The organism is Pseudomonas sp. F220 (assembly GCF_057813935.1).
The window spans coordinates 1-113,795 of sequence record NZ_JBVASJ010000014.1 but is presented as its reverse complement, the minus strand read 5'-3'; the positions used below and the strand labels follow the sequence as shown (position 1 = coordinate 113,795).

The 113,795-nt window shown below is 57.8% G+C and carries 103 protein-coding genes, 5 tRNA genes and 5 pseudogenes (1 of these 113 running past the window's edge); 44 read left to right on the top strand and 69 right to left on the bottom strand.

Translation table 11 applies throughout. The annotated features are described in order from the left end of the window. A protein-coding gene (locus ACZYSM_RS14805; protein ID WP_489072227.1) for an MFS transporter crosses the window boundary here: on the bottom strand, position 1 shows a 1-nt sliver of it. 1,325 nt of this gene lie to the left of the window's left edge; a 1-nt sliver of its 1,326-nt coding sequence is all that appears in the window; the start codon is cut by the window's left edge — 1 of its three bases falls inside, at position 1; its stop codon lies off the left edge, out of view. Positions 2–288: 287 nt separating this feature from the next. Between ACZYSM_RS14805 and ACZYSM_RS14800 the strand changes: the two genes are divergently transcribed. After that, positions 289–1,161, top strand: a complete 873-nt coding sequence (locus ACZYSM_RS14800) for a LysR family transcriptional regulator (protein ID WP_489072226.1) — start codon at positions 289–291, stop codon at positions 1,159–1,161. Between the two features lie 121 nt (positions 1,162–1,282). On the opposite strand, the gene ACZYSM_RS14795 is transcribed toward ACZYSM_RS14800, so the two are convergent. Beyond that, the gene (locus ACZYSM_RS14795; RefSeq protein ID WP_489072225.1) at positions 1,283–2,158 is read right to left on the bottom strand and encodes a LysR substrate-binding domain-containing protein; all 876 of its coding nucleotides are present in this window, start codon (positions 2,156–2,158) and stop codon (positions 1,283–1,285) included. Positions 2,159–2,273: 115 nt separating this feature from the next. Here ACZYSM_RS14795 and ACZYSM_RS14790 point away from each other — a divergent pair, with 115 nt between their 5' ends. The 3 genes from ACZYSM_RS14790 (at position 2,274) to ACZYSM_RS14780 (ending at position 5,114) form a co-directional block, all read left to right on the top strand. Next, positions 2,274–3,383, top strand: a complete 1,110-nt coding sequence (locus ACZYSM_RS14790; RefSeq protein WP_489072224.1) for a 2-aminoethylphosphonate--pyruvate transaminase — start codon at positions 2,274–2,276, stop codon at positions 3,381–3,383. 155 nt (positions 3,384–3,538) lie between these two features. Then, on the top strand, positions 3,539–4,366 hold the full coding sequence (gene phnX / locus ACZYSM_RS14785; RefSeq protein ID WP_489072223.1) for a phosphonoacetaldehyde hydrolase: 828 nt from the start codon (positions 3,539–3,541) through the stop codon (positions 4,364–4,366). A 199-nt stretch (positions 4,367–4,565) separates the two neighbouring features. Beyond that, entirely contained in the window at positions 4,566–5,114 is a 549-nt protein-coding gene (locus ACZYSM_RS14780; protein ID WP_489072222.1) for a cytochrome b, read from the top strand. On the opposite strand, the gene ACZYSM_RS14775 is transcribed toward ACZYSM_RS14780, so the two are convergent. Together ACZYSM_RS14775 and ACZYSM_RS14770 are read right to left on the bottom strand one after the other, a co-directional pair. Further along, positions 5,111–6,043 (bottom strand): 1-aminocyclopropane-1-carboxylate deaminase/D-cysteine desulfhydrase, encoded by a 933-nt coding sequence (locus ACZYSM_RS14775; RefSeq protein WP_489072221.1) that lies wholly within the window; start codon positions 6,041–6,043, stop codon positions 5,111–5,113. The two genes, ACZYSM_RS14780 and ACZYSM_RS14775, sit on opposite strands and share 4 nt — an antisense overlap. A gap of 241 nt (positions 6,044–6,284) precedes the next feature. After that, entirely contained in the window at positions 6,285–8,324 is a 2,040-nt protein-coding gene (locus ACZYSM_RS14770) for an oxidoreductase (protein WP_489072220.1), read from the bottom strand. A gap of 209 nt (positions 8,325–8,533) precedes the next feature. Between ACZYSM_RS14770 and ACZYSM_RS14765 the strand changes: the two genes are divergently transcribed. The 3 genes and pseudogenes from ACZYSM_RS14765 to ACZYSM_RS14755 form a co-directional block, all read left to right on the top strand. Then, positions 8,534–9,664, top strand: a complete 1,131-nt coding sequence (locus ACZYSM_RS14765) for a nitrilase-related carbon-nitrogen hydrolase (protein WP_489072219.1) — start codon at positions 8,534–8,536, stop codon at positions 9,662–9,664. A gap of 3 nt (positions 9,665–9,667) precedes the next feature. Further along, positions 9,668–10,708 (top strand): AraC family transcriptional regulator, encoded by a 1,041-nt coding sequence (locus ACZYSM_RS14760; RefSeq protein ID WP_489072218.1) that lies wholly within the window; start codon positions 9,668–9,670, stop codon positions 10,706–10,708. Positions 10,709–11,108: 400 nt separating this feature from the next. Further along, a pseudogene (locus tag ACZYSM_RS14755) lies at positions 11,109–11,898 on the top strand (transketolase-like TK C-terminal-containing protein); the annotation flags it as partial. A gap of 64 nt (positions 11,899–11,962) precedes the next feature. Here the strand turns inward: ACZYSM_RS14755 and ACZYSM_RS14750 are convergent. The 11 genes from ACZYSM_RS14750 to ACZYSM_RS14700 all read right to left on the bottom strand — a co-directional run bounded on the left by ACZYSM_RS14750 (position 11,963) and on the right by ACZYSM_RS14700 (position 22,441). Then, positions 11,963–12,814 (bottom strand): DUF2242 domain-containing protein, encoded by an 852-nt coding sequence (locus ACZYSM_RS14750; protein WP_489072216.1) that lies wholly within the window; start codon positions 12,812–12,814, stop codon positions 11,963–11,965. A gap of 336 nt (positions 12,815–13,150) precedes the next feature. After that, positions 13,151–15,022, bottom strand: coding sequence for a SurA N-terminal domain-containing protein (locus ACZYSM_RS14745; RefSeq protein ID WP_489072215.1), 1,872 nt, complete (start codon positions 15,020–15,022; stop codon positions 13,151–13,153). A 101-nt stretch (positions 15,023–15,123) separates the two neighbouring features. Beyond that, a tRNA-Asp gene (locus ACZYSM_RS14740) sits at positions 15,124–15,200 on the bottom strand. Positions 15,201–15,253: 53 nt separating this feature from the next. Beyond that, positions 15,254–15,526 (bottom strand): HU family DNA-binding protein, encoded by a 273-nt coding sequence (locus ACZYSM_RS14735; RefSeq protein ID WP_002552737.1) that lies wholly within the window; start codon positions 15,524–15,526, stop codon positions 15,254–15,256. A 148-nt stretch (positions 15,527–15,674) separates the two neighbouring features. Then, complete coding sequence (gene lon, locus ACZYSM_RS14730) at positions 15,675–18,071, bottom strand: endopeptidase La (RefSeq protein WP_489072214.1); 2,397 nt, start codon at positions 18,069–18,071, stop codon at positions 15,675–15,677. 182 nt (positions 18,072–18,253) lie between these two features. Continuing rightward, the gene (gene clpX, locus ACZYSM_RS14725) at positions 18,254–19,537 is read right to left on the bottom strand and encodes an ATP-dependent Clp protease ATP-binding subunit ClpX (protein ID WP_282376468.1); all 1,284 of its coding nucleotides are present in this window, start codon (positions 19,535–19,537) and stop codon (positions 18,254–18,256) included. A gap of 106 nt (positions 19,538–19,643) precedes the next feature. Then, positions 19,644–20,285 (bottom strand): ATP-dependent Clp endopeptidase proteolytic subunit ClpP, encoded by a 642-nt coding sequence (gene clpP, locus ACZYSM_RS14720; RefSeq protein ID WP_489072213.1) that lies wholly within the window; start codon positions 20,283–20,285, stop codon positions 19,644–19,646. Between the two features lie 91 nt (positions 20,286–20,376). Then, entirely contained in the window at positions 20,377–21,687 is a 1,311-nt protein-coding gene (gene tig / locus ACZYSM_RS14715; RefSeq protein WP_489072212.1) for a trigger factor, read from the bottom strand. A 420-nt stretch (positions 21,688–22,107) separates the two neighbouring features. After that, positions 22,108–22,192, bottom strand: a tRNA-Leu gene (locus tag ACZYSM_RS14710). 56 nt (positions 22,193–22,248) lie between these two features. After that, positions 22,249–22,324: transfer RNA gene (locus tag ACZYSM_RS14705), tRNA-His, on the bottom strand. Between the two features lie 40 nt (positions 22,325–22,364). Beyond that, positions 22,365–22,441 (bottom strand) — tRNA-Arg (locus ACZYSM_RS14700). Between the two features lie 280 nt (positions 22,442–22,721). On the opposite strand from ACZYSM_RS14700, the gene folD reads away from it, so the two are divergent. Beyond that, positions 22,722–23,576, top strand: a complete 855-nt coding sequence (gene folD / locus ACZYSM_RS14695) for a bifunctional methylenetetrahydrofolate dehydrogenase/methenyltetrahydrofolate cyclohydrolase FolD (protein WP_489072211.1) — start codon at positions 22,722–22,724, stop codon at positions 23,574–23,576. 87 nt (positions 23,577–23,663) lie between these two features. On the opposite strand, the gene ACZYSM_RS14690 is transcribed toward folD, so the two are convergent. After that, positions 23,664–24,224, bottom strand: a complete 561-nt coding sequence (locus ACZYSM_RS14690) for a hypothetical protein (protein WP_489072210.1) — start codon at positions 24,222–24,224, stop codon at positions 23,664–23,666. Positions 24,225–24,496: 272 nt separating this feature from the next. On the opposite strand from ACZYSM_RS14690, the gene pbpG reads away from it, so the two are divergent. Beyond that, positions 24,497–25,435 carry a D-alanyl-D-alanine endopeptidase gene (gene pbpG / locus ACZYSM_RS14685; RefSeq protein ID WP_489072209.1) on the top strand — a complete coding sequence of 313 codons (939 nt, stop codon included), beginning with the start codon at positions 24,497–24,499 and terminating at the stop codon, positions 25,433–25,435. A gap of 93 nt (positions 25,436–25,528) precedes the next feature. Here pbpG and ACZYSM_RS14680 read toward each other — a convergent pair whose 3' ends face one another. Continuing rightward, positions 25,529–26,260 carry a PA2778 family cysteine peptidase gene (locus ACZYSM_RS14680; RefSeq protein WP_489072208.1) on the bottom strand — a complete coding sequence of 244 codons (732 nt, stop codon included), beginning with the start codon at positions 26,258–26,260 and terminating at the stop codon, positions 25,529–25,531. Between the two features lie 168 nt (positions 26,261–26,428). Between ACZYSM_RS14680 and ACZYSM_RS14675 the strand changes: the two genes are divergently transcribed. Further along, a complete protein-coding gene (locus ACZYSM_RS14675) occupies positions 26,429–26,599 on the top strand; it encodes a hypothetical protein (RefSeq protein ID WP_489072207.1) in 171 nt (56 codons plus the stop codon). An 81-nt stretch (positions 26,600–26,680) separates the two neighbouring features. Here the strand turns inward: ACZYSM_RS14675 and ACZYSM_RS14670 are convergent, their stop codons facing one another. Beyond that, complete coding sequence (locus tag ACZYSM_RS14670; protein WP_489072206.1) at positions 26,681–27,430, bottom strand: TerC family protein; 750 nt, start codon at positions 27,428–27,430, stop codon at positions 26,681–26,683. Between the two features lie 29 nt (positions 27,431–27,459). Beyond that, positions 27,460–27,711, bottom strand: coding sequence for a hypothetical protein (locus ACZYSM_RS14665; RefSeq protein WP_489072205.1), 252 nt, complete (start codon positions 27,709–27,711; stop codon positions 27,460–27,462). 135 nt (positions 27,712–27,846) lie between these two features. Between ACZYSM_RS14665 and nhaR the strand changes: the two genes are divergently transcribed. Then, positions 27,847–28,752 carry a transcriptional activator NhaR gene (nhaR, locus tag ACZYSM_RS14660; protein ID WP_489072204.1) on the top strand — a complete coding sequence of 302 codons (906 nt, stop codon included), beginning with the start codon at positions 27,847–27,849 and terminating at the stop codon, positions 28,750–28,752. 4 nt (positions 28,753–28,756) lie between these two features. Here the strand turns inward: nhaR and ACZYSM_RS14655 are convergent, their stop codons facing one another. After that, complete coding sequence (locus ACZYSM_RS14655; RefSeq protein WP_489072203.1) at positions 28,757–29,911, bottom strand: MFS transporter; 1,155 nt, start codon at positions 29,909–29,911, stop codon at positions 28,757–28,759. 359 nt (positions 29,912–30,270) lie between these two features. Between ACZYSM_RS14655 and sstT the strand changes: the two genes are divergently transcribed. Then, positions 30,271–31,512, top strand: coding sequence for a serine/threonine transporter SstT (sstT, locus tag ACZYSM_RS14650; RefSeq protein WP_489072202.1), 1,242 nt, complete (start codon positions 30,271–30,273; stop codon positions 31,510–31,512). Between the two features lie 74 nt (positions 31,513–31,586). Here the strand turns inward: sstT and ACZYSM_RS14645 are convergent, their stop codons facing one another. Further along, entirely contained in the window at positions 31,587–32,096 is a 510-nt protein-coding gene (locus ACZYSM_RS14645) for a DUF1993 domain-containing protein (protein ID WP_489072201.1), read from the bottom strand. A 128-nt stretch (positions 32,097–32,224) separates the two neighbouring features. Between ACZYSM_RS14645 and ACZYSM_RS14640 the strand changes: the two genes are divergently transcribed. After that, a complete protein-coding gene (locus ACZYSM_RS14640) occupies positions 32,225–32,872 on the top strand; it encodes a YceH family protein (protein WP_489072200.1) in 648 nt (215 codons plus the stop codon). A gap of 162 nt (positions 32,873–33,034) precedes the next feature. On the opposite strand, the gene ACZYSM_RS14635 is transcribed toward ACZYSM_RS14640, so the two are convergent. After that, complete coding sequence (locus tag ACZYSM_RS14635; RefSeq protein ID WP_489072199.1) at positions 33,035–33,853, bottom strand: shikimate 5-dehydrogenase; 819 nt, start codon at positions 33,851–33,853, stop codon at positions 33,035–33,037. Between the two features lie 256 nt (positions 33,854–34,109). Here ACZYSM_RS14635 and ACZYSM_RS14630 point away from each other — a divergent pair, with 256 nt between their 5' ends. The 3 genes from ACZYSM_RS14630 (at position 34,110) to ACZYSM_RS14620 (ending at position 35,192) form a co-directional block, all read left to right on the top strand. Further along, positions 34,110–34,454, top strand: a complete 345-nt coding sequence (locus ACZYSM_RS14630) for a hypothetical protein (RefSeq protein WP_489072198.1) — start codon at positions 34,110–34,112, stop codon at positions 34,452–34,454. A 248-nt stretch (positions 34,455–34,702) separates the two neighbouring features. Further along, positions 34,703–34,897, top strand: a complete 195-nt coding sequence (locus ACZYSM_RS14625; RefSeq protein ID WP_419117255.1) for a hypothetical protein — start codon at positions 34,703–34,705, stop codon at positions 34,895–34,897. Between the two features lie 112 nt (positions 34,898–35,009). Next, positions 35,010–35,192, top strand: coding sequence for a hypothetical protein (locus tag ACZYSM_RS14620; RefSeq protein ID WP_489072197.1), 183 nt, complete (start codon positions 35,010–35,012; stop codon positions 35,190–35,192). Here the strand turns inward: ACZYSM_RS14620 and ACZYSM_RS14615 are convergent. After that, complete coding sequence (locus ACZYSM_RS14615; protein WP_489072196.1) at positions 35,189–36,250, bottom strand: AI-2E family transporter; 1,062 nt, start codon at positions 36,248–36,250, stop codon at positions 35,189–35,191. The two genes, ACZYSM_RS14620 and ACZYSM_RS14615, sit on opposite strands and share 4 nt — an antisense overlap. Positions 36,251–36,410: 160 nt before the next feature. Here ACZYSM_RS14615 and trhP point away from each other — a divergent pair, with 160 nt between their 5' ends. After that, positions 36,411–37,766, top strand: a complete 1,356-nt coding sequence (gene trhP, locus ACZYSM_RS14610) for a prephenate-dependent tRNA uridine(34) hydroxylase TrhP (protein ID WP_489072195.1) — start codon at positions 36,411–36,413, stop codon at positions 37,764–37,766. 125 nt (positions 37,767–37,891) lie between these two features. On the opposite strand, the gene ACZYSM_RS14605 is transcribed toward trhP, so the two are convergent. The 3 genes and pseudogenes from ACZYSM_RS14605 to ACZYSM_RS14595 form a co-directional block, all read right to left on the bottom strand. After that, complete coding sequence (locus ACZYSM_RS14605) at positions 37,892–38,647, bottom strand: methyl-accepting chemotaxis protein (protein WP_489072243.1); 756 nt, start codon at positions 38,645–38,647, stop codon at positions 37,892–37,894. Positions 38,648–38,749: 102 nt separating this feature from the next. Beyond that, positions 38,750–39,571: pseudogene (locus ACZYSM_RS14600) on the bottom strand (cache domain-containing protein); the annotation flags it as partial. A gap of 106 nt (positions 39,572–39,677) precedes the next feature. Then, positions 39,678–39,821 (bottom strand): annotated as a pseudogene (locus ACZYSM_RS14595) (Na+/H+ antiporter NhaC family protein); the annotation flags it as partial. Between the two features lie 203 nt (positions 39,822–40,024). Here ACZYSM_RS14595 and ACZYSM_RS14590 point away from each other — a divergent pair. Next, entirely contained in the window at positions 40,025–42,172 is a 2,148-nt protein-coding gene (locus tag ACZYSM_RS14590) for a methyl-accepting chemotaxis protein (protein ID WP_489072194.1), read from the top strand. Positions 42,173–42,436: 264 nt separating this feature from the next. Here the strand turns inward: ACZYSM_RS14590 and ACZYSM_RS14585 are convergent, their stop codons facing one another. From ACZYSM_RS14585 to ACZYSM_RS14570, 4 genes and pseudogenes are all read right to left on the bottom strand, one after another. Further along, positions 42,437–43,756, bottom strand: a complete 1,320-nt coding sequence (locus ACZYSM_RS14585; protein ID WP_489072193.1) for a sensor histidine kinase — start codon at positions 43,754–43,756, stop codon at positions 42,437–42,439. Then, a complete protein-coding gene (locus ACZYSM_RS14580; RefSeq protein WP_489072192.1) occupies positions 43,753–44,421 on the bottom strand; it encodes a response regulator transcription factor in 669 nt (222 codons plus the stop codon). The genes ACZYSM_RS14585 and ACZYSM_RS14580 overlap by 4 nt, the downstream gene beginning before the upstream one ends. Then, the gene (locus ACZYSM_RS14575; protein WP_489072191.1) at positions 44,421–44,744 is read right to left on the bottom strand and encodes a PepSY domain-containing protein; all 324 of its coding nucleotides are present in this window, start codon (positions 44,742–44,744) and stop codon (positions 44,421–44,423) included. Before ACZYSM_RS14575 ends, ACZYSM_RS14580 begins: the two co-directional genes overlap by 1 nt. Further along, positions 44,744–44,836, bottom strand: a pseudogene (locus tag ACZYSM_RS14570) (PepSY domain-containing protein); the annotation flags it as partial. The pseudogene ACZYSM_RS14570 and the gene ACZYSM_RS14575, both read right to left, overlap by 1 nt. A 140-nt stretch (positions 44,837–44,976) precedes the next feature. On the opposite strand from ACZYSM_RS14570, the gene ACZYSM_RS14565 reads away from it, so the two are divergent. The 5 genes from ACZYSM_RS14565 (at position 44,977) to codA (ending at position 50,046) form a co-directional block, all read left to right on the top strand. Next, positions 44,977–46,056, top strand: a complete 1,080-nt coding sequence (locus tag ACZYSM_RS14565; protein WP_489072190.1) for a patatin-like phospholipase family protein — start codon at positions 44,977–44,979, stop codon at positions 46,054–46,056. Positions 46,057–46,151: 95 nt separating this feature from the next. Further along, positions 46,152–46,508 carry a 6-carboxytetrahydropterin synthase QueD gene (queD, locus tag ACZYSM_RS14560; protein WP_489072189.1) on the top strand — a complete coding sequence of 119 codons (357 nt, stop codon included), beginning with the start codon at positions 46,152–46,154 and terminating at the stop codon, positions 46,506–46,508. Positions 46,509–46,616: 108 nt separating this feature from the next. Beyond that, positions 46,617–47,069 carry a GNAT family N-acetyltransferase gene (locus ACZYSM_RS14555; RefSeq protein ID WP_489072188.1) on the top strand — a complete coding sequence of 151 codons (453 nt, stop codon included), beginning with the start codon at positions 46,617–46,619 and terminating at the stop codon, positions 47,067–47,069. A 427-nt stretch (positions 47,070–47,496) separates the two neighbouring features. Continuing rightward, complete coding sequence (gene codB, locus ACZYSM_RS14550) at positions 47,497–48,762, top strand: cytosine permease (RefSeq protein WP_489072187.1); 1,266 nt, start codon at positions 47,497–47,499, stop codon at positions 48,760–48,762. 30 nt (positions 48,763–48,792) lie between these two features. Further along, positions 48,793–50,046, top strand: a complete 1,254-nt coding sequence (gene codA, locus ACZYSM_RS14545) for a cytosine deaminase (RefSeq protein WP_489072186.1) — start codon at positions 48,793–48,795, stop codon at positions 50,044–50,046. A 150-nt stretch (positions 50,047–50,196) separates the two neighbouring features. Here the strand turns inward: codA and ACZYSM_RS14540 are convergent, their stop codons facing one another. Continuing rightward, positions 50,197–51,189, bottom strand: a complete 993-nt coding sequence (locus ACZYSM_RS14540; protein WP_489072185.1) for a diaminopimelate epimerase — start codon at positions 51,187–51,189, stop codon at positions 50,197–50,199. Next, on the bottom strand, positions 51,186–51,614 hold the full coding sequence (locus ACZYSM_RS14535; protein ID WP_489072184.1) for a RidA family protein: 429 nt from the start codon (positions 51,612–51,614) through the stop codon (positions 51,186–51,188). Before ACZYSM_RS14535 ends, ACZYSM_RS14540 begins: the two co-directional genes overlap by 4 nt. Before the next feature lie 219 nt (positions 51,615–51,833). On the opposite strand from ACZYSM_RS14535, the gene ACZYSM_RS14530 reads away from it, so the two are divergent. Then, positions 51,834–52,985, top strand: coding sequence for an MFS transporter (locus tag ACZYSM_RS14530; protein WP_489072183.1), 1,152 nt, complete (start codon positions 51,834–51,836; stop codon positions 52,983–52,985). Positions 52,986–53,090: 105 nt separating this feature from the next. Here ACZYSM_RS14530 and ACZYSM_RS14525 read toward each other — a convergent pair whose 3' ends face one another. Further along, positions 53,091–53,288 carry a YbdD/YjiX family protein gene (locus ACZYSM_RS14525; RefSeq protein ID WP_419116328.1) on the bottom strand — a complete coding sequence of 66 codons (198 nt, stop codon included), beginning with the start codon at positions 53,286–53,288 and terminating at the stop codon, positions 53,091–53,093. Positions 53,289–53,303: 15 nt separating this feature from the next. Beyond that, a complete protein-coding gene (locus ACZYSM_RS14520; RefSeq protein WP_489072182.1) occupies positions 53,304–55,361 on the bottom strand; it encodes a carbon starvation CstA family protein in 2,058 nt (685 codons plus the stop codon). 290 nt (positions 55,362–55,651) lie between these two features. Between ACZYSM_RS14520 and ACZYSM_RS14515 the strand changes: the two genes are divergently transcribed. The 5 genes from ACZYSM_RS14515 (at position 55,652) to ACZYSM_RS14495 (ending at position 61,865) form a co-directional block, all read left to right on the top strand. After that, a complete protein-coding gene (locus ACZYSM_RS14515) occupies positions 55,652–57,007 on the top strand; it encodes a cache domain-containing protein (RefSeq protein ID WP_489072181.1) in 1,356 nt (451 codons plus the stop codon). Positions 57,008–57,046: 39 nt separating this feature from the next. Beyond that, positions 57,047–57,679 (top strand): response regulator, encoded by a 633-nt coding sequence (locus ACZYSM_RS14510; protein WP_489072180.1) that lies wholly within the window; start codon positions 57,047–57,049, stop codon positions 57,677–57,679. Positions 57,680–57,868: 189 nt separating this feature from the next. Next, on the top strand, positions 57,869–58,441 hold the full coding sequence (locus ACZYSM_RS14505; protein WP_489072179.1) for an Hsp20/alpha crystallin family protein: 573 nt from the start codon (positions 57,869–57,871) through the stop codon (positions 58,439–58,441). 227 nt (positions 58,442–58,668) lie between these two features. Continuing rightward, positions 58,669–60,507: an ATP-dependent zinc metalloprotease FtsH gene (gene ftsH / locus ACZYSM_RS14500; protein WP_489072178.1), complete on the top strand. Its 1,839-nt coding sequence runs from the start codon at positions 58,669–58,671 to the stop codon at positions 60,505–60,507. Positions 60,508–60,512: 5 nt separating this feature from the next. Beyond that, a complete protein-coding gene (locus ACZYSM_RS14495; RefSeq protein ID WP_489072177.1) occupies positions 60,513–61,865 on the top strand; it encodes an erythromycin esterase family protein in 1,353 nt (450 codons plus the stop codon). A 112-nt stretch (positions 61,866–61,977) separates the two neighbouring features. Here ACZYSM_RS14495 and ACZYSM_RS14490 read toward each other — a convergent pair whose 3' ends face one another. Continuing rightward, complete coding sequence (locus ACZYSM_RS14490; protein WP_489072176.1) at positions 61,978–62,649, bottom strand: dienelactone hydrolase family protein; 672 nt, start codon at positions 62,647–62,649, stop codon at positions 61,978–61,980. A gap of 10 nt (positions 62,650–62,659) precedes the next feature. After that, on the bottom strand, positions 62,660–63,352 hold the full coding sequence (locus ACZYSM_RS14485) for a phosphoribosyltransferase (RefSeq protein ID WP_489072175.1): 693 nt from the start codon (positions 63,350–63,352) through the stop codon (positions 62,660–62,662). Between the two features lie 452 nt (positions 63,353–63,804). Between ACZYSM_RS14485 and ACZYSM_RS14480 the strand changes: the two genes are divergently transcribed. Beyond that, positions 63,805–64,731 carry a universal stress protein gene (locus tag ACZYSM_RS14480; protein WP_489072174.1) on the top strand — a complete coding sequence of 309 codons (927 nt, stop codon included), beginning with the start codon at positions 63,805–63,807 and terminating at the stop codon, positions 64,729–64,731. A gap of 34 nt (positions 64,732–64,765) precedes the next feature. Here the strand turns inward: ACZYSM_RS14480 and ACZYSM_RS14475 are convergent, their stop codons facing one another. Beyond that, on the bottom strand, positions 64,766–65,929 hold the full coding sequence (locus ACZYSM_RS14475; RefSeq protein WP_489072173.1) for an MFS transporter: 1,164 nt from the start codon (positions 65,927–65,929) through the stop codon (positions 64,766–64,768). A 100-nt stretch (positions 65,930–66,029) separates the two neighbouring features. Between ACZYSM_RS14475 and ACZYSM_RS14470 the strand changes: the two genes are divergently transcribed. The 3 genes from ACZYSM_RS14470 (at position 66,030) to ACZYSM_RS14460 (ending at position 69,629) form a co-directional block, all read left to right on the top strand. Beyond that, entirely contained in the window at positions 66,030–66,794 is a 765-nt protein-coding gene (locus ACZYSM_RS14470; RefSeq protein WP_489072172.1) for an AraC family transcriptional regulator, read from the top strand. Between the two features lie 109 nt (positions 66,795–66,903). Then, the gene (locus ACZYSM_RS14465; RefSeq protein WP_489072171.1) at positions 66,904–68,040 is read left to right on the top strand and encodes an HlyD family secretion protein; all 1,137 of its coding nucleotides are present in this window, start codon (positions 66,904–66,906) and stop codon (positions 68,038–68,040) included. Continuing rightward, entirely contained in the window at positions 68,037–69,629 is a 1,593-nt protein-coding gene (locus ACZYSM_RS14460) for a DHA2 family efflux MFS transporter permease subunit (protein ID WP_489072170.1), read from the top strand. Before ACZYSM_RS14465 ends, ACZYSM_RS14460 begins: the two co-directional genes overlap by 4 nt. A gap of 9 nt (positions 69,630–69,638) precedes the next feature. On the opposite strand, the gene ACZYSM_RS14455 is transcribed toward ACZYSM_RS14460, so the two are convergent. The 5 genes from ACZYSM_RS14455 to ACZYSM_RS14435 form a co-directional block, all read right to left on the bottom strand. Continuing rightward, positions 69,639–70,079, bottom strand: coding sequence for a carboxymuconolactone decarboxylase family protein (locus ACZYSM_RS14455; protein WP_489072169.1), 441 nt, complete (start codon positions 70,077–70,079; stop codon positions 69,639–69,641). Positions 70,080–70,335: 256 nt separating this feature from the next. Then, positions 70,336–71,781: a mechanosensitive ion channel domain-containing protein gene (locus ACZYSM_RS14450; protein ID WP_489072168.1), complete on the bottom strand. Its 1,446-nt coding sequence runs from the start codon at positions 71,779–71,781 to the stop codon at positions 70,336–70,338. A gap of 165 nt (positions 71,782–71,946) precedes the next feature. After that, a complete protein-coding gene (gene ycaC, locus ACZYSM_RS14445) occupies positions 71,947–72,573 on the bottom strand; it encodes an isochorismate family cysteine hydrolase YcaC (RefSeq protein WP_489072167.1) in 627 nt (208 codons plus the stop codon). Between the two features lie 57 nt (positions 72,574–72,630). Beyond that, positions 72,631–73,314, bottom strand: coding sequence for an isochorismatase family protein (locus tag ACZYSM_RS14440; protein ID WP_489072166.1), 684 nt, complete (start codon positions 73,312–73,314; stop codon positions 72,631–72,633). Between the two features lie 83 nt (positions 73,315–73,397). Continuing rightward, positions 73,398–74,264 (bottom strand): pirin family protein, encoded by an 867-nt coding sequence (locus ACZYSM_RS14435; RefSeq protein WP_489072165.1) that lies wholly within the window; start codon positions 74,262–74,264, stop codon positions 73,398–73,400. 107 nt (positions 74,265–74,371) lie between these two features. Here ACZYSM_RS14435 and ACZYSM_RS14430 point away from each other — a divergent pair, with 107 nt between their 5' ends. Beyond that, on the top strand, positions 74,372–75,280 hold the full coding sequence (locus tag ACZYSM_RS14430) for a LysR family transcriptional regulator (RefSeq protein WP_489072242.1): 909 nt from the start codon (positions 74,372–74,374) through the stop codon (positions 75,278–75,280). Between the two features lie 326 nt (positions 75,281–75,606). Beyond that, complete coding sequence (dkgB, locus tag ACZYSM_RS14425; RefSeq protein ID WP_489072164.1) at positions 75,607–76,410, top strand: 2,5-didehydrogluconate reductase DkgB; 804 nt, start codon at positions 75,607–75,609, stop codon at positions 76,408–76,410. Positions 76,411–76,432: 22 nt separating this feature from the next. Here the strand turns inward: dkgB and ACZYSM_RS14420 are convergent, their stop codons facing one another. The 5 genes from ACZYSM_RS14420 to ACZYSM_RS14400 form a co-directional block, all read right to left on the bottom strand. After that, positions 76,433–79,681, bottom strand: coding sequence for an ATP-binding protein (locus ACZYSM_RS14420; protein ID WP_489072163.1), 3,249 nt, complete (start codon positions 79,679–79,681; stop codon positions 76,433–76,435). Next, positions 79,682–80,305 carry a response regulator gene (locus ACZYSM_RS14415; RefSeq protein WP_489072241.1) on the bottom strand — a complete coding sequence of 208 codons (624 nt, stop codon included), beginning with the start codon at positions 80,303–80,305 and terminating at the stop codon, positions 79,682–79,684. It lies immediately after the preceding gene. A 379-nt stretch (positions 80,306–80,684) separates the two neighbouring features. Next, the gene (locus tag ACZYSM_RS14410) at positions 80,685–81,125 is read right to left on the bottom strand and encodes a response regulator (RefSeq protein WP_489072162.1); all 441 of its coding nucleotides are present in this window, start codon (positions 81,123–81,125) and stop codon (positions 80,685–80,687) included. Positions 81,126–81,465: 340 nt separating this feature from the next. After that, complete coding sequence (gene mgtA / locus ACZYSM_RS14405) at positions 81,466–84,231, bottom strand: magnesium-translocating P-type ATPase (protein ID WP_489072161.1); 2,766 nt, start codon at positions 84,229–84,231, stop codon at positions 81,466–81,468. Positions 84,232–84,996: 765 nt separating this feature from the next. Then, complete coding sequence (locus ACZYSM_RS14400; protein WP_489072159.1) at positions 84,997–86,166, bottom strand: MFS transporter; 1,170 nt, start codon at positions 86,164–86,166, stop codon at positions 84,997–84,999. Between the two features lie 308 nt (positions 86,167–86,474). On the opposite strand from ACZYSM_RS14400, the gene ACZYSM_RS14395 reads away from it, so the two are divergent. Together ACZYSM_RS14395 and ACZYSM_RS14390 are read left to right on the top strand one after the other, a co-directional pair. Further along, the gene (locus tag ACZYSM_RS14395) at positions 86,475–88,316 is read left to right on the top strand and encodes a glycoside hydrolase family 15 protein (protein WP_489072158.1); all 1,842 of its coding nucleotides are present in this window, start codon (positions 86,475–86,477) and stop codon (positions 88,314–88,316) included. Continuing rightward, positions 88,304–88,435 (top strand): hypothetical protein, encoded by a 132-nt coding sequence (locus ACZYSM_RS14390; RefSeq protein ID WP_489072157.1) that lies wholly within the window; start codon positions 88,304–88,306, stop codon positions 88,433–88,435. The genes ACZYSM_RS14395 and ACZYSM_RS14390 overlap by 13 nt, the downstream gene beginning before the upstream one ends. A gap of 47 nt (positions 88,436–88,482) precedes the next feature. On the opposite strand, the gene ACZYSM_RS14385 is transcribed toward ACZYSM_RS14390, so the two are convergent. Together ACZYSM_RS14385 and ACZYSM_RS14380 are read right to left on the bottom strand one after the other, a co-directional pair. Further along, positions 88,483–88,908 (bottom strand): hypothetical protein, encoded by a 426-nt coding sequence (locus ACZYSM_RS14385; protein ID WP_489072156.1) that lies wholly within the window; start codon positions 88,906–88,908, stop codon positions 88,483–88,485. A gap of 410 nt (positions 88,909–89,318) precedes the next feature. Continuing rightward, positions 89,319–89,882: a TetR/AcrR family transcriptional regulator gene (locus tag ACZYSM_RS14380; protein WP_489072155.1), complete on the bottom strand. Its 564-nt coding sequence runs from the start codon at positions 89,880–89,882 to the stop codon at positions 89,319–89,321. A 100-nt stretch (positions 89,883–89,982) separates the two neighbouring features. Here ACZYSM_RS14380 and ACZYSM_RS14375 point away from each other — a divergent pair, with 100 nt between their 5' ends. Then, a complete protein-coding gene (locus ACZYSM_RS14375) occupies positions 89,983–91,050 on the top strand; it encodes a saccharopine dehydrogenase family protein (RefSeq protein WP_489072154.1) in 1,068 nt (355 codons plus the stop codon). A gap of 167 nt (positions 91,051–91,217) precedes the next feature. Here the strand turns inward: ACZYSM_RS14375 and ACZYSM_RS14370 are convergent, their stop codons facing one another. The 3 genes from ACZYSM_RS14370 to ACZYSM_RS14360 all read right to left on the bottom strand — a co-directional run bounded on the left by ACZYSM_RS14370 (position 91,218) and on the right by ACZYSM_RS14360 (position 92,587). After that, positions 91,218–91,454 carry a hypothetical protein gene (locus tag ACZYSM_RS14370; RefSeq protein WP_489072153.1) on the bottom strand — a complete coding sequence of 79 codons (237 nt, stop codon included), beginning with the start codon at positions 91,452–91,454 and terminating at the stop codon, positions 91,218–91,220. A gap of 142 nt (positions 91,455–91,596) precedes the next feature. After that, on the bottom strand, positions 91,597–91,899 hold the full coding sequence (locus ACZYSM_RS14365; RefSeq protein ID WP_489072152.1) for a hypothetical protein: 303 nt from the start codon (positions 91,897–91,899) through the stop codon (positions 91,597–91,599). Positions 91,900–92,128: 229 nt separating this feature from the next. Beyond that, a complete protein-coding gene (locus tag ACZYSM_RS14360) occupies positions 92,129–92,587 on the bottom strand; it encodes a cupin domain-containing protein (RefSeq protein WP_489072151.1) in 459 nt (152 codons plus the stop codon). Positions 92,588–92,782: 195 nt separating this feature from the next. On the opposite strand from ACZYSM_RS14360, the gene ACZYSM_RS14355 reads away from it, so the two are divergent. Beyond that, positions 92,783–93,139, top strand: a complete 357-nt coding sequence (locus ACZYSM_RS14355; RefSeq protein ID WP_489072150.1) for a hypothetical protein — start codon at positions 92,783–92,785, stop codon at positions 93,137–93,139. Positions 93,140–93,412: 273 nt separating this feature from the next. Here the strand turns inward: ACZYSM_RS14355 and ACZYSM_RS14350 are convergent, their stop codons facing one another. Further along, complete coding sequence (locus ACZYSM_RS14350) at positions 93,413–93,748, bottom strand: c-type cytochrome (protein WP_489072149.1); 336 nt, start codon at positions 93,746–93,748, stop codon at positions 93,413–93,415. A 202-nt stretch (positions 93,749–93,950) separates the two neighbouring features. Here ACZYSM_RS14350 and ACZYSM_RS14345 point away from each other — a divergent pair. After that, positions 93,951–94,442: pseudogene (locus ACZYSM_RS14345) on the top strand (RES family NAD+ phosphorylase); the annotation flags it as partial. A 233-nt stretch (positions 94,443–94,675) separates the two neighbouring features. Here ACZYSM_RS14345 and ACZYSM_RS14340 read toward each other — a convergent pair. After that, positions 94,676–94,765 (bottom strand) — tRNA-Ser (locus tag ACZYSM_RS14340). A gap of 318 nt (positions 94,766–95,083) precedes the next feature. Here ACZYSM_RS14340 and ACZYSM_RS14335 point away from each other — a divergent pair. The 3 genes from ACZYSM_RS14335 to ACZYSM_RS14325 all read left to right on the top strand — a co-directional run bounded on the left by ACZYSM_RS14335 (position 95,084) and on the right by ACZYSM_RS14325 (position 97,996). Continuing rightward, positions 95,084–95,773 (top strand): crotonase/enoyl-CoA hydratase family protein, encoded by a 690-nt coding sequence (locus ACZYSM_RS14335; protein ID WP_489072148.1) that lies wholly within the window; start codon positions 95,084–95,086, stop codon positions 95,771–95,773. Positions 95,774–96,168: 395 nt separating this feature from the next. Next, complete coding sequence (locus ACZYSM_RS14330; RefSeq protein ID WP_489072147.1) at positions 96,169–96,891, top strand: lysophospholipid acyltransferase family protein; 723 nt, start codon at positions 96,169–96,171, stop codon at positions 96,889–96,891. A gap of 133 nt (positions 96,892–97,024) precedes the next feature. Beyond that, on the top strand, positions 97,025–97,996 hold the full coding sequence (locus ACZYSM_RS14325) for a magnesium and cobalt transport protein CorA (RefSeq protein WP_489072146.1): 972 nt from the start codon (positions 97,025–97,027) through the stop codon (positions 97,994–97,996). 89 nt (positions 97,997–98,085) lie between these two features. Here ACZYSM_RS14325 and ACZYSM_RS14320 read toward each other — a convergent pair whose 3' ends face one another. From ACZYSM_RS14320 to ACZYSM_RS14310, 3 genes are all read right to left on the bottom strand, one after another. Beyond that, positions 98,086–98,814, bottom strand: coding sequence for an amidotransferase (locus ACZYSM_RS14320; protein ID WP_489072145.1), 729 nt, complete (start codon positions 98,812–98,814; stop codon positions 98,086–98,088). A 109-nt stretch (positions 98,815–98,923) separates the two neighbouring features. After that, positions 98,924–101,068 (bottom strand): 3-hydroxyacyl-CoA dehydrogenase NAD-binding domain-containing protein, encoded by a 2,145-nt coding sequence (locus tag ACZYSM_RS14315; protein WP_489072144.1) that lies wholly within the window; start codon positions 101,066–101,068, stop codon positions 98,924–98,926. 25 nt (positions 101,069–101,093) lie between these two features. Further along, positions 101,094–102,299 (bottom strand): acetyl-CoA C-acetyltransferase, encoded by a 1,206-nt coding sequence (locus ACZYSM_RS14310; protein WP_489072143.1) that lies wholly within the window; start codon positions 102,297–102,299, stop codon positions 101,094–101,096. 667 nt (positions 102,300–102,966) lie between these two features. Here ACZYSM_RS14310 and ACZYSM_RS14305 point away from each other — a divergent pair. Then, entirely contained in the window at positions 102,967–103,773 is an 807-nt protein-coding gene (locus ACZYSM_RS14305) for a c-type cytochrome (protein WP_489072142.1), read from the top strand. 120 nt (positions 103,774–103,893) lie between these two features. Here ACZYSM_RS14305 and ACZYSM_RS14300 read toward each other — a convergent pair whose 3' ends face one another. From ACZYSM_RS14300 to ACZYSM_RS14245, 12 genes are all read right to left on the bottom strand, one after another. Continuing rightward, the gene (locus tag ACZYSM_RS14300; RefSeq protein ID WP_489072141.1) at positions 103,894–104,697 is read right to left on the bottom strand and encodes a transglutaminase family protein; all 804 of its coding nucleotides are present in this window, start codon (positions 104,695–104,697) and stop codon (positions 103,894–103,896) included. Next, positions 104,694–105,644: an alpha-E domain-containing protein gene (locus ACZYSM_RS14295; protein ID WP_489072140.1), complete on the bottom strand. Its 951-nt coding sequence runs from the start codon at positions 105,642–105,644 to the stop codon at positions 104,694–104,696. The genes ACZYSM_RS14300 and ACZYSM_RS14295 overlap by 4 nt, the downstream gene beginning before the upstream one ends. 12 nt (positions 105,645–105,656) lie before the next feature. Then, entirely contained in the window at positions 105,657–107,066 is a 1,410-nt protein-coding gene (locus ACZYSM_RS14290; RefSeq protein WP_489072139.1) for a circularly permuted type 2 ATP-grasp protein, read from the bottom strand. 295 nt (positions 107,067–107,361) lie between these two features. Beyond that, complete coding sequence (locus tag ACZYSM_RS14285; RefSeq protein WP_489072138.1) at positions 107,362–107,703, bottom strand: ribonuclease E inhibitor RraB; 342 nt, start codon at positions 107,701–107,703, stop codon at positions 107,362–107,364. A 213-nt stretch (positions 107,704–107,916) separates the two neighbouring features. Beyond that, positions 107,917–108,177, bottom strand: coding sequence for a hypothetical protein (locus ACZYSM_RS14280; RefSeq protein ID WP_489072240.1), 261 nt, complete (start codon positions 108,175–108,177; stop codon positions 107,917–107,919). A 122-nt stretch (positions 108,178–108,299) separates the two neighbouring features. Then, positions 108,300–108,908 carry an START domain-containing protein gene (locus ACZYSM_RS14275; RefSeq protein WP_489072137.1) on the bottom strand — a complete coding sequence of 203 codons (609 nt, stop codon included), beginning with the start codon at positions 108,906–108,908 and terminating at the stop codon, positions 108,300–108,302. 42 nt (positions 108,909–108,950) lie between these two features. Continuing rightward, a complete protein-coding gene (locus ACZYSM_RS14270; protein ID WP_489072136.1) occupies positions 108,951–109,205 on the bottom strand; it encodes a YkgJ family cysteine cluster protein in 255 nt (84 codons plus the stop codon). Between the two features lie 168 nt (positions 109,206–109,373). After that, complete coding sequence (locus tag ACZYSM_RS14265) at positions 109,374–109,874, bottom strand: translation initiation factor 2 (protein ID WP_489072135.1); 501 nt, start codon at positions 109,872–109,874, stop codon at positions 109,374–109,376. 102 nt (positions 109,875–109,976) lie between these two features. After that, complete coding sequence (locus tag ACZYSM_RS14260; RefSeq protein ID WP_489072134.1) at positions 109,977–111,416, bottom strand: aminotransferase-like domain-containing protein; 1,440 nt, start codon at positions 111,414–111,416, stop codon at positions 109,977–109,979. 207 nt (positions 111,417–111,623) lie between these two features. After that, complete coding sequence (locus ACZYSM_RS14255; protein ID WP_489072133.1) at positions 111,624–112,436, bottom strand: OmpA family protein; 813 nt, start codon at positions 112,434–112,436, stop codon at positions 111,624–111,626. Then, a complete protein-coding gene (locus ACZYSM_RS14250) occupies positions 112,433–112,789 on the bottom strand; it encodes a DUF4398 domain-containing protein (RefSeq protein WP_489072132.1) in 357 nt (118 codons plus the stop codon). The genes ACZYSM_RS14255 and ACZYSM_RS14250 overlap by 4 nt, the downstream gene beginning before the upstream one ends. 9 nt (positions 112,790–112,798) lie before the next feature. Next, positions 112,799–113,626 (bottom strand): substrate-binding periplasmic protein, encoded by an 828-nt coding sequence (locus tag ACZYSM_RS14245; RefSeq protein WP_489072131.1) that lies wholly within the window; start codon positions 113,624–113,626, stop codon positions 112,799–112,801. Between the last annotated feature and the right edge of the window lie 169 nt (positions 113,627–113,795).

Sequence of the window (113,795 nt, the reverse complement as noted above, 5' to 3'; positions counted from 1 at the left end):
TTGTGAGTCTGACCTCAGGGTGAGTGTGCCGGCAGAATTAGTAAAAAACGCCTGTTTTTTTATTGTTGAGCACCGCGATATCGCCCTTCAGGAGGAGCGATACCGGTCAGATGAGTCCTGTTGCTTCCCTGTTGTCGGGAGTTTCCCCGCACGCACAGGCTCATGGCCACCGGGGACTGTTGAACAACCAGCCACCGGGGTTGAGGGCGATAAAAACAATTACTGATTAATAAGTGAAATCGATTTATCGTATTTCAAATATAAGTTCAGCTTGTTACTGGTGATCTGATGTCTGTCTCTCACGCCCAGCTCAAAGCTTTCCACGCGGTTGCCGTGCACGGCAGCTTTACGCGCGCCGCCGAACGTTTGTTTCTGACGCAGCCGGCGATTTCCGACCAAGTGCGCAAGCTGGAGGAGCGTTTCGGTGTGTTGCTGTTCCATCGCAATAAACGTTCGGTGCGCTTGACCGACCTGGGCGAACGCTTGCTGAGCATCACCCAGCGCCTGTTCGTCATCGAAGCCGAAGCGCAGGAGCTGCTGCAAGACTCTCAAGCCCTGCAGACCGGTAGCCTGATCCTCGCGGTGGATGCACCGGTGCACGTACTGCCGCAGATCGCTCGTTTCTGCGAGCGCTATCCCGGCATCAGCGTGAAGATCGAGACCGGCAACACCGATGAATCGCTGTTTCGGCTGTTCAACTACCAGGCTGACCTGGCCCTGCTCGGCCGCGACGTCAGTGATGAGCGTCTGCTGTCGCTGCCCCTGCGCAATGACCCGATGGTGGCGTTCGTGTCGCGCAACCATCCGTGGGCCAGTCGCGAGTCGATCTGCCTGGCAGATCTGGATGACACGCCGCTGGTGTTGCGTGAAATCGGATCGGTGACGCGGCAGACACTGGAAGAGGAAATGGATCAGGCAGGCTTTCGCATCCGCCCGGCCATTCAGGTGGAGGGCCGTGAAGCGGCGCGCGAAGCCGTGGTGGTAGGGATTGGTGTGGGCGTGGTATCAGCGGCGGAATTCGGCTCGGACTCGCGGGTCTGTGCGCTGCCGATTACCGATTGCAAACGACGATTGACCGAGACGCTGGTGTGCCTGCGTGAGCAGAGCTCACGGCGGGTAGTGGCGACCTTTCTGGAGATGGTTCGCGAAAGTCTGGTGTAGGCCGCAGTGGCCTCATCGCGAGCAGGCTCGCTCCCACAGTGGATCGTCGTCGAACAAAAATACTGTGTGCACTGAAGATCAAATGTGGGAGCGAGCCTGCTCGCGATGACAACACCTCGGTCTATCTGGCGGGCTCGCGCCCCGGTGACAACCCCAAAAACGCTTGAATCAAGCGCAAATCCCGGCGCCGCTCCATGCAGCCAATCATGTGTCGATTGAGCAGCCCCTCGCCAATGATCGGCACCGCAGCAACTCGCGGATCATGGCTGACCTCAACCGACGACACGATGCCCACGCCCAATTCAGCGGCCACGGCTTCGGTCACTGCTTCGCGACTGTCCAGCTCCAGCAGCACCCGCGGGCTGACCTTGGCCAGGCCACACGCTTCGTCAAAGGTGCGTCGGGTAATCGAACTCGGCTCACGCAACACCATGATCACCTGGTCCAATTGTTCGATGCCTATCCCCGTCGGAGTAGCCAGCCACGGATGATTGGCAGGCACCAGCGCGCAGATTCTCGACTCGCTCAATCGTTGTAAATGCAGCCCTTTGCGCGGCTCCACTTCCGTCAGCACCGCCACATCCGCATGTTCGGACAGCAACGCCGCGAGTGTTTCCTGGGCATTACCCAGGCGTAAATTCACGGTGATCCCCGGGTACGTCGCCCTCAGGCTAGCGAGCATCGGCATGACCATGTGCGGACCGTCCGCCGCCACTTCCAGACGCCCGGTGAGCAACTGCCGATTGGCCTCAAGCATCGCCTGGGCCTCTTCGGCCAAACCGAACATGGCCCGGGTGATTGCCGCCAGTTTGATCCCCTCCTCCGTCAGTTCCACCCGTCGTGCGGTGCGCCGCAACAAGGTGATCTGGTAATGCTCCTCCAACGCCTTGATATGCCCGGTGACCGCCGGCTGGCTGATGAATAAACGCGCGGCAGCCCGGGTGAAGCTGCCTTCACGGGCCACGGCATCAAACGCTCTAAGCTGGAACAGGTTCATATCTATCGGCCTCACTGATGGCTGGCATAACAACAAACAATTTGATTGATGACAAGCCAAACTGCAATTTATGTCCCGTACCTTCATCCCTAAGCGTTTTTGCGAGGACACCAGCATGAGTACTGCCGAGCCAATCCTGCTCACCCCTGGCCCATTGACCACTTCAGCCCGCACTCGTCAGGCCATGATGGTCGACTGGGGTTCATGGGATGACAGCTTCAATCAACTGACCGCCAGCCTTTGCGAGCAACTGCTGGCGATCATCAACGGTGCCGACAGCCACCACTGTGTTCCCTTGCAAGGCAGCGGCACCTTCTCCGTGGAAGCAGCCATCGGCACCCTGGTCCCACGCGACGGCAAGGTATTGGTGCTGATCAACGGTGCCTATGGCAAACGCCTGGCGAAAATCTGCGAAGTGCTCGGCCGCTCGTTTAGCACGTTCGAAACCGCCGAAGACGAACCGACCACCGCAGCCGACGTCGACCGTCTGCTGCGGGCCGACGCCGGCATCACCCACGTCGCGCTGATCCACTGCGAAACCAGCACCGGTATCCTCAACCCGCTGCCGGAAATCGCTCATGTGATTGCCCAGCACGGCAAACGGCTGATCATCGACGCCATGAGTTCCTTCGGCGCGCTGCCGATCGATGCACAGCAAGTCCCGTTCGATGCGCTGATCGCCGCGTCCGGCAAATGCCTGGAAGGCGTGCCGGGGATGGGTTTTGTCTTTGCGCGCAAAGAAGCACTGGCAGCATCGGCAGGCAATTCCCACTCGCTGGCGATGGACCTGTTTGATCAACACAGCTATATGGCCAAGACCGGCCAATGGCGCTTCACCCCGCCGACCCACGTGGTCGCGGCGCTGCACGAAGCCCTACTGCAATACAACGAAGAAGGCGGTCTGCCGGCGCGGCATCGGCGTTACGCCAACAACTGCAACGTCTTGCTCGATGAAATGGCCAAGCTGGGCTTGCGCAGCTTCCTGCCGGCGGCGATTCAGGCACCGATCATCATTACCTTTCACGCCCCGAAAGATCCGCGCTACCAGTTCAAGGAATTCTACGAACGGGTCAAGGCCAAGGGTTTCATTCTGTATCCGGGCAAGCTGACCCAGGTCGAAACCTTCCGTGTCGGCTGCATCGGCCACGTTAATGAGGCCGAGATGCACGCGGCAGTGGCGGCAGTAGCGGCAGTGTTGCGAGAAATGGAAGTGCAGGAAATCTGATCACGACCTCCCGTAGCAGCTGCCGAGCCTGCGAGGCTGCGTTCGGCTGCGAAGCGGCCGCAAAACCATGCGGCTCGGTCCACCTGAAACACCGCGGTGGCTCGCCAGCTGCTACGGGTATGTAATTCATCATGCCCATACACAGGATTAGAGACATGAACTACAACAACCCAACCAAGCTTCAAGCCGCCATCCTCGACTGGGCCGGCACCGTCGTCGACTTCGGCTCCTTCGCACCCACCCAAATCTTCGTCGAAGCCTTCGCCGAATTCGACGTTCAGGTCTCCATCGAAGAGGCCCGTGGCCCGATGGGAATGGGCAAGTGGGACCACATCCGTACCCTGTGCGACCAGCCGCAGGTCGCCGAACGTTATCGCAAGGCCTTCGGCCGCACCCCGACTGACGACGATGTCACTGCCATCTACAAGCGCTTCATGCCGTTGCAGATCGAGAAGATCGCCGAACACTCGGCGCTGATTCCCGGTGCGCTGGACACCATCGCCAACCTGCGCCAGCAAGGCATCAAGATCGGTTCCTGCTCCGGTTATCCGAAGCAGGTCATGGACAAAGTTGTCGAGCTGGCAGCCACCAATGGCTACATCGCCGACCATGTGGTCGCCACCGATGAAGTCCCGAACGGTCGCCCATGGCCGGCTCAGGCGTTGGCCAACGTGATCGCGCTGGGCATCAGCGACGTCGCCGCCTGCGTCAAGATCGACGACACCGTCCCCGGAATTCTTGAAGGCCGCAGCGCCGGCATGTGGACCGTGGCGCTGATCTGCTCAGGCAATGCACTGGGTCTGACCTACGAGGGTTACCGCGCCTTGGGCAGTGAGGAACTGGCCAGCGAACGCAAACGCATTCACGCGATGTTCGAAGGTTCCCGCCCGCATTACATGATCGACACCATCACCGATCTGCCGGAGGTGATCGCCGATATCAACAAGCGTCTGGCCAACGGTGAAATGCCACAAACCAACTGATCCCCCGCACGCGACACAAAAAAGCGGCCCCCCTTGATCAGGGTTGCCGCTTTTTAGTGTCAAATAACCACTCCAGTGCGTTCATACCCCGCACAAAAGCCTGATCAGGCTCAGGCAATCTCACTGAAACAGGATTACAGTAATAGGACTCCGTCGAATAAGAACGGAGACTTCAGACCTGCCAAGTGAGGAAAACCGCATGCCCTGGAAAAACACTGACTCTCGTTACAGTACCGTGTCGATTGCGTTGCATTGGTTGATGCTGGTGTTGTTGGCAGTGGTCTACGCCTGTATCGAATTTCGCGGCATATTCCCCAAGGGCAGTGGTGGTCGGACCTTAATTACAGAAGCGCACTACATGCTCGGCCTGACAGTGTTCCTGCTGGTCTGGCTGCGCCTGTTCGCACGAAGCCTCGGTGTCGCTCCGAAAATCCTGCCGACGCCACCCAACTGGCAGATGCTTGTGTCCAAACTCATGCATGTGGCGTTGTATGTCTTCATGATCGTTACACCCATTCTCGGCTGGTTGATTACCAGTGCCAAGGGCCAACAGGTCATGTTTTATGGGGTGGACTTACCGTTGCTGATTGACGAAAACAAACAGTTTGCCAAGCAGCTTCAAGGTTGGCACGAACTGGCCGGTTCTCTCGGTTACTGGCTGATCGGCCTGCACGCCGTGGCCGGTTTGTATCACCATTACGTGGTGCGCGATAACACGCTGCTGCGGATGATATCCAAACGCGGTTAATTCTTATCCATCGCCGTGAATCCCCGGCGGCCCTGCAAGCCGCCAGTGTGTACAAAGATCAAGCGTGTGCCTTGAGCGAAGCGCCCTGCTTCGATCTGTTGTTTGAGCGCCAACAGCGCTTTGCCGGTGTACAGCGGTTCAAGCGGGATGCCGCTGTCCTTCTCAGTCATTTCCATGAACGCCAGCAACGCCGGATCGACCTTGGCGAAACCGCCGCGACAACCCTCGAACAGCTCATACGCGCAATCGCGCAATCGCGCCTCCTGGACAATCGTCTCGATCTGTTGAGCGACCCCGTGATCATCAGGCACCGCCAGCGCGCCATAGACCGGATGCGCACCCGCCTCGGCCAGCACCAGCCCAGCCAGCGTGGTCCCGGTCCCGGCCGCCAGCCACCATCCGTCATAGTCGCTCCAACCCAGTGCACTCAGTTGCTCACGCACCATAACCAGCAATCCAGCGCACCCTTGCGCGCCACGTAAACCGCCACCGCCTTCGGGCACTGGTTGCAAATACGGGTATTGCGCCTGCCATGGCAGCCAGAAGTCTGGCTCATGCCGCGCCCGATAGCCGCCATAACCCAGCCAATGCAGTTGCATGCCAAAAGCCTGCAAATCCAGTACGGTCGGGGTTTCTTGTGGGTGACCGCGTAGCAGGCCGACGGTAGGAAAACCGAAGCGCTTGCCCGCCGCTGCCAGCGCGTGCAAATGATTGGAGTGAGCACCGCCCAGGCTGATGATGCCCTTGGCCCCGACTTGATCGGCCGCTGCCAGATGTTCGATCAGCTTGAACCACTTGTTGCCGCAGATCAGTGGGTCGATGAGGTCCAGGCGCAGAACAGCGACTTCGATATTGGCCTGAGTGAGCCAGTCCAGGTGAAGGTGTTCAAGGGGCGCACTGGGCAGCCAGTCGAAAGGACCCAGACTCATGGCTGGGTCTTGGCAATGAAGGAGAGAGCAAGCATCGGCGGCACATTCTGAACAAAAAGAATGCCAGTCTATCAGCGTCCACGGGACCCTGTAGCAGCTGGCGAAGCCTGCGTTCGGACCGGGGTCGCGCTCGACCGCAGCGGTCGTAAATCTGAATCCTCGATCTGCATTCAGAATCGCGGTGTCAGGTTTTACGGCCGTGCCGGCCGAACGCAGGCTTCGCCAGCTGCTACAGGGTTCGTTACAGCTGCGCAGCCAACCGCGAGCCCTGATTGATCGCCCGCTTGGCGTCCAGTTCAACGGCCACGTCTGCGCCACCGATCAGGTGCACGTTCTGCCCGGCGGCGACCAGGCCGTCCTGCAATTCGCGCAGCGGATCTTGCCCTGCGCAAATCACGATATTGTCCACCGGCAATACTTGCGGCTCACCGGCCTCACCTATACGGATGTGCAAACCGGCATCGTCGATCTTCAGGTATTCGACGCTATTGAGCATCTGCACCTGCTTGTTCTTCAGGCCCGTGCGATGAATCCAGCCTGTGGTCTTGCCCAAGCCGTCGCCGACCTTGGACTTCTTGCGTTGCAGCAGGAATACCTGACGCGCCGGTGCATGGGGCTCAGCTTTGATACCGGCAACACCACCACGCGCCTCAAGGTGAGTATCGATACCCCACTCCTTCCAGAACGCCTCGCGGTCCTGGCTGGTGGACACACCTTGATGGACGAGAAATTCCGACACGTCGAAACCGATACCACCCGCACCAATCACCGCCACGCTTTTGCCGACCGGTTTGCGCTCAAAAATCACGTCCAGGTAGCTCAGAACCTTGGCATTCTCGACGCCTGGAATCGCCGGCAAACGAGGGGCGATGCCAGTAGCGAGAATGATTTCGTCATAACCGCCAGCCACCAGTTGCGCGACGTCGACCCGGGTGTTCAGGCACAGCTCGACATGGGTGGTTTGCAACTTGCGTTTGAAGTAGCGCAGGGTTTCAAAAAACTCTTCCTTGCCTGGCACGCGCTTGGCGACGTTGAACTGGCCACCAATCTCGCTGGCGGAATCGAACAGCGTAACCTGATGCCCGCGTTCAGCGGCCACAGTGGCCGCTGACAAACCCGCAGGCCCGGCGCCAACCACAGCGATTTTCTTGATCTGCTGCACCGGCAGGTAATTCAGTTCGGTTTCATGGCAGGCCCGTGGGTTCACCAGGCAACTGGTCAACTTGCCGCCAAAGGTGTGATCCAGGCAGGCCTGATTGCAACCGATGCAGGTGTTGATCTCGTCGCCACGCCCGGCAGCGGCTTTGTTGACGAAATCTGGATCGGCGAGGAACGGCCGCGCCATCGAGACCATGTCAGCGTCGCCTTCAGCGAGGATCTGCTCGGCGATTTCCGGGGTGTTAATGCGATTGGTGGTGATCAACGGGATCTTCACCGAACCGCGCAACTTGGCGGTGACCTTGCTGAACGCCGCACGCGGGACTTTGGTGGCGATGGTCGGGATTCGCGCTTCGTGCCAGCCAATCCCAGTGTTGATGATGGTCGCGCCGGCCTGCTCGATAGCTTTGGCTAACAGGACGATCTCTTCCCAGGTGCTGCCGCCTTCCACCAGGTCAAGCATCGACAGGCGATAGATGATGATGAAATTTGGCCCTGCAGCTTCGCGCACGCGGCGGACGATTTCCACCGGCAGACGCATGCGGTTTTCATAGCTACCACCCCAGCGGTCGGTCCGGTGGTTGGTGTGCCCTGCGAGGAACTGGTTAATGAAGTAGCCTTCGGAACCCATGATTTCAACGCCGTCGTACTCGGCTTTTTGTGCAAGGGTCGAACAGGTGACGAAATCGCTGATTTGCTTCTCGATGCCTTCCTCGTCCAGCTCTTTGGGCTTGAACGGATTGATCGGCGCCTGGATGGCACTTGGCGCTACCTGTTTTGGGCTATAGGCATAACGCCCGGCGTGGAGGATCTGCATACAGATCTTGCCGCCCGCTTCGTGTACCGCGCGGGTCACGATTTGATGTTTTAACGCCTCCTCCTCGGTGGTCAGCTTGGCTGCGCCCGAGTACACGCCACCTTCATCGTTCGGAGCAATGCCGCCGGTGACCATCAGGCCAACGCCGCCACGGGCACGCTCGGCGAAGTAAGCGGCCATGCGCTCAAAACCACCGGGTTTTTCTTCAAGGCCGGTGTGCATCGAACCCATCAGGGTGCGGTTGCGCAACGTGGTAAAACCCAGATCCAGCGGGGCTAACAGGTGCGGGTAATGAGCGGCGGCCATCGGTAACTCCACAACGAGCAATCACGGAAAAGTGCAGGAGCTCTTTGGCTCCCATCATTTATGTTCGACAGACTAAGAGCACACCCCTTGCCGCTCAATGACTGTAACTGACAACTTATTGATCCAAATGCGCAGCGCCCCTTGGCAATCGTGTGCATGGGCCCTACCCTAGTCCGCGAACCCTGCACGTGGCCGCTTACCGTTTTCCCATGCGTAAACTTCTTTGCTTCACCTTTTCCATGGCCTTGATCGCCGCCATCACCACCTATGCGATGTGGACCGCCGAACGCCCCGTCGGCCATTACTTATCGGATTTGCGGATCAAGCTCGCCGTGAATCAAGGCATTCGCTCCGACCGTGGCAACCTTCTGGGCATCCAGCCCGAGCTGTTCCCCACCGATTATCAAAGCCCCCAGCAGTTGCATCGCAAGCTCGCAGCCTATTTGCAGCAAGCCCGGGATCAAGGCTTGCTGAATGAAAAAACCATCGTTGTGCTGCCGGAGCATATCGGCACCTGGCTGATGGTCAGCGGCGAAAAAGATGAGTTGTACCAGGCCAACAGCCTTGAAGAGGCCATGAACTGGCTGGCCGTCAGCAACCCACTGAAATTTGTCCGGGCACTGATCAGCGCCAAAGGCGAGAATCGTCTGGACGATGCGTATCTGCGCATGAAAGCCAAAACCATGGCCCGGGATTACCAGGCGCTATTCGGCGGGCTGGCCAAGGAGTTTGGCGTAACGCTGGTGGCAGGCTCCATCGTGTTGCCTGAGCCAACTGTCAGCGACGGCAATCTAAAAATCGGTCGCGGTGCGCTGTACAACAGCACACTGGTGTTCGGCAGCGACGGCTTGCCGATCGGCCAACCCCAACGTCAACTCAATCCAGCATTCGATGAGCACGGCTTTATCCAGTCCAGTGCCGATAGGGCTATTAACGTCATCGATACCCCGGCAGGACGCCTTGGAGTGTTGATCGGCAGCGACAGTTGGTACCCCGATAACTACCGCAAACTCAATGATCAGGGCGCGCAGTTGATCGCCATTCCCGCCTTCGTCACTGGCCGCGGCACGTGGGACAAACCCTGGCATGGGTACAAAAACTTGTCGACTCCCAGCGAAGTCAGCCTCAAGCCCGGAGAGCTCAGTGAAGGTGACGCCTGGCATCGTCTGACGCTGATCAGCCAGCTTCCCAGCAGCCGGGCTGTAGCCGGCATGAGCGTGTTTTTGCGCGGCCAGTTCTGGGATCAAGGCAGCGACGGCCAGAGTTTTATCAGCAGCAACGGCCAAACCATCGCCGACGGCAATGCCCGCGGTGCCCGCCTGCTGAACATCTGGTTGTAACCGATGAAGCCGCTGCCGATGCGCCTCGGGGATCTGTCAGTAGGCTTTGTCCATAGCCTTGCCGACGCTGTGCGCAGCCATGGCCTGGACCCACAGGGTTTGCTCGATCAATACGGCCTCGACCCGGCCCGCCTGGCCGAAGCCGGCGCCAGACTGTCGATCCCGCGCTACATGCGTCTGGGCCATGCCGCCATTCAACTGACCGGCGACCTTGCATTGGGCTTGCGCATGGGCCAACTCAGCCGCCTCAGCCAAGCCGGTTTGGCTGGGGTTACGGCGGCCCAGGCACCGACGGTTCGGGAAGCCGCGCGCTGCCTGATCCGCTTCGAAGCCTTATACGGCTCGAATTATCGTGGCCAGTCGAGTTTCCATGAAGATGCCCAAGGCGCCTGGCTGCGGTTTTATTCCATCAGCCCCTATAACGCCTACAACCGTTTTGTGGTGGACTCGATCATCGCCGGCTGGCTACAACAGCTATCCAGCCTGAGCCCCGAACCGCTACATGCTGAGCGTATTGACATCGAGTTCGCCGAACCGGATTACCGCGAACGTTATGGGGTGCTGGGTGATTGCCCGATCCACTTTGGCACCGAGCACAATCAGCTGCGTCTGAACCAGGCCAGCCTGGCGCTGCGCAACCCTGAACATTGCCCCAGCACATGGCGCCTTCTGCTCAAACTGTGTGAAAGGGAATTGGAACAGCTGACCCGAACCCGCAGCCTGCGTGAACGCATCACTCAGTTGCTGGGACCGTTGCTTAATGGTGGCCGGGAACCTGACCTGGAAGAAGTGGCGGCACGCCTGAAGCTGCCCACCTGGACCTTGCGTCGCAAGCTCGCCGAAGAAGGTACACAATTTCGCGCCATTCTCAACGACACCCGCCGTGATCTGGCCATGACCTACATTCGCGACACCGAACTGGCGTTCGGGGAGATCGCTTACTTGCTGGGCTTTGCCTCAGCCGAAGCCTTTCAACGCGCCTTCAAACGCTGGAACGGCCAGACCCCTGGCGAATTTCGTCGCAGCCATCGCCACTCCGCCTGAAGCACGCTACCACCATCACAGCTCGGTAGCGTCTTCAGCAGGTTCCAGCGGATCCAGTTCAAACGCCTGATATTCGAGAAGCTCTTCTTGATAATCGTCCATTACGAAATCCTTTTGGTTGCGGTGAAAAACCGATTGCTTAAATGACCTTCGCCTCCAGCATAAAGTGCCCGTATGACGGAAAAATGAAATCTGCGTGACGCTCGCACTTCTCAAATTTAAACGTAGCAGACCGCCGCGAATTTACTGTCGAAATTATAAATGCAGATGCAACCATTGCAATTGCAGTCATATTGACTAATCAAGTAGGGTAATTTCCTGTTCATCCAGGCCGCCCGAACCATGAGTTCATTGAGCTTCTGCGCACAGAGAACCACGACCAAAACCCCGCCCTTGCCCACCGCTGAAAATCCCGCCGCTGGAGGCCTTTGCTACACAGTTGAAAGACACTGGCGAGCGCTCGATCTCGACCACCATGGCCTTCATACGGATTCTTGGCACCCTGCTCAAGGATCCAAATCCGGGCAAGCTGATCGTACCCATTGTGCCCGATGAGTCGCGCACCCGATCGTACAACCTTGATGGGCGAAGGCCTGCAACACGATGACGGTCATAGCCATGTGCTGTCATCGGTCATCCCTTGCTGCATATCCTACGACCCGACCTTTGCCTTTGAGCTGGCGGTGATCATCCGTGAAGGCATGCGGCGCATGCATGTCGAACAGGTGGATATTTACTACTACATCACACTGCTCAACGAAAACCACCCACACCCGGCCATGCCTGAGCGTGTCGAGAGCGGGATTCTCAAAGGAATGTATCGGTTGAGTACGGGCGAACCAACGAAAAGTGACCAGTCGCGTGTTCAACTCATGGGGAGCGGATCGAATCTGCACGAGGTCATCGCCGCCAGTGAACTGCTGCTCAGCGATTTCGCGATCATCAGCGATGTCTGGAGCGCCACCAGCCTTACCGAACTGCGTCGCCAAGGCCATGGGACGGAGCGCTAGATTTTGCTGACCAGATCCGACCATTCGTCACTGATCGTCGCCTTGGGCACCGACGGCTTCGGGCAGTCTGATACCCGTGAAGCATTGCGCCAGTTCTTTGAAATGGATCGACACTTTATTGTGCTGGCTGCTCTGAAAGCACTGGCCGATGACGGGTTGATTGCCCTTAGCCTCGCCTAACAAGCGATCAGCCGCTACGGGATCGATATCGACAAAGCCAATCCTGCAGCGGTCTGAACCGAGCTTACTGAGCCGAAACTGGCAGAGCCGGAATCGGCTCTGTCGGTGCCGCCAGCGAATCTGGGTTCGCCGGTGGCGTTACAGTTTCAGTCGACGAGACTGGCTCCACGGCTGCCGCAGGGGCAGCCGGCGCGGTTTCAGCAGGGGGCGCCACTGGCTCTGAGACCGGTGGCGCACTTTGAGCTGGCACGATAGGTGCAGGTTCTGCGGCTGGTGCGGCAGCAGGCGCAGGCGTCGGTGTCGGCGCTACGGGTGCCGCTGCAGCCTTGGGTTCTGGCATGCCCAGATCGGTCTTCGGCTTCTCGGTGATATGCGCAGCTTTCTTGGCCTCAGGTGGCATGAACAGTTCAACCAGCGCAAAGAAACGCTCATAAAACTTGGCCGAAGACACCGTTTCGCTGGCGACCTTGACCATCGAATCGTCGGAGGAGCCAATTGGCATCGACACCGAACCCAGCACACCGACCCCAAGGCTGGCGGAGTTATTAGTCTTCTTCAGCGCATAGCGATCCTGCAAGGCATTGGCGAACATCGTCGCGTGGTGACCGGCACTGCCGTCTTCCGCACAGACAACGCTGAAGCTGATCTCCATATGCGTTTCACCGGTCTGCTGAAAGCTCTTGTGGCCACTGACCAGCTTCGGGTCGCTGCTGGTGATGATATAGCCCTGACTGAGCAAGGCACGGCGTGCGGCTTCGCACGTCGCGGTATCGCTCATCGGGTAGTCGCGCGAGAAGGTTCCGGAGTCAGCGAAATTTTCATGCTCATAAATGGCGGCCTTCTGCGATGAGCAACCTGCTGCGCCTGCCATCACAAGCGCCAGTACAGCGACACGCAAGTGGAATGATTTAAACATTGAAAATCCTGAGCAAAACGGTTCGGGCGTATTGTGCAACAGATCGGTGCCCGAGGGCGTACCGTTTAGTGTCTTAAAACTCTTACAATCTTACAGACCACTGTTTGCGGGGAAAAGTCGCGCACATAAATGATCAATGAACACCGCAGCCTGGCCGCCGCGTGTCGACTGGAAGGCCAGAGAGTCCAGAAAGTCCAGAAAGTCCAGAAAGTGGCACTGTGTTCGAGGTAATCGTCCAGAACACGCTGGAGTATCCCGGCACTGACAACCCCATAAACAAAGACCCCGGCCTTGGGGCCGGGGTCTTTGTTTACTGCTTGTTGACTCAGTGAGGCATCAGAAACGCTTTATGTCCGCCTGACTTTCCAGTTGCTTGCGATAGGCAGCAAAGTCTTGCTGACCAACGCGCGAAGCAAGGAAGCGGCGATACTGGGCCTTTTCTTCCTCGGTAGGAGCTGCCGCTTCGTTCACGCCGTTCAGACGCACGATCACCAGGCTACCATCGGCCAAGGTCACACTGCTGAAAGTCGGCTTGTCCTTGGCTTCAGGTTTCGGCATCCGGAACAGTGCTTGCAGCACGGTTGGGTCGATACCTTCCTGACCACGGGTTACGGCCTCGGTAACTTTCCAGTTCTGACCATCTACCGCTTTATTCAGCGGTGTCTTGCCATCGCGCAGACTGGCGATCAGTGCTTCAGCCTTGGTCTTGGCGGCAGCACTTGCATGCTCCTTGGCCAATTGCACACGGATGCTGCTGGCAACGCTTTCCAGTGGCAGCTGTTCAGGCTTGCGATGCTCTTTGGCGCGAAGTACCACAACCGTTTCCGGATCCAGTTCGATGGCGGTGCTGTTAGCCCCCTCATCCAGCACTTCAGGACTGAACGCAGCCGTCACGACAGCACGGTTGGCAGCCACACCCTCACCACCTTCACGGCCAAACGGCGCCGAGGTGTGAACGGTCAGTTTCAGCTCTTGAGCCGGCTGAGCCAGATCGGAAGCTTCGAACGACGAGTCTTCCAATTGCTTGGTCGCTTCGACGAAGCGCTGCTCGACCTGTTGGGTTTTCAGTTCTTTGGTCAGCTTGTCTTTCAGGCTGGCAAAGCTCGGCACTTCAGGTGCCTCGACGCCCAACAGCTTGATCAAATGCCAACCGAAATCAGTGCGAACCGGTGCCGAAACCTGATCCTTGTTCAAGGCGTACAAAGCCTTTTCAAAGATTGGGTCGTAGACACCTGGACCCGCATAACCGAGGTCGCCGCCGTTAGCTGCCGAACCTGGATCCTGCGAGAACTCTTTGGCCAACGCCTCGAAGCTTTCACCCTTGGCCAGACGCTGTTGAACCTCGTCGATCCTGGCCTTGGCTTGCGCCTCGTTCACCTTGTCATTCACTTCGATCAGAATATGCGCCGCCCGACGTTGCTCGGAGAGGTTCGCAGTTTCTTTCTGATACTGGGCCTGCAGGTCTTCGTCCTTGACGCTGACCTGATCAAAGAAAGAGGCTTTCTTCAACTCGAGGTAATCGATCACCACCTGATCAGGAGACATGAACTCCTTGGCGTGCTCGTCGTAGTAAGCCTTGACCTCATCATCGGTCAGTTTGACTGCCGCCGGATCAGCCTTGATGTTCAGAGTGGCTAGATCGCGGGTCTGTTTTTCCAGACGGGCGAACGCCAGAACCTGCGCATCGGTCACGAAACCGCTACCTGCCAGACCGGCACGCAGCTGACCAATCAGCATTTCCTGCGCCAGCATCTGACGGAATTGCAGACGGCTGTAGCCCAACTGACGGATCACCTGATCGAAACGCTCAGAGCTGAACTTGCCGTCGACCAAAAACTCAGGCGTTTGCAGGATCACTTGATCCAAAGCAGCCTCGGAGAAAGCAAATTTCGAACTGTCTGCGCCTTGCAGCAACAGTTTGCGATCGATCAACCCTTTCAGAGCGGCTTCACGCAGCATCGTTTCGTCGAGCAAGGAAGCATCGAAATCCTTGCCCAGCTGTTGCATGAGCTGACGGCGTTGCATATCGACCGCCTGACTCAGCTCATTCTGGCTGATCTCTTCGCCGTTCACCTTGGCCGCATCATTGCTATGGGTAGTAGCCTTGAAGATGGCATCGAAACCGGTCAAAGCCATCAGTGCAACGATGACTCCAATAATGGTCTTGGCAATCCAGCCTTGTGAATTGTCCCTGATATTCTGCAGCATGCGTCCCCCAGAAACGGTTGTACTTCAAATTAAGCAACCGTGGAGCGTGGGTAGAATCCGGATAGAAGAAAGGCGCATCCGAGGATGCGCCTTCTCGTAACTGGCGGAGCGGACGGGACTCGAACCCGCGACCCCCGGCGTGACAGGCCGGTATTCTAACCGACTGAACTACCGCTCCGCTGCCAAGTCAGGAATGACCCCGACCCGGATGGGTAAAGACTTGAAAGAAACTTAGTTAACAGCTTCTTTCAGTGCTTTACCGGCTTTGAAACCTGGTTTTTTGGCTGCTGCGATTTCCAGCGTCTTACCGGTCTGTGGGTTACGACCAATGCGAGCTGGACGATCGGTAACGGAGAAAGTGCCGAAACCAACCAGTACAACAGAGTCGCCAGCCTTGAGAGCGCCAGTGACGGATTCGATTACTGCGTCCAGCGCACGGCCAGCAGCAGCTTTCGGGATATCAGCGGATGCAGCGATAGCATCAATCAGTTCCGACTTGTTCACTCTAAGTCCCCTTATATCTATTTGAGTATGATTCTAAGTTTTTTGGTAAAAACAAAAACGAGTGCTGAATGGCCTACAGACACTTAAGAGCCGCTTTATAACAAGGGCTCTAAAAAGCTGTCAAGGAAGCCCCCCAGGCTTATGTGTACTAATGCGTGCTAATTCTTTCCTTAGAGTCAGACTCGCGCTTTTCATCCTTTGCAACTATCTCGGGAGCCACATCCGGCAAGGGCTCCGGCGCGTATTGCAGCGCAATTTGCAGGACCTCGTCAATCCATTTAACTGGTTTAATCTGAAGATCTTGCTTGATATTGTCAGGAATTTCCCGCAAGTCGCGGACATTCTCTTCAGGAATGATCACGGTTTTGATCCCGCCACGGTGTGCCGCCAACAGTTTTTCCTTGAGACCGCCAATCGCCAGAACCTGACCGCGCAAGGTAATTTCACCTGTCATGGCAACATCCGCACGCACCGGAATCCCGGTCAATGCCGACACCAGGGCCGTACACATGCCTACACCAGCGCTAGGGCCGTCTTTAGGCGTAGCCCCTTCTGGCATGTGGATATGAGTGTCGCGCTTCTCGTGGAAGTCCAGAGGGATCCCCAGGCTTTTCGCACGACTGCGAACAACCGTCAGCGCCGCAGTGATCGATTCGACCATCACATCACCCAAGGAGCCGGTCTTGATCAGCTGACCCTTGCCTGGAACCACGGCCGCTTCGATGGTCAGCAACTCACCACCCACCTGAGTCCAGGCCAGGCCTGTCACTTGCCCGATCTGATCCTGCTGTTCAGCCAGGCCGTAGCGGAATTTGCGCACGCCCAGGAAGTGATCCAACAGCTCGGCAGTCACTTTCACCGAGAAGCGTTTTTCTAGAGAGTGCTCTTTAACCGCCTTGCGGCAAATCTTCGCAATCTGACGCTCAAGCCCACGCACACCGGCTTCGCGGGTGTAGTAGCGAATGATGTCGCGGATTGCTTCGGCGTCGAATTCCAGCTCGCCTTTCTTCAAGCCGTTGGCCTGAATCTGCTTGGGCGAGAGGTATTTGACGGCGATGTTGATCTTCTCGTCTTCGGTGTAACCCGGCAGACGAATCACTTCCATCCGGTCGAGCAGAGCCGCCGGGATGTTCATCGAGTTGGCGGTGCAGAGGAACATTACATCGGAAAGGTCGTAATCGACTTCCAGGTAATGGTCGTTGAAATTGTGATTCTGCTCGGGATCGAGCACCTCAAGCAACGCCGAAGCCGGGTCGCCGCGCATGTCGCTACCCATCTTGTCGATTTCATCGAGCAGGAACAGCGGGTTGCGCACGCCAACCTTTGTCATCTTTTGAATCAATCTTCCTGGCATCGAACCGATATAAGTCCGCCGATGGCCACGAATTTCCGCTTCGTCACGCACGCCGCCGAGCGCCATACGAACAAACTTGCGGTTGGTCGCATGGGCAATCGATTCAGCCAGCGAGGTTTTACCCACCCCAGGAGGACCGACCAGGCACAGCACCGGACCACGAATTTTCTTCACGCGTTTTTGCACTGCGAGGTATTCGAGGATCCGTTCTTTGACTTCTTCCAGACCGTAATGGTCGGCATCGAGGATATCTTCAGCCCGCACCAGATCCAGACGCACCTTGCTCTGGGCCTTCCACGGCACTTGAACCAGCCAGTCGAGATAAGAACGCACCACTGTCGCTTCCGCAGACATTGGCGACATTTGCTTGAGCTTGTTCAGCTCGGCCTGAGCCTTGGTCAGAGCATCTTTTGGCAACCCGGCAGCATCGATGCGCTTTTTCAGCTCTTCGATTTCGTTATGGCCTTCGTCGCTATCACCCAGCTCTTTCTGAATGGCCTTCATCTGCTCATTCAGGTAGTACTCGCGCTGGCTGCGCTCCATTTGCTTTTTGACGCGACCGCGAATGCGTTTTTCGACTTGCAGCAGGTCGATCTCGGCATCCAGCAACGCCAGAACGTGCTCGACCCGGGCCGACAAATCGATGATTTCGAGAATTTCCTGCTTTTGTTCGATCTTCAGCGCCATGTGCGCCGCCATGGTATCGACCAGGCGACTCGGCTCGTCGATGCTGTTAAGGGACGACAGCACCTCGGCAGGGACTTTTTTGCCCAACTGCACGTATTGTTCGAACTGAGCCAGCAAGCTGCGGACAAATACTTCCGACTCGCGCTCAGGAGCGTCAACTTCGTCAATCAGCGAGACTTCGGCGCGGCAGTGGCCGTCCACTTCGCTGAAACGCTCGATTGCACCGCGTTGCTCACCCTCGACCAACACTTTGACCGTGCCGTCAGGCAGCTTGAGCAGCTGCAGAACCGTCGCGATAGTACCTACGCGATAAAGTGCGTCTTCACCGGGATCGTCGTCAGCAGGGTTTCTCTGAGCCACCAGGAGAATCTGCTTGTCGCCCGTCATCGCGGCCTCGAGGGCTTCGATAGATTTCTCACGCCCCACGAACAGCGGGATAACCATGTGCGGATAAACCACAACATCACGCAATGGCAGGAGAGGCAATTCGATGGTTGTCTTCATGATTTCGCCTCTACGGCGGCCATAAGGCCGTAAACAGATGGGAGTAAGCTTGAAACCAAGATGGGGGCTGCCTTCGAAAAAAACAAGCTTAAAAGATCGTCCGAACGCGGCCCGAACCTTTGGCAGCTCCTACAAAAGCAAAGGGGCCCGAAGGCCCCTTCTTTAAACCAGCAACGCGACGCTTAAGCGTCTGGCGCTGCCTTGGCAGCCGGCTCACTGTTTTCATAGATATACAGTGGCTTGGACTTACCTTCTATAACGCTTTCGTCGATCACTACTTTACTCACCTCGGACTGCGAGGGGATCTCGTACATAGTGTCGAGCAATACACCTTCGAGGATCGAACGCAATCCACGAGCACCGGTCTTGCGCTCAAGCGCACGCTTGGCCACCGACTTGAGAGCGTCGGCACGGAACTCCAGATCAACGCCTTCCATCTCGAACAACTTGGCGTACTGTTTGGTCAGAGCATTTTTTGGCTCGGTGAGAATCTGCATCAACGCAGCTTCGTCGAGCTCATCGAGCGTTGCAAGAACCGGCAGACGACCAACGAATTCCGGGATCAGACCGAACTTGACCAAATCGTCAGGTTCGACTTCACGCAGGGATTCGCCAACCTTCTTGCCCTCTTCCTTGCTACGCACTTCAGCGTTGAAGCCGATGCCACCACGGGTAGAACGGCTTTGAATCACCTTTTCCAACCCGGAGAACGCACCACCGCAAATGAACAGGATGTTACGCGTATCGACCTGAAGGAACTCTTGCTGCGGATGCTTGCGACCACCTTGAGGCGGAACGGAAGCGACAGTGCCTTCGATCAATTTGAGCAGTGCCTGCTGCACGCCTTCGCCGGAAACATCCCGGGTAATCGAAGGGTTATCAGATTTACGCGAGATCTTGTCGATCTCATCGATATAGACAATGCCCATCTGAGCCTTCTCTACGTCGTAATCGCACTTCTGCAGCAGCTTCTGAATGATGTTCTCAACATCTTCACCAACATAACCCGCCTCGGTGAGGGTGGTCGCGTCAGCGATGGTGAAAGGTACATTCAGCAAACGAGCCAGTGTTTCAGCAAGCAGGGTTTTACCCGAGCCTGTAGGGCCGATCAGCAAGATGTTGCTTTTGCCGAGCTCGACATCATCATTCTTTTTGTCGCGTTGGTTCAGGCGTTTGTAGTGGTTGTACACCGCTACAGCCAAAACCTTTTTCGCACGCTCCTGACCAATCACATACTGATCAAGGATGCCGCTGATTTCTTTAGGCGAAGGCAATTTATGCGCGCTGCTTTCAGCCTGTGCTTCTTGCACCTCCTCACGGATGATGTCATTGCACAGGTCGACGCATTCGTCGCAGATAAAGACCGAGGGGCCGGCAATCAATTTGCGTACTTCATGCTGGCTTTTGCCACAGAAGGAGCAATAGAGCAATTTGCCGTTGTCCTCGCCGTTGCGGGTGTCAGTCATTCGATCGATCCAAATCCGATAGGCTTGCAACACAAGATGAAGGCAATTGCAGGCTTTTTCAAGCCCACAGGTGGCCAGTTAAACCAACCACCTACATTTGAGCTGCTTAGGCAGGCATTTGACGCTTCGTGATCACAGAGTCGATCAGGCCATATTCGGCCGCACGCTCCGCACCCATGAAGTTATCACGCTCGGTATCACGCTCGACAGTTTCGAGGCTTTGCCCGGTGTGATGGGCCAGCAACGAGTTCAAGCGATGACGGATAGAGAGGATTTCCTTGGCATGGATGTCGATATCCGACGCCTGCCCCTGGAAGCCGCCCAACGGCTGGTGAATCATCATGCGCGAGTTAGGCAAGCAGTGACGCTTGCCCGCAGCGCCACCGGCGAGCAGGAAAGCACCCATGCTGCAGGCCTGGCCAATGCAGATGGTCGAAACGTCAGGTTTGATGAATTGCATGGTGTCGTAAATCGACATGCCTGCAGTCACCGAACCGCCTGGTGAGTTGATGTAAAGATGGATGTCCTTGTCCGGGTTTTCCGCTTCAAGGAACAGCAGTTGCGCCGCGACCAGGTTGGCCATGTAGTCTTCTACAGGGCCAATCAGGAAGATCACTCGCTCCTTGAGGAGGCGCGAGTAGATGTCATAGGCACGTTCGCCACGGGCGGACTGCTCGATAACCATCGGGACCAGGCCGCCTGCGGCCTGGATGTCAGAGCTCTGCTGATAATAAGAATTGCGGGACATGTCCGGCAGTCACTCCCAAATAGTTATGTCTTGAATACGCATAAGCCAGCGCGAAGGCTGGCTTATGTGTGTATTTTCAAACAAAGAAAAATCAGTCGGCTTGTGGAGCTTCTACCGGCTTGACCGCTTCTTCGTAAGAGACCGATTTGTCGGTCACGCTAGCTTTCTGCAGAACAGTATCCACAACTTGTTCTTCCAGCACAACCGAACGGACTTCGTTCATTTGCTGGTCGTTCTTGTAGTACCAAGACACAACCTGCTCAGGCTCCTGGTAAGCGGAAGCCATTTCCTGGATCAGCTCGCGAACGCGGGTTTCGTCAGGCTTGAGGTCGAATTGCTTGACCACTTCAGCAACGACCAGACCCAGCACAACGCGGCGCTTGGCTTGCTCTTCGAACAGCTCGGCCGGCAGTTGATCCGGTTTGATGTTGCCACCGAACTGCTGAACAGCCTGAACGCGCAGACGGTTGACTTCGTTTTCGAGCAGGGACTTCGGCACTTCGATCGGGTTGGTGGCCAGCAGACCGTCCATCACCTGATTCTTGACCTTGGATTTGATCGCCTGACGCAGCTCACGCTCCATGTTCTTACGAACTTCGGCGCGGAAACCTTCAATACCTGTTTCCTTGATACCGAACTGAGCGAAGAATTCTTCGGTCAATTCTGGCAATTTCGGCTCGGAGACAGTGTTCACGGTAACGGTGAACTCTGCTGCCTTGTTAGCCAGGTCCAGGTTCTGATAGTCCTCAGGGAAGGTCAGGTTCAGAACACGTTCTTCGCCAGCTTTAGCGCCAACCAGACCATCTTCGAAGCCCGGGATCATGCGGCCGGAACCCAGAACCAGCTGAGTACTTTTGGCAGAACCACCAGCGAACACTTCACCGTCGACCTTGCCAACGAAATCGATGTTCAGTTGGTCTTCGTTCTGGGCAGCGCGATCGGTTTGTTCAAAACGGGTGTTCTGCTTGCGCAGGACTTCCAGCATTTTGTCGAGATCGGCATCCGCCACGTCAGCGCTCAGGCGCTCAACAGCGATGGAGTCGAAGCCGGCAACGGTGAACTCCGGGAACACTTCGAACGTAGCGACGTATTCCAGGTCCTTGCCCTTCTCCAGAACCTTAGGCTCTACGGAAGGAGCGCCAGCCGGGTTCAGCTTCTGCTCAACAACAGCTTCGTAGAAGGAAGCCTGAATCACATCGCCCACAGCTTCTTGACGCGCATCAGCTTCGTAACGCTGACGAATCACGCTCATTGGCACTTTGCCAGGACGGAAGCCTGCAATTTTGGCCTTTTGGGCAGTCTGCTGCAGACGCTTGTTGACTTGGGTCTCGATGCGCTCAGCTGGCACGGTGATGCTCATGCGGCGCTCAAGAGCAGAAGTATTTTCAACAGAAACTTGCATGGATATTCCTCGTTGCACAGACGTTAGCCGGCCGTTTCCGACCCCAGAATCAAGGGCATGCATTCTAGTGGGTCAAACTCAAGAAGTCACCCTACTGAAAACGGGTAAAAAAACAGCAGGCAATTTATAGGTGGGGACAAACGGTTGTGCCTCACCCTGAGAGCAGATACAGCGAATCACGCCAGGGCCTCTACACCAACCCTTCTATATATAGAGGGGATCAGCGGTCGCACCCCGACAGCCGGACCAAAAACGGGCCCGACAGGCAAACACAGCACCATTCAGCAACAAAATAGCGACGACTCGCCACCCTTTCAGCCCAATGCCTGCGGCCTTACTGAAACGTATGTTTCTGAAACGAAAACGGCGCAGCCCTTTTCAGGTGCTGCGCCGTTATCTGCTATTAAATAGCTACTTAATTGGTGCGGACGAAGAGACTCGAACTCTTACACCTTTCGGCGCTGGAACCTAAATCCAGTGTGTCTACCAATTCCACCACGTCCGCGTATCAAGCTTTTAAAGCAAAGGCGCCAGACTATTAATCTGGCGCCTTTCTAAATATGGGGTGGACGAAGGGGATCGAACCCTCGACAACGGGAGTCACAATCCCGTGCTCTACCAACTGAGCTACGCCCACCATATTGCCTTGTTGCGTTACTTGTGCCAAAGCTGCCTAATGGCGCACCCGGCAGGACTCGAACCTGCGACCATCCGCTTAGAAGGCGGATGCTCTATCCAGCTGAGCTACGGGCGCCTTGTTAATCTGTATTCTTGGACGATTACAAACTAAGTGCTTTCAGTCTTACCGAGTCAAACATCAACTCTGCTCAACCTTCTTAACCAGTGCTAGGCTGTGCCCGACAAGTGCGACGAATGTTATAGGCGACCGGTAAGGTCGTCAACTCTTTTTTGAAAAAAATTCATTTAATTAAAGGGGTTAGGGGAATTTGCAGACCAAGCGCCTTTGCCCTCACGTCACGACATGCGAGAATGCGTTCTCTTTTCTTCCCCCTCTCGATGGTTAATCACGCGTCATGACTGCACAACTAATCGACGGCAAAGCGATCGCCGCTAGCCTGCGCCAGCAGATCGCCAAACGTGTCGCCGAGCGTCGCCAGCAAGGCCTGCGCACTCCTGGCCTCGCGGTGATCCTGGTCGGCAGCGACCCCGCCTCTCAAGTTTATGTCTCGCACAAGCGTAAAGACTGCGAAGAGGTCGGCTTCCTTTCGCAAGCCTATGACTTGCCCTCCAACACCACTCAAGAAGCACTGACCGATCTGATTGATCGCCTGAACGATGACCCGAGCATTGACGGCATCCTGCTTCAGCTACCGCTTCCCGAACAACTGGAATCCTCCAAACTGCTGGAACGCATTCGCCCGGACAAAGACGTGGATGGCTTCCACCCTTATAACGTCGGCCGTCTGGCGCAGCGCATCCCATTGCTTCGCCCCTGCACCCCAAAAGGCATCATTACCTTGCTGGAAAGCACTGGCGTCGACCTTTATGGGTTGGATGCTGTTGTGGTTGGCGCCTCCAACATTGTCGGGCGTCCGATGGCGATGGAATTGCTGCTGGCCGGCTGCACCGTCACTGTCACCCACCGTTTCACCAAGGACCTGGCTGGCCACGTGGGCCGTGCTGATCTGGTGGTTGTGGCCGCAGGCAAGCCAGGCCTGGTCAAAGGTGAGTGGATCAAGGAAGGTGCGATCGTCATCGACGTTGGCATCAACCGCCAGGAAGACGGCAAACTGGTGGGCGACGTGGTTTATGAAACCGCCCTGCCCCGCGCCGGCTGGATCACGCCAGTTCCAGGGGGTGTTGGCCCGATGACTCGCGCCTGCCTGTTGGAAAACACGCTGTACGCGGCAGAAACACTGCACAGTTGAGTTCAGGTTTTACTTAAAGACTTGAACAAAGAACCCCGCCACTTGGCGGGGTTCTTTGTTTAACCCGTTAAAACATCCTTCAAATCGTTAAGCCCGCTCTGCCAATGCGGCATTAACCTGCGCACGATGCGCCAGTTTCTGCAGTCGCTTTTCCAGATCCATCATGACCGTTCGATCAGAACGACCGCTTTCCAGCTCATCAATCACGCCGTTGGCCATCTTGCGCAACTCATGAATGATCACGATCCGGTCATCGCTGAGGTCATGCTTGTGCGACTCGAACAGGCGATGCAGAAAATCCTCGACCGTGCGTTGGCAACGATGACGGTCCGCCGCCCGCAGATGCACCAGATTGGCACCGATCCTGCCAAGCAGTTCAAGCATTTCAACCGTGAAATAGTGCAAACGCCGCGCGTAACCGAGTTCGCGATCACGCACCTGTTTGCGCTGCTGAGCAGACTCCTGTCGTCGCTGGATCGCCGGCACGGTAATCGCCACCATCAGACCGACGATCAATCCCACCGCCTGAATCCACCCATACCAATCCGCCGACTTCGGAAAAAACGCAAACGCCAACAATAGCACCGCAACCACGCCTGCCCAGACCACCATTGGCAGGTAATCCTTGCTGATAAAACCCTTTGGCATTGCCGGACTCCTGACTCATTCAAGGGCGATAATCGCTCAAAGAAAGCGATGCTAATCGCAGGACATCCCGCACACCACGGATATTGATAGGCACCGTTCGCGACGGAGCATCCTGCGTCAGGGAAAACCTTTTTTTTCTATATTTTTAAAGGTTTTTGATTGGCCGCCGAACAACAATCGACAGTTCTTCAGCCATACTCATAAAATGTTACGTTTTACTGAAAAAAGCCCGTTGCACAACGGCATATCCATCTTTTAACGAGTCTATCCGCGTGAATATCCGTATCTCTATACTCAGCCTATTTTTTGCACTTACAGGCACTTTCATCACGCAGAGCGCCAACGCTGGTGAGACCATCGCGGCACCCCGAGACGCCTCCCACCTGCACATCGCTTCCGGCAGCGCGTTGCTGGTTGACTTACAGACCAACAAAGTCATCTATTCAAGCAACCCTGACGTCATCGTGCCGATCGCTTCTGTCACCAAACTGATGACTGGCTTGATCGTTCTGGACGCCAAACAATCGATGGACGAATACATTTCCGTGTCAATCAGCGACACCCCGGAAATGAAAGGCGTGTTCTCCCGTGTCAAACTCAACAGCGAACTCAGCCGCAGAGAGATGCTGCTGATCGCTTTGATGTCCTCGGAAAACCGTGCAGCCGCCAGTCTGGCCCATCACTACCCAGGCGGTTACGTCGCTTTTATCGCCGCGATGAACGCCAAGGCCAAAGCCCTGGGCATGACCAGCACGCACTACGTCGAGCCCACCGGTCTGTCCATCTACAACGTTTCCACCGCCCGCGACTTGAGTAAGCTGCTACAGGCCGCCCGCAAGTACCCGATGTTGAGCGAACTGAGCACAACCAAGGAAAAGACCGTGACTTTCCGTAAGCCACAATACTCTTTGGGCTTTCACAACACCGATCACTTGCTCAACAAGCCCAACTGGGACATCAGTTTGACCAAGACCGGTTTCACCAACCAAGCGGGCCACTGCCTGGTCCTGGTGACCAGCATGGGCAATCGCCCGGTCGCCCTGGTAATCCTTGATGCGTTCGGCAAATTCACGCACTTCGCCGACGCTGGTCGTATCCGCAATTGGGTCGAAACCGGGAAAAGCGGTTCCGTGCCGGATGTTGCCGTGCGCTACAAGGCCGAAAAAAACCTCAAGAACCGTCAAAGTGGCGTGGCGCAATCGTCGAAGTAACGCTAATAAACGCAATAAAAAAAGGCCCTTGACGTTATTGTCCGGGCCTTCACTATTAACGACGCTCAATAGCGTCGTTTTTTATGCGCGCAATCAGTGTGCGCTCAATGCTTTGGTCGCTCTGGCCGCGGCCTGTTCCTGACCAGCCTGAGCCAGCTCATTGGCGGCTTTCAGCCAGCGCTGCTGGTCTACCTTGGCAGGTAACTGCGCCGGCCCCTGGATCAATACGGCCCAACTGCCAGCGTTTTCCCAAGAAGACTCAAACGACTTGAAGCTCATCAGCAAACGGCGGTTCATCCCCGCACGGAGCAAGACAGTCTGCTTGTGACGGTTGTAGCCCGCGAGCACTGCGTACCTCGGCCCGGCCCAGAACGCCGAGCCTTCTGTGAAGCGCACCAGCACCGGGTAACCGGCCGCTACCTGGGTCAACAACGCGGGAAGATTTTTATCGAGTGGATAGACCACCATGCCGTATTCACGCGCCAGGGTCTGCATGTTCTGTTGCAACTGATCTTCGGCGCCCGGCAAATGCAGTGGCTTATCCAGCAAGCCTGGAGTGATCACGATACCTTGCTGCGACAACATGCTGGCCAAGGCTCCGGGCCCACTCTGATAGACCTCGCCGCGGAAAAATGGCACACCATTGAGCTCGACGCGCTCCGGCAGGCGCTGGATCTCTGGCTGCACGCTGCCGGCGCAACCGGCCAGGCTCAAAACACAAGCACCGGCCAGCAGCGCAGATCGAAATCGAGGAAATACCCGCAACATCATCACTCTCTTGTTCAGACGCCAGGCAAACATGCTCCCGGCTTGGCCCTCGATCATAGGGCCGTCTTGAGCGACGGTATAGCCTTAAACGGCAGTTAGTTGTGCCCAATAGAGCGAACTGGTTGGTGGCTCTCTACCTTTGGTCAATAGCTTGAAACACATCAGCGACTAGACTGTCCATTGCACAGAGTGTGTGCCCCAAGCGGGGGCAAAGAGGAGGCACTTATGAGCCTGACAACGATAATCATCATGCTGATCTGTGGCTGGCTGGCCGTTGCCGCCGCGATGCTTTGGGGCGTGCTGCGCATTACTCGCAGACACCATCACCCACACATCCAGCCAGCAACTCCCGCGAAGACCGAAAAACCTGCCGGTCGCACCGCTACTGCGCACTGACTGAAATTTGCTCAACCCCAATAAAAGAAAACGGTCGCCGTGCCCTTTCGAGCACAGACGACCGTCGGCTATTTCCGCTATTTAGGCTTCAGCAGCAACCCGCTTCTGCCGAGCACGGCGCGACATCATGTTCAAGCCTTCGATCGTCGCCGAGAACGCCATGGCCGCGTAGATGTAGCCTTTCGGTACGTGGGCGCCGAAGCCTTCGGCGATCAAGGTCATACCGATCATGATTAGGAAGCCCAAGGCCAGCATCACCACCGTCGGGTTGTCGTTGATGAACTTCGCCAGAGGCTCGGCCGCCAGCAACATCACCAATACCGAGACCACCACCGCAATGATCATGATCGGCAAGTGCTCGGTCATGCCAACGGCGGTAATGATGCTGTCGATCGAAAACACCATGTCCAACATCAGGATCTGACCAATCGCGGCAGCAAAGCCAATCGATACACCGGAGGTCGTGGATGCCGACTCTTGCGGCTCCGGGTCCATGCTGTGATGGATCTCCGTGGTCGCTTTCCACAGCAGGAACAGACCACCGGCTACCAGGATCATGTCTTTCCAGGAAAATACCTGGCCGAACACATCAATGACTGGCTCGGTCAGTTGCACAATAAACGCGATGGTGCTGAGCAGGCCCAGACGCAGAACCAACGCCATACTGATGCCAATGCGCCGCGCCTTGGCTCGGTGCTGTTCAGGCAGTTTGTTGGTCAGGATCGAAATAAAGATCAGGTTGTCGATGCCAAGCACGATTTCCATGACGATCAGGGTAGCCAAGGCAACCCAGGCGGTAGGGCTGGCGGCGAGTTGTAAAAGGTATTCCATGGGTCAGTCCTGGCTCGGTGTTTGACGGGTTAGATTTCCTGCGACGACTTTTCGCGTTGTTCGCTGTCGTCCGCTGGCTTTTCCTTGTTGCTGATCAAGCCCTGAGTTGCATCACTCAATGCCTGCTCCGCAGCTTTGTGGGTATCGTCAATGGCTTGCTTGGCGGTTTCGGTCGCTTTGCCCACCAATTGCTGGGCACTTTTCTCGACCTGGTCGCAGCCGCTGAGTGCAAACACTGAAAGCGCCAGCAGACTAGCGGCGCCTATGGATTTGAGTTTCATCATGCTTTCCTCGATAGAACGTACAGACCCAAGATGACGGCCTGTCGATAGCGCTGCATTCTAAGGAGACTAACACTTCAGGAAAATTCGTATTTTTAGCAGCTATACTTCGATTTTTACGAACTATAAGTCCATATGCTCAATTATCGGCAACTGCATTATTTCTGGGTCGTGGCCAAGACCGGCAGCATCGTTCGTGCCTGCGAACAACTGAACCTGACGCCGCAGACCATCAGTGGGCAAATCAGCCTGCTTGAACAGACCTACGGGATTGAACTGTTTCGCCGGGTCGGGCGACAGCTTGAGCTGACTGAAGCCGGTCGCCAGACCCTGCCCTATGCCGAACAGATGTTTCAGTTAGGGGGTGAGCTGGAGGCGATGTTACGGGCGCAACCCAATGAGCAACAGATTCTGTTTCGGGTCGGGGTTGCTGATGTGGTGCCCAAGTCGATTGTCTATCGCCTCATCGCCCCAACCATGGAACTGAGTGAACCACTGCGCATCACCTGCCGCGAAGACAAGCTCGAACGGTTGCTTGCCGACCTGGCGATCCAGCGCCTGGACCTGGTGATTTCCGACAGCCCGATGCCGTCGCATCTGGATATCAAGGGCTACAGCCAGAAGCTCGGTGAATGCGGCATCAGCTTTTTTGCCACCCGCGCGCTGGCTGAACGTTATGGCAAAGATTTTCCGCACGGTTTACACGGCGCACCACTGCTGATTCCCGGGCAGGAAACCGTGGTGCGCAGTCGATTGCTGCGCTGGTTCGCTGAACAGCAGATTCAGCCACGCATCGTCGGTGAGTTTGATGACAGCGCCTTGATGCAGGCCTTCGGCCAATCCGGCAGCGGGATATTCATTGGCCCGAGCGTGATCGCCGACGAAGTGAAACGCCAGTATGGCGTGGAGTTGATTGGTCAGACTGATGCGGTGACCGAGTCGTTCTACGCCATTTCGGTGGAGCGCAAGGTCAAGCACCCCGGCATTGTTGCCATTACCGAAGGTGCCCGACGCGAGCTGTTTACCGCGATCAATACTTGAGGAATCAGGCGCAAACCGCGCGGGTTTTGGCGGTCATCAACACCATCGCCAGAAGGATCGACAACACGATGAAGCCCGCCGCTGCAAAGCCGAGACTGCCCAGCCCCAGCGTATCGATCACCCGACCGCCAACCATCGCACCCAACCCAATGCCCAGATTGGCCCCGGCGATATTCAGCGACGCGGCGAAGGCCGGCGCCTGTGGTGCAACCTTCATCAAGCGGACATGGCTGACCAGGAACAACGCTGCCTGGGTGATACCCCATATGCCCATGGCAACCGCCAATCCAACCGTCGAATGAATGCTCGGCACCAGTGCCACCATCCCGCCGATCATGAAGACGCAAAACACCATCGAAGCGATCAGTGGATGGCGATCAACCATGCGTCCGCCCAGCGAGTTGCCGATCAGCCCCACCGCACCAAAGCCCATCAGGCACCAGCCGACCACGGTGCCGTTGAAACCGGCAAGCCGCCCCAGGATGTCGGCCAGGTAGGTGTAGACGGTGAACATGCCGCTGAAGACCAGGATCGATAACAAAACGTGCCCCTGCATCAACGGGCTGCGCAGAATGTTGAACTGTGAACGCAGGCTCACCTGTTGTTGATGCAGCTGCGTCTTCGGCAGATAGATAAACAGCAGCAATGCTTTGGCAAACGCTACCACCGCCAGAATGGCAAACGCGCTGCGCCAGCCGAATGCATCGGAAATCAAGGTGCCGACCGGGATCCCGAAGACGGTAGCGCAGACAATCCCGAAGCCGATTTTCGCGATGGCACGCCCGGCGTAATCCGGACCGACGATGTCTACGGCCGTTTCACTGGCCAACGCCCAAAACACTGGCAGGCCCAGCGCCGGTATCAACCGGGCCAGCGCCATCACACCAATATTTGGTGCCAGCGCCGCCAAGGTATTGGCCAGACCAAACATGATCAGCACGCTGATAAACAACCGTCGGCGCTCGAAGCGTGCAAACCAGGCGGTCAAGAATGGCCCGAACGCTGCCACGGTGAAGGCAAATAAGGTCACCAGCAAACCGGCTTGGGAAACACTGACATCCAGATCGCGAGCGATGGATGGCAATAGACCGACAATGATGAACTCTGTGGTCAGCACGGTAAAACCGGCGGCCGACAACAGCAAAATGGGCAACAACATGCATAACTCCAAGAAACAACGACGCCAGCGATAGCCCAAAGGCCCACTGACTGGATATGAAAAAAGAGGATGGCGAATCTTAACAGAGTGTTTCTGAGAGCGGTTGCACCAACGTGACAGACCTCCCTAAACGCTCGAGCGACGGATCGTCACATGCCGAAGGTGTCGACCGACGGTGTGGTAAAGTCCGGTCCCTGCCATAAAAACAGCCTATTCATCGGCCATACACGGCGACGTGCTTACTGCTGATGTCGCGTTGCATCCTGCAAAACCTGGTGAGGCTCCACTCGGTAGCCGACCACGGTTTTTGCTACGGACCCCGTTGAACCACAGCACCCTAAAAAATCAGAGATACCGCTATGACTGCTGTCCCCCTTTCTCTCCTGCAAAGGCTCACACGCACCAGCCTGGTCACACAAATCGTTATCGGCCTGATCGCCGGGATTCTGCTGGCGTTGCTCTTCCCCGAAGTGGCGCGGTCCACTGCGTTCATCGGCAAAGTCTTTGTCTCGGCCCTGAAAGCTGTCGCGCCGATTCTGGTGTTCATCCTGGTCATGGCCTCCATCGCTAGCCATAAACATGGCCAGGAAACTCATATCCGGCCCATTCTGTTTCTTTACCTGCTCGGGACCTTTGCCGCAGCGGCCGTCGCTGTCGTCGCCAGCACACTGTTTCCTTCCAGCCTGGTGTTGGCCACCCATGATGTGGCCGTAAGCGCTCCAGGAGGGATCAGCGAAGTGTTGCAAAGCCTGTTGCTCAGCGTGGTCGACAACCCGGTGAGTGCCCTGATGAATGCCAACTTCATCGGCATTCTGGCCTGGGCAATCGGCTTGGGCATCGCCATTCGCCATGCCGGTGAAACCACCCGCACGGTGCTCGACGACCTCTCCAATGGCGTGACGCTGATCGTGCGTATGGTGATTCGCTTTGCACCGCTGGGGATCTTCGGCCTGGTGGCGTCGACCCTCGCCACTTCCGGCTTCGGCGCCCTGCTCGGCTATCTGCATCTGTTGGCCGTGTTGATCGGCTGCATGCTGTTCGTGGCCCTGGTGATCAACCCGGCCATCGTGTTCTGGAAACTACGACGCAATCCTTACCCGCTGGTCTTCACCTGCCTGCGCGAGAGCGGCATTACCGCGTTTTTCACCCGCAGTTCGGCAGCAAACATTCCAGTCAATCTGGAGTTGAGCAAACGTCTGGGTCTGCATGAAGACACCTACTCGGTCTCGATCCCGCTGGGCGCTACCATCAATATGGCGGGCGCAGCGATCACTATTACCGTGTTGAGTCTGGCGGCCGTGCACACGCTCGGGATTGCCGTGGACATTCCGACAGCCATCCTGCTCAGTGTGGTCGCGGCGATTTGCGCCTGCGGTGCTTCGGGTGTGGCGGGCGGTTCGTTGCTGTTGATTCCCCTGGCGTGCAGTCTGTTCGGCATTCCCAGCGAAATCGCCATGCAAGTGGTGGCCGTCGGTTTCATTATCGGTGTGCTACAGGACTCGGCGGAAACCGCGTTGAACTCCTCCACCGACGTGCTGTTCACTGCTGCGGCCTGCCTGGCTCAGGAAGAAAAGGCCGAGCGCATCGCGCAAAAAGCCTGACCCCTGATTCAGAAACATAAAAAAGCCCGGAAAGGTTCAGTGCGAACCTTTCCGGGCTTTTTTGTCTCTGCGGTTTAGAACGCGCCCATGTAATCGCGCTTGCCGACTTCAACACCGTTGTGACGCAGGATTGCGTAAGTGGTGGTGACGTGGAAGAAGAACTGCGGCAGGCCGTAGGTCAGCAGGTAAGCCTGGCCACTGAAGCGTTTCTCTTTCGGCGTGCCCTGACGGGTGATGATCTCGATCCCTTCCTTGCCGTCGATTTGCTCAGGCTTGATGCCGTCAATGAACGCCAGGACTTTGCTGATCAACGCTTGCAGCTCAGCGAAGGTGGTTTCGGTGTCGTCGTACTTCGGCAGCTCAACCTCGGCCAGACGCGCGGAAACGCCTTTGGCGAAATCCACAGCAATTTGCACCTGACGCACCAGCGGGAACATATCCGGGTACAGGCGCGCTTGCAGGAAAGCGTTTGGCTCGATGTTTTTTGCCGTGGCGTGGGCTTCGGCCTTGTTCAGAACGTCGCTCAAGGCGTTGAGCATTTGCTTGAAAACCGGGATGGAAGCGGCGTACAGGGAAATAGTCATGACAGTCTCGCAGGTTGTGGCGGGAGGTGAACGTGGCGCGATTATAGCCATGCTTGAAGCAGCAGGCCGCTTGTCTTTTATTCTGCAAGGATTAGGCTAGTCGCCTTCGACAGCATAGGGAAAGCGCGATGAGCACTGAGCACGACACCTCCATCGATGAACTGCGGCTGAACAGCACGCAAATCCGCATTCTCGGCTCTTTGATCGAGAAACAGGCCACTAGCCCGGAAACCTATCCGCTGACCCTCAATGCGCTGGTCATCGCCTGTAATCAGAAAACCAGCCGCGAACCGGTGATGAATCTCAGTCCGGGCCAGGTCGGCCAGAGCCTTCGCGCCCTTGAAGGACAGGGTTTCACTCGATTGGTCATGGGCAGCCGTGCCGATCGCTGGGAACATCGGGTGGACAAGGCACTGGAGCTGGTGCCAGCACAGGTGATTCTTGCCGGCTTGCTGTTCCTGCGTGGCCCGCAGACCGTCAATGAACTGCTGACCCGCAGCGGTCGCATGCATGATTTCGAAGACAACGAACAGGTCGTGCATCAGTTGGAACGGCTGATCGCCCGGGGCCTGGCGTTGCTGTTGCCACGTCAGGCCGGGCAACGCGAAGACCGCTACATGCATGCACTGGGCGATCCGGAGGATATCGAAACGATTCTGGCGGCACGACAAAACCCAGTGGAACGTGGCGCTGGTAGCGGCGTGTCGGTGGAGCGCATCGAAGAACTGGAAGCGCGGATCGCGGCACTGGAAGAACGTTTGGCCAGGCTGGAGTAACGCTGCGCTAACCCCTGTAGCAGTTGCCGAAGGCTACGTCCGGCCGCGCAGCGGTCGTAAATCCGGCCACCTCGATCTTCCTGCAAAGACGGGGTTGTCCGTATTGCGACCGCTGCGCGGCCGGACGTAGCCTGGCGGCAACTGCTACAAGGGGGAGCGGCATCAGCCCCGTGCGAAGGCTACCGCTTTCTGGAACTGCTCCTCAGTCGGGCGCACGCCGGTGTACAACACGAACTGCTCCAGCGCTTGGATGGCGATCACCTCCAGCCCGGTGATCACGCGCTTGCCTTTGGCACAGCCACGCAGGATCAGCGGTGTTTGCGATGGAATCGCCACTACATCAAAGACTGTTTCGGCAGCATCGATGGCATCTGCTTCGAACGCCAGTTGATCGGCTTCCGGGCCGCCGGCCATACCAATCGGCGTGACGTTGATCAGCATCTGTGGCCGCTGGTCACCAAGGTCAGCCAGCCATTCATAGCCCAAGGAGCTCGCCAGAGCGCGGCCGGCCACTTCGTTACGGGCCACGATCAAACCGTTTTTATAGCCGCCGTCGCGCAAGGCGCTAGCCACCGCCTTGGCCATACCACCGCTGCCGCGCAGCGCAAAAGTCGAGTTCTGTGGCACTTCATGAGTTTTCAGTAGTTGCGCGATAGCAATGTAATCAGTGTTGTAGGCCTTCAAATGCCCATTAGTATTGACGATAGTGTTAATGGACTGGATTGCCTTCACCGATTCATCCAGTTCATCGACCAACGCGATGCAGGCTTCCTTGAATGGCATCGAAACCCCGCAGCCACGAATACCCAGCGCGCGAATTCCGCCGACCGCACCTGACAGATCGTTGCTGCTGAAGGCTTTGTAATAGAAATTAAGGCCCAGTTGCTCATACAGGTGATTATGAAAACGCAGGCCGAAATTCCCGGGGCGCCCAGACAGCGACATACACAGTTGGGTGTCTTTGTTCGGGTTCATCAGCATGTTCATCTCCTTCAAATAGCACTTTCAGATGGACGGGATTAGGCAGCCCACCGATTCTGTTCGATCATAGTGAGGCGAGGTTCAGGCACCTGATTCTGCACCAGATCACGGTAAAGAAACCGGTACAGACCTTACACAATATTTACTCAACAGCTTCGCAGTTTTATCAAAAACTGCTGTCTTAGAAGTATCCCCGCGACAATCCTTGGGTCTATTGCAGACCACAAGCGCTGGGGCAGGAAACCGAGGAATAGCCATGATCCGTAAAATCCCCGCAATAGCCTTGCTCATCGGGGCACTCGCTATCACCGGCCAGGCGTCCGCCCACGAACACGGTGGTGGTTGGGGTTGGGGTGGTCCGGCCCTGTTTGGCGCTGTTGTCGGCGCTGCGGTAGTGGGCTCGGTAATCACCAGTCACGATCGCCCGGTCTACGTTGAGCAACCGGTGTACGTACAACCTCAGCCGGTTTATGTTCAGGCTCCGCCGCCGGTCTATTACCAGGCGCAGCCGGTTTATGTGCAACCTGCACCGGTTTACTACGGCCCGCCACGTGGCTATTACGGCCCGCCGCGCGGTTATTACGGTCCGCCACGCTGGTAACCATCACGCTGTAAATGAATCAGGCCCCGCCTTAAAACGGGGCCTGATGCGTTGTAGATCCTGGGCAACGTCTGAATAAATCTTGCAAAGGTCGCGGCTGAGACAGTGGCTACGGTTAAATTTGACATGATTGGGCTGACTGTCGCCTTGGCGCATCGGTGCGGCGGCTGTCATATTTATGTCATGACCGGTCAGCAAAATCTGACTTGTCCGTAAAAACAGACTTATAAAAACAAGGACGACCCATAATGCCAACTCAGAATCCCCACCGCACTGCCGGCCTCTGCACCTCAAGCAAGGTCTACAGCGCGCTGACCGAACTCAAGCACCTGGAAGGCCATCGAAGCGCCAAATTCCTCTCGTTGCTGGCCGAGAACCTGGTGCGAAAAGGTCTGTTGAATGATCAGGAAGTGGTGAACATGCTCGATCAGGTTGTCGACTGACACCTGTTATCGCGTTTAGTTTCGCCTGCGTCGATGTCCACTATCGAGCGCGATGATTTTTCGTTGAACCGTCAGGTCCGTAAGGTAGCTCCATAGATTGATGGAGGTACTTATGCCCAAGGTTCAGATCATGTCCGTTATCGGCAGCGCCGTTCCCGCACCACTCAGAGAGCTAGGACTGCTCGCCTGTTGGTATCTGGTGCAGGACGGCGTGCAGATCAGCGGCCCGCTCACTTCACTCCCCGCAGCTCAAGCACTGTCGCAAAGCATGGGTTCACATGGCTTACGCGCCTAAGGCAACTGCATACGAGGCTTGGTCTCAATGAACAAGGCCCAGCTCGACATGAACAGCGCGGCGATCAATGGCCCGATGACAAATCCGTTCAAGCCAAAGAGCGCCAGGCCACCCAGGGTGGAGATCAGAACCAGGTAATCCGGCATTTTCGTGTCTTTACCCACCAGAATCGGCCGCAGCACGTTGTCTACCAGACCGATCACGAACACCCCGAACAACGCCAGCACCACCCCCTGCCATATTGCCCCACTGAGCAGAAAGTACGCCGCCACTGGCGCCCAGACAATCCCCGCCCCTACCGCTGGCATCAGTGACAGAAACGCCATCAATACCGCCCAGAGCAACGCACTGGGGATGTCGAGAAACCAAAAAATCAAACCACCCAATGCGCCCTGAGTGATAGCCACCAGCAAATTGCCCTTCACCGTGGCACGCACCACCCGATTGAATTTCAGCTGCAAGCGACGCTTCTGGTGTTCGGCCAGCGGTATAGCCGTGCGGACCATGCGCGCCAGCTCCGCGCCGTCACGCAGAAAGAAGAACAGCAAGTACAGCATGATGAAAAAACTCACCACGAACTCGAAGGTGCCCTGACCAAAGCTGAATGCCTGGGTAGCGAAGAACTCATTGCCCTGCATGGCGCTCTTGACGACTTTCTCCCGCAAGCTATTCAACTCACCCATACCAAAGCGGTCGAGCAGGTGCTGGAAGTACAGCGGCAGGCTGTGTTTGAACTGCGCCAGGTAGCCGGCTATATCCAACTGACCGCTTTCGATGTTTCTGTAGAGGGTCGTACCTTCTTGAACCAGCAAGACGCCGGTGATGATCACTGGCAGAATCGCAATCACCAGACAGATACTCAGGGTGAGCAAGGAAGTCAGGTTGCGTTGCCAACCGAACTTCAGTTGCAGCCGTCGCTGCAAGGGAGCAAAGACGATGCCGAGGATCACCGCCCAGAACACCGCGCCGTACAACGGCAGCAGAATCCAGATGAAGGCGATGGTCACCAGGAGCAGCAGCACCCACAGTGATCTGTTTTGTAGCGTCGTTTCGTTCATACCCGATCCATGTCATTAAGGCACAGGAGTGACAGCCTCCTGATGTTTAGTCAGCCAAGGCGCAGCTGAGTGCTCTCTTTGTTCATGGAGCATAGATCCAGATCAATAAGTCCCGGACGCGATTCGATTACCCTCCCTGCCTTTTGCGATCGACACGACCATGCCTCCCGTCACTCCCGAACTCCTCGCCCCTGCCGGCACCCTGAAAAACATGCGTTATGCCTTCGCCTACGGTGCCGATGCGGTGTACGCCGGGCAGCCGCGTTACAGCCTGCGGGTGCGCAATAATGAATTTGACCACGCCAACCTGGCCCTCGGTATTCGTGAAGCCCAGTCCCAGGGCAAGCGTTTCTATGTGGTGGTGAACATCGCCCCGCATAACGCCAAGCTACGGACTTTTCTCACAGACCTGGAGCCGGTGATCGCCATGGCGCCGGATGCGCTGATCATGTCTGATCCAGGGTTGATCATGCTGGTGCGCAGGCATTTCCCGCAGATGCCGATTCACCTTTCAGTTCAGGCCAACACGGTGAACTGGGCCAGCGTCGAGTTTTGGCAGCAACAAGGCTTGAGCCGGATCATCTTGTCCCGCGAACTGTCCCTCGAAGAGATCGCCGAGATTCGTCAGCAGGTTCCTGGCATGGAGCTCGAAGTATTCGTCCATGGGGCACTGTGCATGGCCTACTCAGGTCGTTGCCTGTTGTCGGGCTACATGAACAAACGCGATGCCAATCAGGGCAGTTGTACCAACGCCTGTCGCTGGAAATACACCGCACAACCGGCGGTAGAGAATCAGTTGGGCGAGATCGTTCAAGCGTTTCAACCTGAACCCATCCAGCCAACTCTGGGCCTCGGCGCACCGACCGATCAGGTGTTTTTGTTGCAGGAAGCCAATCGCCCCGAAGAGTTGATGCCCGCGTTCGAGGACGAACACGGCACTTACATCATGAATTCCAAGGACCTGCGTGCCGTGCAGCACGTCGAACGTTTGACCAAAATGGGCGTGCACTCGCTGAAAATCGAGGGCCGAACCAAATCCCATTTCTACTGCGCACGAACCACTCAGGTCTATCGCCGGGCGATCGATGACGCCGTGGCCGGCCGAGAATTCGACCGCAGCCTGATGACCGATCTCGACTCTCTGGCACAACGCGGGTACACCGAAGGCTTTCTACGTCGGCATGTGCATGACGAGTATCAGAACTACCAGAACGGCAGCTCGGTGTCAGAGCGTCAGCAGTTCGTCGGTGAGTTAACCGGCGAGCGACGTGATCGGCTGGCTGAAGTTCGCGTGAAGAACCGCTTCCTGCTCGGCGACCACCTGGAATTGATGACCCCCAAAGGCAACTTTCACTTCGACCTGCATCAACTGCACAACGCCAAAGGCGAAGCCATCGAGGTCGCCCCGGGGGACGGGCACACGGTGTATGTGCCGATCCCGGATCAGGTGGATTTGCGCTTTGGGTTGTTGATGCGGGATGTGCGGGTTGGTGCGGCAACTGAGAGTATGGCTTAGCTGAAAATAAGGTTGTCTGCGCTGACGCCTCGCGGGCAAGCCTCGCTCCTACAGGGGAATGCGATTCAAATGTAGGAGCGAGGCTTGCTCGCGATAGCGATCTGTCTGGCAAATAATCTTTCGGATCAGATGCGGAACTGCCCCACCAACTTGCCCAAGCGCTGACCAAGGTCGGCCAGGCTGCGGGAGGTTTGTGCGCCGAGTTGGGTTTCGTCGGCCACGTTGTCCACCGCCACGGCGATCTGGTGCACGCTGCGGTTGATCTCTTCGGCCACCGCCGTTTGCTCTTCGGCGGCGCTGGCGATCTGTGCGTTCATCGAGTTGATGGTGCCGATCAACTGGGCCATGGTGTCCAGCGAAGCACCGGCTTCGTTGGCCTGGGCCGAAGTACCGTCACCGGCATCGCTGGAACGGCGCATGGCTTCGACAGCGGATTGAGTGCCCTTCTGCAGGCGATCAATCATGCCCTGGATTTCCTGGGTGCTTTGCTGAGTGCGGCTGGCCAGCGCCCGCACCTCATCGGCCACCACTGCAAAACCACGCCCGGCCTCACCGGCACGTGCCGCTTCGATGGCCGCGTTGAGTGCCAGCAGGTTGGTCTGATCGGCAATCGAACGAATGACACTCAGCACACTAACAATCGACAACACATCTTTTTGCAGGCTATCAAGGGACGTACCGCTGCTGCGGATATCGCTGACCAGCGCATGAATCTGTTTGATGCTGCCATCCACCACGCGTTTGGCGGCCTGGCCTTCCTCGTCGGTCTGCTGCGCAGCAACCGCAGCGCCCTGGGCACTTCTCGCGACTTCCTGAGCTGCCGAGGACATCTCGTTGATTGCCGTCGCCACCTGATCAGTCTCGTGACGCTGGCGTTCCATCGCCTGCTCCGAACGCTGAGCCTGATCGGAGACTTGTGTCACCAGACCGGTCAACTGCGAGGTCATCTCAGTGATTTGCCGCACCAGACCGTGGATCTTGTCGACAAAGCGGTTGAACGAGCCGGCCAGTTCACCCAGCTCATCCTCGCTGGTAATCGCCAGACGACGCGTCAGGTCGCCCTCGCCTGCGGCGATATCGTCCAGGTTGGCTTTCATCAGGTGCAGCGGACGCAGGATGGTATTTGCCACCACCATGCCGATCAGCAAAATCATCAGCAACACCACGACGGCGATCCCGACAATGCTGAGCACTACACCTTCCATGCGCTCATTGACCTGCTGCTCGACCACCGCCACCTGAGCATCGATACCGTCAAGATTGACCGAGGAACCAATGACCATGTCCCACTTGGACAGGTACTCGGTGTAGCCGAGTTTGGGCACCAGAACATTACTGCCGGGCTGCGTGGAGCTGTATTGCAGATAGTGCGTACCGGCCTTGGCAACGTTCACCAATTCGCGATTGACGTAGACACCGCTCGGGTCACGGTTGTCCTTAAAGCTTTTACCGACACCGTCCGCGCTGCTGCCTTTGAATAGACGCACGGTTTGCGAGTCGTAACCAAAGAAGTAGCCATCCGTGCCATAGCTGATGCCCGACAGCAGCTTGACTACGTGCGCCCGCGCCGCGTCATCACCCGGTGCTGCCGCGTCGTACAGCGGCTTGATCGCGGTCATCGCCACCGCCACATAACTTTGCAGAGTCGCCTTCGCATCAGCCAGCAGACGCTGACGGGTCTCTTCAACTTCTTTGCTGGCCTGTTCTTTCAGAATGAACACCGTGGTCAGACTGATTACCAGAGCAAACAGTAAAACCGGGAGTACCGCGAGGGATAAAACTTTGGCCTTCAGGCTTAGGCGCATGGTGTTCACTCTTGATTTTATTGGCGGGTTAAACGCTTTAACGGCACACCGGACCAAAAGTTGAGGACCGCAGGCTTTGTGTGGGTGTTGCAGGGACTCTGCAGGATTACAAAATCATCGCCGCAGCCCAACCGAACGCCAGCAGCGGCAGGTTGTAGTGCAGGAAGGTCGGCACCACGGTGTCCCAGATGTGGTGATGTTGGCCGTCGATATTCAGACCAGAGGTCGGTCCCAGGGTCGAATCGGACGAAGCAGTCGCAATAAATGACACCTCCATTTATCTGGGGAATCTCGGTGCCAGGTTTCACGACCGCTTCGCGCCCGAACGCAGGCTTCGCCAGCTGCTACGAAGTTCGTGGGTCGCTTCTTATTTAGTGATACCAATAAAGAAAAAATCACCTCGGCCGTTACAGAGCGAAGTCTCTCTCGTTTTATCCGATTAAGGACATCTCCATGTCGCTCAGACAGCTTTCCATTCAATGGAAAATCACCCTTCTGGCCGGACTTTGCCTGCTCGGCATTGTCACGTTGCTGGTGGGGCTTTCGCTCTATCGCATGGAGCACAATTCCGAGCTGGTCAAAGCGTCGAGCATGGAGATGCTCAATGAAGCGGCTCAGGCCCGTATCGAGGCCCAAGGCGAAGTCCAGGCGCTGAGCATTCGCCAGCAATTCATGGATGCCTACCAATACGGCCACGGCTTCTCTCGCCAGGTGCTGTTCCTGCGCGAACAAGCCGAGAAACGTTTCCTCGATGCCTTAGACCTTCGTGAAGACCTGACCCGTCAGGTCAAGTCGGCACTGCAAGCCAACCCGGAGCTGCTCGGCCTGTCGCTGGTGTTTGAAGCCAATGCGCTGGACGGCAAGGATGAGTTGTTTGCCGGGCAGAAAGAAATCGGCAGCAACGACAAGGGCCGTTTTGCCCTGTACTGGTCGCAACCGACACCGGGCAAGCTGACCTCCATGTCGCTGCCGGAAAGCGATATCGCCGACACCAGCTCCGGCCCGAGCGGCGAACCGGCGAATGCCTGGTTCACCTGCCCGCGCGTTACGCTCAAACCGTGCGTGATCGAACCCTACTTCTATGCAATCGACGGCCAGAATGTGCTGATGACCAGCATCGTCTTCCCGTTGATAGTCGACGGTAAAGTCATCGCCTCGCTGTCGGTTGATATCAATCTCAACAGCCTGCAAGCGGTCAGCCAGCAAGCGAGCAAGAAGCTCTATGACGGTCAGACCAGCGTCAGCATCATCAGCCCGGTCGGTCTGCTGGCTGGCTACAGCCCGGACGCCAGCAAACTGAGCCAGCGTCTGGATGTAGTGGACAAGGCCAGCGGTGCCGAGCTGATCCGCATGCTGACCAGCGGTAGCAAGACCCAGAGTCTGCGCAGCAATCAAGAACTCAAAGTACTCTCGCCGTTTATGCCTATCCCCGGCGGCAAGCCGTGGGGCGTGTTGCTGGATGTGCCGGAGAAGGTTTTGGTCGGCCCGGCTGAAACCCTGAAGAAAGAACTCGACGAACGTAGCACCACCGGCACTCTGATCGAATTGAGCCTGGGTCTGTTGGCTGCAGTCATCGGCTTGCTGCTGGTCTGGCTGATGGCCCGCAGCGTGACCAAGCCCATCCTTGGCGTGGCACACATGCTCGAAGACATTGCCAGCGGTGAAGGTGACCTGACCCGGCGCCTGGCCTACGACAAGCAGGACGAACTCGGGCAACTGGCCGGTTGGTTCAACCGTTTCCTCGACAAGCTGCAACCGATCATTGCCGAAGTGAAACGCTCGGTGCAGGACGCCCGCAGCACCGCCGACCAATCAGCGGCCATCGCCACCCAGACCAGTGCCGGCATGGAGCAGCAGTACCGTCAGGTTGACCAGGTGGCCACCGCCTCCCACGAAATGAGCGCCACCGCCCAAGACGTCGCTCGTAGCGCAGCCCAGGCCGCGCAGGCTGCTCGCGACGCCGATCAGGCGACCCGTCAGGGTTTGACCGTGATCGACCGCACCACCGCCAGCATCGGCAATCTCGCCGCGGATATGAGCACGGCGATGATCCAGGTCGAAGGCTTGGCCGCCAACAGTGAGAAAATCGGTTCGGTGCTGGAAGTCATTCGCGCCATCGCCGAGCAGACCAACCTGCTGGCGCTCAACGCGGCCATCGAAGCCGCTCGCGCAGGTGAAGCCGGACGTGGTTTCGCCGTGGTCGCCGACGAAGTGCGCAACCTGGCCCGCCGCACTCAAGAGTCGGTGGAGGAAACCCGTCTGGTGATCGAACAGCTGCAAAGCGGTACTCAGGACGTTGTTGGTTCAATGAACAACAGCCATCGTCAGGCTCAAGGCAGTGTCGAACAAGTCAGCCAGGCAGTGACTGCCCTGCGTCAGATCGGTGATGCCGTGACCGTGATCACCGACATGAACCTGCAGATTGCCAGCGCCGCCGAAGAGCAAAGCGCTGTGGCAGAAGAGATCAACAGCAACGTAGCGACCATTCGTGACGTGACTGAATCGCTGTCGGGGCAAGCCAACGAATCGGCGCGGGTTAGTCAATCGCTGAACAGTCTGGCCAATCAGCAGCAGAGTTTGATGGATCAGTTCAGGGTTTGATTGGGGGTCGGCGGCGTGTCAGTCACGCCGCCTTGGAGGGCACAGATCCAGAATCTCCAGTGTCGATGAAAACCACCCCTCACCTTAACCCTCTCCCCAGTGGGGAGAAGGAACTGACCGACGTGTTCTTTCGAGTTGCTGCGACCTGCATTACCGAGTGAACTCAGGTTTGAAAAGCATGGAGATCTGCTCCCTTTCCCCTCTCCCCTCTGGGGAGAGGGCTGGGGTGAGGGGTGGTTTTTGAGCCAAGCGCCGATGGTCCGATCAACGACAACCAATAGGCAACTCAATCACCACCTTCAATCCACCCAGCTCACTGCTCTGCAGCTGCAACAACCCGCCCCACGCCTCGACGATATCGCGCACGATGCCCAGCCCCAGACCATGGCCATCAGTCTGTTCATCCAGCCGCGCACCGCGACTGAACACCTGATCGCGGTTCTCCTCGGGAATCCCCGGCCCGTCATCCTCCACCACCAAGCGAAAGCCCTCAGCCGTCTCGACGATGCTCAGTTTCACCTCGGCATCTGCCCATTTGCAGGCGTTGTCCAGTAGATTACCCAGCAGCTCGAGCAAGTCTTCCCGATCCCATGGCAGGTGCAAGCCGGGACGCACCGCGTGACTGAGCTCGAGGTGTGCGCCGTGAATCATGTTCAGGGTGGCGAGCAAACCGGGCAGTTCTGCATCGCAATCGAACTGCGCACCCGGCAAGGCATCCCCAGCCAGTCGGGCACGGTTCAGCTCACGATTCAGACGTTGCTGCACCTGTTCAAGCTGCACAGTAAGGATCTTGCGCAACTCAGGATGAGCATCCAGTTTCTCGCTCGACGCCAGGCTCAACAGCACCGCCAGCGGGGTTTTCAGGGCGTGTCCCAGATTGCCCAAGGCATTGCGGGAACGCTTGAGGCTGTCTTCGGTATGGGCGAGCAAATGGTTGATCTGCGCCACCAGCGGCTCCAGTTCAATCGGCACCTGGTCGTCCAGTTGTGAACGCTGGCCCAGCTGTAGCTGAGCAATCTGCTCCCGGGCCTTTTCCAGCGGACGCAAGGCGCGGCGAACCGTGACACGCTGCAAAATCAAAATCAGCAGCAAACCCGCCAGACCGAGGCCGAGGCCGACCTGCTGCATGCGCAGAAAGCTTTGCCGTACCGGCGTGTAGTCCTGCGCCACGCTGATGGAGATCGATTGCCCCAACCGCCGATAGTCGGAGCGCAAGACCAGCAACTGCTGCCCTTCCGGTCCCAGTTGCAGATTGCTTTGCAGGCCCGCCTGTTCCAGCTTCGGCAGTTCCTGATCCCATAAGGAACGCGAACGCCAATGGGCGTCGGCAAAGTCAATGCGAAAGTAATGGCCGGAAAACGGCCGTTGATAGGCCGGCGACAAACGTCGCTCATCCAGTTCCAACCCCTGCGGTCCACGCACCAACGCTACCAGCAGGTTTTCGCTGTCGTCACGCAGCCCGGCTTCCAGATAACGCTGCAAGCCCATTTCGAACAGCCAGAGGCTGGTCTGTGCCAGCACCAGGCCGACGATCACCATCACGCTGATCAACCCCAGACTCAAACGGCGCTGAATCGATCTCACGAAGCAATCGCGCCGAACAGATAACCTTGCCCGCGACGGGTTTCAATCACGCTACGACCCAGCTTGCGCCGCAGATGATTGACGTGAACTTCCAGCACATTGGAGTCGCGCTCGGTTTCACCGTCGTAGAGATGTTCAGCGAGATGGCTTTTGGAAAGGATTTGCTCAGGGTGCAGCATGAAATAACGCAACAGCCGAAACTCTGCGGCCGTCAGCTGTATATCGGCGCCATCGCGGGTCACGCATTGGCGACCTTCATCCAGATGTAAACCGGCGGCGTTGAGGGTTGGCTGATTGGCGTGTCCATGGGAACGCCGCAACAGCGCCTGAACCCGCAGGTGCAATTCCTCAGGATGGAACGGCTTGGTCAGGTAGTCGTCAGCGCCGGCCTTGAGGCCTTCGATACGTTCGGCCCAGGAACCACGGGCGGTGAGAATCAACACCGGCGTGGCCAGACCTCCAGCACGCCACTGGGTCAGCACCTCAAGCCCTGGCAACCCCGGCAAACCGAGGTCGAGAATGATCAGGTCATAGGGTTCGCTGCTGCCCTGATACACCGCATCGCGACCGTCGGCCAGCCAGTCGACGGCGTAGCCCTGGCGATTGAGCCCGGCCATCAACTCGTCGGCCAGCGGGACGTGGTCTTCCACCAGAAGCAAGCGCATCAGTCATCTTCCTTGTCTTTGATCAGCTCACCGGTATTGGCATCGAGTTCGATGTCACGCACCACGCCCTCGACAGTCAGCAGTTCTATGTCATAGATGTAGCGCACGCTCCGGTCTTTATGCTCCTCAAGCTCAGCGTCCAGCAGCTTGGCGCCTGGATAGCGTTGCATGGCCGGCCCCAGCAGCTGCTCGAGCGGCGCGATCACGCCTTGCTGACGCAGGTGCAGGGCTTCGTCCTGATCCAGGTCACGGGCCGCTGCCACCGAGCAAAAAGCCAGAAGAACCAGAACCGTTCGGCTGCAGGCGCGCAGATTTACCTTCATTACGTATCCTGATGATCCTTGAGAACCTGCCCGCTGACAGCGTCCAATTCGAGGTCCCACTCAATACCTTGGGCATCTAGCAGTTCCACCTGAGTAGATGTAAACCTACAGGCCCCACGATAGCCACATCAACTTAACTGAAACTGAATTGCCATCATTGCCGCCCTGAAACCATTCGGCCTGTCGTGCCGGCACTCCCTATAATCACCCGCTCGCCAGACATGAGGCCGGTATGACCGCTATCCACATCAAGTTCCCTGCCCTGACCCTCAAAGCCGGAAAACGCGCCTTCGCGCGGATCCGTGAAAACGGCTTGAGCGCCGCCGATGTCGGTACGCTACCGGGCGCGGCGGGTGGACCAAAAGCCTTGGGCATACAGGGGCTGGACCTGGCGTTGTTTGGTGAGTGGCTGCCGGCAGCCCCGCGGGAGCGCTCGTTGATTGGCGCATCGGTCGGTTCCTGGCGCTTTGCCAGTGCCTGCTTGCCGGATGCCGCCGAGGGGATCCGGCGCCTGGGCCAGCTCTACAACGAGCAACGTTTCGCCAAAGGCGTGAGCATGGCGCAAATCAGCCAGAGCTCGCAACGCATGCTGGACGACCTGCTCGACGGTCGCGACGCGTCGATTCTGAACAGTCCTGACTACCGACTGAACATCGTTGTGGTGAAAAGTCATGGGCTGCTGGCCGACGATCATCGCGGCCGCTTGGGTCTAGGCTTGTCGTCGGTGATCGCCGATAACCTGCGCGGCCGTTCACGCCTGTCCCGGCATTTCGAACGGCTGATCCTGCATGACCCGCGCCTGGTGCCGCCACTCAATGCCCTCAACGACTTCCCTTCGCGCTTTGTCCACCTCGATGGTGCCAACCTACGTCAGGCCTTACTGGCGTCCGGCTCGATCCCGATGGTCATGGAAGGCGTGCGCAACTTGCCCGGCGCGGGTATCGGCACCTATCGCGACGGCGGCCTGCTGGATTACCACCTCGATTTGCCCTACAGCGGCGATGACATCGTGCTCTACCCGCACTTCACCGACCGGGTGATTCCCGGCTGGTTCGACAAGGCTTTGCCGTGGCGACGTGGCAACCCGCAGCGGCTGCAGAACGTCTTGTTGTTGGCGCCCTCCAGGGACTACCTGTCCCGCCTGCCCTACACCAAACTGCCAGATCGCAACGACTTCAAGCGCTTCATGGGCGATGACCAGAGCCGGCAAAAATACTGGCGCACGGCCATGGATGAAAGTCGCCGGCTCGGTGACGAGTTCCTTGAATTGGCCGCAACCGGTCGGCTGGGGGAGAACTTGCTGACCCTTTAGTCAGTGTTTTCCCGCAACGACAAACCCAAGCTGTTAAACTCGCCACCTGCCTTCATCGCCGCTGGCGATAGCCACCTGACAGAGCTCAAACCACTGTGGAAATTTTCAAAGAGTTTACCTTCGAATCCGCCCACCGCCTGCCTCACGTTCCGGAAGGCCACAAGTGCGGACGTCTGCATGGCCACTCGTTCAAAGTAGCCATTCACCTGAGCGGCGATCTCGATCCGAACACCGGCTGGATTCGCGACTTCTCGGAAATCAAGGCGATCTTCAAGCCACTCTATGAGCGCCTCGATCACAATTATTTGAACGACATTCCTGGCCTGGAAAACCCGACCAGCGAAGTCCTGGCCAAGTGGATCTGGAACGAGCTGAAGCCCCTGCTGCCGGAGCTCAGCGCGATCCGCATCCATGAAACCTGCACCAGCGGCTGTATCTATCACGGCGAATAAGCCGGCGATTAAAAAAACCACCGAGCCCGGTGGTTTTTTATGCCTGTCCCTTCGGCTTTTGGACCGTTACAGTCCAGACCCGTCCTTCGGTTAAAAGGTAGTGGCTCCATGCAGTCCATCATCCGTCCCGCAACCCTGGAAGACATCGCGCTGATCGAGGCTATCGTCCAGGCCGCCTACTCTCCCTACATCGAGCGTATCGGCCGCAAACCCGGGCCGATGCTCGATGACTACGTCAGCCAAGTGCTGGCCAGGCGCGTCCATGTCATTGAGAGCGATGTGGCGATGGTTGGCTTCGTGGTGTTGATCAACACCGAGGAATACTTGTTGCTGGATAACCTGGCCATCAGCCCACAGGCGCAAGGCCAGGGCTATGGTCGGCAATTGCTGGAGTTTGCCGAGTTCCACGCCGTTGAAGCGGACTATGCCTCGATCCGGCTGTACACCCATGAGGCAATGAGCGAAAACATTGCGCTGTACACCCGAAGGGGCTTTGTCGAAACCCACCGGGTCGAAGAGAACGGCTTGCGGCGGGTTTACATGAGTAAGTCGTTAGGGTGAGTGGATGCGCCGGATAACGCTGTTCCTTGTAGCAGTTGCCGAAGGCTACGTTAGGCCGCGAAGCGGTCGCAATGCAGTAAACCGCGCTTGTTCAGGAAGAATGAAATTGACGGATTAACGACTGCTGCGCAGCCTCCGGCAGCTGCTACGGGGTGCACGTTGCTCCCGAAACCGATTGTCTAACTGGCATCGTGGCAAGTCCTCCTCCCACAAAAGCCCCCATCCCCGACAGTGATCAAACTTGTATCAACCCCGCACTGCTTTCGTGCCCGACTGGGCAAATTGACCAACCCATCACGCTAAATCCCCATTCACGGCTATAAATGTTGTGCAGGTTGCACGATGCCAGCTGTGCGTCGATCACTGCCTGCACGTTGGCACGGCGACTGCAATGTGCCAGCGTCACTCACAGACCAGGGAAAGGCATATGACGCAGAACGATCCGGGCAACGATTACCCTCTCAGCGAAGTCCCCATGCATGCCCGCAAGGGCCTGGCGTCTACAGCGATGGTGCTGCTGGGCTTTACCTTCTTCACCGCAACCATGTTTGCCGGGGGCAAGCTTGGCGTTGCTTTCAGTTTCACCGAGATGCTTGGGGTCATCGTCCTCGGCAATCTGCTGCTGGGTATCTACGCGGCCGGGCTGGGTTACATCGCCTTCAAAAGCGGTCTGAACTCGGTATTGATGGGGCGCTTCTGCTTCGGCGAGATCGGCAGCAAGTTGAGCGATTTGATCCTCGGTTTCACCCAGATCGGCTGGTACGCCTGGGGCACCGCGACGGCCGCCGTGGTCTTGGGCAAGTACTTCGAGCTGAGCCAGGGCACAGTACTGGCGTTGATGGTGCTGTTTGGCATGGCGTTCTGCGCCACCGCGTATATCGGCTATCGCGGCCTGGAAATTCTCTCTTACATCGCGGTGCCCGCCATGATGTTGCTGCTGATGCTGTCGATGTGGGTCGCCACGGTGAAAGTTGGCGGTCTGGATGGATTGCTGGCCGTCGTACCCACCGGCAGCCTGGATCTTTCGACCGCTATCACCCTGGTTTTCGGTACGTTCGTCAGCGGCGCGACCCAGGCCACCAACTGGACGCGTTTTTCCCGTTCGGCCCGGGTGGCTGTACTGGCGAGCCTGATCGGCTTCTTCATCGGCAACGGATTGATGGTGTTGATCGGTGCCTATGGCGCGATTGTCTACCAGCAGCCAGACGTGGTCGAAGTGCTGCTTTTGCAAGGGTTCGCTATGGCGGCTATGGCCATGCTCTTGCTGAACATCTGGAGCACCCAGGACAACACCATCTATAACTTTGCGGTGGCCGGCTGCAACTTGCTGCGCACAGAGCGGCGTAAAACCGTGACGCTGGTCGGCGCGGTGATCGGCACACTGCTTGCCCTGCTCGGCATGTACGACATGCTGGTGCCCTACCTGATTCTGCTGGGCACGGTGATCCCACCCATCGGCGGTGTAATCATGGCGGATTTCTTTTTCCGTTATCGTGGTTGTTATCCACGCTTGGCAGATGCACAACTGCCCGCGTTCAACTGGCCGGGCCTGACGGCTTATGCGGTGGGTACCGTGGCGGCCTTCAGCTCACCATGGGTTGCGCCGCTGGTGGGTATCGCCACCGCTGCGCTGACCTATATTGTGCTGACAGGCATGCTCGGCGCCCGAACATCCATGCCGGTCGACGCCTAAACATAAGATTGAACAAAAAGGACTGCCCCGATGCATATCATCAACGCCCGTCTGCGCAACCGTGAAGGTCTGCATGAACTGCACCTGGAAAACGGGTTGATCGCCAGCATTGCCCGGCAAACCGAAGCCCCGACACTGGGCCCCGAAGACCTGGATGCCGGCGGCAATCTGGTGGTGCCGCCCTTCGTCGAGCCGCACATCCACCTCGACGCCACCCTCACCGCCGGCGAGCCCCGCTGGAACATGAGCGGTACGCTGTTCGAAGGCATCGAATGCTGGGGCGAACGCAAGGTGACCATTACCCAGGAAGACACCAAGACCCGCGCCAAGAAAACCATCCGCACCCTCGCCGCCCACGGCATCCAGCATGTTCGGACCCACATCGACGTCACTGAACCGACGTTGACCGCGCTCAAAGCGATGCTCGAAGTGCGCGAGGAAAGCCGCCATCTAATCGACCTGCAGATCGTCGCGTTCCCGCAAGAAGGCATCGAGTCCTACCGCAACGGCCGGGAGCTGATGGAGGAAGCCATTCTCTTGGGCGCCGATGTGATTGGTGGCATTCCGCACTTTGAATACACCCGCGACCAAGGCGTGAGTTCGGTCAAATTCCTGATGGACCTGGCCGAGCGCACCGGCTGCCTGGTGGACGTGCATTGCGACGAAACCGATGACCCGCATTCGCGCTTCCTCGAAGTGCTCGCCGAAGAAGCCCGCAGCCGTGACATGGGCGCCCGGGTCACGGCCAGTCACACCACCGCCATGGGCTCCTACGACAATGCCTACTGCGCCAAATTATTCCGTTTGCTCGGGCATTCCGGGATCAGCTTCGTGTCCTGCCCGACCGAGAGCATTCACCTGCAAGGACGCTTTGATAACTTCCCGAAACGTCGCGGTGTAACCCGGGTCAACGAGTTGCTTGAGGCCGGGATGAACGTCTGTTTCGGTCAGGACTCCATCGTCGACCCCTGGTATCCGCTGGGTAACGGCAACATTTTGCGGGTGCTCGAAGCCGGTCTGCACATCTGCCACATGCTCGGTTATCGCAACCTGCAAAGCGCATTGGACCTGGTCACCGACAACAGCGCCAAGGCCATGGCTCTGGGCGATCGTTATGGACTGGAACCGGGCCGCCCGGCCAACCTGCTGATTCTGTCGGCCGACAGCGACTATGAAGTGATCCGCAGCCAAGGGCTGCCGTTGTATTCGATTCGGGGCGGGGAAGTGTTGATGAAAAGGCAAATGCCGCAGGTGGAATGGGTTGGGGATTCGGGCTTTAGTTGATTGGCTTAGAGCCTCTCTGACCGGGCGGGCGCTATCGCGAGCAGGCTCGCTCCCACATTAGTTCTGCGCTGATCACACCATCGTAGACTGACGCAGATCCAGTGTGGGAGCGAGCCTGCTCGCGATAGCAATCGATCAGTCTCCGAAATTCTAAGGGATGATCCTCGCTGTCCCGAACAACCTGACCCGGCTCAATTCACCGTCCTTTTCCTCCAGAAAGATCGGCGCCGTGCCGCCGGGCATGATCACCGCGACTTCCCCCGCCGAAACCCAACCCACACTCCACGCCGCGCAAGCCACCGCGCTGGCGCTGGTGCCAGAGGATGCGGTCGGGCCTTCACCGCGTTCGAACACCCGAGCGACGATCCGCCCTTCAGACTCAAGCATCGCCCATTGCAGGTTGACCCCGGCCGGGCAAGGCTTACCAGCACCGGCCGGCATCGCGAAAGCGATGCGGGTCAGATAGGAAGACAAAAAGGGCTCGCGCATCTGCTCATTACTCAGTAGCGCAACCGCTTGCGATACCAGCGTCACGCAATGAGGATTGCCGATACGGACAAACTGGCTGTGATCCCACGCCGGGTTCAAGCAGGAAAGCTGCGGCACCTGGTTCAGACTGTGACCGTTCAATTCGGCGACCTCAACGCCCAAAGCACCTACGGCTTGCGGGCCGAATGCAGGTTTACCCAAATCCAGCCAAAACCCGCGGACGCCTTCCACCTCGGCCGGCTCTACCAAGGTTTCCACCGGCGACATCGCATCACACTTGTCATGATGAACCTTGAGCACGCACGCTCCCTGTTCCGGCATCAAACCCTGATCAGTCAACGCCTGAGCAAAAATCGTCAAACCGTTGCCACTGCGCTCGGCCAGGCTGCCGTCGGTGTTAACGATCAGCAGGTCGTAGGGCGGCGCAGCCTGGAACGGGCCGATGAGCAGACCATCCGAACGATGCGCCTTGGCGCCTGCCGGTATGGCTTCGGGTGCCCAGCCGCAAAAGGCTTCCACTGCCTGCAACGCCCAGGTAGTGCGGGTTTGAGCCGCCTGGCTGGCCAGCTCAGGCAACTCAATTCCCTTTTGACGCAGCACCTTGGGTGAGACAACGGCGTAGATATTGCCGCGGGCATCATAAAACTGCGTCATACAGCGACAGCCGCCATCGCCTCAATCTCGAACAGCATGTCGTCCAGCGCCAGTCTCGGCACCGGAATCAGGGTACAGGCCGGTTTGGGCGCTGAACCCCAGACTCGATGCAGTTCCTCGCCGAAGATTTCCAGACGCTCCAGGCTGTGGTCGACGATCAATACCGTCAGTTTGGCGACATCGCTCACCCCGGCACCGGCCGCTGCCAGGGCGATTTGCAGATTTTCCAACGCCTGCCGGACCTGTTCAGTGAAGTCGCTGGATAACTGACTGTCCGCATTCTCCCCGCCCTGTCCGGCGATAAACACCAGCCGTGCGCCAGCGGCTACCTGGGCCACATGGGAATAGCCATTGGCGGTCGGATCGTAAAGCCCTGGCGGGTTCGACAATTGCAGCGTTGGGGAGTGTTTTTTATCCGAGTGCATCGAATTCTCCTTAATTGATGAGTGAGCGGAACGGTTGCAACTTTCCGCTTATTTGATTGGCAATGCCACTGGCCGGATCGGTGCCGCGTCCGCACCGAGAAACTTTCAGTGAGGCACTGCTTTGCATCCGATGGGAGACCCCGGCCTCGCCGAGCGATGCCTGATGTGCAAGGATGTTGCGCTGCACTTAGTTATCGGCCGGATTGCCAAGGATTTTTCATGACTGCCATCAGTACACCAGCACCCGTGGTCCCCGGGCGCCTGGAGCAAATGTCCACGCGCATCGCCTTCTTCATCGCCGGTTTCGGCATCGCTGCCTGGGCGCCACTGGTGCCTTATGCCAAGGCCAGGGCCGGGCTCGATGAAGGTACGCTCGGCTTGTTGCTGCTGTGTCTGGGGGTCGGCTCGATCATTGCCATGCCGGTGGCCGGGATCCTGGCCTCGCGCTTCGGTTGCCGTCGCGTGATGACCGGCGGGACGATTCTGATTTGTCTGGCTCTCCCGCTGTTGGCGACGGTGTCCTCGATTCCGTTGTTGATTGCCGCGCTGTTCATGTTCGGCGCCGGGCTTGGTTCGGTGGACTCCACGGTGAACCTGCAAGCGGTGATCGTCGAACGCGCCAGTGGCAAAACCATGATGTCGGGCTTCCACGGGTTGTTCAGCCTTGGCGGGATCGTCGGCGCGGCCGGGGTCAGTGCCCTGCTGGGCCTGGGGATGTCACCGTTGGGTGCGATGCTGGCGGTGATCGTGTTTCTGGTGCTGGCGTTGCTCAAGGCTGCGCCGCATCTGTTGTCCTATGGCAGCGAAAGCGCGGGCCCAGCCTTTGCCGTGCCTCATGGTGTGGTGCTGTTTATCGGCATTCTGTGCTTTATCGTGTTTCTCGCAGAAGGCGCGGTGCTTGACTGGAGCGCAGTGTTCCTGACATCTGAACGCAATCTCGATGCCGCCTACGCGGGCTTGGGTTATGCCGCGTTTGCCCTGACCATGACCGCCGGCCGCCTGACGGGCGATGCCGTCGTGCATCGGCTCGGCGCCAAACGGGTGATCATTATCGGGGGACTCACCGCCGCCGCTGGCCTGCTACTCGCAACCCTGGCCCCAGCCTGGGAAGCGGCGTTAGTGGGCTATGCGTTGGTGGGTGCGGGCTGTTCGAACATCGTTCCAGTGCTGTACACCGCCGTCGGCAAACAGAAAGTCATGCCCGAAAGCATCGCCGTGCCGGCCATTACCACCCTGGGCTACGCCGGCATCCTCGCTGGGCCCGCGGTGATTGGTTTTATCGCCCACGGCAGCAGTTTGAGCGTTGCCTTTGGCTTGATTGCGCTGCTGTTACTGGCCGTTGCAGCCAGTGGGAAAGTGTTGAAGGTTTAAAAGCTTCGCGGGCAAGCTGTTGTGGTCCAGTTTTTTTGGACCAATCTGTAGGAGCGAGCAAGCTCGCTCCTACAGTAGTGTGGTGTGTTGCCTAAACGCCGTGTTTCAACAGCACTTGGGACCACCCTTGCCGCCGTAACGAGCCTCCTGGCGTTCGCGAAAGAACGCCTCGTAGGTCATGACCGGTTTGTCCGGGTGTTTGGTGTGCATATGCTCGACGTAGTTGTCGTAGTCGGGCATGCCGACCATCAGGCGCGCGGCCTGCCCGAGGTATTTACCGAGGCGACTCAGGTCATTGAACATGTCTGCACTCCTTGATTACGCGTCCGGCAAGGCCTGAAATGGCGTTTCTTTATCCGTGCGTTCTTTACTGCCCCAGGCCGAAACACCGACCTTGATGGCATAGAACAGGATGCTGAACACCACGAACAGGAACAGCGCTGTCAGTGTCGCGTTGGTGTAGGCGTTGTAGATCACGTGCTGCATCTGGTTGATGTCCTTGGCCGGCGCCAGAATCTGACCGTTGGCCAGCGCATCACTGTACTTCCTGGCCAGAGACAGGAAGCCGATCGCCGGGTTGGCATCGAACAGCTTGATGAAACCGGCGGTGGTGGTGCAGATCAGCAGCCAGACCGCGGGCAGCAAGGTCACCCAGATGTAGCGTTGGCGTTTCATTTTGATCAGCACGACGGTGCCAAGCATCAGCGCGATACCGGCCAGCATCTGGTTGGAGATACCGAACAGTGGCCACAAGGTGTTGATGCCGCCCAGTGGATCGATCACGCCTTGATACAGCAGGTAACCCCACATCGCCACGCAACCTGCAGTCGCGATCAGGTTGGCGGTCCAGGATTCCGTCCGCCGGAGGGCCGGAACGAAGGATCCGAGCAAGTCCTGCAGCATGAAGCGCCCGGCACGGGTACCGGCATCGACTGCGGTCAGGATAAACAGCGCCTCGAACAGGATCGCGAAGTGGTACCAGAACGCCATGGTGTTCTCACCCGGCAGGACATGGTGCAGGATCTGCGCGATACCGACCGCCAGGGTCGGCGCACCACCGGCACGGGCCAGAACGGTGGTTTCACCGATGTCTTTGGCCACGGCTTGCAGGGCTTCCGGAGTAATGGCAAAACCCCAACTGCTGACCGTCTGGGCAACCGACACCACATCACCACCGACAATGGCCGCCGGGCTGTTCATCGCAAAATAGACACCCGGCTCGATCACCGAAGCAGCCACCATCGCCATGATGGCCACGAAGGACTCCATCAACATGCCGCCGTAACCGATGTAACGGGCATGGCCTTCGCTCGCCAGCAGCTTCGGTGTCGTCCCGGAAGCGATCAGCGCGTGGAAACCCGACACCGCACCGCAGGCGATGGTGATGAACAGGAACGGGAACAACCCGCCCTTCCACACCGGCCCGGTACCGTCGGTGAACTGGGTCAGTGCCGGCATTTTCAGCTCAGGCATGGTAATCAGGATGCCAATCGCCAAAGCGACGATGGTGCCGATCTTGAGGAAGGTCGACAGGTAGTCGCGCGGCGCCAGAATCAGCCAGACCGGCAGCACTGCGGCGACGAAACCGTAGCCAATCAGCATCCAGGTGATCTGGAGTCCAGTGAAGGTAAAGGCTTTGGCCCAGACCGGATCAGCGGCAATCTGCCCGCCCAACCAGATCGAACCCAGCAGCAGAAGCACCCCGACAACCGAGATTTCACCGATGCGGCCCGGACGGATGTAGCGCATGTAAATGCCCATGAACATCGCGATCGGGATGGTCGCCATCACCGTGAAAATGCCCCACGGGCTCTCGGCCAGGGCCTTGACTACGATCAGCGCCAGCACCGCGAGGATGATGATCATGATCAGGAAGCAGCCAAACAGCGCGATGGTGCCGGGGATACGGCCCATTTCCTCACGGACCATATCGCCCAGGGAGCGACCGTTGCGGCGGGTCGACATGAACAGGACCATGAAGTCCTGCACGGCACCGGCAAACACTACGCCAGCAATCAACCAGAGCGTGCCGGGCAGGTAGCCCATCTGCGCGGCCAGCACCGGGCCGACCAACGGCCCCGCGCCAGCGATGGCCGCGAAGTGGTGACCGAAAAGAACATGTTTGTTGGTCGGCACATAGTCCAGACCGTCGTTGTTGAGCACTGCAGGGGTGGCCCGAAGTGGATCGATCTGCATCACATGCCTGGCGATAAACAGGCTGTAGTAGCGGTATGCGACGAGGTAGATAGCGACTGCGGCGACTACGATCCAAAGGGCGTTAATGGCTTCGCCGCGGCGCAAGGCCACGACACTCAGCGCGAACGCACCAATGACAGCCACGACAAACCAGGCGAGGTGTTTAACCAGACGGGGCATTGTGTGTCTCCTGCCGACAGCCGATGGCCTGCGGCGATAATTATTATAATAGCGCCCCGTTATGCGGAGCTCGCCTAATATCCGCGCATGTCGCCATTGGCGGAATCCGCAGTACTACGTAAGCCCCTTCTACGTAGTACTACTGAGAGCCGCCTTTGAGCATTTCTGACCCGTTAATCCGAGCGCTCTCTACGCTTGCAGGGCTGAAGTCTTTTTCGCTTATCATGCCCAATCCATGACACCCGCCAGCAGCCCTTCCGCACCGCCGTCCGGTCTGGACAGGAGTAGAGATGCAGCTCAAACACAAGATTGTCGCGCTAGGCGTTTTGCCGCTGATCCTGGCTGTTGCTGTCATCTGCGCGCTGGTGATTTTCCAGAATCGGCAGCTGGGCGAACAGCAGGCGCAGTTGATCGAAGACAGCATTCTGGCCAGCAAACGCGCGGAACTGAAAAACTACGTAGAAATGGCTAAAAGCTTGATCGAGCCACTGTATGCCAATGGTCAGGGTGACGAACTGGCGCAAAAGCGAGTCCTCGAAGAATTGAGGAAACTCAGCTTTGGTATCGATGGCTACTTCTTTGTTTACGATCGCCAGGGCCGAAACCTGATGCACGCCAGGCAATCCGAACTGGTTGGAAAACACCTCTGGGAGATGACCGACCCCCACGGTTTGCCCGTCATTCAGGCGTTGCTCAAAAGCGCGGAATCCGGAGAAGGTTTCCAGCGTTACGCCTGGAAAAAACCGTCGACAGGAGAGGTCACCGATAAACTGGCTTATGTCGTTATGCTTGACCGTTGGGGCTGGATGCTCGGTACCGGCATCTACCTCGAAGACATCGAGCAGGCCACGCAGCAAGCCCGCGATGAAGTCGCGCAAGGCATACATGCCACCATGCTGGCGATCGCTGCCGTAGCGCTGATCGCCGTGCTGCTGGTCTTCGCCAGTGGCATGACTTTAAACGTCAGTGAGCACCGTTTGGCCGACAAAAAACTTCAGCGACTCAATCAGCGAATCGTCAGCTTGCAGGAAGAAGAACGGTCGCGCGTATCCCGCGAACTGCATGACGGCATCAGCCAGTTGTTGGTGTCGATAAAGTTTCAGTTCGAGCTGGCCACCCATGTGCTCGAGACGGGTCGGGATAACGGCTTGAGTATTTTGCGAGACGCGACAGAGCGTTTGGGGGGAGCTATCGGGGAGGTCCGCAGCATTTCTCACGACCTGCGTTCATCGTTGCTCGACACCCTGGGCCTACCCGCGGCCATCGGACAATTAGCCACTGAGTTTGAAAAACGCAGTGGCTTGCGGATGAACTATGAAAGCGACCTGTTCGACTGTCATTTGGTCGACGGTGCGGCCGTTGCCTTGTTCCGCATCGCTCAAGAAGGACTGACCAACATTGAGCGCCATGCTCAGGCCAACACGGTGTCGATCACCCTGCAGGGTTCTGCCCAGGCTTTACGCCTGATCGTCGTCGACGATGGCATCGGTTTTAATGTCACTCGAATCGAACGCCTGCATGGCGGTATAGGACTGCGCAACATACGTGAAAGAGTCGAGCATTTTGGTGGCCGATTCGATCTCCACTCAGTGCCTGGCAGGAGCGAATTGAACGTCCTCCTCCCCATGTCCCTGACCGACATCTGATGCAGATCTTTGTCAGAAAACAATAAGAGAAATACCCTGATGAGCCTGTCTTTCCCGATTCGTATTGCCTTGGTCGACGACCATTCACTGGTTCGCGACGGCATCCGGGCCTTACTCGCGGTGATGGCGCCTTTGGAAGTCGTCGGTGAGGCCGAAAGTGGCGCGGATGCCATCGAAATGGTCAGCCGGACGAAACCCGATTTGCTACTGGTCGATATTGGACTTAAGGACATGAACGGCCTTGAATTGACCCGCGCACTGCGCCGAGAGTACCCATCGATCAAGATCCTGATACTCAGCATGTACGACAACTACGAGTACGTGAGTGAATCGGTGCGCTCAGGTGCCAGCGGCTATGTGCTGAAGAACGCTCCTTCACGTGAAATCATCGCGGCTATCGAGGCGATTGCCAGCGGTGGAACCTTCTACAGCGCAGAAATCGCGCAGAAATTGGCCGCAGACAGGCACACCGATAGCGAACTGACCCCACGTGAAAGCCAGGTACTTTGCAAGATGGTCCAAGGACTGAACAACAAAGAAATGGCCCGCGAACTCGACATCAGCGTGCGCACCGTAGAAACCCACCGCCTGAGCATCCGTCGCAAACTCAACATCGACAAGCCCGCCGCCTTGCTCAACTACGCGATTGAGCACGGGTTGATTTCCCGCTGATTCGAGCCAGGAATCCTCCATTCCACTGATCGACGTGCCGCTGACTCAAGCCAAATACGGTCTATTCTTATTAAGCAGACATTGAGTTGACGGGCGCCGCAACGCTCCTGTGACTCCCTGATAGATCCCCCCCGAGGTGACAGGCCACACGGATATAGGCAACTACCTCTAATCCAGAGGAGAAATGACATGTCTAGCCCCATTAAAAAAATGCAGGTCGGCACGGAACAGAAGCCCCGCCAGACAGCAGTGAGTACTGATCTCTTGCGCCCCTTTGAATCGCTGCGTCAACAGATCGACCGTTTGTTCGAAGACTTTGGTCGAGGGTCGGCACTTTCGCCATTCAGCCGGAGCCTCTTCGATGTCGAGCCATTGAGCCGTAACCTCTTCGATATCGAGCCACTCTGGGGTCAGGAACTGAGCGGTCGTGGAATGCCTGCCGTGGATATTTCCGAACAGGCTAGAAGCTACGAAATCACTGCCGAACTTCCCGGTATGGATGACAAAGACATTGAGATCAAACTGTCCAACGGCAGCCTGATCATCAGAGGGGAAAAGAAATCAGACAGGGAAGAACAGAGAAAGGGCTACCACCTCTCTGAACGCAGCTACGGTTCATTCGAGCGGGTCTTCAACCTGCCCAAAGAGGTCGATGCCGACAAGATCGACGCGCATTTCAGCAAAGGCGTGCTGACGGTCTCTCTGCCGAAAAAAGCCGAGGCCCTAAAACCGGAAAAGGTCGTGAAAATCAAAGCCGACTAAAACCGTGTGCCCATCGGCCCCTTGCCAGGAAAACCTGGCAAGGGGCTTTTTGTGGATCCTCCCCCCTTTTTGTAGGTGCTGCCCAAGATCTTTTGATCCTGGCGATCTCGCTCTGCAAGCAGTCAGTTGGATATAGATCAAACTGATCGACTGGCAACTGGTCTAAAGTTTTAATCAACACTATTTAGGGTCTGTTGACGTTTATCGTTCACTCTCGAGCCCAAGCCATGAAGAAGACCGATCAGTGGAACATTTCATACTTCCTCATCATCTTCGCCGTGTTGACACTGGCGCAGTTCTTCCTTCTTGGACGCAGTGCCGTCGAGTCAATCCCTTACAGCCAGTTCCTGCAGTTGCTGGAGGAGCACAAGGTCAGCGAATTGAGCATCGCCAAGGACCAAATCAGCGGCAAACTGCAAGAGCCCATCAACGGTCATAACCTGTTCACCACAGTGCGGGTCGACTCCAACCTGGCGACAGAACTCGCTCAATCAAACGTCAGTTTTTCCGGCGTCAACGAAAACACCTTGCTGGGCAATCTGCTCGGTTGGTTCCTGCCCTTTCTGATAATCATGGTGGTCTGGAGCTTTATGTTCCGCGGCCTTGCCGGGAAACAGGGCATTGGCGGCCTGATGAACGTCGGCAAGTCACGGGCCAAAGTATTCGTCGAAAGCGATACGGGGGTGACCTTCGCCGATGTGGCCGGCATTGACGAAGCCAAGGCCGAGCTGGTGGAAATCGTGTCGTTTTTGAAAGACAAGGCCAGGTACACCCGCTTGGGTGCCCATATTCCCAAGGGGACTTTACTGGTTGGCCCCCCGGGAACCGGTAAAACCCTGGTCGCCAAGGCCATCGCCGGTGAAGCCGGGGTGCCGTTTTTCTCCATTTCCGGATCCGAGTTCGTCGAGATGTTCGTCGGCGTCGGCGCCGCCAGGGTTCGCGACTTGTTCGAACAGGCTCGCCAAGCGGCCCCCTGCATCATTTTCATTGACGAACTGGATGCCCTGGGAAAGATGCGCGGTATCGGTGCATTTGGTGGCAACGACGAAAAAGAGCAGACACTCAACCAACTGCTGGCGGAGCTGGACGGCTTCGATCCTCGCGAGGGCGTAGTGCTGCTGGCCTCCACCAATCGCCCGGAAGTCCTCGACCCGGCGCTGCTGCGGGCCGGCCGCTTCGATCGTCAGATCGTCATTGATCGCCCGGACCGCAAGGGTCGGTGCGAGATTCTCAAGGTGCATATCAAGCACATCACCGCTGATCCCAGCGCCGACTGCGAGCGTATTGCCCAGATCACCACCGGTTTCACTGGCGCAGACCTGGCGAATCTGGTCAACGAAGCCGCGATCGTTGCGACCCGTCGCGGTGCCCCGGCGGTCAGCCTCGATGACTTCACGGCTGCTGTAGAGCGCATCATCGCCGGCGTTGAACGCAAGAGCAGTCTGCTACAGCCCGAGGAGCGCCTGGTGGTCGCCTATCACGAAATGGGCCATGCCCTGGCGGCCGGCACCTTGCCGGGAATGGACCCGGTGCACAAGGTCTCGATCATTCCTCGCTCCATCGGGTCGTTGGGCTACACCCTGCAACGCCCGACCGAAGATCACTTTCTGATCAGTTACCAGACGCTCAAGGATCGCATCGTGGTGTTGATGGCCGGTCGGGCCGCCGAGTACATCGTCTATGGGCAGATTTCCACAGGAGCGGCGGACGACTTGGCCCGGGCCACCGATATCGCCCGGCAACTGATTACCCGTTTCGGCATGAGCGCAGAGCTCGGGCAGTCGGTGCTGGAGCGACAGACCCCCACTTACCTGGGCGATCACATGTTGAATCGGGGGGATAAGGATTACTCGGAACAAACCGCGCGGGAAATCGACCTTGGCATCAGAGCCCTGCTCGATGAAGCCTACAGTCGCGCCAAGGCGTTGCTTGAGAGCCGCCGGACCGATCTGGATGCCGGCGCCAGACTCCTGCTGGAAAAGGAAACCCTGACGCCTGAAGAGTTCCCCGCGCTAATGCCCCTCACGCCTGCGTGCACGTCGGGCAATCCACTCTCATCGGAGTGATGCTCATGAACTTCTTGAAGAAACTTTCCGGCGCCCATGCCAACGGTGCGCAGGCCTCCATTGTCCCCTTGTTACGCCAGTATGCTGAGGCGCTGCCACCGTTGAATTGCGAGGCCTTCGGCGAGATGTTCGACCGTTACGCCGATGCTCGTGTGGTGATGATCGGTGAGGCCAGCCATGGCACCAGCGACTTCTACCGAACCCGGGCGGCCATCACTCAACGGCTGATTGAGCAGCATGGGTTCACTATTGTTGCCGTCGAAGCAGACTGGCCGGATGCGGGCCACGTTGACCGGTATGTCCGCGGGCTGGCGCCTTCGGCCTGGAAACGTCATATCTTCAGCCGATTCCCGACCTGGATGTGGCGCAATACCGATGTAAGAGCTTTCGCCCACTGGCTTCATCAGCACAACCACCAGAAAGCGCCCGAGCTGCGTGTCGAGTTTCGCGGGCTGGACGTTTACAGTTTGCACAATTCCATTCGAGAGGTCTTGAACTACCTGGACCAGGGCGACCCTCAGCTTGCGCACGAAGCGCGACAGCGCTATGGCTGTCTGACCCCCTGGCAGGATGATCCTGCGCTATACGGGCATTTTGTTGAACGCGGCGGTGTCATGCCCTGCGAGGAAGCGGTGGTCGAGCAGCTCAATGCCATATTGGCCGAACAACTGGCAGGGCTTATCCAGGACGACGAAGCGTTCTTCAATGCTACGCAAAACGCCCAGGTCGTTCGGGCTGCGGAACAATACTACCGAGCCATTTATCGAGGCTCGATCACCTCCTGGAACCTGCGTGACACGCATATGTTCGACACCTTGCGTGCGCTGCTTGAGCATCGAGGCCCTCAATCCAGGGCGGTGGTGTGGGCCCACAACTCCCATATCGGCAATGCCGCCGCCACGGAAATGGGCTGGAAGGGTCAGTTCAATATCGGTCAGCTGTGCCGTAGCGCCTATGGGCGCGACGTCGTGCTGATCGGCATGAGCACCGACCGTGGCCAGGTGGCGGCAGCCGATGACTGGGATGGCGACATGCACATCAAGGACATCCGGCCATCTCGTGCGGACAGTTGGGAGCATCAGTTCCTTGAGGCGGGCATCGCCGCGTCATTGACCGACTGGCGCGATCCACAGCGAGAAGCGTTGCGCGAGGCCCTGTCCGAGACGCTGCTGGAGCGGGCCATCGGTGTGATTTATCGACCTGAAAGCGAGCTCAGCAGCCACTATTTCCAAGCGGTGCTGGCCGAACAATTCGACGCCATGGTCTGGATTGAACAGACGCAACCGGTGACGGCACTGCACCTGCCAAAAAGCCAGGAGCAGGAATCGGAAGACGAAACCTTTCCGTTTGGTGTGTGAAGCTCCGCCAACGCTGTGCACCCGCAAATTATCAGGTGTACCCAATACCTGTAGGAGCACGGCTTGCCGGCGATAGCGTCCTTGAGATCGCCATCGCGAGCAAGCTCAGCTCCTACAGGTCGCGTTCGGACGATCTTTTGTGCAGATACACCTCGAACCAGTCGCCAGCCAGTCTGGCGACTTCCTCGAGGGTTCCTGGTTCTTCAAAAAGATGGGTGGCACCGGTTATGACATCCAGCCGTTGTTCACACTGCAGGGTCTGGGCGCTTTGGCGGTTCAGGCCGAGCACCGTCGGGTCCTGATCGCCGACGATTTGTAAGGTGGGTGCCTTCACCAAGGCCAACGCTGTCCCGGCCAAATCGGTCCGCCCTCCTCGGCTGACCACCGCGTGCACCACGTCGGGACGTAGCGCCGCTGCCAACAACGCCGCTGCGGCACCGGTGCTCGCGCCGAACAGCCCGATGCGCAACGATTGCAATTCAGTTCTGCGCCCTATCCAGTCGATCACACCCACCAGCCGCCTGGAGAGCAGCCCGATATCAAAGCGCAACTCCCCGGTCAGGTAGTCCATATGTTGTTCTGGCTCTGTCAGTAGATCAAACAGCAGCGTGCCCAGGCCTCGCTCGGCCAGTGACTGTGCAACCCGCTGGTTACGTGGGCTCGAACGACTGCTGCCGCTGCCATGGACGAACACCACCAATCCGTCTGCGGCTGCAGGCAAACGCAAATCAGCGGCTAACTCGACGTCCGCCAGTTCCAGCTTGCGACGCTGTGGCTTTAGCATTGGATGTGCCTCAAGGCGTTCCCTGTCCCGGCTTCGATTCGCGTCCCCAGGCGCGTTGCAATAGATCAATCACCTCTTCGTCCGAGGTCTGGGAAAAGTCCACGTACCAACTGCCGATCGACATCAGCCACTCGGGGGCGAGCGGACAAACCAGTTCATCCACTTCGCTGCGCAGCGCCTCTGCGGTCTCAAGCGGCGCCACCGGTACCGCGACGACAATGCGTGACGGTTTTTGCAGGCGCACGGCGTGTACCGCTGCCATCATCGAAGCGCCCGTGGCCAGCCCATCATCGACCAGAATCACCACCTGATCTTGCAATTTCATGGGCGCACGCGTTGCCCGATAGGCGCGCTCGCGACGCAGCAACTCTTGGCCTTCCCGTGCGACCACGGCTTCGAGGGTGCGTTGATCAATGTGATTAGCCCGTAGCGCATCCTCATTCACTATTTGTATGCCGCCACTGGCTATGGCGCCCATGGCGAATTCCTGGTGGGACGGCACGCCGAGCTTACGGACCAGCATCAGGTCCAGGCGAACCTCCAGAGCGGTGGCGACTTCATAGGCGACCGGAACGCCGCCGCGAGGCAAGGCCAGGACAATCACATCGGGTCTTTGAGCGTATTTGAGCAGCGGCTCCACCAGGCTTTGGCCGGCAGCCGTCCTGTCACGCAAGGTAGTGTGTTGAGAGGAATGATAAGTCATTCAATACCTCCTCCAGGTGGTATGCCCCCGATGCCGGCCCCATACATGTCCACATAGCGTTTGACTGATGCATCGAAGCCTATGTTCCCCGGTTCCGCGAGCATTCGCGCCATGACGACGACCGGAATGATGCCTTCAGCGATTGCGGCCCGGGACATAGCCTCTGGACGCCGCACCGAAATTCGTCACGCCCCCGTTCGCCCCAATGTCACCCGTTTTGTTTTGAAAGATGCCAATGCTGCCCTCACCTGCCTGCGACAAGGACAGGTTAATGGGGCGATCGTACTGACGCCTTGAACGTTAGTGCGACCACACGTCGGATGCCCCTGTTGACGTTGATGGAAATCAACCCGTTTGCCCGTACTGGCGGCATGATCAGATAATGGTTTCACCACTTGACGTCCAGCCGCGGCCCGAAAGGACCGCTGTCTTTACCGTTCGGGAGGTTTGTCATGTCCAGACAAAAACGCTTCATGCTGGTGGCTTCGCCATTGATGCAGCCCGGCGCGGCCTTCGACAGGGCCGCCGCGCTCGCCAAGGCCGAAGGTGCGGCGCTGCACATTGTGGCGTTTGACTATCTCGAGGGTCTGGCGACAGCAGGCCTGGTCAATGAGCAAGCGCTCGAGCAAATGCGTCTAGGCTACGTCGAGCGGCACCGCCAGTGGCTTGAGGAACAGGCCAGGCCGATGCGCAAAATCGGCGTTGATGTGACCACCGAGGCGGTATGGGTCGAACGTCCACTGGAAGAAATCCTGATACACCTCAAAGAACAGCCCATGGACATGCTGATCAAGGCGTTGGAGCACGAATCGCTGTTGAAGCGGATCATGTTCACGCCCCTCGACGTGCACCTGATGCGCCAGTGCTCTGTACCGCTGCATTTCGTAAGCAATACCCATCACACCCTGCCGCGCAAGATCGTCGCCGCGGTGGACCCCCTCCATCACCATGACCAGAACCAGGGCTTCAATGACCGGATCATCAGCGAAGCGGTGAAACTGGCGATGCGATGCAACGCCGAAGTCGAGGTGCTGTACGCCTATGACCTGTCATCGATCACCTCGTCGGAGTTCGGCTTTTCCAAAGGTTCGTCCTTCTTCTCCTCGAGCATGGCCAAGGCCATGTATGACATTCAGGATGAGGCCTTCAACGCGCTGGCCGAGCGCAACGGCATACTGGCCGGACAGCGCCACATGGTCATGGGCAACCCAGCCAAAGTCCTGGCCAGTTATGCCAATGCGCAGAACGTCGATGTCATCGTCATGGGCAAAGTGAGCCCACATGGCCTGGATAAACTTATCGGCAGTACGGCGGAGCACCTGCTCTACAAGATGCCTTGCAGTGTGTTGGTGGTCTCTGCTGAACAACTCGAGGATTGAGGTCGAGCGACCATGGCTGTTGGGAGTCCCCACATCAGTGCCGCCTCGCCTCGACGCAAGTTGTCTGGCTGGACCTCCATCCATCAGACATCGTCAGCAACACCGCCAGGCCACCGCACACCACCAGGGTCCAGCCCAACGCCTGGCTCCAGGCGGCGAGCATCAAGCCGCCACCGATCATCAGGTAATACATCAAACCGAACAACGCGCCGGCTGTGCCCAAGCGATCGCCATAGTTCGCCAGCGCCGAGCCAAGGATATTCGGGATGGCCATGCCGAACGCCAGCACCACCAGCAGCATCGGCGCAACGAACCAGGCGCTGCCTTGTAACGCTAACACCGCAACTCCACCGATCAGCGCTATGGTCGCCGCCAGCGTCACAAGCTGCTCGCTATTGAGACCTCGCTTCAATAGATATTTGTTTAGCCAGGCACCCAGACCGGAACCCAGCGCCAGCACCACCCCGCTGTAGCCAAACAGCTCCGGCCCAAGCCCCAAACGCTGGAAAACGAAGGGTCCGAGGCTGTAGTAGCTGAACAGTGCAACGTTGAACAATGCGACCAATACGGCCGAGCGCCAGAGCGCTGCGTCCCGCAGCATCAGCCACAAGGTGCCGACAAGCGAGGGCGTGCTCACCGTTTGCGCCCGGGTTTCCGGCAGGGCCACGGCGCACCAGCCCAGCAGTGTCAGCGCGAGAATAAGCAAGCAGGCCAGAACGCCGCTATAACCAAAGACATCGACCAGGCTCGCCCCAATGAACAATCCAATGGCCGGGCTCGCCGCCAGAGCGATGCCCATTACTGAAAACACCTTGGCCAGCTCCATCCCCCGGTAACGATCGCGCAGCACAGTCTGGGTGACCACAGAACCGACCGCCGCGCCAAAAGCCGCCAGCGCCTGGGCCAGTAATAGACCGCTGAAGTTACTGACACTCAGCGCCAAGACCGTCGCTGCGGCATACATCACCAAACCGCACAACATTGAAGGCCGCCGACCGATACGGTCACAGACCCGCCCCCACACCACAACGCCCAAGGCGAACGCCAGAAAATACACCGACAGCGTTTGCGCAGCCAGTTGCGGACCGACGACAAACGCCCGACCGATATCAGCAAGCGCCGGGCTATAAAGGGTTTGTGCCATTTGTGGAAACATCAGCAAAGCGACTGCCAAGACCAGCAGTTTGTTTGAATTCATCACGGCACTACTCAGAGGAAAAGACTGGCGGCGATTTTAAAGAACAGTGACTGGCGTATTATCCAAATCAAGCCAATTTACACCTTAAATCGGACAACCTATGGCATGGCTCGACGCCCACGCGCGGTTTGACCCGGATAGCTACGCAGCTCCGGTAATCGGTATTGCCGCCACCCTTGGCGACCATGACTCCGGGTTGCATCAGCATCAACGCGGTCAATTGCTGTACACGCGCCAGGGCTGCACGCGTATCACCCTGGCCGACCAGCTATGCCTGTTGCCACCGTCCCGCGCGGCATGGATTCCGCCACGTGTCGCGCACCGTGCGGTGATGCACCAGAGCGTCGATTACCGCTCGATTTACCTGACACCGCAGCTGTCCAGCGAACTGCCAAAACAGGTCGCGGTAATCGAGGTCAGTCCGCTGCTACGGGCAGTACTGGAACCGATGGCCATGGACGAATTCAACACCGACTGGAGCCAAGGGAAATACGCGCATCTTTTAAGGCTGTGCGTGATTGAGATGTGCGACGCCGCGCAACAACCCATGTTGCTGCCATTACCGCGAGACAAACGCCTGGCTGCGCTACTCGCCTCGCCCGAACAACTGCCGCCAGAGTTGCAGGTCCTGGTAACCCGGGTCGGCGCCAGCAGCAAAACCATCGGGCGGATTTTTCAACGTGAAACCGGCATGGGCTATCAGCAATGGCGCCAACAATGGCGGCTGATGCGTGCCATCGAGCTGCTCGCCACCGGCCGCAGCATTGCCTACAGCGCCTTCGAACTGGGTTTTGCCAGCGACAGCGTGTTCATTGCGTTTTTCAAAAGCATGACCGGCACCACGCCCAAGGCGTATTTCAAGTAAAGCTCCATCAAATACACCTGACGACTGGCAGGAAAATTCACTTGCAGCGAAATATTACATATATCATATTATATTCGTAATATTTATCTGATCCGACAGGTACCCTGCCATGACCAGCATGACTGCAGTTGAAGAGCCAGGCGTCGCTGCCGCACTGAACCCGCCCAGGCCAGCCCTGCTCAAGCGCCTGATGCTGATGACTCTGGCGGTTGCCGCGCTGGTGTTGATCGGTCTCTATGGCCTGCATTGGTGGACCAGCGGGCGCTTTATCGAAGACACCGACGATGCCTACATCGGCGGCGATGTCACGGTAATAGGCCCGAAAGTCGCCGGTTATATTGAAGAAGTGCTGGTGACGGACAACCAACAGGTGCATGCCGGTGACGTGCTGATTCGGCTCGACTCACGGGATTATCGCGCCAGCCTGGCCAAAGCCGAGGGTGCGGTGGCTGCAGAGGAAGCCTTGTTGGCCAACCTTGATGCCACCGAGCAACTGCAACACGCGGTGATTGGTCAGGCCCGGGCCGGGATCGACGCGACGGGTGCAGAGATGTCGCGCTCGCGGGACGACAATGCACGTTACAAACGCCTGGTCGGCAGCTCTGCGGTGTCGGTGGAAAGCGCACAGCGGGCCGACGCCACCTTCAAAACCGCTCAGGCCCTCAGCGCTCGGGCGCAGGCCGAATTGCTCGCCACCCAGCGCCAATTGAACGTGATCGCCACCCAGAAACAGCAGGCCAGAGCGGCATTGATGCAAGCCCAGGCCGATCGGGATATCGCTCGATTGAACCTCGGTTACACCGAGTTGCGCGCCCCCGTAGATGGAGTGATCGGCAACCGCCGGGCGCGGGTGGGCGCCTATGCCGTTGCCGGCTCTCAACTGCTGTCGGTGGTGCCAGCCAGCGGCCTGTGGGTCGACGCCAATTTCAAGGAAGATCAGCTCAGGCTGATGGTGCCTGGCCAGCGGGTCAGCATCCACGCCGACGTACTGCCCGGGCGCGAATTCCACGGGCATCTGGACAGTCTGGCGCCGGCAACCGGCGCGCAGTTCAGCGTGTTGCCGCCGGAAAACGCCACCGGCAACTTCACCAAAATCGTCCAGCGAGTGCCGGTGCGCATCGTCCTCGATCCGGCTGACGCGGTGTTGGGCCAACTGCGGCCGGGTCTCTCGGTGAGCGCCTCGGTCGACACCAAAGCCGAGCGTAAAGAACCTTCGGCTACCGTCGCCCAGGCCAGCGCACCATGAATCGCGCCCTCGCCGCACCGGCCAAGCCCTTCGATGCCTCGTCCATGGCGACCGCGACCAAAGTGTTCGCCTTCGCCACGATGTGCATCGGCATGTTCATTGCGCTGCTGGATATCCAGATCGTCTCGGCTTCGCTGCGCGACATCGGCGGCGGACTTTCGGCCGGCACCGACGAAACCGCGTGGGTGCAGACCAGTTACCTGATCGCCGAGATCATCGTCATTCCGCTCTCGGGTTGGCTTTCGCGGGTATTTTCCACGCGCTGGCTGTTCTGCGTCTCGGCGGTCGGCTTCACCCTGGCCAGCCTGCTGTGCGGAGCGGCCTGGAACATCCAGAGCATGATTGCCTTCCGCGCGCTGCAAGGGTTTCTCGGCGGTTCAATGATCCCGCTGGTGTTCACCACCGCGTTCTTTTTCTTCACCGGTAAACAACGGGTGATCGCTGCGGCGACCATCGGCGCCGTGGCTTCGTTGGCACCGACTCTAGGCCCGGTGATCGGCGGCTGGATCACCGACATTTCATCCTGGCACTGGCTGTTTTACATCAACCTGGTACCGGGCATTTTCGTCGCGGTGGCGGTACCGATGCTGGTGAAAATCGACGAGCCGGAACTGTCGCTGCTCAAGGGCGCCGACTACCTGAGCATGGTCTTCATGGCGCTGTTTCTCGGTTGCCTGGAGTACACCCTCGAAGAAGGCCCACGCTGGAACTGGTTCAGCGACAGCACCATCCTCACCACCGCCTGGATCTGCGGTCTGGCCGGTCTGGCCTTTATCGGTCGCAGCTTGCACGTGGCCAACCCGATCGTCGATCTGCGTGCCTTGAAAGACCGCAATTTTGCCTTGGGCTGTTTCTTTTCGTTCGTCACTGGCATTGGCCTGTTCGCGACCATTTACCTGACGCCGCTGTTTCTGGGACGGGTGCGCGGCTATAGCGCGCTGGACATTGGCCTGGCGGTGTTCTCCACCGGGGTGTTCCAGATTCTGGCGATTCCGCTGTATGCCTTTCTGGCCAACCGCGTCGACCTGCGCTGGATCATGATGACCGGCCTTGGGCTGTTTGCCTTGTCGATGTGGGATTTCAGCCCGATCACCCACGATTGGGGGGCCAGGGAATTGATGCTGCCGCAAGCCTTGCGCGGCATTGCCCAGCAATTGGCGGTGCCGCCAGCCGTGACCTTGACGCTTGGTGGGCTGGCCCCGGCGCGTCTCAAGCATGCTTCGGGGCTATTCAACCTGATGCGCAATCTGGGCGGCGCCATTGGCATTGCCGCCTGCGCGACCATTCTCAATGACCGAACTAACCTGCACTTCACCCGACTGGCCGAGCATCTCAACAGCAGCAACGAAGCCTTGAATCAGTGGCTGACGCAAGTGGGCAGCAACTTCGCCGCCCTCGGTCAGACCGGCGACCAGGGCGTCACCGCCAGCCTGCATCAGCTATGGCTGCTGACCTACCGGGAAGCCCAGACCCAGACCTATGGCGACGCGTTTTTGATGATCATGCTCTGCTTCATCATCGCCACTGCAATGGTGCCGCTGATGCGCAAGGTCAAACCACCGGCCGCACCGTCTGCCGATGCTCATTGAGGCTCAGGTTTATTCCTGCGGGAACTTGCGAAAGCCCACCGCCAGACGGTTCCAGCTATTGATAGTGGAAATCGCCATGGTCAGGTCGACCATTTCGCTGGCACTGAATTCAGCGCTCAGCAGCGCGTAATCTTCATCCGGCGCGTGGGTTTCCGAGAGTCGGGTCAGGGCTTCGGTCCAGGCCAGTGCGGCACGTTCACGCGGGGTGAAAAACGGCGTTTCACGCCAGACCGAAACCGCATAAAGACGCCGTTCGGTTTCACCACCCTTGCGAGCATCTGCGGTGTGCAAGTCGACGCAGAATGCGCAGGCGTTGATCTGCGAAGCGCGCAGCTTGACCAGTTCGATCAGGTTTTTTTCCAGCGGCAGTTTCGATACTGCATTTTCCAGCGCCAACATGGCTTTGAAGGCATCCGGCGAAGCTGTGTAGAAATCGATACGAGGTTGCATGGTGTGCTCCATAACACGTGGGTGCCGCTACGTTAGTCCCGCCTGTGGCTTGCACAAATAGCCAATTGTTGGGAAGTTGAGGATGCCAATCGGCGGTGATCATCCACTGCCCATTCGGTGCCCCCAAAAGATCGTCCGAACGCGGCCCGAACCTGCGGCAACTCCTACGCCGACTCCGTGCACCCGCAAATTATCAGGTGTACGCAATACCTGAGCTGCCGCAGGCTGCGATCTTTTTCTTAAGAACGCCGAGGCTTTAAGCCCTACTCCGCAACCACTGCAAAAAGCCCTTTCTTTTCTCCACCACTTTTGGCACTTCCTGAATCAGGGTTTGTGCGGTGTGCAGGCGGAAATCCAGCAGATTTTTCATTGCATCACCGATATCGCGGCGAGCATCCAGGCAAGGTTTCAAGTACTCATTCTCGATGCGGTACAAGGTGCAAAAAGTCTTGGCCGAGAAATCGGCGATCACGGCCTGGTCGGAGAGGATCCCCGCCTCGCCGATCACCTCTCCCGGTCCCATGCGGCCAGCTTCGAACTTGGTGCCGGCACGGCTCAGGGCCACCGAAACCACGCCGGATTCGATAATGAATAAATGATCGCTGACCTCGCCGGCGGCCAGGATCATCTCCCCGGCGCGGAAGGTTTTCAGGGTCATGTTCTGGCTGAAGGTATCTTTCTCTTCCTGACGCAAGGTCGAGAAAATACTCGAGCTCTCCAGCAGCGCCCTAGGCCGTGAGTAGTTGGCCGGCGTCACGCTTTCCACGGTCGACAACAGGCTCACACCCGACGCCTTCAAGTGCCGATACGCCAGATCAAACAACTGATTGCGCACCTCACGCTTCTGAGCCATGGACGATACGAACCCGCTGATTTCGTATTCCACCCCACTGCTGCTGGAGCTTTTCAGCGCGACATTCGGCGCAGGTTTAACGAGCAATGGCCGACAACCCTGCATGGCGCGCTCCAGCGCATCAATGACGGTTTGCGGCCGGGCATGAGGGCTGACTTGCAGGCTGACGGACAGACCAAATATGTCGCGAGGCCGGCTGAAGTTGATGATCTTGGCTTTTGCCGCCAGGGAGTTGGGGATCACTGCCATGCTGCCTTGGGTCGTTTGCAAGCGCGTCGCCCGCCAGTCGATATCCGTCACTCGGCCTTCGGTCCCATCAATGGAGATCCAGTCATCGATTTGATAGGGTTTGGTGGTGTTCAGGACGATGCCGGAGAACACGTCGCTGAGGGTACTTTGCAACGCCAGACCGACAATGATCGCCACCGCCCCGGAAGTCGCCAGCACGCCCTTGACCGGCAAATCGAGCACATAGGCCATTGCCGCAATAATCGCGATCAGGAAAATCACCGCCCCGAGCAAATCCTGCAATAACCGCCCTGTGTGCCCGACGCGCTGCATCATCAGGGTGCCTAGCAGCACCGTCAGGGTCCGCGCGCCGAACAGCCACCAACCAATCTGCAGGCCGGTCGCAGCCAGGTGCAATGGCACATTCTCAGGCCACGGCGCCGCTTCCATCGGGTTCATGCCTTCATTGAACAGCAGCACACTGAACAACGAGAAAATCACCAGCCGCACCGCCAGTTTCCAGTTGCTGCTACTGGCCGAAATCAGCCGCCACAGCAGGATGTCGAGCAGGATCAGGGCCAGGGCGCAGAGCAGCGGGTGATCGGTGAGAAGTGTCGGCATCAAGCAACTCCAGCAAGCGAATAGCGCGAAGATGCCACACATTGTAGGAGCAGGCGAAGCCTGCGATCTTTTGGCGATCATCCCTTTAACCGGAGATCAAAAGATCGCAGCCTGCGGCAGCTCCTACGAGGGCGATTGGTGTTCGCCATTGATGATGCGGTGAGATTACTTACCGTTGGTCAGCGTGTTGTAGCTGGTCATCAGGTTGCGGTAGTCAGGGATGTGGTTGGAGAACAAGGTCCCCAGCCCTTCGATGTCGTTGCGCCAGTCGCGGTGCAGCTCGCAGGCCAGGCCGAACCAGGTCATCAGCTGCGCACCGGACGCCGACATGCGATCCCAGGCCGACTGCCGGGTGAGCTCATTGAAGGTGCCGGAAGCATCGGTGACCACGAACACTTCAAAACCTTCAGCCAGTGCCGAGAGTGCCGGGAATGCCACACAAACCTCGGTCACCACACCGGCGATGATCAGTTGCTTCTTGCCGGTGGCTTTGATCGCCTTGACGAAGTCTTCGTTGTCCCAGGCATTGATCTGCCCCGGGCGGGCAATGTACGGCGCCTCAGGGAACAGCGCTTTGAGCTCCGGCACCAGAGGGCCGTTGGGACCGGTCTCGAAACTGGTGGTGAGGATGGTCGGCAGTTTGAAGTACTTGGCCAGATCAGCCAGGGCCAGCACGTTATTCTTGAATCGGTCCGGTTCGATATCGCGAACCAGTGACAGCAGGCCAGTCTGATGATCGACCAACAGAACGGCGGCGTTGTTTTTGTCCAGACGCTTGTAAGAGGTAGTCATTGCAGTAGTCCTCGCTTCTTATCGATGCCGAGTGGAAGTCGGCGTGGGGGTACTCGATCAGCGCTGGGAATCCAGCACTTCGTGTTCGTTCGCCACTTGCTGGGCCTTGAGGTAGCTCTCGATCAGCAATTGATAATGCGGCATGGCCTGGGCGTAGACAGCGGCCCACTGCTCGGCGTCCGGGCGGTTCCACGAACCTTGCAGCTCGGAAAGCGTAGCCATGATGTCGATGGGTACCACCCCGGCCTGAGACAAACGGGCAATTGTCAGATCAGTGGCAAGTTTGGAGTGGTTGCCCGAGGCATCGACCACCGCGAACACCTTGTAGCCTTCGTGCACGGCGGCAATCGACGGAAAGGCCAGGCAGACGCTGGTCAGCGTGCCGGCGATCACCAGGGTTTTCTTGCCGGTGGCTTTCACTGCCGCGTGAAATTCAGGGTTGTCCCAGGCGTTGATTTCGCCTTTGCGGGCTACATATTGAGCGTGCGGCGCCTCTTGGTGAATTTCCGGGATCAACGGCCCGTTCGGCCCTTGGGGCACCGAGGCAGTAGTGATCACCGGCATCTTCAATAAGGTCGCGGCTTTGGCCAGGGCGATGGCGTTGGCGCGCAGTTGCGGGACGTCCATATCCTTGACGATCTGGAACAACCCGCTCTGGTGGTCGATCAACAACAGCGCGCTGTCGTTGGGGTCGATGGTCGGTTTCAGGCCGTTGAAGTTGGCCGCATTGGTAGTGCTCATGAGCGTTTCCTCTTTATTTTTGGCAACAGCCATCCCTGGCCTGTGAACCGGCCTACGTATCCTGTGTAGAGCGGAGTTCTGTATCAGCCGTGCATCTGACCGAATTGACCTGATTGGAAGTCGGCGAAAGCCTGATGAATTTCCTGCTCGGTGTTCATCACGAACGGACCGTGGCCGACGATGGGCTCCTCGATAGGCTCGCCGCTGAGCAACAGCACCACCGCATCGTTATTGGCTTCCAGCACCAACTGATCACCGTTGCGCTCGAACAAGGCCAACTGCCCTTCGCGAACCAGTTCCAGACCATTGACCTGAACCGTGCCGCGCAATACCACCAACGCTGTGTTACGGCCTTCGTGCAGGTCCAGCGTCAGCGCCTTGCCAGCGTTCAAGCGAATATCCCAGACGTCGATCGGAGTGAAGGTTCGCGCCGGTCCTTTGTGACCGTCGAACTCGCCGGCGATCAGCCTCAGGCTGCCGGCCTTGTCTTTGAGTGACAGGTTCGGGATATCGCCATCGAGGATGGTCTGGTAGCCCGCGTCAGCCATCTTGTCCCGGGCGGGCAGGTTGACCCACAACTGGACCATTTCCAGAGTGCCGCCACTGCGGGCGAAATCTTCGGAATGGAACTCCTCATGCAGAATCCCCGAAGCTGCGGTCATCCACTGCACGTCGCCAGGACCGATCTTGCCGCCGCTACCGGTGGAGTCACGGTGTTCCAGTTCGCCCTTGTAGACGATGGTCACGGTTTCGAAGCCGCGATGAGGGTGCTGACCCACGCCACGGCGCTGGGTGGTCGGGGTGAATTCAGCGGGGCCGGCGTGATCGAGCAGCAGGAACGGGCTGATGTGTTTGCCCAGGCTGTCATAGGAAAACAGCGTACGAACCGGGAAACCGTCGCCCACCCAATGCGCTTTTGGGCTGGTGTAGATACCGATGATGTTTTTCATGGTGTGCCTCCGAAAGTGGGTGAGTGAAACCATGGACACACCTTAAATCCGATACCTTTGCTGCGGTAGACTGCAAAAATCACCCTTAGCGTTCTATTTGGAGAACGATAGTGGAAGACCTGAACACCCTTTACTACTTCACCCAAGTGGTGGAGCACGGTGGTTTCGCCGCCGCCGGGCGTGCCCTGGACATGCCCAAGTCGAAACTCAGCAGGCGCATTTCACAGCTGGAAGAGCGCCTCGGCGTGCGGCTGATTCACCGCACCAGCCGGCATTGTTCGCTGACCGAGATCGGTCAGGAGTACTACCAGCGTTGCCTGGCTATGCGAGTGGAAGCGGAAAGCGCGGCGGAAGTCATCGAGCGCAACCGCTCCGAGCCTCAAGGCCTGGTACGCATTAGTTGCCCAACGGCGCTGCTCAATTCCTGGGTCGGGCCAATGCTGACCCGCTACATGCTCAAGTACCCGCTGGTGGAGCTGTTTATCGAAAGCACCAACCGCCGGGTCGACCTGATTCACGAAGGATTCGATATCGCCCTGCGCGTGCGATTTCCGCCACTGGAAAGCAGCGATCTGGTAATGAAAGTGCTGGGCAACAGCACCCAATGCCTGGTGGGCAGCCCGGATTTTTTGACCCGTCTGTCGTCACCGGCCTCACCTGCCGACCTCAGCGGCCTGCCGAGCCTGCATTGGGGGACGGCGCAGCGCGAATATCACTGGGAGCTGTTCGGCCCGGATGCCGCCAGCGCAGTGATCCGCCATCACCCGCGGATGGTCACTGACGACCTGATCGCCCTACGCCACGCGGTGCTGGCCGGCATCGGCATCGCCCACCTGCCCAGCGTGGTGGTGCGCGAGGATCTAGCCGCCGGCCGGCTGGTCCAGTTGGTGCCGGGCTGGACGCCAAAATCAGGGATTGTCCACGCGATCTTCCCATCGCGTCGTGGCTTGCTGCCCTCGGTGCGGACCTTGATCGACTTCCTGGGTGAAGAGTTCAGGCAGAGCGACATTGCCTGATTCCTGAAGCTTGGTTGTAGAAACCACAGACAGCGTCGTCCCTATCGCGAGCAAGCGAACGTCGCCCGGCCCTTCCCACACTTGACCGCGGCGGCCCCAAATTTCGCGGCCACTGCAGATCTAATGTGGGAAGGGCCGGGCGACGTTCGCTTGCTCGCGATGACGGTTGAATTGTCACCGCAACGCTCAGCCAGATTGAAATAGATCGGTTACCCAAACTTATTCATGACTTTCGGTAAACAGTGCTTTGCCGGTTCAGCGGTTTTTCTCAAAGGTGCAGACGGGGATACTCGTGGCCATTCCCACTGCAACCTTTGGAGTCATGCATGTCTATTCCAGCGTTCGGCCTCGGCACTTTTCGTCTACAGGGCCAGGTGGTCATCGATTCGGTGAGCACCGGCCTTGAACTGGGTTACCGGGTGATCGACACCGCACAGATCTACGAGAACGAAGCCGAAGTCGGTCAGGCCATCGCCGACAGCGGCATCCCCCGTGAAGAGCTGTTCATTACCAGCAAGATCTGGGTCGCCAACTTCGCCAAAGACAAGCTGATCGATAGCCTCAAGGAAAGCCTGCGCAAACTGCAGACCGACTACCTGGACCTGACCCTGATTCATTGGCCGTCCCCTGAAGACCAGGTGCCGGTCGCCGAATTCATGAGCGCACTGCTGGAAGCTAAACGGCAAGGCCTGACCCGGCAGATCGGCATTTCCAACTTCACCGTCGACCTGATGAAACAAGCCATCGAGGCCGTCGGTGCCGAGAACATCGCCACCCACCAGATTGAACTGCACCCCTATCTGCAAAACCGCACAGTCGTCGAGTTCGCTGAAAGCCAGGGCATCCAGATCACGTCCTACATGACCCTGGCCTACGGCGAAGTCCTGAAAGATCCGCTGATTGAGCAAATCGCCGATCGGCATCAGGCCACCCCAGCGCAAGTCACTCTTGCCTGGGCCATGCAGTCGGGTTACGCAGTGATTCCGTCCTCCACCAAGCCGGCCAACCTTGCGAGCAACCTGAAGGCCGGAGCCTTGACCTTGAGTGCTACCGACATGGCGCTGATCGCCACCCTTGATCGCGGCCACCGGCTGACCAGCCCCAAAGGCATCGCACCGATTTGGGATTGAGCCACTAACGGGCGAACCGCAGTCAGTGCTGCCCAAGCGACTGGGCCAGACGCTCCATGGCATGTTGCAAAGCCGCGACCGCTTGCATCAGTGACACCGCGTCACGCCCACCAATGGCTGCTTCCAGGCGTTCGCAACACTGGATCAAGCGCTGCGCCTTGACGATTCGAGCGCCGCCCTTGATCCGGTGCGCCAAATCCCTGAGACCACTGTGGTCATTGTTGGCGTAAAAACCCTGCAGCCGGACCAGGTCTTCTTCATTGGTACTGGCCAGATCCCTCAGCAGATCGTTGATCAACGTCCGGTCTGCGCCGACCCATTGCTCCAGACTGGTCAGGTCAAATTCCGTGGATGTTTGCTCCCTGGCCGCTTCGAGCGGTATCGAGACGGTGTCTGAGGACCTGGGCGCCAGTCGGGCGCTCAGGTCTTGCAGGCTGATGGGTTTGAACAGGCAGTCGTCCATTCCCGCCTCCATGCAACGAACCTTCTCCTCGCGCTGGGCATTTGCAGTAAAGCCAAGGATCAAACAGGCCTCGAGCCCCTTGGCCAGCTCTTCATCGCGAATGGCGCCAGCCAGTTCATAACCGTTCATGGTCGGCATATTGCAATCGGTGATGACCACGTCGAACCGATGATTTCGCCACAGTTCAATGCCCTGTTCACCGTCCTCGGCCTCCTGCGTACAGTGACCCAGATAGCTCAACTGCCGGGTCAGCAACAGACGATTGGCCGGATAGTCGTCGACCACCAGAATATTCAGCGGCTCAGAGGGTCGCTGCTCGACCGTGGCGGCTGGTGTCGGTTGAATCAGCGCCTGCAAAGCCAGCACCTCCAGCGTGACCTCAATCTGCGTCCCTTCGCCCAGAACACTGCTCAGCTGCAATTGACCACCCATCATTTCACACAGCGAACGACTGATGACCAACCCCAGGCCTGATCCGCTACGTGCCGATTGGGCGGGGTTTCCAGCCTGAGTGAACGGGCTGAACAAGCGTTGCTGATCATGACGGCTGATACCGATGCCGGTGTCCTCGACCCGTATTCGAATGGCCAAATGCTCTTGGTGAGTTCCAGGTTCGACCTGCACTTTCAAGCGCACCTCACCCTGGCGGGTGAACTTAATGGCGTTGCTCAGTACATTGGAAATAATCTGCTTGAAGCGCAGCGGGTCGATCAGCACCTCACGGTCACTCTTGAGGTCCAGATCCATGACCAATCGCAGGTGCTTGTCCCGCGCCAGGCCTTCGAAGACTCGTGCTACAGACACAAGAAGCGCGCGCAGATTGACCCGCTCCTGGGTCAACGAAAGATGCCCGGACTCAATCCGGGCGATGTCCAGAATGTCGCCGATCAAGTCCAGCAAATCATGCGCCGCAGTGGAAGCGACCTCAATTGAAGAACGGTCAGTGACGCCCTGCTCGGCACTTTTCATCGCCAGTTCGAGCATGCCGATCAGCGCGTTCATTGGCGTACGGATTTCATGACTCATGGTCGCCAGAAACGTGGTCTTGGCTCGATTGGCGTCGTCTGCCGCATCCTTGGCTTCTTGCAGTTGCAGCAGCAGTTGCTGACGCTTGCGGATCAGGCTGCGTTGATAGGCGATCCAGCCCAATGCAAGCAATAGCAAGCCTGCAGCGAATGCAAACCCCTGAATGATCGCCGCACGATTGCGTAACCAATAGCTGGCCTCCACCGCCGGCTCATTGCGCCAGCGGTTGGTCAGCTCATCCATTTCTTCCGGCGGGATGCTCAACAAGGCTTTGTTCAGAATCGAATACAGCTCGAGGGCACCACGGTTAGTGGCAAAGGTAATGCGCGCCGGCTCCGTGCCTACCGTACTGGTTACCTGCAGACGATCCCGGTATTCGCGTGAGATCAAGTAACGGGCGATGATCAGCGAGCTGAGGGCAGCATCAGCCTGCCCCTCGGCTACCAGCTGCATCCCCTGCGCCGGGGTTTCTGCATCAATGAAATGTATGTCGGGTACCTGCGTCTGGATAACCTCACGCAACATGTGACCATGGTGGATCGCCAGGGTCTTGCCGGTCATATCGTCCAATGTACCGGGGCTGCCAGGCCCCACCCCACTGACCATTACAAACGGGTTGACCAGATACGGTCGAGTGAAACGCAACTCGGCCTCGCTCTCGGTGCTGGGTGTAATAACAGCCAGAAGATCAACCGTGCCGTCTTTCACCTGCTCGATTTGCTTGTTTAACGAGCTGCCTCGCAGCACATCGAATTTCAACCCGGTACTCAGGCTGACCTTGGCCAGAACTTGCGCGCTGAGCCCACGAAACTCACCTTTCTCATCGAAAAATGACAGTGGCCCCAAGTTTTCGGTGACCGCTACTTTCAGCCTCGGATTTTGCTCCAGCCAACGTTGTTCGCTGACGCTGAAGTGCAAACCTTGCTGGCCGGTCAAGCTCAAGCTGTCAGCGCTCCAGCGACGCAGAATGGTCATACGCTCCTCGGCCGGAATCGTCGCCAGGGCCGCGTCGATAATACGCTGCAAGCGCTGGTTGTCGCGGCCCATGGCGAAGGCAAAAGGGCTCATCTCAAGTTGGGAGAAATCCGCCAGCTGGACATTGTTCAGGTAATTATTGTTGATCAGGTAATTGGCGCTGATGGAGTCACCGAGGTACACATCGGCCTGACCAAACGCCACTGCACCAATGGCACTCAGGGTCGAGGGGTAAAGTTGCAGACTGGCGTCAGGGTAGTAGGTGCGGACCGCCCAAGGCGGCAGGTAGTGATTGAGCATGGCCAGGCGCTTGCCTGCCAGGTTGGCTGGCAAGTCACCGCTGTCGCCAGTCCGGGTGACCAGGGTCGGCAAGTCGTCAGCGTACGCTTGGGACATGACTAACTGCGGGTCAGCTGCCTCGAACCCGTTGGCAGTGCCTAACAGATCCAGCTCCCCGAGCTTCAATGCGCCAATGACGGCCTCACGGGACTCATAACGCTGTACGTCGATTTTGATATGCAGCAATTGGCCGAGCAGATCGGCGTAGTCGGCGGTGATCCCTTCAAAATCGTAACCATTGAGGGTTTGGTCGAACGGAGCATAGTCCGGTGCCGAAGCGCCCAGCCGTAAAGCGCCCTTCTCCCTCAGCCAGCGCCAATCCGCCTCATCCAGCTCGACGCGGTAATCCTGAACCGTCGAGCGGCCCAGCAGATGCAAAGCTTGCGTCTGGGCACCAACGTCAGTTGGAAGCGTCAGTTGGCTGAAAAGCACCAAGGCTGCCAACCCCTTGCACAGGGAAGTATTCATTCAGAGCAGACCCGTACGGATGGCCAACTCCCTCAAATGGACGGCTGACTTCACATTGAGTTTTTCGGTCAAACGGGTTTTGTAGGTGCTGATGGTTTTGTGGCTCAAGAGCATCGACTCAGCGATTTCTTTATTGCTTATACCTCGGGCGAGCGCTTGAAAAATCGTCAATTCCCGATCGGACAATTTCTCGATCAACTGCACTTCCGTGCAATGGATATCGCTCAGGCACACCGAACTGGAAGGCAAACTAGGGAAATAGGTATAACCGGACATCACTGCACTGATCGCTTTGCTCAACTCTTTCAAGTCATTGGTTTTTGAAATGAAACCAAGAGCGCCGTTTCTCATGCAGCGGGTGGAGTAGAAAGTCGGGTCAAGCGCGGTATACACCAACATCCGGCATCCCAACTCCGAATCGCTGAGTCGGCTCAAGACTTCCAACCCATCCAGTTTCGGCATGGTGATATCCAGCACAATGAGGTCGGGTTTATGCTCGCGGGCCATTTGCACAGCCTCCACACCGTTACAGGCCTCCAAAACCACTCGAAACTTCCCTTTGAGAATCATCTTGACCGCGGCTCGAATGACCGGGTGATCATCCGCAATCAGAATTTTAATAATGTGAACTCCTATAAAAACAGCCGGGTTGCACCGATGGCGAGAACGGCTATGCGCCAACGAGCATCTGCGGCAGGGGCGTACGTCAACACCGCTTATGCGCGAAGACCGTTACACGATTGAGGCGGTTTCAGCTACCTGTCAGAAATGACAGTTCAGACGAACGGTAACCTGAAATGTGAAATTTCAGGTTCGAAATAGCGAGAGCCAAGGGGCCTGCGCTCAAGATTGAAGGCGTCTATTCCACCGCCCGCTGATTCCAGACATGTCTGGACAGGGGCCGCGCAGGACTTCTCTCCAGGACTCGATAACGAGCCAGGGACTGATACCGAAAACGCATCGGGAGCTATTGGATGGGAGACAGGCTCGCCACCCAGAGCCCTTAGCCTGCGTTGCGCTGACAGGCATCACGCAACCACGGCAACATAGGGGCGTCATGAGTCTGCGGATCGACAACACCCATCAAGCGCTTGAGCGACTCAAGGTCCGGCGTTCGCGCCTTGCTTACCTGCAGCTTCTGACGTTGGCTCGCCTGGATCGGTGCTAACTGCGCCTGTTGGCCATCGTAGATAAACCCATGACAAATCTGCTGATTGTCCAGGCAGAATGCCCGCAAATCGAAATCGACCCCGGCAGTCAGTGACGCACTGATAATCACCAGATCGAACGGCTCGCAACCGTACTCAACCAAGGTTAAAAGCTCTTCAATGGTATGCACCGGGGCAATCCGGAAATACCCCAACTGATTCAGCATCCTCTCGATGTTCATTCGATAAAAATGCTGCTCATCGGCAATCAAGATACGTAACGCTTTACTCGACATTTCTGGCAACCATGACAATGACGTTCCAGCTGGCTTGCGCAGCCAACTTTCGTGAGGGCAGCAAGCTATGCGAATCACAGTTGGTTTTATGTAGGACTTTTCTCAAAGAGACCGGCCATTTCCCTACACAAGCTCGTTCGTCACAAGACGTTGCCGAGAGGCGGATGGCTCTTCGCGGGCAAGCCCTCATGCCGTTCAGTTAAGCGAATGTGGTCCACTGTAGGAGCAGCCGGTCGACGCTCGATTGCTCGCGATGGACTCAATAGCGCCGCGTTTAGCCAGTAAACACGCGTTATCGTTAACGACCATCGCGAGCAAGCTCGCTCCTACAGGGGCAGCATTACTGCCAGCCAAACCGGCGGATGTAGAAACCCTTCACTGCCTGGGTCAGCGCCATGTACGCCAGCAGAACCACCGGCAGGAACACGAAGTACAGCGACGGCAACGCCTGCAGTTTGAAGTAGTGCGCCAACGGCCCCATCGGCAGGAAGATCCCGACCGCCATGATGATCCCGGTCATCACCAGCAACGGCGTAGCCGCACGGCTTTGCAGGAACGGAATTTTCGGCGTACGAATCATGTGCACGATCAGCGTCTGGGTCAGCAACCCGACCACGAACCAGCCCGACTGGAACAGGGTTTGGTGATCCGGCGTGTTGGCATCAAAGACATACCACATCAAGGCGAACGTCAGGAGGTCAAAGATCGAGCTGATGGGCCCAAAGAACAGCATGAAGCGCCCGACATCGCCCGGCTGCCAGCGTTGTGGTTTTTTCAGCATTTCCTCATCGACGTTATCGAACGGGATGGCGATCTGCGAGATGTCGTACAGCAGGTTCTGCACCAGCAGGTGCATCGGCAACATGGGCAGGAACGGAATGAACGCGCTGGCCACCAGCACCGAGAACACGTTGCCGAAGTTCGAGCTGGCGGTCATTTTGATGTACTTGAGCATGTTGGCGAAGGTCCGGCGGCCTTCCAGCACGCCCTCCTCCAGCACCATCAGACTTTTTTCCAGAAGGATGATGTCAGCCGCTTCCTTGGCGATGTCCACCGCGCTATCCACCGAAATACCAATGTCGGCAGTGCGCAGCGCCGGCGCATCGTTGATCCCGTCGCCCATGAAACCGACCACATGTCCGTTGCCCTTGAGCAAACGGACAATACGTTCCTTGTGCGATGGCGTCAGTTTGGCGAAGACGTTGGTGGTCTCCACCGCGACCGCCAACTCGGCATCGCTCATGCGCTCGATATCATTGCCCATCAGCAGGCCTTGTTGCTCCAGGCCAACCTCACGACAGATTTTCGCGGTCACCCGTTCGTTGTCACCCGTCAGCACTTTCACTGCCACGCCGTGAGCTGCCAAGGCTTTGAGCGCTGGCGCGGTACTTTCCTTCGGTGGATCAAGGAAAGCCACGTAGCCTATCAGCGTCAGTTCCTGCTCATCCGCCAGGCTGTAGGTGTCGCGTCCGGCTTGCATTGGCCGCGCGGCAACCGCCACCACCCGCAGGCCTTCTTCATTGAGCTCGGCAGTGACTAGGCGAATCCGCGCCAGCAACTCATCGGTCAAGGCTTCTTCGGCCTCGCCATGCCGCACGCGTTTGCACACCGCCAGCACTTCTTCCACCGCACCTTTGCAGATCAGCAGATGGGGTTGATCCTGCTCAGCCACCACCACCGACATGCGCCGCCGAGTGAAATCGAAAGGAATTTCGTCGACCTTCTGGAACGCCGTGCCAACTTTCAGCTCACGGTAGACTTCAACGTGCTCAAGCACCGCCACGTCCAGCAGGTTTTTCAGGCCGGTCTGGTAGTAGCTGTTGAGGTAAGCCATTTCCAGCACGTCCTCGGACTCTTCGCCCCAGACGTCGACATGCCGCGCCAAAAAGATCTTGTCCTGGGTCAGGGTGCCGGTCTTGTCGGTGCACAGCACGTCCATGGCGCCGAAGTTCTGGATCGCATCAAGGTGTTTGACGATGACTTTTTTGCGCGACAGAAACACCGCCCCTTTGGCCAGGGTCGAGGTGACGATCATCGGCAGCATTTCCGGGGTCAGGCCCACGGCGATAGACAGCGCGAACAGCAGCGCTTCCATCCAGTCACCTTTGGTAAAACCGTTGATGAACAGCACCAGCGGCGCCATCACGAACATGAAGCGGATCAGCAGCCAGCTGACTTTGTTGACGCCCGTCTGAAACGACGTCGGCGCTCGATCAATGGCGCCGACCCGCTGGGCCAGGGCTCCGAAATAGGTGCTGTTGCCGGTGGTCAAAATCACCGCCGTCGCCGCGCCGGAGACCACGTTGGTACCCATGAACAGGACGTTCGTCAGTTCCAGCGGATTGTGGGTTTTGCCGTCTTGCTGACGGGGAAACTTCTCTACCGGCATCGATTCGCCAGTCATCGCTGCCTGGCTGACGAACAAGTCCTTGGCGGTCAGCACGCGGCAATCGGCAGGGATCATGTCGCCGGCCGAGAGCGCGATCAAATCGCCAGGCACCAACTGTTTGATTGGCAACTCAATGCGCTGTACACCTTTGACCGCCACCGCAGCGCTATAGAATCTGCCGAACACCGGCGCCGCATCGGCGGTGAAGTCGCGGCGCATCACTGTCGAGGTGTTGCTCACCATCGCCTTGAGGGCATCGGCGGCCTTGTTGGACTTGGCCTCCTGCCAAAAACGCAGCAGGGTCGAGAGCACCACCATGGAGAAAATTACCGTGGCGGCTTTCATGTCATCGGTCAGCCAGGAGATGACCGCAAGCAAGGTCAGCAACAGGTTGAAGGGGTTTTTGTAGCAGTGCCACAGGTGGGTCCACCATGGCAGGGGTTGCTCGTGCTCGACCTCGTTAAGGCCGTATTGCGCACGCAGCGCATCGGCTTCGATGTCGCTCAAGCCATCGCTGTGGCTGCCGAGTTTTTCCAGCAATACGGGCGCTTCGCTGTTGGCAGCGGCGACCAGGGTTTGCGCCAGAGTCGGCGGTACATCGCGGTTGACGGTGGTGTCAGTGAAGCTTTCCAACAGCGCCAGTCGGCGGAAGTGTCGGGCAAAATGCCGGGTCCGCAGGAAGCCTGCAAAGATTTCTTTCAACAGGGTGAGCTTCATTGTGTTACTCCCGCACCGCCTGCGCCCCACCCTCTTTCAGGTGACTACGCAGGCAGCTTTAAATCGGAACAGTCAGTCATAATTTTTGTGGTCTCGCGGGAGGGCTTTACGCCCGCAATAATCGCAGTCGTACCGGCAGCGCGGGTCGATGTTGCCGGCGATGAGTCAGAATATTGGTGATGCCCATGGCTGTTCCCCCTAACGGTCAGCGCCGGGAAACCTTTGAGCAGGTACGGCCGACCCGAGGCCTTGCCCGAGTAACAGGCAAAGCGGGTGTGGCCCGCCGGTCAAAAATGACAGGCGCGTCCGTAGCACAGCGATGCGGCTCAAGGCCAGGCATCACGCACTGTTCAGTGTCGATGAGAGGGACGTCGGGATGCAGGCCAGGACTGGCCGCGATCGGGATGCCGTTTCTCGCTTTTCGGCGAGACAACGGCACAAGAGACTGTGCGTTATCTTGCCGAGAATATGCCGGTTACTGAAACCGGCCGACTACTGTCACTCGAACAAGTACCCACTGTGGGTCTCCGCTATTGATGAAAACGCGCGAAGCTTACGCCCCGATTTCAGACGAGTAAACCTTCGATACATTTGCGCTTGGTGAATCAGAATGTTCTTCAGGAAGGGTTCAGGTTTCTAAATTTTTATCGCTCTTGAGGCCGCTATCGCGAGCAAGCCCGCTTCCACATCTAGTCCAAGTCCAGCCACAAAATTTGTGGCCGACATAGATCTAATGTGGGAGCGGGCTTGCTCGCGATGACGGATTCACAGACGCCGATAGCTCTGTACCGCCGCGCCCAACACCACAATACCTGCCACCAGTGCCACCCAGAAACCGCTGCGTGCACCAAACGCATCCACCAGCCAGCCCGAACTGGCCGCACCGATCGCCACACCGACGCTCAAGCCAGTGACCAGCCAGGTCAGGCCTTCGGTGAGCTTGGACGCAGGCACGATGTTTTCCACCAGCGCCATGGCCACGATCAAGGTTGGGGAAAAGAACAATCCCGCCACAAACACCGCCATCGACAGACCGAAAATATCGCCGGCCAGCAGCAACGGCAGCGTGGTCACCGCTGTCGCCACTCCTCCATATAGAAACAGCCGTGGCAGCGGGATATCCAGTTTCAGCGCGCCAAAGGCCAGCCCCGCCAGACACGAACCGATGGCATACATCGACAGCACGATGCTCGCCGCCGCAGGATGGCCTTCTTGCTGAGCAAAGGCCACGCTGACCACATCGACCACGCCGACAATCGTGCCCAAGGCAACCATCAGCAGCATCAGCAGACGAATCGCCCCCGAGCGGATGATCGAACCGTGCTCATGGTCCTCATGAGGATGCACCGGCGGCTCGGTCCCACGTTGCAAGACAAACGCCGTCACGCCGACCGCCAACATCAGCAACGCCACCAGCGGACCGGCCTCGGGAAACGCGACGACGCACAACCCCACCGACAACGGCGGGCCGATGATGAAACAGACCTCGTCCAGCACCGACTCCAGCGCATACGCCGTTTGCAGTTGCGACTGGCCGCGATACACCTCGGTCCAGCGTGCCCGGACCATTGCCGACATACTCGGCATACAACCGGCCAAAGCGGCGAAAACAAACAACGTCCAGTTGGGCGCTTGTAGCCGGGTGCAGAGCAACACCATCAACAACGCCCCGCCACCGATCAATGCAGAAACCGGCAACACCCGCCCTTGACCATAGCGATCGACCATTCGCGAAACCTGCGGTGCACACAGAGCCGTAGCCAAGGCAAACGTCGCCGCCACCGCGCCGGCCAGACCATAACCGCCCTGCAACTGCGAGAGCATGGTGATCAGGCCGATGCCAGTCATCGAAATAGGCATCCGCGCAATCATCCCCGCCAGCACAAAGGCTCTGGCGCCGGGGGCGTTGAACAACTCGCGATAGGGGTTTGCCATCTCGTTCCAGTCTCATCAGGGGCCTGCAACTTGCCACAAACCGCTGCCAAGGTGAAAGTATCGATGACATGCCCCGCCTGTAGAAACGAAGATCAAAAGATCGCAGTCCTTGTAGGAGCAGCCGGTCGACGTTCGATTGCTCGCGATGCAAACGGCGCGGTCTGTCTGTTTCACCGCGGTGATGCCATCGCGAGCAAGCTCGGCTCCTACACTAGGGAGTGTTCCGGTCAAATCATCCACCTGACCGTGAACTCTACCCCCCGCCCACCAGTCAGCTAGTTAGGCCCTCTATCCGGAGTTGCGTGGCAATGGCTGACTCTCATGCAGAACGACAAAGCACCGAGCGACAAAGCCCCATCGACGCCCACGGCATCATCGGCGACATGCGCAGCGCAGCGCTGGTCAACGACAAGGGCAGCGTCGACTTTTTCTGCTGGCCGGAATTCGACAGTCCGTCGATCTTCTGTTCCCTGCTCGACTCCCCAGCCGCCGGAATATTCCAACTGGCGCCGGACCTGCCCGATGCCCGCCGCGAACAGATCTACCTGCCCAACACCAACGTGCTGCAAACCCGCTGGCTGAGTGAAAGTGCTGTCGTTGAAGTCACCGACCTGCTGCCCATTGGCGACAGTGAGGACAATTTGCCGCTGCTGGTCCGCCGGGTGCGAGTGGTCAGCGGCAAGGCAACCCTTCGTATGCGTTGCGCGGTGCGCCACGATTACGCCCGTGCACACACCAAGGCGCGGCTCGACGGTGCGCACGTCTGCTTCGAAGCCACCCATCAACCAGGATTACGCCTGGCTTCAAGCCAGCCCCTGCAGATCGACGAACGCGCCGCCATCGTCGAATTCGTACTCGAACAAGACCAGAACGCCGAATTCATCCTCGGCGGGATCGACGACCCACGGGTGCAGACCGGGCAAAGCGACCTGTACCTGGAGCGCACCCTGAAATACTGGCGTGACTGGATCGGCCACTCCAATTACCGTGGCCGTTGGCGGGAAATGGTCAACCGCTCGGCGCTGGCCTTGAAGCTGCTGACCTCGCGCAAGCACGGGGCAATCCTCGCCGCCGCGACCTTCGGCCTGCCAGAAGTCCCCGGTGGCAAACGCAACTGGGATTACCGCTACACCTGGATCCGCGACGCCTCGTTCACCGTTTACGCCTTCATGCGCCTGGGTTTCGTCGACGAAGCCAACGCCTACATGCGCTGGCTGCGCGGGCGGGTCAGCGACTGCAGTGGCAAATCGATGAAACTGAACATTTTGTACGCCATCGACGGCCGCCAGGAGTTGCCCGAAGTCGAGTTGACGCATTTTTCCGGTCACGGCAACGCAACACCGGTGCGGATCGGCAATCAGGCGTACGACCAGATCCAGCTGGATATTTTCGGCGAGCTGATGGACGCGGTGTACCTGGTCAACAAATACGGTGAAGCCATCTCTCATGAAGGCTGGCGGCATACCGTCGAGGTGGTTGATCAGGTCTGCGAAACCTGGCAGCAAGAGGACGTCGGCATCTGGGAAATGCGCGGTGAACAGCATCACTTTCTGCACTCGCGATTGATGTGCTGGGTCGCCGTCGACCGCGCCATTCGCCTGGCCTCCAAACGGTCCCTGCCCGCCCCGTTCGCCCGCTGGGACCAGACCCGCCAAGCCATCTACGAAGACATCTGGAGCAACTTCTGGAACGAAGAACGCGGGCATTTCGTACAGCACATCGGCAGCACTAGCCTCGACGGCTCCATGTTGCTGATGCCATTGGTACGTTTCGTCGCCGCTACCGACCCGCGCTGGTTATCCACCCTGCAAGCCATCGAAAAAAGCCTGGTGCGCGACGGCATGGTCTACCGCTACCGCAACGACGACAGCCGGATCGACGGCCTGCAAGGCACCGAAGGCGCCTTCGCCGCGTGTTCCTTCTGGTACGTCGAATGCCTGGCCCGCGCCGGCCAAGTGGAAAAAGCCGACCTGGAATTCGAACAAATGCTGCGTTATGCCAATCAGCTCGGGCTGTACGCCGAAGAGTTCGACAGCCATGCGCGGCATCTGGGCAATACCCCCCAAGCGTTGACCCACCTGGCACTGATCAGCGCAGCGAGTTTTCTGGACCGCAAGTTGAGTGGGGAGAAGACAGTTTGGCAGCCGTGAGGGCCAACTCCATCCTGATTGGTCGCTTCGCCGCAGAAGAAACCGCCACGCGCCAAATGCCCGCCAGCGTTGTGGAGATGACCGTCACTACCGTTACCGTCGGCAGCGCCATCAAATGAAAAGCCCGGCACTGAGCCGGGCATAAGCACGCCAACCAATCAAAGACTCAGTCGTGTTTGTGGTTGTGCTTGTGTTTGTGATTGTACTTCTTGCCGCCTGAATGGCTATTGCCGCCATCGTTGGACAAGTTGCTACCCACTGCACCACCCGCTGCGCCACCGAGGCCAGCGCCGATGGTGGACCCGGTCGAACCACCCAGCTTGTTACCAACGACCGAACCGCCGGCCGAGCCGAGACCACCACCAATGGCAGCGTCAGTCTTGCTGCCCTTGCGAGCCCCCACCGCACTCCCCGCTGCGCCACCAACACCCGCGCCAATTGCCGCACCGGTACTGCCACCCATTTGCTGGCCAACTATATTCCCTAACGCACCACCAAGACCGCCGCCAACCGCGGCCGTACCATCGCCGGCCGCCATCGCACCTTGGGCGACCAAAAGGCCAAGAACCAGTGTGGGCAATGTTAAACGCATGATGTGAACCTCAAAAATGCTGAATATCGGGAGATTGCAGGTCCAGCCTCTGGGTTTACAAAACCCGGCCAGCTGTAAGTGTTGGACATTTCTTTTAAGGAAAGAGTTTTCACACAGGCAAAAAAAAGCCCGCTGGGGAAAACGGGCTTAATGGATTTGCTTTTTAACGGATGAGTTGAGCCTACGTAGCCGCTTGTGAATAATTCGTGAAAGAGATCTCGTCGTGATGGAAAAACGGATGCCCGGCAGGATGTTTTTGTGGGCTTTTGCTTTCATCTATTACGGAGCCGATTAGCTCGGCTTATCGTGCACAATCTGATGATGCATTGGTCCCAATCAGCCAGGATTCGTACCTCCCATTAATTACTCACTTACTTGGCCCCGAGTGACTTGCTCAACATAAATCCGACTTACATCGGCGCTTGTGCCAACACCCTCACGGCGGCAGCAATCTGACTTCGGGCGTGCGGAGCAATGACCTCTTCGCGTCCTGAACCACGCAAGATGGAAAGACCTTCGATCATCGCGACAATCAGCACTGCCCGAGCGCGAACGGTCTCAGCGCAGAGCTCAGGAAATTCTTTCGACAACAACGCACAAACACGGTCGATATAAGCCAAATAGAAACGCGTCAGGGCTACGTTCGCTGCCGAGTCATGACCTGACATCGCCCATAGTTCCCACAGAAGCTGACAATCGAAGCTCTCCATCTGGCTATCGAGAACAAGATCCAGTGCTGATACCAGATCCTTCGGCGCGGCCTCAAGACGGGCATCCCACTCTTGTAGATAACGATCGACAACGGCGCCTAGAAGGCTCTCCAACGACGCAAAGTAATACTGGACGTGGCTAAGCGAAAGGCCAGCAGCGGACGCCACCGCGCGCATACGAAATCCGTGCGCGCCCTCTGTTGCCAAGACCTGGAGCGCGGCGTCCAGAACGATCTCCCTGCGCGCCTCACCTTTTGTCGCCATTCACAACCTCCACTCCGATCAAGAAAAACTCCTCGACGGCTCTTGTTTAAATGAGCAATGCTATTTATTGGTCGATTGACCAATAATAGGGATATTCAAAATGAAAGTACACAAGGTGTTGTTGGCCGGCGGTGCCGGAGTGGTCGGTGCGCAGGTTGCAGCCATGCTTCACCGGCGGCAGCCGCAGGTTGACTTGATTATCGCTGGTCGTCAGCTGGCGTCAGCACGAACTGTCGCGCACCCATTGGGCGCAGAGGCTCTGATGCTCGACATTGATCAACCGGTCCTGCCTGAAGCGGCGGACGGTGCCGTAATTGTGGGGTTAGCGAATGACGCTCATGATCGATTATTGAGGCTCGCCCTGACGCGCGGCCTCCCTTATGTTGACGTCACCCGCTGGACTGAACGATTGAAACAGGCCCTCGTGACGGTTGCGGGATACGGAGTGCCGCGCGCTCCCATCGTCTTTGCATCCTCCTGGATGGCATCAACTGCCGCGCTGGTCGCACGCTCTACTGCGAGCGGATTAACGAGCGTCGAGCGTATCAGCCTGGACATTCTATATGCAGTAGCCGACCAGGCCGGACCGAACTCAATCGCTTATCTGGATCGCCTTTCGGTGCCGTTTCACACCATCGAAGCGGGTCAATGGATGCAGCGTCGTGGGTTTCTGGATGGGCGCGAGACCGATTTTGGTGAGGCTGGACGGCACACCACCTACCGTTTCGATACGCCTGATCAATCAACGTTGCCCCAGCTGACGGGTGCCACCCGTGTTGATGCTCGTATTGCCTTCGATGACCGGAAGGCCACAGGCCTGTTGCATCTATTGGTTCGCAGCGGGATCTGGAGGTTGATTTCCGGCCCCCGGTTCGCCGGCCTCAGGCGTGCGATGCTCTACAACCCCGGTCCGGGCGGCGCACATCGCATCCGAATCACCGTTGAGGGGAGTGACGCCGATGGCCGCCCCGCGCACCGGGAGGTTCTGTTGACGGACCCCGCAGGTCAAACCCACCTTACCGCGCTCGGTACTGTGCTTCAGATCGAGCATTTACTGGGCTTGGGCGATGCCACCCCAGAGCCCGGCGTCTATCTGGGAGAATCGATGCTCGACCCGAATCACACCAGGGCTCAGTTGCTGATGGAAGGCGTCTTGATTAGCGGTTGATCGAAAGGCAGCGCAACGCCTGGAAAAGGAGGGTGAACTTATTCAAAAAGCGGTCTGCGGCAATGGCTGACTCATGAAGTACCGCCAGCGTTGCGCTGTGCGGAACCAGCCCTATCGCCGCGGGCCCCGAGTTTGAGCTCACTACAGACGGAACCAGGCGCTGACCGCTACTGAGGTTTTTGGCCATTACCAATGCTTCTGGCGATGTCTATCGCCCTCTCCATAGCGGCCTCCATGTCCAGATTATGGATCTCTGGCGTGTAGTCTTCGACGATTGGCTTCCCGTCCGGCTTATAAGCGGCGACGGACAACTGCAGGGAGCCGTCCTTCAGGATCTTCGCTTTCACCTCAATCTTGCATCCATTCGAAAGCGTTTCCACATGATCCAAATGGCGCTCGGTCATAACCGCATCCTTCTGAAGTTTAAATCTCAGTAAGGCATACCCTTTGCCCTCACGCCACCCTTGGCGACCGGTGCCTACAGAAAACCAATTCCTGCCCAGGCAGTAGAGACGCAGGCCAATCAATGCGTCAGCTTCCTGATCGTTAAAAGCCTGGTAAATCCTTGATGGTTCTACCCGAGACACCACGATCTTCAACTTCGACCGTCACGTGGCCATCAGGGAGCGCTTTCAGAATTAGCCGACCGCCAAGGACCTGATGTCCCTCGTAAATAAAGAGCGTATCAATGATGTCGCCGTCATCGATGGATGCAACAACTACGGCGATTGGCACAACCTCTTGTTCGCCACTCGGGTGGGGGTCACTTCCACTATAGGGGGCCCACTTGAGATACTCGATATCCCCGGCCTCATTCTTGCGAACGCCACTCACAACATAGAGAGACATGACTCCACCTTGAAAGCTTGCGCTTTCATGAGCTGATCAAGACACCAACGTACCCCCATTACGCGCCACCAACCACTGCGTAACGACGAGTTGCGCCAGCAGGTATCACCACGTCCACAGGAAACCCAACCACCCAATCGCAGAACACTACTGGCACTAAAAAAGAGGGCAGAATTTATGTAACCCGCCCTCCTTTTCAGTCCTGAATCACTGCCACACCCTCAGTATTTCAAGCCTTCTTGGCATAGTTACTCGCACCAAACCAATCAACCACGACCACAGTCTCGTCCCCGACCACCCAAGCGTCGTGACCTCTAGGCAGTGAGGTGATGTCACCCGGCCCTGCGATGATCTCGGTGCCGTCATCCATGCGAATCGCAAGCTTCCCCGCGACGTGATACTGGAAGTGCGGCGCCTGGCAGCTAGGTGTTTGTGCCAAAGGTTTAATGTCGTTCGACCAGCGCCATCCAGGTTTAAATGTGAAGCGCCCAACCTCTGAATTGCCAATCTTGAGGATTTCCGCTTTTCCATGTGAAAACTCGCGGGTTTCATCGGGTTCCGAGAAGGATTTGTGCTCGGTTATTTGCTCATGAGTGAACATGACATAGACCCTCAATTGAGTGGCTGGAAAGCCTGCGAGCAGCGCAAAAAAGTCTAGCCGCCAACAAGCCACCGGCATCGCCCCCATTGATGCACCTGATAATTCTAGTCCTTAAATCGTGGAAACCTGACGATAAAGAACGCCGCCCCTCTGATCGGACCCTTGGTATTTTTTCCAAACATGTTGGGCAAAATGGCGTTGCATTTCATCGCCACAATATTGACGCCCGCGCACAGTAAGCGCGCAATACCTCTTCATCGATTACCGCCAAGGAAAATCCAAATGGCAAACATCACAGTGTTAGCGGGGGATTTCCTGCAGGGTGATGGAGAATATCGAAATGGCATTTTCACCCTCAGAACCTCCCTCAATCGATGGCCCGGAGTCACCCTCCCCCTTACAGCGCTAAAAACGCTGGAGGTTGCCAATGAGGAATCTATAAAAAACATCAAAGACGCCATAGGCTTCGGCATCGCAGGCGCAATGCTGCTCGGTCCCATAGGGGCTATTGCCGGTTTTATGTTGGCGGGCAAAGAGACCGAAGTGACTTTTATAGCGACACTCAAAGACGGTAGAAAGCTGTTGGCTGCTGTTGACAGCACTGCCTATCAAGAGATTTCACGGCGGGTTCATGCATAGCTTCTTCCTTTGAAACCGCGCCGCACCAATGAGGTCGTGCGGCGCACACCGCGCTCGTTTGAAGGCCAGTGATGAACGCTTTTGTTCGCTCCCAGCTCGTGGCAAAAATCGGCGACCAGCGAGGCATAGGCATAGGCATAGGCACCATCCAGGCTTCACTCTGGTACGCCAGTAGTTCCAATCCAGGCAAGCAAGAGTGAAGGCTATGTGAAGGGTATGTCGCAGAAGGGAAAAAGCCCGACGATGTTTTAAAGATTGATCGAGGCCAGGCCGCTACTTTTGCATATGCAAATAATGTTGTATTGCGTCCACTTCAATCTTGCTGGGTGCTAAGCCTTTGTCAGCTTTAAAGCTAGCGCCTTTCCAGTGCGGCATTGGCGCCTTTAAAGGCTTTCCATGGTCGTCGATACCGCTCAATACGGCCCGTTCAAATACTTTTGATTTCCACTCACTCGCATCTCCAGCCAACTTGGGTGCTGAGCCGCCCATACCTCGAGGGCCATGGCAGATGCTGCAGTTTTCTTGAAAAAGCGCCTCTCCATCCGGAAGTGATGCCAAGGCAGATGAGCACAAAAACAGCGCTGTAACTGCAAATAATACGTGTTTCATTTGATACTCCTTGATGGGGAGCAACTACTGAACCCTGTAGAACGAGAGCGCCTATGACAGCTTGAGCCCTTGATGCAGAGCGACCACCAAAAGAAGCGTAGCAGAGCGATTCTGGGAGGCGGCGAAACAAGGGGGTAGGCCAGAACGAAATCAACCCGAAGACGAAAGCGCCAAAGGTTGGGTTCGCTGACTGGACGCCGCCGAAGACAGAGTGTCAGGGCCAGGCTCGACACCTGTCATGGCCGCATTCACTCACATTGGAAAAGTCAGTCGGTTTACCGATGGTTCCTATGGCGTTTACTACGCGGCCAGTAGCCAGGCTGCTGCTATTGCCGAGACGAGTTATCACCAAGAAAGATTTCTGGCCGCGACCAATGAGCCAGACATCGAGTTGACCATGCGCACCTACATCAACCAGGTCGTGAAACCGATGCATGACATTCGTGTGGGCTACCCACACCTGCATGATGCAGCCCCTGCCAGCTACAGCCCTGCACAGGCTTTCGCGAAGCAAGTACGGGAAACGCTTTCATGGGGACTTCTCTACAACAGCGTTCGATTAAACGGCCACGAATGCGTTGCAGCCTTCCGACCACCAGCCGTCTCAATCCCGCTTCAAGGCAAGCATATCCGCTACGTTTGGGATGCGAGTATCCAAAAAATCTCGTTTGTATTTGAGATCAGCCAGGTTTAATTCGAAGAGTGGTAACGCATCACCCCGCCAAGGCCCGCCGCCAGCTTGGGCGGGCTCGCGACGTGCGATCAGAAGCAACAACATTTAGGTACCACCATCGCGGTAAGAGCCTGATTTACCCCGCCCGGCCCCATCCTGGTCCCCTATCGATCCCATTTGATTTTTTTCAGACGACAGAAACCACAAAACCCCTGACTTCTCCAGGAAGTCAGGGGTTTTGTGTACATCGAATTTGGCGGTGAGGGAGGGATTCGAACCCTCGATACAATTTCTTGTATACACACTTTCCAGGCGTGCTCCTTAAGCCTCTCGGACACCTCACCGTATCTCTTCAAACTATTTCAGTCTGTCGAGGCGCGCTAATGTAGTCGAAAGCTTTTCCGATGGCAAAGGTTTTTTTCAGAATTTTCATGCGCTTAGGTATTTATGTTGCTTGGCACAGTTGGGCGCTGTGTTGGACTATGGCAAACCCGCCAATTTCTGGCCTTGTGTTCTCCTCTATATAGAGAGCAATACGCCGCAGGCATGGCTGGCTACGCTTGCCGGGCGGACAAAGGCTGACTCATCAGTCAGTCACGGCGCTTTACCTGGCCTACGGCGGTGGGTAACGTCTGTCCCACTTCATTACAAGGAATAGCGTCATGAGTGAGTTGATTTCATACCACCTCGAAGACGGTATCGCGACCCTGACCTTGAGCAATGGAAAGGTCAATGCCATTTCCCCGGACGTGATTGCTGCTTTCAATGCTGCGCTGGATCAGGCGGTGAAGGATCGCGCGGTGGTGATCATTACCGGTCAGCCGGGGATTCTGTCGGGCGGTTATGACTTGAAGGTAATGACAGCCGGCCCTAAGGAAGCGGTCAGCCTGGTGACCTCGGGGTCGACCCTGGCTCGTCGTCTGTTGTCTCACCCCTTCCCGGTCGTTGTCGCGTGCCCTGGGCATGCGGTGGCCAAGGGTGCCTTTATTCTGTTGTCGGTGGATTACCGGATCGGCGTCGAGGGTCCGTTCAGCATTGGCCTGAACGAAGTTCAGATCGGCATGACCATGCACCACGCCGGCATCGAGCTGGCCCGTGATCGTTTGCGCAAGTCGGCGTTCCATCGCTCGGTGATCAACGGTGAAATGTTTGATCCGCAAGGCGCGGTGGATGCAGGCTTCCTCGACAAAGTCGTGGCGCCGCAAGAGTTGCAAAGCGCAGCGTTGGCTGCGGCCCGTCAGTTGAAGAAAATCAACATGACCGCTCACAAGAACACCAAGTTAAAAGTACGCAAAGCACTGCTGGAGACGCTGGACAACGCGATCATCCTGGACCAGGAACATCTGGGCTAACGCTCAAACGCATCAATGAGAAAGCCCGGCCTATACGCCGCAATGCTGTTCAGTTAAGCGAACGCTGCGACCCTGTAGGAGCGAGCTTGCTCGCGATGGATGTTAACGATAACGCGTGTTTTCTGAATAAACGCGCCGCCCTTGAGTCCATCGCGAGCAAGCTCGCTCCTACAAAAGAGACCTCATTTCCTTAAGTGAACAGCATTGGGCCTATATGCCGGGCTTTTTTCTTGCGCCCGCCGCTTAACCCCCCTCGCCCGCTCTAAACCGCATCTGACGCTACAAGTCGGAAACATGCGCTTAAACATCGGCTATCTCCTCCCTCTATACAGGCAATTGCCGAAAACAGTGTACATCCGTACACTGCGCCACCTTTTGTCCCGGCGGGCCTGTAAATGCTGTTTTTGTTTCGCATGTTATTGATGAGCCTGCATTTTATTACCGCAGGTGTGCTTGGGGTGTTACTGGGACTGTGCCGGCCGTTCAATCCGGATAACAGCCGTTTATGCGCCCGTCTCTATGCCTGGCCAGCAATGTGTATTTTGCGTCTGCGGGTGAAGGCCGAGGTCGGCCCGTTGATGGACAAACCTCCAGGCTGTGTGATCATCGCCAATCACCAGTCCAACTATGATTTGTTCGTGCTCGGCAACGTGGTGCCGCGGCGCACGGTGTGCATCGGCAAGAAGAGCCTGAAATGGGTGCCGCTGTTCGGGCAGCTGTTCTGGCTCGCCGGCAATGTATTGATTGACCGTGGCAATGCCCACAAAGCCCGTCAGTCGATGCTGACCACCACTCACACTTTGCGGCACAAAGACACCTCGATCTGGGTCTTCCCGGAAGGCACGCGCAATCTCGGCGAGGAGTTGCTGCCGTTCAAGAAAGGCGCGTTTCAGATGGCGATTGCCGCGGGGGTGCCCATCGTTCCGGTGTGCGTCAGCAGTTATGTCAAGCATATGCGCCTGAACCGCTGGCGCAGTGGCAAGATCCTGATCCGCTCGCTGCCAGCGATTCCTACCGCAGGGTTGAGCCTGGACGATATGCCGATGCTGATCGCCCAGTGCCGCGAGCAGATGCGCGCGTGCATCGAATCAATGGATCGACAGCTGCAACCGGCCTAATGCCAAGCCCGCCCCGTGCGGGCTTTTTTTTGCCTGCGAACTACCGCGATGTTGCTGACTCTGATCAGGTGGAGCACGCTAAGCTGCACTATGCCTGCCACTGCCATTTGATAAAAAGAAGCGAACAAGAACTATGGGTAGAGTCGTTGCTGCTGCCGTTTACAGCGCCGGTAAGAAAGTCACCAACATCACCCTTGATGAAGGCAGCGCCTGGGCCGCAAAACCTGACCATTTCGTCTGGATCGGCCTGGAAGAGCCCAACCCTCAAGAGCTGGCCAACCTGCAAAAACAGTTCAACTTGCACGAGCTGGCCATTGAAGACGCCCTGGAAAAACACAGCCGACCGAAGCTGGAAACCTTCGGTGACGCACTGTTTATCGTGATTTACTCGCCGATTCGTCACGAGGGCAAACTGGAGTTTATCGAGACTCACATTTTTGCCGGCAACGGTTACATCATCACCGCCCGCAACGGCCATTCGGCGTCCTACGCCCATGTGCGTCAACGTTGCGAGGCGCGGCCTCTGTTGCTCGGTCATGGCGAAGACTTTGTGCTCTACGCCCTGCTCGATTTCGTCATCGAAAACTATCAGCCGGTCAGCGAGGCGATTCATGCCGAAATCACTGAGCTGGAACGCAATGTGCTGTGCAGCTCACTGAATGAGCGCGATATCCAGAATCTGCATGGTTTGCGCCAGGATCTGCTGCGCTTGCGCCGGTACGCGGCGCCAATGGTTGAGATCAGCGAAGAACTGCAGAAGCTGACATTTCCGTTTATCGACAAGAATATGCGCCCGTACTTCCGCGACGTGCAGATTCATGTGACACGGCAGATGGAAGACCTGGCAACGTTGCGCGATATCGCCAGCCAGACCATCGAGATCGGCGTGTTGCTGGAGGCGTCGCGGCAAAGTGTGGTGCAACGCAAGTTCGCAGCCTGGGCGGCGATTCTGGCGCTCCCGACGGCAGTAGCCGGGATTTATGGGATGAACTTCCAGAACATGCCTGAGCTGAGCTGGCACTACGGTTACCATTCGGTGCTGGGGTTTATTGCGCTGGGTTGTGTCGGGTTGTGGGTCAGCTTCAAGCGGTCGGGGTGGTTGTAGGTTCCAAACTGTATTTTTGCAGGTTAAACCGGCTGAACCCATCGCGAGCAATCGAGCGTCGACCGGCTGCTCGCGATGCTTTTAGGGGCTTAAACCGATTCAGCTTTCGGCTTGTGCGCGACGAATCGCATCATCCATTCCGCCACGGTGGCGCCATGGTGTTCATGGGCCAGGCTGGCCACGCCTTTCTGGTAGATCTGCTCGCCAAGGGCCTGCTGACGAATCTCCAGCAGCGCGCGCGAATAGTCGTGAATGAACTCCGGGTGGCCCTGGAAGCACAGCACCTGATCGTTGATGTGATAGGCGGCAAACGGACAGAAATCGCTGGAGGCGATCACTGTGGCGTTTTCCGGCAGCGCGGTGACCTGGTCCTGGTGGCTGATCAACAAGGTCAACTCTTCGACCACCGGACTCATCCACGGCGCTTTGGCGGCCAATGTGTAGTTGTGGGTGCCGACACCCCAGCCCTGGGTCGCACGCTCGCTCTTGCCGCCCAGCAACAACGCCAGCAGCTGATGGCCAAAGCAGATGCCCAACAGTTTGTCGCCACGCTCGTAGCGCGCCAACAGGTAAGTCTTCAGGGTTTGAATCCACGGATCAGTGCCAAAGGAATCGGCCTTGCTGCCGGTGACCAGATAGGCATCGAAACTCAAATCATCGCTGGGGTAGTCCCCCTGCATCACGTTGTAGACGGTGAACTCGGCAGCGATCGGTTGCTGTGAGAACAGGCGCTGGAACATCTGCCCATAACCCTGATATTGATCGACCAGTTCTGGACGCAGGATGTCGGTTTCCAGAATGCAGATGCGTAACGACATAAAAAGTACCTGACACGATAAAGGCGATAGTGCGCACACCAGAGCCTGCCTTGAAATACCGCTGCAAGGCAAGCCCGGAACGCACCGTCGAGCGGTCAGGAACCCTCGGTCAGAACAGCTTCCCTTGAGCCGCTTTCTCCAGCAGCAATGCCGGTGGCGCGAAACGTTTGCCATATTGCTCGGCCAGGTACTGGGCGCGGGCAATGAAGTCCTTCAAACCGTATTGGTTGATGAACTGCAACGCGCCGCCGGTCCAGGCCGCGAAGCCAATGCCGAAGACCGAACCGATGTTGGCGTCAGCCGTCGAGTGCAGCACGCCCTCCTCCACACAGCGCACGGTTTCAATGGCCTGCACGAACAGCAAGCGATCACGTATGTCTTGCGCTGAGATCTGACCGTCGGCTTTTTCGAAGCGTTTTTTCAACTCCGGCCACAGGTGTTTTTGTCCTCCGGCCGGATAGTCATAGAACCCTCCACCGGCCGCTTTGCCCGGGCGCTTGTATTCATCGAGCAGTAGATCGATCACGGCAAAGGCCGGATGCAGTATCAGAGGTTTCCCTTCGGCGTGCAGATCCTTGGCTGTTTGCTGACGGATATGGCTCATCAGGCTCAGGGAAACTTCGTCGGAAATCGCCAACGGACCAATGGGCATCCCGGCCTTGCGCGCTTCGGTTTCGATCATCGGTGCCGAAATGCCTTCGCCAAGCATGGCGATGCCTTCGTTGGTGAACGTGCCGAACACCCGCGAAGTGAAGAAGCCACGACTGTCGTTGACCACAATCGGGGTTTTCTTGATTTGCAGTACGAAATCAAACCCACGAGCCAGGGTTTCATCGCTGGTGTTGGCCCCTTTGATGATTTCCACCAACGGCATTTTTTCCACCGGGCTAAAGAAGTGCAGACCAATGAATTTTTCCTGCTGCGGCACTGCAGTAGCGAGGCCGCTGATGGGCAAGGTCGAGGTGTTGGACGCAATGACCGCATCGGCGCCAACCACGCGCTGCGCAGCGGACGTGACCTTGGCTTTCAACTCTCGATCTTCGAACACCGCCTCGATGATCAGATCGCAACCGGCCAGGTCAGCATCCAGCTCGGTGGTTCTGATTCGCGCTAGGGTGGTTTCCCGCTGCTCGGCCGTCAGTTGCCCGCGAGCGACTTTTTTGTCGAGCAACGTCGCCGAGTGCGCTTTGCCCTTTTCGGCGGCGGCGAGGTTGATATCCTTGAGCACCACCTCAATACCGGCCACGGCGCTGACGTAGGCAATCCCGGCGCCCATCATGCCCGCGCCGAGCACACCAACTTTGCGTGTCAGGTACGGCGCAAAACCTTGTGGCCGGGAACTGCCGGCATTGATCTCGTTGAGCTGAAACCAGAAAGTGCCGATCATGTTTTTCGCCACCTGGCCGGTGGTCAGCTCGGTGAAGTAGCGGGTTTCGATCAACTGCGCGGTGTCGAAATCGACCTGGGCACCTTCCACCGCCGCGCAGAGGATTTTCTCTGGAGCCGGCAGGCAGCCATTGGTTTTACTGCGCAGGATCGACGGTGCGAAAGCCAGCATCTGCGCCACTTTCGGATGGGACGGTGTACCACCGGGAATCTGGTAACCGCTCATATCCCAGTGCTGTTTGACCGCCGGGTTGGCGACAATCCACGCCCGGGCCTTGGCCAACAGTTCATCACGGTCAGCCGCCAGCTCATCAATCAATCCGGCCTGTAGTGCTTGTTGCGGCGTGATCTTTTTACCTTCGAGCAGGTACGGCAAGGCTTTCTCCAGCCCCAACATGCGTACCATGCGCACCACCCCGCCGCCGCCCGGCAGCAGGCCGAGGGTCACTTCCGGCAAACCGATCTGTACCGATTTGTTGTCCAGAGCGACCCGATGATGGCACGCCAGGCAAATCTCCCAACCACCGCCCAGTGCCGCGCCGTTGATCGCGGCAACCACTGGTTTACCCAGGGTCTCCAGCGTCCGGAGCTGACCTTTGAGCGACAGCACCATGTCGTAGAAGTCTTTGGCTTCGGGCTTGCCCACCTTGATCAGTTCATTGAGGTCGCCGCCGGCAAAGAAGGTTTTCTTCGCCGAGGTGATGATCACCCCGGCAATCGACTCTTTGTCGGCAACCAGCCGTGCAACGCTGGCGGCCATGGCATCGCGGTAGACCGCGTTCATGGTGTTGGCGCTCTGGCCCGGCATGTCGATGGTCAAGACAACGATCTGGTCCTGACCTTTTTCGTAACGGATGGCATCAGTCATGAAAGTGCTTCCTTAAAGTCAGGGCTCAGAGGCGTTCGATGATGGTGGCAATACCCATACCGCCGCCGACACAGAGGGTCGCCAGGCCGTAGCGCTGGTGACGCACTTCCAGCTCATCGAGCAAGGTGCCGAGGATTGCGCAACCGGTAGCGCCCAACGGGTGTCCCATGGCGATGGAACCGCCGTTGACATTGACCTTGTCCGGGTCGATGACCATGTCCTTGATGAACTTCAACACCACCGAAGCAAAGGCCTCGTTGACCTCGAACAGGTCGATGTCTTCGACCCGCAACCCGGCCTTGGCCAGCGCTTTGCGGGTGGCCGGGGCGGGACCGGTGAGCATGATCGTCGGATCAGTACTGGTGACCGCCGTGGCGACGATGCGCGCCCGCGGCTGCAAACCCAGCTCGCGACCTTTGGATTCAGAGCCAATCAGCATCAACGCGGCGCCATCGACAATCCCGGAGCTATTGCCCGGGGTGTGCACATGGTTGATGCGTTCCACATGGCTGTAGACCCGCAATGCCGTGGCATCGAAGCCCATCTGCCCGATCATTTCGAAGCTCGGTTTGAGATTGCCCAAACCTTCCAGCGTGGAGCCGGCGCGAATGAATTCATCGTGATCGAGCAGGACGATGCCGTTTTGGTCCAGCACTGGCACCAATGACTTGCTGAAGGAACCGTCCGCCCTCGCCCGTGCGGCTTTTTGCTGGGAGTGCAGCGCAAAGGCATCGACATCCTGGCGACTGAAGCCTTCGAGCGTGGCGATCAGGTCCGCGCCGATGCCCTGAGGCACGAAATGACTGTGCAGGTTGGTTTGCGGATCAAGCGCCCAGGCCCCGCCGTCACTGCCCATCGGTACCCGCGACATGGACTCGACGCCGCCCACGACCACGAGATCCTCGAACCCGGAACGCACTTTCATAGCACCGAGGTTGACCGCTTCCAACCCTGAAGCGCAGAAACGATTGATTTGCAGACCCGCCACGCTGACGTCCCAATCGGCAACGAACGCAGCGGTCTTGGCGATATCGGATCCTTGGTCGCCGACCGGCGTCACGCAGCCGAGCACAATGTCATCCACCTGGCTGGTATCGAGCGCCGTGCGCTGTTGCAGAGCGGTCAGCAGCCCGGCCAGCAGGTTCACTGGCTTGACGCTGTGCAAGGCGCCATCGGCCTTGCCTTTGCCACGGGGCGTGCGTAACGCATCGAAAATCAAAGCTTCAGTCATGACGTCCTCGAACTGCTGGTAATTGCAGAACTCCACCCTACGCTCAGCAGCGATGGATTCAATGACCCAAGCGCTCGCCGGCCTTGACGGTCACGCTCAGACGAACGGTAGCGAGCTAATTGATAACGAGGATTGAGCAACGGAACTGTCTAGCCAACGGGCGACCAAGAAGCTGGCAATAGGCCTCATAGCTTTTTTAAAGCATTTAGCTATTTGTTGATATGAAATGGATCTAAAGCAAGCGCTACGCGGCCCCTAAGGTAAATAGTACGAGGTTGTCGTCGGGTTTTGCCGGGGCCCTCGTCAGAAAGGAAGTACAGCGCTTTGCCGTCATGGAGATATGCAGGCAAGCATTTGATGCTCAGGACATAACAAAAAAGGCAGCCAGCCATGTTCAAACATTCGAAAGTACGTCAAGCCGGGCTCATTCTATTCGCCACTACGCTGCTCCTGATTTTGCCGAACCTCACCAAAGTGATCGGCTAAAGGCGTGGCTGTTTTACAGCGCCGCACTAAGTTTGTGCCCCGGTTCACTACCGGGGCAGGCGCTTGTGTGCCAACCTTCCAGCAAGACTCGGGAGCTCAATAGCGCCGTGTTCGACCACATCCCCCAGCCACAGCGCAGCCGGTGGGGCGACGAACTTACTGACGACATGACGGCGATCATTTGAAACCTTTCATTTTGCTTTGGGCCTTGCTACTCAGCACGCCCCTGTATGCCGCGCAGCTGGTCCTGGACCTGGGCGCGGGTAGTCGAACCTGGCAAACCGAGGAGTTGCTCAAGCACCCTCAAGCCCGGACGATCAAGATTGTTGATGATGTTTCCTACAAGCGAGAGATGAGTTATCGCGCCGTACCGCTGTCTGCGTTGCTGACAGGGATCAGCGCGGATGACCATCTGCAAGCGGTGGCGCTTGATGGTTTTGCCGCCGAACTGGCCGCTGCCCCGCTGCTGAATCACAACGGCGCCCAAGCCTGGCTGGCGGTGGAAGATCCGCAGAAACCATGGCCGCCGTTGGCCGAGGGTAAACCGAGTGCCGGGCCGTTCTATCTGGTATGGAGCAATCCACAAGCCGGTCAGATCAGTCCTGAACAATGGCCTTTCCAGGTCGCCAGTATCAAAAAACTGGCCGCCGTTGCCGAGCGTTTCCCGGCCCTGCGCCCTGATCCGAAGCTGGCGCCCAATGACCCGGTGAATCAGGGTTTTGCGCTGTTCCAGAAAAACTGTCTGGCCTGCCATCGCCTGAACGGCGCGGGTGACGCGCAGTTTGGCCCGGATCTGAATATCCCCTTCAGCCCTACCGAATATTTCGGTGCCGACTTCCTCAAGCTCTATGTCCGCGACCCACAAAGCCTGCGCCATTGGCCACAAGCGAAAATGCCCGGTTTCTCCGCAACCGTGTTACCGGATGCGGAGCTGGACTTGTTGGTGGGGTATTTGAAGCATATGGCGGGGCGTAAGCAGCAGCCTTGATGGCCTGAGTCTTGTGTTGCCTGTTCTGGCCGCATCGCGAGCAGGCTCGCTCCCACATGGATCGTCGATACACAGGAGATCAAGTGTGGGAGCGAGCCTGCTCGCGATGCGGTATCCCCGTTACTGCTGCTGCACCGAAAAAGTCGGCGTCGGTGAGACGAAGACTTTGGCGTGCATCTGCTCGCAACCGCCGCCACGGCGCATGCCGCGTACCGGGCAGGCGTCCAGGTAGTCGAGGCCAACCGCCAGTTTCAAATGGCGCTCGGGCCTGGCCAGTTGATTGGTCACATCGAAGCTGTACCAGGCGTCGTCGAGCCAGGCTTCGGCCCAGGCGTGGCTGGCCAGGTGTTCGCTGTTCTCGCTGTACAGATAGCCCGACACATAGCGCGCAGGAATGCCCAGGCTGCGCGTGCAGGCGAGGAACGCATGGGTATGGTCCTGGCAGACCCCGGCACGCCCGGCAAAGGCCTCAGCGGCGCTGGTTTCGACTTCGGTGGAACCCGGCGTGTAGGTCATGTGCTGGTTAAGGCCGTGCATCAAGTCGATCAACCCGGTGCGATCACGACGCGTGAGGCATTGCTTGGCAGCAAAGGCACGCAAGGCCTCATCCGCCTCGGTCAAGCGGGTGAAACGCAAAAATGGCAGCGCCGACTGGCTCTCATGTTCGGCTTCGCGCTGTTCATCGATGTCCACTTGCCCACGGGCGCCGATGATGATCGCTTCATGGGGCTCATCCATAGTCAGCACGTGCAGGATATTGCCGAACGGGTCCAATTGGGCGCGCACTGGCCGCGGCAGGTCGAGCTGCCAGCTGAGGACATGCTGACGCTCGCTGTCGTGAGGAGTCAGGCGTAAATACTGGATGCTCGCCCGCACCTGATCTTCGTAGTGATAGGTGGTCTCGTGGCTAATGGAAAGTCTCATGCAGCCTCCAGGTAGGAACTGTGAATGGCGTTGCCCAGCTGGCGCACCAGCGGGATGAATTCGGTCAGCCAGGCGTGCAGGCCTTCTTCGAGGATTTCGTTGATGCCGGTGTAACGCAGACGCGCGTCCATCTCCGCCGCCAGACGTTGTGCCGGTCGACCGTTGGCGCCCGGCAGGCTGGCGAGGATCTGATCTATCTCTTCAGTGCAGGCACGCAGGGAACGCGGTACATCGGCACGTAGCAGCAACAGCTCGGCGACGTGTCGCGCACCGGGGGCGTCGCGGTAGATCTCGGTATACGCCTCGAACGAGGACAGCGCGCGCAGCAAAGCGCTCCACTGGTAGTAAGCGTGGGCGGTGCCGTCGCTGACCGCTTCGGCCTGATCGCCAGCCATTTCGTAACGAGCATCCAGCAGTCGCAGGGTGTTGTCGGCCCGCTCGATAAACGTACCGAGGCGGATAAAACGAAATGCATCATTACGCATGATGGTGCCGTAGGAGGCACCACGGAACAGGTGGGAACGTTCCTTGATCCACTCGCAGAAACGGCTCATGCCATAGCGGCTAAGGCCTTGTTCGGCGATGCCGCGAATCTCCAGCCAGGTGGCGTTGATGTTTTCCCACATGTCGGCGGTGATTCGCCCACGTACCGCATGGGCACTGGCCCGCGCGGCACCGAGACAGCTGTAGATACTCGCCGGGTTGGCCGCATCCAGAGCGAAAAAGTGCAGCAGCCGTTCCGCATGCAGCGCACCGTGGCGCTCCAGATAGTCGTCCAGTGTGCCGGTGATCAACAGCGGCATCGCCAACTCATGCAAACCATCACCGCGGCCGTCTTGCGGCATCAACGACAGCGAGTAACTGATATCGAGCATCCGTGCGAGGTTTTCCGCCCGCTCCAAATAACGCGACATCCAATACAAATCCGAGGCAGTTCTACTTAACATGGCAGGCTTCCTTCAATCCTCGACCACCCAGGTGTCCTTGGTTCCGCCACCCTGGGACGAGTTCACCACCAGGGATCCTTCGCGCAGGGCTACACGGGTCAAACCGCCGGGCACGACCCGGGTTTCGCGGCCAGACAAGACAAACGGACGCAGGTCGATATGGCGCGGGGCGATGCCGTTTTCGACAAATGTCGGGCATGTAGACAGACACAGGGTCGGCTGGGCGATGTAGGCGTGAGGCTTGGCCTTGATCCGCGCGCGGAACGATTCGATTTCCGCCGCCGTCGCCGCCGGCCCCACCAGCATTCCGTAACCGCCGGAACCTTGAGTTTCCTTGACCACCAGTTCAGGTAAGTTCGCCAGCACGTGGGACAACTCCTCGGGCTTGCGGCATTGAAAGGTGGGCACGTTCTTGAGGATCGGCTCCTCGTCCAGATAGAAACGGATCATGTCCGTGACAAACGGATAGACCGATTTGTCGTCCGCCACGCCGGTACCGATGGCGTTCGCCAGCACCACGTTGCCGGAGCGATAAGACGACAGCAGGCCGGGCACGCCGAGCATCGAATCGGGATTGAACGCCAGCGGGTCGAGGAATGCGTCATCGAGACGACGATAGATCACATCAACCGCCTTCGGTCCGTCGGTGGTGCGCATGAACACCCGATCATCACGCACAAACAGATCAGCACCCTCGACCAGTTCGACGCCCATTTCCCGAGCCAGAAACGCGTGTTCGAAGAACGCGCTGTTGAAACGCCCGGGCGTCAGTACCACGACACTGGGGTTATCCAGCGGGCTGGAGCTTTTCAGGGTGTCGAGCAACAGGTTGGGATAATGATCGATCGGCGCAATGCGCTGGGCCGCGAACAACTCGGGGAATAGCCGCATCATCATCTTGCGGTCTTCGAGCATGTAGCTGACACCGCTGGGCGTGCGCAGATTGTCTTCGAGCACGTAATAGCTGCCGTCACCATCACGCACCAGATCGACGCCGGAGATGTGCGAATAAATATCGCGATGCAGATCCAGCCCTTGCATAGCCAACTGGTACTGCTCGTTGGCCAGCACTTGCTCGGCCGGAATAATCCCGGCCTTGATGATGCGCTGCTCGTGGTAGAGGTCGGCAAGGAACATGTTCAACGCCTTGACCCGCTGGATGCAGCCACGTTCGACGATCCGCCATTCACTGGCGGGAATACTGCGAGGAATGGTGTCGAAAGGAATCAGCCGCTCTGTCCCTTGCTCATCACCATAGAGCGTGAAAGTAATACCGGCGCGATGAAATAGCAGATCGGCCTCGCGTCGCCGTTGTGCCAAAAGCTCGTCAGGCGTTTCGGCTAACCAACGGGCGAACTCCCGATAATGAGGGCGGACCTGGCCGCCGGCATCGTACATCTCATCAAAATAGGTGCGGATCATGCCGTACTCCTTGTCACCCGGACACCTAGGCTTCGCAAGGCCCGTGCCATCGGCATAAATGCTTTAATATCAATCGGTTGGATAATCGTCCGACAAGTACCGCACCATTCCCGTGCAGCAAACGCCCCAACTCGATCGCCCCCGCTTCATTGCGAAGCAATGCCTATGGCTTTCACCAGCATAGCCAGACTTGATTTCACTGCCCGCAGCAGCAAAAAAATCTTCCAACAGCCAGAAACGAAATCGGCCGACCCGAAGGTCAGCCGATGCTGAGTGTTGATACTGTTCATAGATGTTATGCGAGTAACCCTCGTACCTCCTGCTTAACGCCCCACCCTTCGATAATCCCACCCAAAGGCTCGACCACGGCCTCGAAGTCTTGCTCAAAGTCACCGATGCCGCCGTAGGTGGCGTACATCACCTTGCTTAGTTCCAGGTGCCAGGCGCCGTCATCACGCACGCTGACCTGGGCATTCAATTGCTCACCGCGAAAGTGCCCTGCCGCCCTGCGCGCCCGCTCCTCATCCGGGAAAATGGCGTAGAACTCGATGGGATGGAATCGTGAAAAATCAAAACCGCCTTCCTTCATGCGGCGCAACACGCTGGTGCTGATGTCTTCTTGATAGGCTGTGCTCATGAAACGTCCTCCTCAAACTGATGGATAGACTTTCCGTACTCCCTGCGCTCGCAACCGAATGGTGAAAGCGATACGGCAATCAGATTGCCGCCGGGAAACAAGCATGTAGCTGACAAGACCAGACCTTAGCGATTCATTCGCTGATCTCGATTGCAGAGTAGCGCGAAGCCAGCACCTGTGCCAGAGGGGCTGGCTGCAGATATTGCGAGAGACTCAAGGAGCCGGGGTGATGTCGAGGATTTGAATGCTGCACTGATCCTTCAGGATTTTGACCGTGGGGTCATCGGTACGGCCTTCCAGATCATTGAGATCCAGCTCGGCCGGGACAGGCAGCAACTTAGAGCGAATCAAGTGCGCAGCCTCCTCCATGCTGGGCTTTTGCTCGCAATCGAAATGCTCCACGGTTTGAACACCATGATCATCAACGAAGGTGACTACCCACTTTTTCATCAATGTCTCCTCGATAAAGCCCATGGATGGGCTTACAACATCTCGACCCCGAGCACCGGGCATCGTTCCACCCGCGGTGCCAGAGGCTTTGCATAAAAAGGCCGCCAACAGGCGACCTTCTTTCAACGAGCTACCGGTTCAAACCATTATGGTTTTTCAGCACGCTCTTTCAGTGCTTTCAAGGTATTGAACGGAGCATCAACGACAAACTTGTTGGCCAGCCACGACGGCACGCTGCCACCCGGCTCGGTGTGAACCTGGTAGGTCACTTCGATCTGATCTGCGCCTTTGGGTACGAACTTCCAGAAGCCCTCAACCTGAGCGACTCGTACGAAACCCTTTTCTTCAGGAACATACGTCGGCACGCCTTCCAGTTTGCGGGTCAAGCTGCCATCGGAGCCTTCCACTGTGGTGACGTGCAGCACCGAATCACGGGCAGTCACTGGCCAAGGCGTACTGAACTGGGTGTAGGTCCAGCTTTGATTGCCTTCGTGCTTGAGCAGCTTCTGCGATTTGCATTCATGGATCCAGACACAGGCGCCCACCACATCTTCCTGCAGGCCGCGCAACTTGGCCATGGAGGTCTTCATGATCGTCACGCCACGGTAGGCCTTGTATTTGGAGCCGGCGACTTCACTCAGGGAAACCTTGATGCCGCCTTCATCCTTGGCGGTCTGCCAGTCTTCGGCCTGGGCCGTTGCGGCCAGCAAAACAGTCAAACCACACAGCACAGCAATTCGATGCAGCGAACCCATTGTCTTATTCCTTATTGTTGAAGTTCCGTTCATTGAAGTCCACTAAGCCGCCGTCATTTGCTCCCACCAACCCAACAATTTAATAGCTTCTTCACGGCTGTTGCCGCACACCTCGACATCCGCCTTAAAAGCACCGCAAACCGCCGGCCGTTCGGGCATCCCGAAGATGCCACACAGGTGTTCAACAGAAAGGTGCACGCAACGTTCTCCCGCAGCTTTGCCATTGGGCATGCCAGGGATTGGTGTACTGATAGACGGGGCAATGCAACAAGCGCCACAGCCTTCACGGCAATTCATGACGACAAACTCCTCGCGACGGGCAAAGTGTTTCATGACGCGGAATAGAGTACCCGCTAAAACAGCCGTTTGAAATTGGCTAGACCGTGGTTTTTTCGCTCAAACAGCCGTGACTGATCAGTCTCCGACAAAGCGTCAAGACCGAGGGCCACAGGTGAGTGTTTGCACTTACCGCTTGAACTCGAAATCAAGCACCGCACCTTCAACGTCGCGGCGCTCTTCATTACGTCGCTGCAACCCCATTTCATTGTTCAGCAAGCGGCCGTTGAGTTGAAACGGACTGTCCGATTTTGGTTTTTCACCCAATAACTTCGGCAGCAAAGGCGCACGCCTGGCCTGCGGAAGCGCACCGAGGGGCTGCAATTGCTTGACCATCTCCTGCGGCAGGCTCAAGTCCAGGTTGACCGGAGGTAATGGGGTTTTCGCTATTTCACTTGCCGACGTCGACTTGGAAGCGATGGGCGCACGTTTTTTGACAGGCTTGGGCTTTTTCGCCGTAGGCGTCTTTTTGACAGGCGTGGTTTTATTGACCGATTCAGGCCCCTGCGACGTTGCCGTGGAGGCCGCCACAACCGGCGTGTCCTGGCTGGAAGCCGCTATCACAGCCCCGCTGTTGAAGACACTCAATAGACAGACTAAAAACCAACCAACAGGAGAAATCGCTTTCATAGACACTACAGCAGTAACGGCAGAGGGCCATATGCTCGCTTGTTGGACGGTTCATGACAAGCTCCCCGATTAGCCGACCACTCGATGGGGCCTGCGCCCCTGTCAAAAACCGCCCGTTGCCTCCTGACAAAGCTGACTTGCGAGCATGCCCAAGGTCATCAGCGTTCGCTCGGCCTCGCGATTCCACGGGATACCGCAGTTCAATCGAATGCAGTGATTGAACTGCTCGGTGTTACTGAAAATCAGCCCCGGCGCGATACTGATGCCCTGTTGCAAGGCGCGCACATGCAGCTCCTGAGTGTTGACCCGTCCAGGCAGGCTGACCCAGAGGATGAAGCCGCCAGTGGGTCGGGTCATCTGCGTACCTTCCGGGAAGTACTGCTGCACCGCCAGCTGGAAAGCGCTGAGGTTCTTGCGGTACTCCTGACGGATATAGCGCAGGTGGCGATCATAACCGCCGTTCTCCAGATAAGCCGCGATGCCCATCTGCGTGACGCTGCACGCGGAATGGGTGCTGAAGGTCTGCAAACGCTGGATTTCCTGTTGGTACTTGCCGGCGATCATCCAGCCGATCCGTACTCCGGGCGACAAGGTCTTGGAAAAGCTCGAACAGTAGATCACCCGATCCAGCCGATCATAGGCCTTCAGCGCCTTGGTGCGGCCCTGTTCGAACATCAGTTCGCCGTAAATATCATCCTCGACAATCTGGATATCGAAATCCGACGCCAGACGCAGCAACTGCTTCTGCCGCTCTTCGGGCATGGTGCCGCCCAACGGATTGCTCAGGCGCGTGGTCAGAACCAGGGCCTTGATCGACCATTGGTTCGCTGCCAATTGCAGCGCTTCAAGGCTCATGCCGGTGGATGGATCGCTCGGGATCTCGATGACTTTCAGGCCCAGCAGATCGGCCAGTTGCAGCAGGCCGTAGTAGGTCGGCGATTCAGCCGCGATCAGGTCGCCTGGCCGGGTCAGCACCCGCAACGACATCTGCAAGGCGTCGACGCAGCCGTGAGTGATCACCACTTCAGATGGATCGACCACCACACCGGCATCACGCATGCGGATCGCCACTTGCCGGCGCAACGGTTCAAAACCCGGACTAAACATGTAACTGAAAGCCCGCGGGCTATGAAAGCGCGTGACCTTGGCCAATTGTTGATGCAGTGCGCGCACCGGCAGATAGTCGACACTCGGGACGGCGGCACCCAGCGGAAATACGCCTTCGCGCCGCGATTCGACCAACACCTGCTGAATGATACTGCTACGAGTCACCAGACCTGGCCGCTCGACCCGCGCGATATCCGGAGTTGGCGCTGTCAGGGCCGGCGTCTGGTGCACGTAATAGCCCGACTGCGGCCGGGCACGAATCAGCCCCTGGTCTTCAAGATTGGCGTAAGCCTGAAGCACCGTCGCATGACTGACATTGAGCTGCGAGCTCATCTTGCGCACTGAGGGCACGCGTTCCCCGGGCTGATAGACACCACGACGGATATCCTCAGCCAATTGCTGAGCGATACGTTGATAGAGCAAGAGATTGGTCATGACGCAGCACTCGATTTCGCGGGCATTTTATTTTTGTGCAGAACAATACCGGAACAGTTTAGAAGTGTACGGGGACAGTTGCCACAATAGTCGACCACACAGTGCAGTGTCAGCAAAAACTGTACTGTTTTGCGAGCCGATTGGCAGGCGCAAAAAACCCGGCGCTGACTGGCAGGCCGGGTCGTAGGAGCTACAGGATGTCTGGCGTCAGCGGGCGGCGCCGAGCTGGCCTTTTTCGTCGGAGAATACAATTTCTACCCGACGGTTCTGTGCGCGACCGCGCTCAGTGGCGTTCACGTCCACCGGGTATTCATCGCCATAGCCTTCGACCTGAATGCGCTTGTCGTCGATACCCAGGTCCACCAGCACGTCAGCCACCGATTGCGCACGATCGCGGGACAGCTTGAGGTTGTCCTGCTTGCCGCCGGTGCTGTCGGTGTAGCCCTCGATCCGCACAATGCGCTTGGGGTTGAGCTGCAGGAACTGGACGATCTTCAGCACGACGCGGTTCGCCGAGTTCTTCAACTCTGCTTCACCAGTGTCGAACAACACGTCGCCCAAGGTCATTACCAGACCACGATCGGTCTGGGTGGTGGCCAGCGCGACAATCTGCTCTTCGAGCCACTTGCCCTGTTGCTGCACGCTGAGCAGCTTGGATTCGCGCAAGGCCAGTTGCAGGCGCTGGCGCTCCAGTTCGAGTTTCGCCGCCTGCTCTTCGTTGAGCACCTGACTGGTGTGTTCACGCGCAATTTCGCTGTAGCGCTGGCTCAGATAGGCGTAATGCACCACATCCGGACCGCTACCCCAGTAGCTGGACAGACGATCGGCGCGGGCCAGGGACTCACCGGCACGGATGACGTCCTTGGGCGCGATACGCAGCACGCTGGAGTCTTCCTTGACCTTCTGGAAGTCAGCACCGGCCTGCTGCAACGCGACCTCGCTGTGCTGACCGGCGCAGCCATAAAGGCTTGCGCAGCCTGCGAGGATCAAACCGCCGATTGCTTTGGTCTTGAGGCTCATTGGGCATCTCCCAGTTGCTTGCGCAGGCGAGCGATGCGGGTATTGAGTACGTCCAACTGCTCCTGACTCTTGAGGGTCAGGACCCGGGCTTCGGCCAGACGCGCGTCCAGCTCGGCCTGTTCGGCCCGCATGCGCGCATTCCTGAAGGACTGGTCGGCCATGTTGCCCTTGGCACGGTTGAATTTGTCTTGGGCCAGTTTCAGCTCTGGGACATCGTCAGCGGTGGCGCCGACGGCTTTGGCTTGTTCGATCGCCTGTTCGGTCAGGCGTATTTGTTCATTCGGCGCCGGATCGGCTGCACAACCCGCCAGAGCCAGAACGGCCAGGGCAGCGAAAAGAGGTCGAATACTCACTAAAAATCCCTACTGTTTTGGGGTACTGGCGGGTTGTTGCTGTTGCTGCGCTTTCCAACGCTCGATATTGCGTTGCAGCACAGCCTCCGTCAGTCTGGACGCGGGCAATTCTGTCATCTTTTTGGCCAACTGTCCGCGCAACCACGGGTCATTGCAGGCAGAGTTATGGGAAACCGCGAGGAACAGACCGGGGCTGTCGACAGCTTGCGGATACGCTTGCAGGTCATTGGCCATGCCCAGTGCCTGCGCGGCCGCCATCCCCGAGTAGCGCCCGGCGAGTACATATTCCACCTCGCCCAACAGCAATTTCTGAAAGGCCTGAGTCAGGTTTGGAGTACGGGCCAGGGTCAATTGCTGCTCGGCAAAAGTGCCGAATTCCTGGGTCAATCGAGCCTTTTCCGACACGGCGCCGGGGTGTCCGTGCAGGTCTTTGACCTCGCTGTAGGCCAGCGTCGAGCCTTTGCGGGTCCAGACCAGGTAGTCGTTTTCAAGGAGCGGCGGATGGATGTAGTCCAGCGTTCCCAGCTCATTGAGCGTCAACGGTACGTCCGCCAGCATGTCCATGCGCCCGCTGCGCACTTCTTCCAGCGCCTGGGCGCGTTTGCCGGCATAAAGCATATCGACCTTGATACCCAGTTCCCCCGCCACTTGTTGCAACAAGTCGGCACTCGCGCCGATCAGGTGCTTGGGGTTTTGCGGGTCTTGCCACAGGTACGGCGGCGCATCGGGGCTACCGGTGACCACCAGGCGCTCGCACTTGCCAGCGGCGACAGTTAGCCCTGGCAAAACCGCCAACCCCATCAGCAATGACCAGCCACATAGGCGGCGCAGATCCATGGCAACACTCCCCCACTCAAATCCGGTTATGCCCGTAGAAGAATCGAGTAGGAGGCGGGGTCACCCCCGCCGTCCTCTCACACCACCGTACGTACGGTTCCGTATACGGCGGTTCAAGCTATGCGGCTAAGCCGGTTTATCGTATCCAGTATTGAGACCAGCCCCAGCC

Excerpts from the sequence above, each read along its gene's own strand:
- ACZYSM_RS14800 (WP_489072226.1), top strand. The coding sequence starts at position 289 with ATGTCTGTCTCTCACGCCCAGCTCAAAGCTTTCCACGCGGTTGCCGTG.
- ACZYSM_RS14795 (WP_489072225.1), bottom strand. The coding sequence starts at position 2,158 with ATGAACCTGTTCCAGCTTAGAGCGTTTGATGCCGTGGCCCGTGAAGGC.
- ACZYSM_RS14790 (WP_489072224.1), top strand. The coding sequence starts at position 2,274 with ATGAGTACTGCCGAGCCAATCCTGCTCACCCCTGGCCCATTGACCACT.
- phnX (WP_489072223.1), top strand. The coding sequence starts at position 3,539 with ATGAACTACAACAACCCAACCAAGCTTCAAGCCGCCATCCTCGACTGG.
- ACZYSM_RS14780 (WP_489072222.1), top strand. The coding sequence starts at position 4,566 with ATGCCCTGGAAAAACACTGACTCTCGTTACAGTACCGTGTCGATTGCG.
- ACZYSM_RS14775 (WP_489072221.1), bottom strand. The coding sequence starts at position 6,043 with ATGAGTCTGGGTCCTTTCGACTGGCTGCCCAGTGCGCCCCTTGAACAC.
- ACZYSM_RS14770 (WP_489072220.1), bottom strand. The coding sequence starts at position 8,324 with ATGGCCGCCGCTCATTACCCGCACCTGTTAGCCCCGCTGGATCTGGGT.
- ACZYSM_RS14765 (WP_489072219.1), top strand. The coding sequence starts at position 8,534 with ATGCGTAAACTTCTTTGCTTCACCTTTTCCATGGCCTTGATCGCCGCC.
- ACZYSM_RS14760 (WP_489072218.1), top strand. The coding sequence starts at position 9,668 with ATGAAGCCGCTGCCGATGCGCCTCGGGGATCTGTCAGTAGGCTTTGTC.
- ACZYSM_RS14750 (WP_489072216.1), bottom strand. The coding sequence starts at position 12,814 with ATGTTTAAATCATTCCACTTGCGTGTCGCTGTACTGGCGCTTGTGATG.
- ACZYSM_RS14745 (WP_489072215.1), bottom strand. The coding sequence starts at position 15,022 with ATGCTGCAGAATATCAGGGACAATTCACAAGGCTGGATTGCCAAGACC.
- lon (WP_489072214.1), bottom strand. The coding sequence starts at position 18,071 with ATGAAGACAACCATCGAATTGCCTCTCCTGCCATTGCGTGATGTTGTG.
- clpX (WP_282376468.1), bottom strand. The coding sequence starts at position 19,537 with ATGACTGACACCCGCAACGGCGAGGACAACGGCAAATTGCTCTATTGC.
- clpP (WP_489072213.1), bottom strand. The coding sequence starts at position 20,285 with ATGTCCCGCAATTCTTATTATCAGCAGAGCTCTGACATCCAGGCCGCA.
- tig (WP_489072212.1), bottom strand. The coding sequence starts at position 21,687 with ATGCAAGTTTCTGTTGAAAATACTTCTGCTCTTGAGCGCCGCATGAGC.
- folD (WP_489072211.1), top strand. The coding sequence starts at position 22,722 with ATGACTGCACAACTAATCGACGGCAAAGCGATCGCCGCTAGCCTGCGC.
- ACZYSM_RS14690 (WP_489072210.1), bottom strand. The coding sequence starts at position 24,224 with ATGCCAAAGGGTTTTATCAGCAAGGATTACCTGCCAATGGTGGTCTGG.
- ACZYSM_RS14680 (WP_489072208.1), bottom strand. The coding sequence starts at position 26,260 with ATGATCGAGGGCCAAGCCGGGAGCATGTTTGCCTGGCGTCTGAACAAG.
- ACZYSM_RS14675 (WP_489072207.1), top strand. The coding sequence starts at position 26,429 with ATGAGCCTGACAACGATAATCATCATGCTGATCTGTGGCTGGCTGGCC.
- ACZYSM_RS14670 (WP_489072206.1), bottom strand. The coding sequence starts at position 27,430 with ATGGAATACCTTTTACAACTCGCCGCCAGCCCTACCGCCTGGGTTGCC.
- ACZYSM_RS14665 (WP_489072205.1), bottom strand. The coding sequence starts at position 27,711 with ATGAAACTCAAATCCATAGGCGCCGCTAGTCTGCTGGCGCTTTCAGTG.
- nhaR (WP_489072204.1), top strand. The coding sequence starts at position 27,847 with ATGCTCAATTATCGGCAACTGCATTATTTCTGGGTCGTGGCCAAGACC.
- ACZYSM_RS14655 (WP_489072203.1), bottom strand. The coding sequence starts at position 29,911 with ATGTTGTTGCCCATTTTGCTGTTGTCGGCCGCCGGTTTTACCGTGCTG.
- sstT (WP_489072202.1), top strand. The coding sequence starts at position 30,271 with ATGACTGCTGTCCCCCTTTCTCTCCTGCAAAGGCTCACACGCACCAGC.
- ACZYSM_RS14645 (WP_489072201.1), bottom strand. The coding sequence starts at position 32,096 with ATGACTATTTCCCTGTACGCCGCTTCCATCCCGGTTTTCAAGCAAATG.
- ACZYSM_RS14640 (WP_489072200.1), top strand. The coding sequence starts at position 32,225 with ATGAGCACTGAGCACGACACCTCCATCGATGAACTGCGGCTGAACAGC.
- ACZYSM_RS14635 (WP_489072199.1), bottom strand. The coding sequence starts at position 33,853 with ATGCTGATGAACCCGAACAAAGACACCCAACTGTGTATGTCGCTGTCT.
- ACZYSM_RS14630 (WP_489072198.1), top strand. The coding sequence starts at position 34,110 with ATGATCCGTAAAATCCCCGCAATAGCCTTGCTCATCGGGGCACTCGCT.
- ACZYSM_RS14625 (WP_419117255.1), top strand. The coding sequence starts at position 34,703 with ATGCCAACTCAGAATCCCCACCGCACTGCCGGCCTCTGCACCTCAAGC.
- ACZYSM_RS14620 (WP_489072197.1), top strand. The coding sequence starts at position 35,010 with ATGCCCAAGGTTCAGATCATGTCCGTTATCGGCAGCGCCGTTCCCGCA.
- ACZYSM_RS14615 (WP_489072196.1), bottom strand. The coding sequence starts at position 36,250 with ATGAACGAAACGACGCTACAAAACAGATCACTGTGGGTGCTGCTGCTC.
- trhP (WP_489072195.1), top strand. The coding sequence starts at position 36,411 with ATGCCTCCCGTCACTCCCGAACTCCTCGCCCCTGCCGGCACCCTGAAA.
- ACZYSM_RS14605 (WP_489072243.1), bottom strand. The coding sequence starts at position 38,647 with ATGGAACGCCAGCGTCACGAGACTGATCAGGTGGCGACGGCAATCAAC.
- ACZYSM_RS14590 (WP_489072194.1), top strand. The coding sequence starts at position 40,025 with ATGTCGCTCAGACAGCTTTCCATTCAATGGAAAATCACCCTTCTGGCC.
- ACZYSM_RS14580 (WP_489072192.1), bottom strand. The coding sequence starts at position 44,421 with ATGCGCTTGCTTCTGGTGGAAGACCACGTCCCGCTGGCCGACGAGTTG.
- ACZYSM_RS14575 (WP_489072191.1), bottom strand. The coding sequence starts at position 44,744 with ATGAAGGTAAATCTGCGCGCCTGCAGCCGAACGGTTCTGGTTCTTCTG.
- ACZYSM_RS14565 (WP_489072190.1), top strand. The coding sequence starts at position 44,977 with ATGACCGCTATCCACATCAAGTTCCCTGCCCTGACCCTCAAAGCCGGA.
- ACZYSM_RS14555 (WP_489072188.1), top strand. The coding sequence starts at position 46,617 with ATGCAGTCCATCATCCGTCCCGCAACCCTGGAAGACATCGCGCTGATC.
- codB (WP_489072187.1), top strand. The coding sequence starts at position 47,497 with ATGACGCAGAACGATCCGGGCAACGATTACCCTCTCAGCGAAGTCCCC.
- codA (WP_489072186.1), top strand. The coding sequence starts at position 48,793 with ATGCATATCATCAACGCCCGTCTGCGCAACCGTGAAGGTCTGCATGAA.
- ACZYSM_RS14540 (WP_489072185.1), bottom strand. The coding sequence starts at position 51,189 with ATGACGCAGTTTTATGATGCCCGCGGCAATATCTACGCCGTTGTCTCA.
- ACZYSM_RS14535 (WP_489072184.1), bottom strand. The coding sequence starts at position 51,614 with ATGCACTCGGATAAAAAACACTCCCCAACGCTGCAATTGTCGAACCCG.
- ACZYSM_RS14530 (WP_489072183.1), top strand. The coding sequence starts at position 51,834 with ATGACTGCCATCAGTACACCAGCACCCGTGGTCCCCGGGCGCCTGGAG.
- ACZYSM_RS14525 (WP_419116328.1), bottom strand. The coding sequence starts at position 53,288 with ATGTTCAATGACCTGAGTCGCCTCGGTAAATACCTCGGGCAGGCCGCG.
- ACZYSM_RS14520 (WP_489072182.1), bottom strand. The coding sequence starts at position 55,361 with ATGCCCCGTCTGGTTAAACACCTCGCCTGGTTTGTCGTGGCTGTCATT.
- ACZYSM_RS14515 (WP_489072181.1), top strand. The coding sequence starts at position 55,652 with ATGCAGCTCAAACACAAGATTGTCGCGCTAGGCGTTTTGCCGCTGATC.
- ACZYSM_RS14510 (WP_489072180.1), top strand. The coding sequence starts at position 57,047 with ATGAGCCTGTCTTTCCCGATTCGTATTGCCTTGGTCGACGACCATTCA.
- ACZYSM_RS14505 (WP_489072179.1), top strand. The coding sequence starts at position 57,869 with ATGTCTAGCCCCATTAAAAAAATGCAGGTCGGCACGGAACAGAAGCCC.
- ftsH (WP_489072178.1), top strand. The coding sequence starts at position 58,669 with ATGAAGAAGACCGATCAGTGGAACATTTCATACTTCCTCATCATCTTC.
- ACZYSM_RS14495 (WP_489072177.1), top strand. The coding sequence starts at position 60,513 with ATGAACTTCTTGAAGAAACTTTCCGGCGCCCATGCCAACGGTGCGCAG.
- ACZYSM_RS14490 (WP_489072176.1), bottom strand. The coding sequence starts at position 62,649 with ATGCTAAAGCCACAGCGTCGCAAGCTGGAACTGGCGGACGTCGAGTTA.
- ACZYSM_RS14485 (WP_489072175.1), bottom strand. The coding sequence starts at position 63,352 with ATGACTTATCATTCCTCTCAACACACTACCTTGCGTGACAGGACGGCT.
- ACZYSM_RS14480 (WP_489072174.1), top strand. The coding sequence starts at position 63,805 with ATGTCCAGACAAAAACGCTTCATGCTGGTGGCTTCGCCATTGATGCAG.
- ACZYSM_RS14475 (WP_489072173.1), bottom strand. The coding sequence starts at position 65,929 with ATGAATTCAAACAAACTGCTGGTCTTGGCAGTCGCTTTGCTGATGTTT.
- ACZYSM_RS14470 (WP_489072172.1), top strand. The coding sequence starts at position 66,030 with ATGGCATGGCTCGACGCCCACGCGCGGTTTGACCCGGATAGCTACGCA.
- ACZYSM_RS14465 (WP_489072171.1), top strand. The coding sequence starts at position 66,904 with ATGACCAGCATGACTGCAGTTGAAGAGCCAGGCGTCGCTGCCGCACTG.
- ACZYSM_RS14460 (WP_489072170.1), top strand. The coding sequence starts at position 68,037 with ATGAATCGCGCCCTCGCCGCACCGGCCAAGCCCTTCGATGCCTCGTCC.
- ACZYSM_RS14455 (WP_489072169.1), bottom strand. The coding sequence starts at position 70,079 with ATGCAACCTCGTATCGATTTCTACACAGCTTCGCCGGATGCCTTCAAA.
- ACZYSM_RS14450 (WP_489072168.1), bottom strand. The coding sequence starts at position 71,781 with ATGCCGACACTTCTCACCGATCACCCGCTGCTCTGCGCCCTGGCCCTG.
- ycaC (WP_489072167.1), bottom strand. The coding sequence starts at position 72,573 with ATGACTACCTCTTACAAGCGTCTGGACAAAAACAACGCCGCCGTTCTG.
- ACZYSM_RS14440 (WP_489072166.1), bottom strand. The coding sequence starts at position 73,314 with ATGAGCACTACCAATGCGGCCAACTTCAACGGCCTGAAACCGACCATC.
- ACZYSM_RS14435 (WP_489072165.1), bottom strand. The coding sequence starts at position 74,264 with ATGAAAAACATCATCGGTATCTACACCAGCCCAAAAGCGCATTGGGTG.
- dkgB (WP_489072164.1), top strand. The coding sequence starts at position 75,607 with ATGTCTATTCCAGCGTTCGGCCTCGGCACTTTTCGTCTACAGGGCCAG.
- ACZYSM_RS14420 (WP_489072163.1), bottom strand. The coding sequence starts at position 79,681 with ATGAATACTTCCCTGTGCAAGGGGTTGGCAGCCTTGGTGCTTTTCAGC.
- ACZYSM_RS14410 (WP_489072162.1), bottom strand. The coding sequence starts at position 81,125 with ATGTCGAGTAAAGCGTTACGTATCTTGATTGCCGATGAGCAGCATTTT.
- mgtA (WP_489072161.1), bottom strand. The coding sequence starts at position 84,231 with ATGAAGCTCACCCTGTTGAAAGAAATCTTTGCAGGCTTCCTGCGGACC.
- ACZYSM_RS14400 (WP_489072159.1), bottom strand. The coding sequence starts at position 86,166 with ATGGCAAACCCCTATCGCGAGTTGTTCAACGCCCCCGGCGCCAGAGCC.
- ACZYSM_RS14395 (WP_489072158.1), top strand. The coding sequence starts at position 86,475 with ATGGCTGACTCTCATGCAGAACGACAAAGCACCGAGCGACAAAGCCCC.
- ACZYSM_RS14385 (WP_489072156.1), bottom strand. The coding sequence starts at position 88,908 with ATGCGTTTAACATTGCCCACACTGGTTCTTGGCCTTTTGGTCGCCCAA.
- ACZYSM_RS14380 (WP_489072155.1), bottom strand. The coding sequence starts at position 89,882 with ATGGCGACAAAAGGTGAGGCGCGCAGGGAGATCGTTCTGGACGCCGCG.
- ACZYSM_RS14375 (WP_489072154.1), top strand. The coding sequence starts at position 89,983 with ATGAAAGTACACAAGGTGTTGTTGGCCGGCGGTGCCGGAGTGGTCGGT.
- ACZYSM_RS14370 (WP_489072153.1), bottom strand. The coding sequence starts at position 91,454 with ATGACCGAGCGCCATTTGGATCATGTGGAAACGCTTTCGAATGGATGC.
- ACZYSM_RS14365 (WP_489072152.1), bottom strand. The coding sequence starts at position 91,899 with ATGTCTCTCTATGTTGTGAGTGGCGTTCGCAAGAATGAGGCCGGGGAT.
- ACZYSM_RS14360 (WP_489072151.1), bottom strand. The coding sequence starts at position 92,587 with ATGGGGGCGATGCCGGTGGCTTGTTGGCGGCTAGACTTTTTTGCGCTG.
- ACZYSM_RS14355 (WP_489072150.1), top strand. The coding sequence starts at position 92,783 with ATGGCAAACATCACAGTGTTAGCGGGGGATTTCCTGCAGGGTGATGGA.
- ACZYSM_RS14350 (WP_489072149.1), bottom strand. The coding sequence starts at position 93,748 with ATGAAACACGTATTATTTGCAGTTACAGCGCTGTTTTTGTGCTCATCT.
- ACZYSM_RS14335 (WP_489072148.1), top strand. The coding sequence starts at position 95,084 with ATGAGTGAGTTGATTTCATACCACCTCGAAGACGGTATCGCGACCCTG.
- ACZYSM_RS14330 (WP_489072147.1), top strand. The coding sequence starts at position 96,169 with ATGCTGTTTTTGTTTCGCATGTTATTGATGAGCCTGCATTTTATTACC.
- ACZYSM_RS14325 (WP_489072146.1), top strand. The coding sequence starts at position 97,025 with ATGGGTAGAGTCGTTGCTGCTGCCGTTTACAGCGCCGGTAAGAAAGTC.
- ACZYSM_RS14320 (WP_489072145.1), bottom strand. The coding sequence starts at position 98,814 with ATGTCGTTACGCATCTGCATTCTGGAAACCGACATCCTGCGTCCAGAA.
- ACZYSM_RS14315 (WP_489072144.1), bottom strand. The coding sequence starts at position 101,068 with ATGACTGATGCCATCCGTTACGAAAAAGGTCAGGACCAGATCGTTGTC.
- ACZYSM_RS14310 (WP_489072143.1), bottom strand. The coding sequence starts at position 102,299 with ATGACTGAAGCTTTGATTTTCGATGCGTTACGCACGCCCCGTGGCAAA.
- ACZYSM_RS14300 (WP_489072141.1), bottom strand. The coding sequence starts at position 104,697 with ATGAGACTTTCCATTAGCCACGAGACCACCTATCACTACGAAGATCAG.
- ACZYSM_RS14295 (WP_489072140.1), bottom strand. The coding sequence starts at position 105,644 with ATGTTAAGTAGAACTGCCTCGGATTTGTATTGGATGTCGCGTTATTTG.
- ACZYSM_RS14290 (WP_489072139.1), bottom strand. The coding sequence starts at position 107,066 with ATGATCCGCACCTATTTTGATGAGATGTACGATGCCGGCGGCCAGGTC.
- ACZYSM_RS14285 (WP_489072138.1), bottom strand. The coding sequence starts at position 107,703 with ATGAGCACAGCCTATCAAGAAGACATCAGCACCAGCGTGTTGCGCCGC.
- ACZYSM_RS14280 (WP_489072240.1), bottom strand. The coding sequence starts at position 108,177 with ATGGGCTTTATCGAGGAGACATTGATGAAAAAGTGGGTAGTCACCTTC.
- ACZYSM_RS14275 (WP_489072137.1), bottom strand. The coding sequence starts at position 108,908 with ATGGGTTCGCTGCATCGAATTGCTGTGCTGTGTGGTTTGACTGTTTTG.
- ACZYSM_RS14270 (WP_489072136.1), bottom strand. The coding sequence starts at position 109,205 with ATGAATTGCCGTGAAGGCTGTGGCGCTTGTTGCATTGCCCCGTCTATC.
- ACZYSM_RS14265 (WP_489072135.1), bottom strand. The coding sequence starts at position 109,874 with ATGAAAGCGATTTCTCCTGTTGGTTGGTTTTTAGTCTGTCTATTGAGT.
- ACZYSM_RS14260 (WP_489072134.1), bottom strand. The coding sequence starts at position 111,416 with ATGACCAATCTCTTGCTCTATCAACGTATCGCTCAGCAATTGGCTGAG.
- ACZYSM_RS14255 (WP_489072133.1), bottom strand. The coding sequence starts at position 112,436 with ATGAGCCTCAAGACCAAAGCAATCGGCGGTTTGATCCTCGCAGGCTGC.
- ACZYSM_RS14245 (WP_489072131.1), bottom strand. The coding sequence starts at position 113,626 with ATGGATCTGCGCCGCCTATGTGGCTGGTCATTGCTGATGGGGTTGGCG.